Source organism: Sporosarcina sp. P17b (genome assembly GCF_002743115.1).
GTDB classification, from domain to species: domain Bacteria; phylum Bacillota; class Bacilli; order Bacillales_A; family Planococcaceae; genus Sporosarcina; species Sporosarcina ureae_C.
Genome location: NZ_PDYP01000002.1, coordinates 115,344 through 230,686, shown reverse-complemented (window position 1 = coordinate 230,686; position 115,343 = coordinate 115,344). Strand labels below are relative to the sequence as shown.

Annotated in this window: 105 protein-coding genes and 2 other annotated features (1 of these 107 only partly in view); of the genes, 83 read left to right on the top strand and 22 right to left on the bottom strand. The window is 41.0% G+C overall.

What is annotated here, in order from left to right:
• The first annotated feature begins 210 nt into the window (after positions 1-210).
• The 6 genes from CSV76_RS03075 (at position 211) to CSV76_RS03055 (ending at position 5,934) form a co-directional block, all read left to right on the top strand.
• Positions 211-537 carry a DUF485 domain-containing protein gene (locus CSV76_RS03075; protein WP_085426611.1) on the top strand — a complete coding sequence of 109 codons (327 nt, stop codon included), beginning with the start codon at positions 211-213 and terminating at the stop codon, positions 535-537.
• Between the two features lie 13 nt (positions 538-550).
• Complete coding sequence (locus CSV76_RS03070; protein ID WP_085426610.1) at positions 551-2,098, top strand: solute symporter family protein; 1,548 nt, start codon at positions 551-553, stop codon at positions 2,096-2,098.
• 186 nt (positions 2,099-2,284) lie between these two features.
• Positions 2,285-4,213: a DUF294 nucleotidyltransferase-like domain-containing protein gene (locus tag CSV76_RS03065; RefSeq protein ID WP_099624709.1), complete on the top strand. Its 1,929-nt coding sequence runs from the start codon at positions 2,285-2,287 to the stop codon at positions 4,211-4,213.
• Positions 4,214-4,281: 68 nt separating this feature from the next.
• Positions 4,282-4,947 carry a 3'-5' exonuclease gene (locus CSV76_RS03060; protein ID WP_085426608.1) on the top strand — a complete coding sequence of 222 codons (666 nt, stop codon included), beginning with the start codon at positions 4,282-4,284 and terminating at the stop codon, positions 4,945-4,947.
• A gap of 101 nt (positions 4,948-5,048) precedes the next feature.
• On the top strand, positions 5,049-5,183 hold the full coding sequence (locus CSV76_RS17815; RefSeq protein WP_255406926.1) for a hypothetical protein: 135 nt from the start codon (positions 5,049-5,051) through the stop codon (positions 5,181-5,183).
• A 25-nt stretch (positions 5,184-5,208) separates the two neighbouring features.
• On the top strand, positions 5,209-5,934 hold the full coding sequence (locus CSV76_RS03055) for an SDR family NAD(P)-dependent oxidoreductase (protein WP_099624708.1): 726 nt from the start codon (positions 5,209-5,211) through the stop codon (positions 5,932-5,934).
• A 37-nt stretch (positions 5,935-5,971) separates the two neighbouring features.
• Here the strand turns inward: CSV76_RS03055 and mnmM are convergent, their stop codons facing one another.
• Positions 5,972-6,580 (bottom strand): tRNA 5-(aminomethyl)-2-thiouridylate-methyltransferase MnmM, encoded by a 609-nt coding sequence (mnmM, locus tag CSV76_RS03050; protein ID WP_099624707.1) that lies wholly within the window; start codon positions 6,578-6,580, stop codon positions 5,972-5,974.
• 1 nt (position 6,581) lies between these two features.
• Positions 6,582-7,535 carry a tRNA modification radical SAM protein MnmL/YtqA gene (gene mnmL, locus CSV76_RS03045; protein ID WP_029052824.1) on the bottom strand — a complete coding sequence of 318 codons (954 nt, stop codon included), beginning with the start codon at positions 7,533-7,535 and terminating at the stop codon, positions 6,582-6,584.
• Positions 7,536-7,681: 146 nt separating this feature from the next.
• Positions 7,682-7,899: a binding site (T-box leader), on the top strand.
• 80 nt (positions 7,900-7,979) lie between these two features.
• Between mnmL and leuS the strand changes: the two genes are divergently transcribed.
• Positions 7,980-10,394, top strand: coding sequence for a leucine--tRNA ligase (gene leuS / locus CSV76_RS03040; protein WP_099624706.1), 2,415 nt, complete (start codon positions 7,980-7,982; stop codon positions 10,392-10,394).
• Between the two features lie 215 nt (positions 10,395-10,609).
• Here leuS and CSV76_RS03035 read toward each other — a convergent pair whose 3' ends face one another.
• On the bottom strand, positions 10,610-11,866 hold the full coding sequence (locus CSV76_RS03035; protein WP_085426604.1) for a BaiN/RdsA family NAD(P)/FAD-dependent oxidoreductase: 1,257 nt from the start codon (positions 11,864-11,866) through the stop codon (positions 10,610-10,612).
• A 151-nt stretch (positions 11,867-12,017) separates the two neighbouring features.
• Between CSV76_RS03035 and CSV76_RS03030 the strand changes: the two genes are divergently transcribed.
• Positions 12,018-13,634: a putative polysaccharide biosynthesis protein gene (locus tag CSV76_RS03030; RefSeq protein WP_085426603.1), complete on the top strand. Its 1,617-nt coding sequence runs from the start codon at positions 12,018-12,020 to the stop codon at positions 13,632-13,634.
• Positions 13,635-13,637: 3 nt separating this feature from the next.
• Positions 13,638-14,369 (top strand): pseudouridine synthase, encoded by a 732-nt coding sequence (locus CSV76_RS03025; protein ID WP_085426602.1) that lies wholly within the window; start codon positions 13,638-13,640, stop codon positions 14,367-14,369.
• Between the two features lie 51 nt (positions 14,370-14,420).
• On the opposite strand, the gene CSV76_RS03020 is transcribed toward CSV76_RS03025, so the two are convergent.
• Positions 14,421-14,642, bottom strand: coding sequence for a DeoR family transcriptional regulator (locus CSV76_RS03020; protein WP_085426601.1), 222 nt, complete (start codon positions 14,640-14,642; stop codon positions 14,421-14,423).
• 377 nt (positions 14,643-15,019) lie between these two features.
• On the opposite strand from CSV76_RS03020, the gene dat reads away from it, so the two are divergent.
• From dat to CSV76_RS03000, 4 genes are all read left to right on the top strand, one after another.
• Positions 15,020-15,904 (top strand): D-amino-acid transaminase, encoded by an 885-nt coding sequence (dat, locus tag CSV76_RS03015; protein WP_099624705.1) that lies wholly within the window; start codon positions 15,020-15,022, stop codon positions 15,902-15,904.
• Positions 15,888-16,856: a nuclease-related domain-containing protein gene (locus CSV76_RS03010; RefSeq protein ID WP_099624704.1), complete on the top strand. Its 969-nt coding sequence runs from the start codon at positions 15,888-15,890 to the stop codon at positions 16,854-16,856. The genes dat and CSV76_RS03010 overlap by 17 nt, the downstream gene beginning before the upstream one ends.
• Positions 16,857-16,895: 39 nt before the next feature.
• A complete protein-coding gene (gene trmB / locus CSV76_RS03005) occupies positions 16,896-17,540 on the top strand; it encodes a tRNA (guanosine(46)-N7)-methyltransferase TrmB (RefSeq protein WP_085426598.1) in 645 nt (214 codons plus the stop codon).
• Positions 17,541-17,656: 116 nt separating this feature from the next.
• Positions 17,657-18,502 (top strand): YtnP family quorum-quenching lactonase, encoded by an 846-nt coding sequence (locus CSV76_RS03000; protein ID WP_099624703.1) that lies wholly within the window; start codon positions 17,657-17,659, stop codon positions 18,500-18,502.
• A 345-nt stretch (positions 18,503-18,847) separates the two neighbouring features.
• Here the strand turns inward: CSV76_RS03000 and CSV76_RS02995 are convergent, their stop codons facing one another.
• Positions 18,848-19,162 carry a hypothetical protein gene (locus tag CSV76_RS02995; protein WP_099624702.1) on the bottom strand — a complete coding sequence of 105 codons (315 nt, stop codon included), beginning with the start codon at positions 19,160-19,162 and terminating at the stop codon, positions 18,848-18,850.
• Positions 19,163-19,362: 200 nt separating this feature from the next.
• Between CSV76_RS02995 and CSV76_RS02990 the strand changes: the two genes are divergently transcribed.
• The 9 genes from CSV76_RS02990 (at position 19,363) to CSV76_RS02950 (ending at position 29,060) form a co-directional block, all read left to right on the top strand.
• On the top strand, positions 19,363-20,436 hold the full coding sequence (locus tag CSV76_RS02990) for a M42 family metallopeptidase (RefSeq protein ID WP_099624701.1): 1,074 nt from the start codon (positions 19,363-19,365) through the stop codon (positions 20,434-20,436).
• 23 nt (positions 20,437-20,459) lie between these two features.
• On the top strand, positions 20,460-20,975 hold the full coding sequence (locus CSV76_RS02985) for a DUF84 family protein (protein ID WP_099624700.1): 516 nt from the start codon (positions 20,460-20,462) through the stop codon (positions 20,973-20,975).
• Positions 20,976-21,053: 78 nt separating this feature from the next.
• Positions 21,054-21,572 carry a hypothetical protein gene (locus CSV76_RS02980; protein ID WP_085426593.1) on the top strand — a complete coding sequence of 173 codons (519 nt, stop codon included), beginning with the start codon at positions 21,054-21,056 and terminating at the stop codon, positions 21,570-21,572.
• Positions 21,573-21,604: 32 nt separating this feature from the next.
• Positions 21,605-22,420 (top strand): DUF1444 domain-containing protein, encoded by an 816-nt coding sequence (locus CSV76_RS02975; protein WP_099624699.1) that lies wholly within the window; start codon positions 21,605-21,607, stop codon positions 22,418-22,420.
• Positions 22,417-23,022, top strand: coding sequence for a YtpR family tRNA-binding protein (ytpR, locus tag CSV76_RS02970; protein WP_099624698.1), 606 nt, complete (start codon positions 22,417-22,419; stop codon positions 23,020-23,022). Before CSV76_RS02975 ends, ytpR begins: the two co-directional genes overlap by 4 nt.
• 205 nt (positions 23,023-23,227) lie before the next feature.
• On the top strand, positions 23,228-26,173 hold the full coding sequence (locus CSV76_RS02965) for a DNA translocase FtsK (RefSeq protein ID WP_233204387.1): 2,946 nt from the start codon (positions 23,228-23,230) through the stop codon (positions 26,171-26,173).
• 130 nt (positions 26,174-26,303) lie between these two features.
• Positions 26,304-27,617: a UDP-N-acetylmuramate--L-alanine ligase gene (gene murC / locus CSV76_RS02960; RefSeq protein ID WP_085426590.1), complete on the top strand. Its 1,314-nt coding sequence runs from the start codon at positions 26,304-26,306 to the stop codon at positions 27,615-27,617.
• Positions 27,618-27,779: 162 nt separating this feature from the next.
• On the top strand, positions 27,780-28,232 hold the full coding sequence (locus CSV76_RS02955) for a DUF948 domain-containing protein (protein ID WP_099624697.1): 453 nt from the start codon (positions 27,780-27,782) through the stop codon (positions 28,230-28,232).
• Between the two features lie 60 nt (positions 28,233-28,292).
• On the top strand, positions 28,293-29,060 hold the full coding sequence (locus CSV76_RS02950) for a YtxH domain-containing protein (protein ID WP_099624696.1): 768 nt from the start codon (positions 28,293-28,295) through the stop codon (positions 29,058-29,060).
• Between the two features lie 102 nt (positions 29,061-29,162).
• On the opposite strand, the gene CSV76_RS02945 is transcribed toward CSV76_RS02950, so the two are convergent.
• Complete coding sequence (locus CSV76_RS02945) at positions 29,163-31,298, bottom strand: cell division protein FtsA (protein ID WP_335696119.1); 2,136 nt, start codon at positions 31,296-31,298, stop codon at positions 29,163-29,165.
• Between the two features lie 164 nt (positions 31,299-31,462).
• On the opposite strand from CSV76_RS02945, the gene CSV76_RS02940 reads away from it, so the two are divergent.
• Entirely contained in the window at positions 31,463-32,545 is a 1,083-nt protein-coding gene (locus CSV76_RS02940) for a bifunctional 3-deoxy-7-phosphoheptulonate synthase/chorismate mutase (RefSeq protein WP_085426587.1), read from the top strand.
• A 134-nt stretch (positions 32,546-32,679) separates the two neighbouring features.
• Positions 32,680-33,681: a catabolite control protein A gene (gene ccpA / locus CSV76_RS02935; protein WP_099624695.1), complete on the top strand. Its 1,002-nt coding sequence runs from the start codon at positions 32,680-32,682 to the stop codon at positions 33,679-33,681.
• Between the two features lie 117 nt (positions 33,682-33,798).
• Here the strand turns inward: ccpA and CSV76_RS02930 are convergent, their stop codons facing one another.
• The 4 genes from CSV76_RS02930 to CSV76_RS02915 form a co-directional block, all read right to left on the bottom strand.
• Positions 33,799-34,953, bottom strand: a complete 1,155-nt coding sequence (locus CSV76_RS02930; protein WP_085426585.1) for an acetoin utilization protein AcuC — start codon at positions 34,951-34,953, stop codon at positions 33,799-33,801.
• Entirely contained in the window at positions 34,950-35,594 is a 645-nt protein-coding gene (locus CSV76_RS02925) for an acetoin utilization AcuB family protein (RefSeq protein ID WP_085426584.1), read from the bottom strand. Before CSV76_RS02925 ends, CSV76_RS02930 begins: the two co-directional genes overlap by 4 nt.
• A gap of 15 nt (positions 35,595-35,609) precedes the next feature.
• The gene (locus CSV76_RS02920; protein WP_085426583.1) at positions 35,610-36,242 is read right to left on the bottom strand and encodes an N-acetyltransferase; all 633 of its coding nucleotides are present in this window, start codon (positions 36,240-36,242) and stop codon (positions 35,610-35,612) included.
• Positions 36,243-36,508: 266 nt separating this feature from the next.
• Positions 36,509-39,463 (bottom strand): transglycosylase domain-containing protein, encoded by a 2,955-nt coding sequence (locus CSV76_RS02915; RefSeq protein WP_085426582.1) that lies wholly within the window; start codon positions 39,461-39,463, stop codon positions 36,509-36,511.
• Positions 39,464-39,833: 370 nt separating this feature from the next.
• Between CSV76_RS02915 and tyrS the strand changes: the two genes are divergently transcribed.
• Together tyrS and CSV76_RS02905 are read left to right on the top strand one after the other, a co-directional pair.
• Positions 39,834-41,099 (top strand): tyrosine--tRNA ligase, encoded by a 1,266-nt coding sequence (tyrS, locus tag CSV76_RS02910; RefSeq protein ID WP_099624694.1) that lies wholly within the window; start codon positions 39,834-39,836, stop codon positions 41,097-41,099.
• 15 nt (positions 41,100-41,114) lie between these two features.
• Complete coding sequence (locus CSV76_RS02905; RefSeq protein WP_099624693.1) at positions 41,115-41,459, top strand: hypothetical protein; 345 nt, start codon at positions 41,115-41,117, stop codon at positions 41,457-41,459.
• A gap of 155 nt (positions 41,460-41,614) precedes the next feature.
• On the opposite strand, the gene CSV76_RS02900 is transcribed toward CSV76_RS02905, so the two are convergent.
• The gene (locus CSV76_RS02900; protein ID WP_099624692.1) at positions 41,615-41,989 is read right to left on the bottom strand and encodes a hypothetical protein; all 375 of its coding nucleotides are present in this window, start codon (positions 41,987-41,989) and stop codon (positions 41,615-41,617) included.
• Positions 41,990-42,207: 218 nt separating this feature from the next.
• Here CSV76_RS02900 and CSV76_RS17110 point away from each other — a divergent pair, with 218 nt between their 5' ends.
• Both CSV76_RS17110 and CSV76_RS02895 read left to right on the top strand, forming a co-directional pair.
• On the top strand, positions 42,208-42,411 hold the full coding sequence (locus CSV76_RS17110; RefSeq protein ID WP_143560342.1) for a hypothetical protein: 204 nt from the start codon (positions 42,208-42,210) through the stop codon (positions 42,409-42,411).
• Between the two features lie 514 nt (positions 42,412-42,925).
• Complete coding sequence (locus CSV76_RS02895; RefSeq protein WP_099624691.1) at positions 42,926-43,567, top strand: HD domain-containing protein; 642 nt, start codon at positions 42,926-42,928, stop codon at positions 43,565-43,567.
• A gap of 111 nt (positions 43,568-43,678) precedes the next feature.
• On the opposite strand, the gene rpsD is transcribed toward CSV76_RS02895, so the two are convergent.
• On the bottom strand, positions 43,679-44,281 hold the full coding sequence (gene rpsD, locus CSV76_RS02890; RefSeq protein WP_085426577.1) for a 30S ribosomal protein S4: 603 nt from the start codon (positions 44,279-44,281) through the stop codon (positions 43,679-43,681).
• A gap of 344 nt (positions 44,282-44,625) precedes the next feature.
• Between rpsD and megL the strand changes: the two genes are divergently transcribed.
• Complete coding sequence (gene megL / locus CSV76_RS02885) at positions 44,626-45,816, top strand: methionine gamma-lyase (RefSeq protein ID WP_085426576.1); 1,191 nt, start codon at positions 44,626-44,628, stop codon at positions 45,814-45,816.
• Between the two features lie 435 nt (positions 45,817-46,251).
• Positions 46,252-47,397, top strand: coding sequence for a baeRF3 domain-containing protein (locus CSV76_RS02880; RefSeq protein WP_085426575.1), 1,146 nt, complete (start codon positions 46,252-46,254; stop codon positions 47,395-47,397).
• 44 nt (positions 47,398-47,441) lie between these two features.
• On the opposite strand, the gene CSV76_RS02875 is transcribed toward CSV76_RS02880, so the two are convergent.
• A complete protein-coding gene (locus tag CSV76_RS02875; protein WP_198166214.1) occupies positions 47,442-47,822 on the bottom strand; it encodes a carboxymuconolactone decarboxylase family protein in 381 nt (126 codons plus the stop codon).
• Between the two features lie 216 nt (positions 47,823-48,038).
• Here CSV76_RS02875 and CSV76_RS02870 point away from each other — a divergent pair, with 216 nt between their 5' ends.
• Positions 48,039-48,356 (top strand): YflT domain-containing protein, encoded by a 318-nt coding sequence (locus CSV76_RS02870; RefSeq protein WP_085426574.1) that lies wholly within the window; start codon positions 48,039-48,041, stop codon positions 48,354-48,356.
• A 115-nt stretch (positions 48,357-48,471) separates the two neighbouring features.
• Here CSV76_RS02870 and CSV76_RS02865 read toward each other — a convergent pair whose 3' ends face one another.
• On the bottom strand, positions 48,472-49,275 hold the full coding sequence (locus tag CSV76_RS02865; protein WP_085426573.1) for a S1C family serine protease: 804 nt from the start codon (positions 49,273-49,275) through the stop codon (positions 48,472-48,474).
• A gap of 180 nt (positions 49,276-49,455) precedes the next feature.
• Here CSV76_RS02865 and CSV76_RS02860 point away from each other — a divergent pair, with 180 nt between their 5' ends.
• The 6 genes from CSV76_RS02860 to mbcS all read left to right on the top strand — a co-directional run bounded on the left by CSV76_RS02860 (position 49,456) and on the right by mbcS (position 58,249).
• Positions 49,456-51,402: a FapA family protein gene (locus tag CSV76_RS02860; RefSeq protein ID WP_158232732.1), complete on the top strand. Its 1,947-nt coding sequence runs from the start codon at positions 49,456-49,458 to the stop codon at positions 51,400-51,402.
• A gap of 205 nt (positions 51,403-51,607) precedes the next feature.
• The gene (gene ezrA / locus CSV76_RS02855) at positions 51,608-53,299 is read left to right on the top strand and encodes a septation ring formation regulator EzrA (protein WP_099624689.1); all 1,692 of its coding nucleotides are present in this window, start codon (positions 51,608-51,610) and stop codon (positions 53,297-53,299) included.
• A gap of 75 nt (positions 53,300-53,374) precedes the next feature.
• Complete coding sequence (locus CSV76_RS02850; RefSeq protein WP_099624688.1) at positions 53,375-54,508, top strand: cysteine desulfurase family protein; 1,134 nt, start codon at positions 53,375-53,377, stop codon at positions 54,506-54,508.
• On the top strand, positions 54,505-55,707 hold the full coding sequence (gene thiI / locus CSV76_RS02845; protein WP_099624687.1) for a tRNA uracil 4-sulfurtransferase ThiI: 1,203 nt from the start codon (positions 54,505-54,507) through the stop codon (positions 55,705-55,707). The genes CSV76_RS02850 and thiI overlap by 4 nt, the downstream gene beginning before the upstream one ends.
• A 77-nt stretch (positions 55,708-55,784) precedes the next feature.
• On the top strand, positions 55,785-55,988 hold the full coding sequence (locus CSV76_RS02840) for an alpha/beta-type small acid-soluble spore protein (RefSeq protein ID WP_085426568.1): 204 nt from the start codon (positions 55,785-55,787) through the stop codon (positions 55,986-55,988).
• Between the two features lie 686 nt (positions 55,989-56,674).
• Complete coding sequence (mbcS, locus tag CSV76_RS02835) at positions 56,675-58,249, top strand: acyl-CoA synthetase MbcS (protein WP_099624686.1); 1,575 nt, start codon at positions 56,675-56,677, stop codon at positions 58,247-58,249.
• An 81-nt stretch (positions 58,250-58,330) separates the two neighbouring features.
• On the opposite strand, the gene CSV76_RS02830 is transcribed toward mbcS, so the two are convergent.
• A complete protein-coding gene (locus tag CSV76_RS02830) occupies positions 58,331-59,131 on the bottom strand; it encodes an NAD kinase (RefSeq protein WP_099624685.1) in 801 nt (266 codons plus the stop codon).
• 105 nt (positions 59,132-59,236) lie between these two features.
• Between CSV76_RS02830 and sppA the strand changes: the two genes are divergently transcribed.
• From sppA to CSV76_RS02805, 5 genes are all read left to right on the top strand, one after another.
• Positions 59,237-60,241, top strand: a complete 1,005-nt coding sequence (sppA, locus tag CSV76_RS02825; protein WP_085426564.1) for a signal peptide peptidase SppA — start codon at positions 59,237-59,239, stop codon at positions 60,239-60,241.
• Between the two features lie 17 nt (positions 60,242-60,258).
• Positions 60,259-60,804, top strand: coding sequence for an RDD family protein (locus CSV76_RS02820; protein ID WP_232319574.1), 546 nt, complete (start codon positions 60,259-60,261; stop codon positions 60,802-60,804).
• Positions 60,805-60,832: 28 nt separating this feature from the next.
• Entirely contained in the window at positions 60,833-61,336 is a 504-nt protein-coding gene (tpx, locus tag CSV76_RS02815) for a thiol peroxidase (RefSeq protein ID WP_085426562.1), read from the top strand.
• A gap of 51 nt (positions 61,337-61,387) precedes the next feature.
• Positions 61,388-62,302, top strand: a complete 915-nt coding sequence (locus CSV76_RS02810) for a class I SAM-dependent methyltransferase (RefSeq protein WP_085426561.1) — start codon at positions 61,388-61,390, stop codon at positions 62,300-62,302.
• A 153-nt stretch (positions 62,303-62,455) separates the two neighbouring features.
• The gene (locus tag CSV76_RS02805; RefSeq protein WP_099624684.1) at positions 62,456-63,682 is read left to right on the top strand and encodes an acetate kinase; all 1,227 of its coding nucleotides are present in this window, start codon (positions 62,456-62,458) and stop codon (positions 63,680-63,682) included.
• A 140-nt stretch (positions 63,683-63,822) separates the two neighbouring features.
• Here CSV76_RS02805 and CSV76_RS02800 read toward each other — a convergent pair whose 3' ends face one another.
• Positions 63,823-64,278: a universal stress protein gene (locus tag CSV76_RS02800; RefSeq protein ID WP_085426559.1), complete on the bottom strand. Its 456-nt coding sequence runs from the start codon at positions 64,276-64,278 to the stop codon at positions 63,823-63,825.
• 242 nt (positions 64,279-64,520) lie between these two features.
• On the opposite strand from CSV76_RS02800, the gene ald reads away from it, so the two are divergent.
• Positions 64,521-65,642: an alanine dehydrogenase gene (ald, locus tag CSV76_RS02795; RefSeq protein WP_085426558.1), complete on the top strand. Its 1,122-nt coding sequence runs from the start codon at positions 64,521-64,523 to the stop codon at positions 65,640-65,642.
• Between the two features lie 126 nt (positions 65,643-65,768).
• Here the strand turns inward: ald and CSV76_RS02790 are convergent, their stop codons facing one another.
• A complete protein-coding gene (locus CSV76_RS02790) occupies positions 65,769-66,863 on the bottom strand; it encodes a M24 family metallopeptidase (RefSeq protein WP_099624683.1) in 1,095 nt (364 codons plus the stop codon).
• 106 nt (positions 66,864-66,969) lie between these two features.
• On the opposite strand from CSV76_RS02790, the gene CSV76_RS02785 reads away from it, so the two are divergent.
• Entirely contained in the window at positions 66,970-67,647 is a 678-nt protein-coding gene (locus CSV76_RS02785) for a metal-dependent hydrolase (RefSeq protein WP_085426556.1), read from the top strand.
• Between the two features lie 126 nt (positions 67,648-67,773).
• Positions 67,774-69,081 carry a DRTGG domain-containing protein gene (locus CSV76_RS02780; protein WP_085428967.1) on the top strand — a complete coding sequence of 436 codons (1,308 nt, stop codon included), beginning with the start codon at positions 67,774-67,776 and terminating at the stop codon, positions 69,079-69,081.
• 10 nt (positions 69,082-69,091) lie between these two features.
• On the opposite strand, the gene CSV76_RS02775 is transcribed toward CSV76_RS02780, so the two are convergent.
• On the bottom strand, positions 69,092-69,421 hold the full coding sequence (locus CSV76_RS02775; protein ID WP_085426555.1) for a YtpI family protein: 330 nt from the start codon (positions 69,419-69,421) through the stop codon (positions 69,092-69,094).
• Positions 69,422-69,540: 119 nt separating this feature from the next.
• Between CSV76_RS02775 and CSV76_RS02770 the strand changes: the two genes are divergently transcribed.
• From CSV76_RS02770 to CSV76_RS02735, 8 genes are all read left to right on the top strand, one after another.
• Positions 69,541-70,482: a DHH family phosphoesterase gene (locus CSV76_RS02770; protein WP_085426554.1), complete on the top strand. Its 942-nt coding sequence runs from the start codon at positions 69,541-69,543 to the stop codon at positions 70,480-70,482.
• Positions 70,483-70,501: 19 nt separating this feature from the next.
• Entirely contained in the window at positions 70,502-73,570 is a 3,069-nt protein-coding gene (locus tag CSV76_RS02765) for a DNA polymerase III subunit alpha (RefSeq protein WP_099624682.1), read from the top strand.
• Between the two features lie 226 nt (positions 73,571-73,796).
• Positions 73,797-74,459: a FadR/GntR family transcriptional regulator gene (locus tag CSV76_RS02760; RefSeq protein ID WP_085426552.1), complete on the top strand. Its 663-nt coding sequence runs from the start codon at positions 73,797-73,799 to the stop codon at positions 74,457-74,459.
• A 47-nt stretch (positions 74,460-74,506) separates the two neighbouring features.
• Positions 74,507-75,328: an acetyl-CoA carboxylase, carboxyltransferase subunit beta gene (gene accD, locus CSV76_RS02755; protein ID WP_099692627.1), complete on the top strand. Its 822-nt coding sequence runs from the start codon at positions 74,507-74,509 to the stop codon at positions 75,326-75,328.
• On the top strand, positions 75,325-76,278 hold the full coding sequence (locus tag CSV76_RS02750; protein ID WP_085426550.1) for an acetyl-CoA carboxylase carboxyltransferase subunit alpha: 954 nt from the start codon (positions 75,325-75,327) through the stop codon (positions 76,276-76,278). The genes accD and CSV76_RS02750 overlap by 4 nt, the downstream gene beginning before the upstream one ends.
• A 63-nt stretch (positions 76,279-76,341) precedes the next feature.
• On the top strand, positions 76,342-77,301 hold the full coding sequence (pfkA, locus tag CSV76_RS02745) for a 6-phosphofructokinase (RefSeq protein WP_099624680.1): 960 nt from the start codon (positions 76,342-76,344) through the stop codon (positions 77,299-77,301).
• A 38-nt stretch (positions 77,302-77,339) separates the two neighbouring features.
• The gene (pyk, locus tag CSV76_RS02740; protein ID WP_099624679.1) at positions 77,340-79,100 is read left to right on the top strand and encodes a pyruvate kinase; all 1,761 of its coding nucleotides are present in this window, start codon (positions 77,340-77,342) and stop codon (positions 79,098-79,100) included.
• A gap of 58 nt (positions 79,101-79,158) precedes the next feature.
• On the top strand, positions 79,159-79,542 hold the full coding sequence (locus tag CSV76_RS02735; RefSeq protein ID WP_099624678.1) for an FxsA family protein: 384 nt from the start codon (positions 79,159-79,161) through the stop codon (positions 79,540-79,542).
• Here CSV76_RS02735 and CSV76_RS02730 read toward each other — a convergent pair.
• On the bottom strand, positions 79,535-80,587 hold the full coding sequence (locus CSV76_RS02730; protein ID WP_099624677.1) for an AI-2E family transporter: 1,053 nt from the start codon (positions 80,585-80,587) through the stop codon (positions 79,535-79,537). The two genes, CSV76_RS02735 and CSV76_RS02730, sit on opposite strands and share 8 nt — an antisense overlap.
• Positions 80,588-80,683: 96 nt before the next feature.
• On the opposite strand from CSV76_RS02730, the gene citZ reads away from it, so the two are divergent.
• From citZ to CSV76_RS02630, 20 genes are all read left to right on the top strand, one after another.
• Positions 80,684-81,799 (top strand): citrate synthase, encoded by a 1,116-nt coding sequence (citZ, locus tag CSV76_RS02725; protein WP_085426545.1) that lies wholly within the window; start codon positions 80,684-80,686, stop codon positions 81,797-81,799.
• A gap of 71 nt (positions 81,800-81,870) precedes the next feature.
• A complete protein-coding gene (gene icd / locus CSV76_RS02720) occupies positions 81,871-83,139 on the top strand; it encodes an NADP-dependent isocitrate dehydrogenase (RefSeq protein WP_085426544.1) in 1,269 nt (422 codons plus the stop codon).
• Between the two features lie 69 nt (positions 83,140-83,208).
• Positions 83,209-84,147 (top strand): malate dehydrogenase, encoded by a 939-nt coding sequence (gene mdh / locus CSV76_RS02715; RefSeq protein WP_099624676.1) that lies wholly within the window; start codon positions 83,209-83,211, stop codon positions 84,145-84,147.
• A gap of 149 nt (positions 84,148-84,296) precedes the next feature.
• The gene (locus CSV76_RS02710) at positions 84,297-84,782 is read left to right on the top strand and encodes a MaoC/PaaZ C-terminal domain-containing protein (RefSeq protein ID WP_099624675.1); all 486 of its coding nucleotides are present in this window, start codon (positions 84,297-84,299) and stop codon (positions 84,780-84,782) included.
• Entirely contained in the window at positions 84,772-85,473 is a 702-nt protein-coding gene (locus CSV76_RS02705) for a response regulator transcription factor (protein ID WP_085426541.1), read from the top strand. The genes CSV76_RS02710 and CSV76_RS02705 overlap by 11 nt, the downstream gene beginning before the upstream one ends.
• On the top strand, positions 85,474-86,889 hold the full coding sequence (pnpS, locus tag CSV76_RS02700) for a two-component system histidine kinase PnpS (RefSeq protein WP_099624674.1): 1,416 nt from the start codon (positions 85,474-85,476) through the stop codon (positions 86,887-86,889).
• Between the two features lie 69 nt (positions 86,890-86,958).
• Positions 86,959-87,936, top strand: a complete 978-nt coding sequence (gene hflK, locus CSV76_RS02695; protein WP_085426539.1) for an FtsH protease activity modulator HflK — start codon at positions 86,959-86,961, stop codon at positions 87,934-87,936.
• Positions 87,933-88,958: a protease modulator HflC gene (gene hflC / locus CSV76_RS02690; RefSeq protein ID WP_099624673.1), complete on the top strand. Its 1,026-nt coding sequence runs from the start codon at positions 87,933-87,935 to the stop codon at positions 88,956-88,958. The genes hflK and hflC overlap by 4 nt, the downstream gene beginning before the upstream one ends.
• A 98-nt stretch (positions 88,959-89,056) precedes the next feature.
• A complete protein-coding gene (gene polA / locus CSV76_RS02685; RefSeq protein ID WP_099624672.1) occupies positions 89,057-91,681 on the top strand; it encodes a DNA polymerase I in 2,625 nt (874 codons plus the stop codon).
• 10 nt (positions 91,682-91,691) lie between these two features.
• Positions 91,692-92,564, top strand: a complete 873-nt coding sequence (mutM, locus tag CSV76_RS02680) for a bifunctional DNA-formamidopyrimidine glycosylase/DNA-(apurinic or apyrimidinic site) lyase (protein WP_085426536.1) — start codon at positions 91,692-91,694, stop codon at positions 92,562-92,564.
• Positions 92,565-92,576: 12 nt separating this feature from the next.
• Entirely contained in the window at positions 92,577-93,176 is a 600-nt protein-coding gene (gene coaE, locus CSV76_RS02675) for a dephospho-CoA kinase (protein ID WP_085426535.1), read from the top strand.
• Between the two features lie 129 nt (positions 93,177-93,305).
• Positions 93,306-94,328, top strand: a complete 1,023-nt coding sequence (locus CSV76_RS02670) for a glyceraldehyde-3-phosphate dehydrogenase (protein ID WP_085426534.1) — start codon at positions 93,306-93,308, stop codon at positions 94,326-94,328.
• A 120-nt stretch (positions 94,329-94,448) separates the two neighbouring features.
• Positions 94,449-94,916 (top strand): transcriptional regulator NrdR, encoded by a 468-nt coding sequence (nrdR, locus tag CSV76_RS02665; protein WP_085426533.1) that lies wholly within the window; start codon positions 94,449-94,451, stop codon positions 94,914-94,916.
• 33 nt (positions 94,917-94,949) lie between these two features.
• Positions 94,950-96,311 carry a replication initiation and membrane attachment family protein gene (locus CSV76_RS02660; protein WP_099624671.1) on the top strand — a complete coding sequence of 454 codons (1,362 nt, stop codon included), beginning with the start codon at positions 94,950-94,952 and terminating at the stop codon, positions 96,309-96,311.
• A gap of 1 nt (position 96,312) precedes the next feature.
• Entirely contained in the window at positions 96,313-97,254 is a 942-nt protein-coding gene (gene dnaI, locus CSV76_RS02655) for a primosomal protein DnaI (protein WP_099624670.1), read from the top strand.
• Positions 97,255-97,357: 103 nt separating this feature from the next.
• Positions 97,358-97,588: a binding site (T-box leader), on the top strand.
• Between the two features lie 46 nt (positions 97,589-97,634).
• Positions 97,635-99,569 (top strand): threonine--tRNA ligase, encoded by a 1,935-nt coding sequence (gene thrS, locus CSV76_RS02650; RefSeq protein WP_085426530.1) that lies wholly within the window; start codon positions 97,635-97,637, stop codon positions 99,567-99,569.
• A 491-nt stretch (positions 99,570-100,060) separates the two neighbouring features.
• Positions 100,061-100,567: a translation initiation factor IF-3 gene (gene infC / locus CSV76_RS02645; protein WP_143560340.1), complete on the top strand. Its 507-nt coding sequence runs from the start codon at positions 100,061-100,063 to the stop codon at positions 100,565-100,567.
• Between the two features lie 26 nt (positions 100,568-100,593).
• The gene (gene rpmI / locus CSV76_RS02640) at positions 100,594-100,794 is read left to right on the top strand and encodes a 50S ribosomal protein L35 (RefSeq protein WP_029052909.1); all 201 of its coding nucleotides are present in this window, start codon (positions 100,594-100,596) and stop codon (positions 100,792-100,794) included.
• Between the two features lie 43 nt (positions 100,795-100,837).
• Positions 100,838-101,197 carry a 50S ribosomal protein L20 gene (gene rplT / locus CSV76_RS02635; RefSeq protein ID WP_029052910.1) on the top strand — a complete coding sequence of 120 codons (360 nt, stop codon included), beginning with the start codon at positions 100,838-100,840 and terminating at the stop codon, positions 101,195-101,197.
• Between the two features lie 69 nt (positions 101,198-101,266).
• Positions 101,267-101,566, top strand: a complete 300-nt coding sequence (locus CSV76_RS02630) for a DUF1294 domain-containing protein (RefSeq protein ID WP_233204386.1) — start codon at positions 101,267-101,269, stop codon at positions 101,564-101,566.
• A 42-nt stretch (positions 101,567-101,608) separates the two neighbouring features.
• Here CSV76_RS02630 and CSV76_RS02625 read toward each other — a convergent pair whose 3' ends face one another.
• Entirely contained in the window at positions 101,609-101,989 is a 381-nt protein-coding gene (locus tag CSV76_RS02625) for a sigma-w pathway protein ysdB (protein WP_085426527.1), read from the bottom strand.
• 94 nt (positions 101,990-102,083) lie between these two features.
• Here CSV76_RS02625 and CSV76_RS02620 point away from each other — a divergent pair, with 94 nt between their 5' ends.
• From CSV76_RS02620 to CSV76_RS02600, 5 genes are all read left to right on the top strand, one after another.
• Positions 102,084-102,569: a dUTP diphosphatase gene (locus CSV76_RS02620; RefSeq protein ID WP_099624669.1), complete on the top strand. Its 486-nt coding sequence runs from the start codon at positions 102,084-102,086 to the stop codon at positions 102,567-102,569.
• A gap of 122 nt (positions 102,570-102,691) precedes the next feature.
• Positions 102,692-103,180: a helix-turn-helix domain-containing protein gene (locus CSV76_RS02615; RefSeq protein WP_158232581.1), complete on the top strand. Its 489-nt coding sequence runs from the start codon at positions 102,692-102,694 to the stop codon at positions 103,178-103,180.
• A 364-nt stretch (positions 103,181-103,544) separates the two neighbouring features.
• On the top strand, positions 103,545-104,528 hold the full coding sequence (locus CSV76_RS02610) for a zinc-binding dehydrogenase (protein WP_099624668.1): 984 nt from the start codon (positions 103,545-103,547) through the stop codon (positions 104,526-104,528).
• A 34-nt stretch (positions 104,529-104,562) separates the two neighbouring features.
• The gene (locus tag CSV76_RS02605) at positions 104,563-106,242 is read left to right on the top strand and encodes a formate--tetrahydrofolate ligase (protein WP_099624667.1); all 1,680 of its coding nucleotides are present in this window, start codon (positions 104,563-104,565) and stop codon (positions 106,240-106,242) included.
• A 177-nt stretch (positions 106,243-106,419) separates the two neighbouring features.
• Positions 106,420-107,901 (top strand): GGDEF domain-containing protein, encoded by a 1,482-nt coding sequence (locus tag CSV76_RS02600; protein ID WP_158232731.1) that lies wholly within the window; start codon positions 106,420-106,422, stop codon positions 107,899-107,901.
• Positions 107,902-107,964: 63 nt separating this feature from the next.
• On the opposite strand, the gene CSV76_RS02595 is transcribed toward CSV76_RS02600, so the two are convergent.
• A complete protein-coding gene (locus CSV76_RS02595; protein ID WP_099624665.1) occupies positions 107,965-109,656 on the bottom strand; it encodes a M3 family oligoendopeptidase in 1,692 nt (563 codons plus the stop codon).
• Positions 109,657-109,827: 171 nt separating this feature from the next.
• On the opposite strand from CSV76_RS02595, the gene CSV76_RS02590 reads away from it, so the two are divergent.
• Together CSV76_RS02590 and CSV76_RS02585 are read left to right on the top strand one after the other, a co-directional pair.
• Entirely contained in the window at positions 109,828-110,115 is a 288-nt protein-coding gene (locus CSV76_RS02590; protein ID WP_085426520.1) for a DUF6509 family protein, read from the top strand.
• A 109-nt stretch (positions 110,116-110,224) separates the two neighbouring features.
• The gene (locus tag CSV76_RS02585; RefSeq protein WP_085426519.1) at positions 110,225-111,208 is read left to right on the top strand and encodes an NAD(P)/FAD-dependent oxidoreductase; all 984 of its coding nucleotides are present in this window, start codon (positions 110,225-110,227) and stop codon (positions 111,206-111,208) included.
• A gap of 150 nt (positions 111,209-111,358) precedes the next feature.
• Here the strand turns inward: CSV76_RS02585 and CSV76_RS02580 are convergent, their stop codons facing one another.
• The gene (locus tag CSV76_RS02580) at positions 111,359-112,384 is read right to left on the bottom strand and encodes an NADP-dependent oxidoreductase (RefSeq protein WP_099624664.1); all 1,026 of its coding nucleotides are present in this window, start codon (positions 112,382-112,384) and stop codon (positions 111,359-111,361) included.
• A gap of 282 nt (positions 112,385-112,666) precedes the next feature.
• Here CSV76_RS02580 and CSV76_RS02575 point away from each other — a divergent pair, with 282 nt between their 5' ends.
• The 3 genes from CSV76_RS02575 to pstC all read left to right on the top strand — a co-directional run.
• Positions 112,667-113,371, top strand: coding sequence for a response regulator transcription factor (locus CSV76_RS02575; RefSeq protein WP_099624663.1), 705 nt, complete (start codon positions 112,667-112,669; stop codon positions 113,369-113,371).
• A 239-nt stretch (positions 113,372-113,610) separates the two neighbouring features.
• Complete coding sequence (locus CSV76_RS02570) at positions 113,611-114,519, top strand: phosphate ABC transporter substrate-binding protein PstS family protein (RefSeq protein ID WP_099624662.1); 909 nt, start codon at positions 113,611-113,613, stop codon at positions 114,517-114,519.
• 42 nt (positions 114,520-114,561) lie between these two features.
• Positions 114,562-115,343: the 5' portion of a phosphate ABC transporter permease subunit PstC gene (pstC, locus tag CSV76_RS02565; protein ID WP_199170380.1), read on the top strand. 148 nt of this gene lie beyond the right edge of the window; the window shows 782 of its 930 coding nt (coding positions 1-782); it begins with the start codon at positions 114,562-114,564; the stop codon falls past the right edge of the window.

The following is a 115,343-nucleotide window of genomic DNA, read 5'->3' as shown; positions in this document are numbered from 1 at the left end:
TAGTAGATTAAATTTTACAAATCTTCAAAAAAGGGTGTTGCAAAACTAGCAGAATTTTGTTATTGTTTACATGTGTACTATAACAAATGAACAATTACATCCACTGTAACATATTATCTATTTGGCTCAGGGATGAAAGCGTTTTCAATAAAAGGGAGGGGAATAAGAACTAATTTGCTAATTTATATAAAATAGAAAGGGGATTAACTAATGACTAATCAAGTTTCGCGTGGTAAATCCACATTAGACTATGAAAAACTCGTTCAAACTGAAGACTTTAAAGGTCTTGTTAAAAGAAAGAAGAGCTTCTCCACACCTTTTGTTATTTTCTTCTTCGCAGCGTACTTTATTCTTCCACTCTTAACAGGTTATACAAAAATTCTTGAAACACCAGCAATTGGCGCAATGACATGGACTTGGATCTATGCATTCTCGATGTTCATTATGGTATGGGTATTCACATCCATATACATGAATAAAGCAAAACACTTTGATATTGAAGTAGACAAAATTATAGAGAAAAACGTTCTAAAATAAGGGGGTTGTGTTCATGAGTTGGATTTCCTATGCTATATTCTTCGCGGTAATCGCGTTGACGCTCTACATTACATATTGGGCGGCAAAGCAAACAACTACGGCAAGTGATTTCTACACTGCCGGAGGATCATTAACAGGTTGGCAAAATGGTATGGCCATCGCTGGTGACTACTTATCAGCAGCATCATTCCTAGGTATCGCGGGTGCGATTTCACTTAACGGATTTGATGGTTTCTACTACAGTATTGGTTGGTTAACAGCTTATTTAGTTGTTCTATTCTTAATTGCTGAGCCACTACGTAACTTGGGTAAGTTTACGATGGCAGATATGATCGGTGCTCGTTTCGGCGCTAAGAAAGTGCGTGGAGCAGCAGCATTGAACACAATTACAATTGTAATGTTCTACATGCTTGCACAATTAGTTGGTGCGGGTGCTCTTATTAAATTATTATTCGGTATCGAGTATTGGATTGCGGTTCTAATCGTTGGAACAATGATGTTGATCTACGTTCTATTTGGTGGAATGACTGCAACGAGCTGGGTACAAATCGTTAAGGCTATTCTTTTGATGTTGGGTACAATCATTATCTCCTTCTTAGTACTTATGAAGTTTAACTTCAACTTCATCGGTATGTTCGAGACAATGAAAACTGCTACTCCGCATGGCGAAGCATTCCTTCACTCAGGGGTTGTTTATAAAGACACAATCGGTCTTATCTCTGTATTGATCGCACTCGTTCTAGGTACTGCTGGTCTTCCACACATCTTAATGCGTTTCTTCACAGTTAAAGATGCGAAAACAGCACGTTCTTCTGTAATTTATTCTGTATGGATTATTGGTATCTTCTATGTATTGACGATCTTCCTTGGATTTGGTGCAGCTAAATTCGTTGGAGCAGACGCAATCATCGCAGAAAACGCCGCAGGAAACATGGCAGCTCCAATGCTGGCCGGAGTCCTTGGTGGAGATGCCCTTGAATCATTCGTAGCTGCTGTTGCATTTGCTACAATCCTGGCAGTTGTTGCAGGTCTTGTACTTTCAGGTGCTTCTGCAATCGCCCACGATATTTATGGACAAATCATCAAAAATGGTAATGTAACTGAGAAACAACAGGTTGCTGCAGCTCGTTGGGCTTCAATCGCTATCGGTGTTGCTTCAATCCTTCTTGCACTAGGTTCTGAAAAGTTGAACGTTGCGTTCTTAGTATCACTGGCATTCTGTGTTGCTGCATCGGCAAACGTACCAACAATTCTATTAACAATCTATTGGAAGAAATTTAACACAACAGGTGCTGTGGCATCGATGTTAACAGGTCTTATCGTAGCGCTAGTTCTTGTTGCGGTCAGTCCATCTGTAATGAACCCAGTTGAGGGAATGACACTTATCACTGGTACTCCACTATTCCCTTATGCTAACCCGGCTATTGTTTCCGTACCAGCAGGTTTCCTTGCTGCATGGATCGGTACAATTGTTAGCTCTAAGCGTCATGAAAAAGACGAAGTTTCTTATGCAGAAGTTCGTTTCAAAGCAGAAACTGGCTACAAAGAGCTTGATTTATAATAACTAGCTAGATTTACAACTAACGGTCTCCTCTTCTGTCAGCACGTCAGAAGAGGAGACCGTTTTTTATCAATTCTACCTGCTGGAATATTGTTTAACCTAAATATAACGGTACTGTTGACATATGTATTCGAATAATGTGAAGTGAACGCTTTGTTAAAGTGTACATGAACAGGAGGTTTTGAAATGTTGAAGACGGTAAAAGATCGTGAGTTATATGATAAAATCCATAGAAATCCTTTATTTATCGATACAACAGAAAATGAATTTGATCAATTATTGCTAGGTTGTAAATTAAAGATATATGAGGAAGCGGATAAATCCAACTATTTCAAAACACCACAAGAAGGATTGCTCATCGTGTTAAAAGGATCGGCAGAGGTTCAAATAGAAGGACAAGATGGCAGTTCGGTAACGTTAGAATTCATTCAGGAAGATGAAATTATCGGCTTTTCCAATTTTGCTTACTACTTGGGGGAAATGGCTAGGCCGCTTGATAAGCATCACATTGATATGGTGGTAGCAGAAGACTCGATTTGTCTACAGGTTCCGTATGAAGTGATAAAAAAACGTATGGATGATCAAAACGTACGCGATTATGTATTACGCAAGATGTCGATTCGCTTGGCGAATGTTTATACCTCTTTAGGGGAGCAAGTTCGTTTGGCTGACGAATATGGCGAGAGTGAGCCGTATGTTCGTCGTGTACAAGATTTCATGAGTAGTCCAGTTATAACAATTCATGCGGAAGCTGAAACAAAAGAAATTGCGGAATTGATGATTAAAAACTCGATTAGTTCAATTATTATTACAGATCAGGCAGGTAAACTTATTGGAATCGTAACCGAAAAAGATCTTGTTGAACGTGTAATAGCAGACGGTGCTTCGCCAAATGGACTGCGGGCAAAAGACATCATGACGAAAAAGCCGCATACGGTAAGAGTAACTGATTATTATTATGAGGCCTTGACTAAATTCTACAAACATGGAATTAAGCATTTACCAGTTGTGAAAGCAGGTAAACCTGTAGGCATTGTGACGTTCGCTACATTGATGACGAAACGTGATCGTAATTCCATGAATATATTAAAAACTATAGAAGAAGCTTCCTTCGAAAATTTGCCTGTTGTAAAAGCAGCGATTTACGATGTGCTATCCAATTTAATTCAAGATGAAATATCGACCATTCACACATTAGAAATCGTGACGAAGTTTTATGATCGACTGGCAAAACATTGTGTCATGCTTGCTGTGCAATCTCTTGAAGATCAAGGGAAAGGAACACCGACTGTTCCGTTTGCTTGGTACCAGATGGGAAGTGGGGCACGTGGTGAGCAGTTTATGCTGACCGATCAAGATCATTTTCTCGTCTACGAAGATGTATCGAGGGAAGAATCCCAGTATGTCGAGAACTATTTTGAACTTCTTGGTAATGAAATTGTCGTTCATCTTGAGCAGGCAGGCTATACTAGATGTATCGGATTTATGATGGCTAGCGAGACACAGTGGCGTGGAACGATGGCAATTTGGCATGAACGTATTCGTCAATGGGCGCTTCAATCTACACCTGAACAAATACTGCTCGGATACAACTTCCTATCATTCCGATTCCTGTACGGTGAATCTGCTGTTAATGAACGTTTCATCACGATGGTTCATGGTCTTTTGAAGAAGTCTGCCACTTTTATTTACTATATGGCGCAACAAGAAAAAGAGAAACCAATCCCACAATTGCAACAGAACTTCTTGAATATTTTCAGGGGGCGCAGTAAAGCAGATATTATTGATATTAAGAAACATGCGCTATTCCCACTTCATCACTGTCTGCAAATTTTAGGAGTTAGTAACGGGATCATCAATGCAACGCCACTTGAAATTATTTCAGCTTTGCAGAAAAAGAAGAAAATCACGAAAGACTTTGCCGAAGAGATTCGTCATGCATATGAAATATCTTTAAGTATTAGAATTTCTATGTCATGGGAAAAACATTTACGTGGAGAGAAGATTTCTACGGAAATCGAGTTGCGCGATCTAAGAAGATGGGAATTGAATGAATTGCGAACAACGCTAGATACGGTCAGAGCTCTTCAATCACATTTATTATCAAAACTGTAAGGTAATATAGATAAAGGTCCCTGTACACAGCTCGCACATAATGTACTATATAGATAGGGGGCGACATAATGTTTTGGAAAAAGAAAATGTTGACGTATGAATTACAACAATCACTACAGTTGAATACGCCGCTGCAAGATATGAATTTCACAGTATTTGATACAGAAACTACCGGATTTGCAATTGGAGCAGATGATCGAATGATTGAGATAGGTGCCGTGCAAGTAGAGGGATTCGAGGTTACCGATCATGTATTTCAAACATTTGTGAATCCATCAAGGGATATTCCTCCTGTCATCAGCAAACTGACTTCTATACAGCAATCACAAGTTGATCATGCGCCTATGCCATTACCTGCTATTGAAGAATATTTTGCGTTTATTGAAAAACATAAAAGTGGGGGCTGGGTAGGGCATCATGTCAGCTTTGATGAAATGGTCATAAAGAAAGAATTAAGTCGTCAGAAATGCACATTTCAAACGCCGACTTCATTCGATACGATGCATTTGATTAACTATTTGGATCCTACAGGTGAGCAACAAGACTTGGAAGATTATGCGCGTCTATTTGGTACAGAGATCTTTGAACGACACCGTGCGCTGGGGGATGCTTTGACAACAGCACATGTATTCACAGCGTTACTGAGAAAACTCGATCGTCATGGCGTGAAGACGCTGGCAGATTTACTGCGTATAAAAAATGGTGGTGCACATAAGTTTGCTTCACAAACTTAATTTAGATCGCTGGGTCCGTCATTCAAAGAGTGGCGGGCCTGTTTTTTGTTGTGATATAGTAGGAATGAAAGAGTTGAACCATGTGTGAAGGACGTGAATTAATGAATAAGCGTCAATTGATTTTATTGATCGTCATTATTTTAGCTATCGCAGTGTATTGTTGGATATTATTTTTTGAGTTACCGAATAAAACCGTGGAAGATGCAGCAGCATACGTGCAATCACTAACTAGTTGATTCATATAAAAAGGAGCGGATACATATGGATATCATTATTATTACAGGAGCATCAAAAGGAATAGGGAAAGAACTACTGTATCAATACAAAGAAGCAGGGGCTACGGTGTATGGCTTGGCTAGGACAAACCCTGAACAAGAACAATCAATGTTTGAAGTAGATCTGGCTGATGTCGAGAAAGCGACTGCTATTTTACAAGGTGTAATTAGTCAGCATGTTGGAGAAGCTAGCTCATTCACGCTAATCAATAATGCGGGTATGGTTGACCCGATTAGTTTAGTAGGTTCGTTGGATCCTCAAAAAGTAGAGCAAGCGATTAAAGTAAATTTAACGGCACCTATTCTATTAACGAATACATTTATCGATACATTGAAAGATTTCACGGGAACGAAGAAAATCATGAACATCTCTTCTGGAGCCGGACGTAGCGCATCTGAAGGATGGGGTGTGTATTGCACGACTAAGGCAGGACTTGATCAATTTTCGCGTGTTATTGCATTGGAGCAAAAAGCAGCCACCTATCCAACGGGTGTTGTTTCTATCGCGCCGGGAATTATCGATACAGGGATGCAGGAGACGATTCGCTCATCATCTGAACAACAATTTCCACACTTGAAACGTTTTGAGGCGTACAAGCAAGAAGGGCAGTTAAGTTCTGCACACGAAACAGCAGAAAAACTAAAGCGATTTGCAATGGAAGTCGACTTCCTTGAAACAGATACAATCGCAGACATTCGTAAATTCTACTAAAAAAAGCTCGTTGCCACAAGTATCGTGGCAACGAGCTTTATGATTCCCCGGCTTCTAACTTCCGTACTTCAGTAAAGTCTTTCATCTTCTCGAGCGCAAGCAAAAACGGAGGATTTCTTCTCTGGTTAAGCAATTCATATCGAATGGCATGAACATCACCTTGATGTAATGTCGAGACGTAATCGAGCAACGCATCACGTTCCTCTTTGCCACCTTCATGTCCATCATAAACAGTGATCGTTATAATGCCTGACTTTTTCAGCAAACTAAGCAACGACTCGAGTGCCGCTATGGTTGATGAAGGTGTCGTGACGATACTTAGATCTTCACTATATGGCAAATAACCTAAATTGAACATGGCGCCGCTAATTTCACTTTGCACATATTTGCAGACATTTGCATGACTGTCATGAACTAATGTAGTACGACTAGCCAATTCACCAAGTTTTTGCTCCGTTACATTAAGTGCTTGTTGTTGAATATCAAATGCTAGTACTTGTCCTTCGTCACCGACTAATCCAGCTAAGAAGACTGTGTCATTACCATTGCCAGCAGTCGCATCGACCACTGTATCTCCAGGTTGCACGCGTTCCGAAATTAGACGTTTCGCTATCGGCAATACGCGATGCAACAAGATGTCTGTCACATTATTTCACCTCTTGCAAATACTTTTTCCCTTGCCAGCTATTGCGTCTTTCAAGTTCCTGATCAATCCCATTCAGCACTTCCCATTTCGTAACGCTCCACATCGGTCCAATTAATAAATCGATAGGACCGTCACCCGTGATGCGATGCACGATCATTTCAGGAGGCATGATTTCCAGTTGATCGACGACTAGGTTGATATACGCTTCCTTCGTTAGGAATTCTAGTTTGCCTTTTTCGTACTGTTTGACCATAGGTGTTCCTTTTAATAAATGCAGTAAATGAATTTTAATACCTTGTACATCAAGTTCGGCAACGGCTTGAGCGGTTTCCATCATCATTTCCTCTGTTTCACCGGGTAGGCCGTTGATGATATGACTGCAGATATTGATATTGTGCTTACGTAACTTGTCGACGCCTTCTTTATAGCATTCGAAATCATGAGCGCGGTTCACGAGTTTGGCTGTAGATTCATGTACCGTTTGTAAACCGAGCTCCACCCATAAATACGTGCGTTCATTAAGTTCAGCTAAATACTCGACTACGTCATCCGGTAGACAGTCAGGACGCGTCGCAATGGATAATGCCACAACGCCTTCTTGGGCTAACGCTGCTTCGAACTTTTCCTTTAAAACTGGAAGAGGGGCATGAGTATTCGTATACGCTTGGAAATAAGCCATATATTTTGCGTCTTTCCATTTGCGTTGGGATCGCTCTTTGATTTCGGCGAATTGGACTTCGATTGCATCTACGCGATCACCTGCAAAATCACCTGAACCCGCTACGCTACAAAACGTACAGCCGCCATGTGCAACCGTACCGTCACGATTTGGGCAGTCAAACCCCGCATCTAGCGCGACTTTTGCAATTTTACATCCGAATGTATCCTTCAAATGTCTTGACCATGTATGGTATCGTTTCCCTTCACTTGGAAACGGAAGATTGATTTCATTCATTATGTACAGCTCCTTTACATCAGATATTGTACCACGGAATATACAGAGAGATCACATAACAAATTGCATGAACGGTTTAATATACGACAAAAAGCAACAGGGAAGGCTTGTATTCATCTTCTGTTTCGGGTAAACTGAAGAAAATAATGAAGGCAATGATGAGGAATAGTACTTCATACGCTACTTTTTAGAGAGCAGACGGCCAGTGCAAGTCTGTATTAGTGTGGAACGAACTCGCCTTTGAGCCTGTATTGGTGAATACTTGTAACTAATACCGTACTCCGCGTTAAGGAATCAAGTTGGACGGCGTAATCCGTCAATTTGGGTGGTACCGCGGGAAACTATATAGACTCTCGTCCCTTTATAGAGGGACGGGAGTCTTTTTTTATCTGTACTCACCAATACAAGAAACAGAAATTAAATTACATTGGAGGAATTTTTGACATGAGTTATAAACATACGCAAATTGAAGAAAAGTGGCAAAAGTATTGGGAAGATCACGATACATACAAAATGATTGATGATCCATCCAAGCCTAAGTTTTATGCATTGGATATGTTCCCTTATCCGTCAGGTGCAGGACTTCACGTGGGACATCCACTTGGCTATATCGCGACAGATATTTTGAGTGCATTCAAACGTAAGCAAGGATATAACGTTTTGCACCCAATGGGATGGGATGCTTTCGGATTGCCTGCTGAGCAGTATGCAATTGATACGGGGAATGATCCAGCTGAATTTACAGCGAAGAACATTGCTACGTTTAAACGCCAAATGCAGGATCTTGGATTTTCGTATGATTGGTCTCGTGAAATCAATACAACGGATCCAAGCTATTACAAATGGACGCAGTGGATTTTCATTCAACTCTATAAGCGCGGTCTTGCGTATATCGATGAAGTAGCTGTTAACTGGTGTCCAGCATTAGGGACAGTACTTGCGAATGAAGAAGTGATCGACGGATTGTCTGAGCGTGGAAATCACCCGGTTGAACGTCGTCCGATGCGCCAATGGGTTTTACGTATTACGGAATATGCGGATCGTCTGTTAGAAGACTTGGATGATTTGGATTGGCCTGAGAGCTTAAAAGACATGCAGCGTAACTGGATTGGTCGTTCTGAAGGCGCACAGCTGAAATTCGAAATTGCGGATACTGAGCATTCATTCGAAGCCTTTACTACACGTCCTGATACGATTTTCGGTGCGACATATGCAGTTCTCGCTCCTGAGCTTAAATTGGTTAGCACGATCACTACAGATGATCAGCGCGAAGCAGTAGAAGCGTATATTGATGCAGTGAAATCTAAGAGTGATCTTGAGCGTACAGATTTAGCGAAAGATAAGACAGGCGTATTCACTGGAGCGTATGCCATCAACCCAGCAAGTGGCGAGAAGATGCCGATTTGGATCGCAGATTACGTCTTGGCTACTTATGGTACAGGTGCGATCATGGCAGTTCCTGCACATGATGAGCGTGACTATGAGTTTGCAAAGAAATTCGATTTACCGATTGTAGAAGTAGTGGCAGGCGGTAACGTTGAAGAAGAAGCCTATGCAGGAGAAGGCGAGCACGTGAACTCGGACTTCTTAAATGGTTTAGGAAAAGAAGAAGCCATTACGAAATCCATTGAGTGGTTCGAAGAGAATGGTAACGGTGAACGCAAAATTACGTATCGTCTGCGCGACTGGTTATTCTCCCGCCAGCGTTATTGGGGCGAGCCGATTCCTGTCATTCATTGGGAAGATGGCACGATGACTACTGTTGATGAATCGGAATTGCCGTTGATGTTGCCGGTAACAGACAATATTAAACCGAGCGGAACAGGTGAATCACCACTTGCAAACATTACGGAGTGGGTCAATGTAGTGGATCCAGAAACAGGTATGAAAGGTCGTCGTGAAACGAACACGATGCCACAGTGGGCGGGAAGCTGCTGGTATTACTTGCGTTATATCGATCCGAATAACGATGACATGATCATTGATCCGAAGTTGGCTGAGCGCTGGTTGCCGGTTGATATCTATGTAGGTGGGGCGGAGCACGCGGTTCTGCATTTATTGTATGCTCGTTTCTGGCATAAAGTATTGTACGATATCGGTGTTGTACAAACGAAAGAGCCGTTCCAAAAGCTCTTTAACCAAGGAATGATCTTAGGCGAAGGACATGTGAAAATGTCTAAATCACTAGGCAACGTCATCAACCCGGATGATATCGTTCATTCACACGGTGCAGACACATTGCGTATTTATGAAATGTTCATGGGACCACTTGACGCATCGAAAGAATGGTCGACAAATGGTTTAGACGGATCACGTCGTTTCCTTGACCGCATTTGGCGTTTACTTGTCAATGAAGATGATACGTTGACGGACAAATTGACGGATGAAACTGGCGGACCACTAGAAAAAGTCTATAATCAAACGGTCAAAAAAGTTACAGAGGATTACGAAGCTATGCGTAATAACACAGCGATCTCACAATTGATGGTCTTCATCAATGAAAGCTATAAAGCGGAGAAGTTGCCAAAAGCATACATCGAAGGATTCCTTTTATTAATTTCACCTATCACGCCTCACTTGGCTGAAGAACTGTGGTCGAAACTAGGGCACACGGACACGATTGCTTACGCACAGTGGCCAACATTTGATGAGACGAAATTGTCGGATGACACAGTGGAAGTGGCGGTACAAATCAACGGGAAAATCCGTGCGAAGATTACCGTAGCGAGAGATTGCACGAAAGAAGAATTAGAACAAGCGGCTTTGGAAAACGAAGACGTGAAGCAGTGGATGGAAGGCAAGGAATTGAAGAAAATCATCGCGATTCCTGGTCGTCTAGTTAATATCGTAGCAGGGTAATGAAATGCGAAAAGCCGGCAGGAGATTTATTTCTCCTACCGGCTTTTTATAATGTCTCGGATATTTGGTTGTGCTCATACATTCGCGGCAAGCGCTCTATTGGACGGGTTGAGTGCTCTATGGCATGCGTTAAGCGCTCTATGAATCAGGTTGAGTGCTCTATCACACACGCAAACCGATCATAGCCGACTCATATCCGCTCATAGAAAAAACAGTCAGCCAACCAAACCAGCATTCATCCCAGCTAATCGACCTGTCACAAGCGCTGCGGTAATGTTATAACCGCCTGTATAGCCGTGGATGTCTAAAATTTCGCCACAGAAGAAGAGTCCGACTTTTTTTCGTGAAGCCATCGTCTTCGGCTCGATTTCTTTAACGGAAACTCCGCCGCCTGTTACGAATGCCTTCTCGATTGGTTGCGTACCTGTTATATGCACAGGGAACGTTTTCAAAAGTTGGGCCAGTGTGCGAACATCTTCCCGTTTAATATCTAGACCGATTTCTGTTTCGCTAATTCCCGCCTTTTTCAATAAAAACAGCAGCCATCGTTCAGGAACAAGTCCTTTTAATGAAGTTTTGATTTGTTTTTTAGGTTCGTCTTTTAAAATCTTCGCGATAGTTTGTGTTAGTTGCTCTTCGTGCTGATCAGGTATCGAATCAATTTGAAGCAAAACTGGCTGCTTGCCATTCTTCATCTGCTCTTTCACCACATACTGACTGCAACGTAAAATGGCAGGACCGCTTAATCCGAAGTGAGTGAATAACATATCCATGTGATGGGTTACGAGAGTTTTGCCTTTTTTATTTAAAACAGATACTTTTGCGTCACGTAGTGCGAGACCTTGTAAATCTTTTGAAACGATAAATGGTTCTCGTGATAGCAAGGGCACTTCTGTTGGATACAGTGTCGTGACAGTATGTCCTGCGCGTTCAGCCCAAGGATAGCCATCTCCCGTACTACCTGTTTGCGGAACCGCTTTACCACCGACTGCAACTACTACCGCATGCGCGCGAATCTCTTCGCCGTCTTCTAAACGGACGCCGAGAATTTTTTCGTCGTCCATTAGCAACTTCTGTACACGACTTTCTAGGCGTATTTCTACGCCGAGTTCATCCATTTGATTCAATAGCGCATTAACGACGTCTTTGGATTTATTTGAAACAGGGAACATGCGACCATGATCTTCTTCTTTTAATGGTACACCGAGCCCTTCAAAGTACTGAATGATATCTTGATTATTGAAAACAGAGAACGGTCCGTATAAGAACTTTCCGTTACCTGGAATATGTTTAATAATTTCTTCTTGTGACAATCTATTTGTGACGTTGCAGCGACCGCCGCCAGAAATGGCTAATTTATTGCCAAGCTTTCGTCCTTTTTCAATTAGCAGCACACGTTTTTTTTGTTCGGCTGCCGCAATGGAGGCCATTAAGCCTGAAGGTCCGCCACCGATTACGATTACATCATACATTGTAGAACCACTCTTTCATTTCGTTTTGTCTTTCATTATACACCATATAGGTGCGATTGCTTTTTGATTTAGTCTTCAGTTAAAGATTGTACAAATGAGTGTCGAGGGGTAAACTATACAAGTATCTCTTAAGGAATGGAAGGAATCAATTATGGCATCGAATTTATTGAAGGGCACGGCCATTTTAACGATTGGCCTATTTTTATCGAAAGCACTTGGTTTACTTTATGTAATTCCGTTTTATGCAATCGTTGGAGAGAATAGTGTTGGACTCTATCAATACGCATACATACCTTATAACTTAGCGCTAGCAGTAGCCGTATCTGGAGCACCTCTTGCGATATCCAAATTCGTCTCCAAGTATAATGCATTAGGCGATTATGCGACCGGCAGGAAATTAATGAAATCGGGTATGGTCGTTATGTCTGTAACTGGTTTTCTATCATTTCTTGCATTGTTTTTCCTTGCGAATCCCATTGCCGAACTCGTTATCAAAAGCGATGAACAGATTTTTACCGTACACGATATTGCGACAGTCATTCGCTGGGTGAGCTTTGCGTTACTTGCGGTTCCGTTACTGAGCATTGCGCGGGGATACCTTCAAGGTTATCAAAAATTTGAACCGACTTCTGTTTCTCAATTAATCGAACAGATTGTACGAATTATTGTTGTCCTAGTCGGTGCATTCGTAGTCGTCAATGTACTCGGTCTGTCACCAAGAATCGCAGTTCAATTTGCGGTGTTTGCAGCATTCATTGGTGCGCTTGCAGGTCTGTGGAGTCTCTACTATTATTGGAAGAAGTATAGAGATGAATTTGATTATTTATTATCGAACAGTCCACCGGCAAGTTCTATCCCGCTAAAACAAATTTATAAAGAAGTATTTGCCTATGTTTTACCGTTTGTGCTAGTTGGAACAATCAATCCGATCTATCAATTTGTTGATATGATTACATTTAACAGTGCGATGAGTTCTATCGGTCTCGCTAGTGTATCGGATTTGTATTTAACGAAACTAAACTTTTTGACACATAAAATTGTCATGATTCCTGTAATGGTTGCGACTGGTTTTTCCATGGCGCTTATTTCAATTATTACGAAAGACTATACGATGAATAATCAAAAAGGCGTTACACGTTCACTTGATCAGACGTATCAAATTATGTTGTTCTTGACGATTCCTATGGTAATAGGCTTGATTGTCTTAAACAGTGAAGTATATCAATTCTTGTATCAATATGATGTGGCGGGTGCAAGCGTATTGGCTTCTTACGCACCAGTGGCGATTCTTTTCGCGATGTTCACGGTAACGGCTGCGATCTTGCAAGGAATTGACCATCATAAATGGATTGTCTTCACTTCGTTACTGGGTCTACTTATTAAGATGCTAATCAACATCCCATTGATCAAGATGTTCGAAACAAACGGTGCGATTTTAGCTACCGCCATTGGCTATTCAGTAGCAGTGGGTATTAACTTGTTCGTCATTAAAAAAGCATTGAATTATAAATCTGAAATGGTCATTAGACGTTTATTCTTGATTTTAGCGTTCAACGCGGTAATGTTTGCTGGTGTTTGGCTGGCAAACAAAGGTCTGAACATGGCGCATATTCCTGTAGGTCGTTGGCAAGCTTTGCTGTATGTCATGATTGGAACGGGCGTCGGTATGGTAATATACGGATTCCTCGCTTTAAAATCAGGACTTGCACAACAACTATTCGGTGATCGTCTGACACGTATTATGAGACGCATCGGACTTGGAGGGTAATGAATGAGACTCGATAAATTATTATCAAATACAGGATACGGTTCACGTAAAGAAGTTCGACAACTGTTGAAAAAAGGCATGATCCGCGTAAATGGGGAAGTGATGAAAGATCCTGCCCAGCACGTGGATCCAGTTTCGGACAATATTTCGCTTCTGGGTGAAGAAGTGGTTTACAAAGAATTTATCTACCTGATGATGCACAAACCACCTGGTGTCTTGTCTGCGACGGAAGATAACCGTGATCAAACGGTTGTTGATTTACTTGCAGGTGAAGATCGACATTTCGAACCTTTTCCGGTAGGTCGTTTGGATAAAGACACAGAAGGATTATTATTGCTGACAAATGACGGAAAGCTTGCGCATAATTTATTGTCACCTAAAAAAGAAGTACCTAAAACGTATTACGCGAAAGTGGCAGGGATTGTAACGGAAGAAGACACCGAAGCTTTTGCGCGCGGCGTGATCTTGGATGATGCTTATGAAACGAAGCCGGGTATTTTACATATCTTGCATTCTGCTGAAGAGTCAGAAATTGAATTGACGATTACAGAAGGAAAGTTTCATCAAGTAAAGCGAATGTTTGAAGCGGTAGGGAAAAAAGTGGTATACCTGAAGCGTTTGACAATGGGACCTCTAGAATTAGATCCGGATTTGGAGTTAGGGGAATACCGAGAGTTGACGGATGGGGAATTACAGCAGTTGAAAGAAATAGATCGTTCCAAGCAAAAAGGCTGATGCAAAAGCGTCAGCCTTTTTGCGTTGAAAATTTGTATATAGGAGACAGGATCAGGAAGATAATTTCACTTTCTTGGACGTCGTCGTCCATTCGCCGCGGACTGAGCTCTTAATCAATTCATTGTACTCCAGAACGTTTAAGTCGCGTTGAGCAGTGCGGGTTGAAATGTTGAATTCATCCGCTACATCCTCCGTCGTTACTTTTCCGTTATCCCGAATGAACAGATAGACATCTTTGATACGAATTAACATGCGATCGGTAGCTGGGTTCATCTAAGAAACCACTCCTTCATCTTCATATTTTCACGCCAACATTGCAAAAGAAGACTGTTGGGGTATTCTCTGATAATATCTTTCCTGATCCGCTCCTCGATACTATGTTATGCCAGAATAGTTAGTGAATGATTCTGACACTAGTAGTATAACGTATTATAGACAAAAGCGCACATGTTTTCGCTTATCTATTTGCATAAATTCGAATTAATAGTTTTTAAGTTAGACAGTTAGCTAGTTTTCCCTGTTAACAAGAAAATTCATTGACGCTCTATCAAGGTCTAATTGATTTTATTCGGTAAACATGTGAAAATAGGAACAGAAGAAACTGGCGGTAGGACAGCTTGAAGTTTCATAACAGAAGAGGTGACGGTGGTATGATCTATTTTAAAGACGGAAAATTTCTAGAAGAAGATGAAGTGCATGTATCCGTAAATGATCGTGGTTATGCTTTTGGCGATGGCGTCTACGAAGTAATTAAAATATACGATGGCGCATTGTACACTGCACAAGAACATTTGGAGCGTTTAATAGAAAGTGCAGAAAAAATTCGTATGGTCATGCCATATACTATTGAAGAATTAGGCGAGATCATACAAAAACTTCAAACTGAAAATGAGATTACTATGGGACATATCTATTTACAAGTAACCCGTGGTGTTGCGCCACGCGTTCACCAATTCCCCGAAAGTATTCAGCCTGTCGTAGTTGGGTATGCGGTAGAAAATGAACGTCCTATGCACTATCTTCAGCAAGGTGCTGCCATGAAGTCTGTGGAAGATGTGCGTTGGCTTCGTTGTGATATAAAGAGTTTGAACCTACTCGGTAATGTGATGGCGAAACAAGAGGCATTTGATCATGGATGTCAAGAAGCGCTATTCGTACGTGACGGGTTGGTACGTGAAGGTTCATCTTCCAATGTATTCGGCATTAAGGATGGCGTGCTATACACGCACCCTGCGAATAATTTTATCCTAAACGGGATTACTCGTCGTGTCGTTTTGCAGTTAGCTAAGAATTTGAATATTCCGGTTGAAGAAAAAGAATTCACGCTGCCGCAAGCATTAGAGATGGATGAGTTTTTCTATACATCGACGAATGCAGAGATTACGCCTGCCGTGACGATTGATCAGCAACCTATAGGACAAGGAGTCCCAGGTCCGTTGACGAGAAAGTTGCAAGTTGCGTTTGAAGCACAGATTCCGATGTTAGTAGCGTCTGGTAATGTTGAGGAAAGAGAATCAAATGGCCCAGCTAGTTAAACTCGTCGATTATGTATCTCGGTACGAGAATGACTTAACGCGCTATCCTACCCAATTTATCCGTCTGAAACGTTATCAATGGAAGCGTATTAAAAATCAATGGGAACACGGTGCTGATTTGCATGTAGAGCAAGCGGCTACTTTTCCAGAAGATGTGCAAGAGCGTTCAAGATGGTATACGGTATTATTCGGAAAATGGCGCAAACGAAGAGATGTGGAATTCGCGCAAGAGTCCACAGTTTCAGAGGGCGGTGCGGAAGATCAAGACGATGATTTAGACTTTCAAGCTTCCATCTCGGGGCAACCTTCAAATGTTGAGCAATTAAAGAAGGCGTATCGCGATCAACTGTTTCAATTCCAATTAAAGTGGGCGAGTTCTACATTGTATGACCGATCTCGTGTAGACCCGAAGTATTTCTCTGACCCATTATTGAAACAACTGACATTACGTTTACCTGATAGCTTTTTGTTGTTTTATTATCCAATCGTCAAAGTGAATAAAGCGCCTGTCGAGTTAGACATTATCTTATTGGCACCTACTACATGCTACTGCATAACGGTGCTCGAAGATGAAAGATTGGCTGCGTACATAGGTACTGGCGAAAGGTTTTGGCTCAAAAAGTTTGGGGATCTAGAAGAGAAAGTACTTAATCCAACTATAGCGCTCAGTAGGATGGAGAAAATTGTTTCATCATTTTTCAAGGCAGCGAAAGTGGAGATTCCGATCAAGAAATTGATTGTTTCAAGAACGGGCTATATTGATTATCCAGGAACCCCATTTGAAGTTACTACGATTGACCGCAAAACATATGAACAATGGCTGACAAAGTTATGTAGCAATCCGAGTCCTATGAAGCATACCCAATTTAAAGCGGCACAGGCTATTTTGGATCATGCACAAACTACAGCAATGAGCCGATTGTTTGATGGGGAAGAAATCGTGGAAGACTAATAGATTAGAAATTACAGACAAAGAGAGAGTGTAACCAGTATGCGTTTACGAAATAAGCCATGGGCAAAAGATTTCATGGCAGAGCATCCGGATGTGTTGATTTTAGATCCGGAAGGCAAGAAAAGTCATTGGGCGGAAGAGTTCGGAAACGATTCTCCTATCCATATTGAAGTAGGTACAGGAAAAGGACAATTTGTTATTGGAATGGCATTGGCTAATCCAGAAATTAATTATATCGGTATTGAACATTTTGATAATGTTATCGTTTCAGCGTTGGAGAAAACGATCGAAGCAGAAAAACCTGCCAATCTACGTTTGATGCGTGTGAATGGCGAAGAATTGGAAGCTATTTTTACAAAATCAGAGATTGATCGAGTCTATTTGAACTTTTCTGATCCGTGGCCAAAAGATCGCCATGAGAAACGTCGTTTGACACATCCAAACTTTTTAGCGAAATATGAAGGAGTTTTGAAGGAGAATGGAGAAATTCACTTTAAGACAGACAATCGTCCGTTGTTTGAATATTCTCTTGTCTCCTTGACGAACTATGGCATGAAACTGCTATCCGTTTCACTAGATTTACATGCAAACATGCCAGAAGACAATGTGTTAACAGAGTACGAAGAAAAGTTCTCAAGTAAAGGTCAACCGATTTATCGTTTGGAAGCGCAGTACCAAAGCTGATTAATAGGCTAGATCACTAGTTGTCTGACGTGATACTTTTCGACTCACGCTATAGGTTGGTGGAGAAGTATCACGTCATTACAACAGATAATTTAGGAATGTAGGGAGGAAATATGATGGATCAATTAACTTTTCATGACATGAAACTAACGTGGCTAGACGGTGGCGTAAACTATTTGGATGGCGGTACGATGTTCGGTGTCGTTCCGAAAGCATTATGGTCAAGACGCTATGAAGCAGATGAAAATAATTTGATTGAACTACGAACAGACCCAATCCTAATTCAATACGAAGGCAAAAATTATTTAATCGATTCAGGTATAGGTAAAGGTAAGTTGGACGAGAAGAAAAAGCGCAATTTGGGTGTGCGTGCTGAAACACGTGTAGAAGAAAGCTTGGAAGAACTAGGGATGACGCCCGATGATATCGATGTTGTGTTGATGTCCCATCTTCACAATGACCATGCGGCAGGTTTGACACAATGGGAAGGTGATCAGCTCGTTTCAGTGTTTAAAAATGCGAAGATCTACACTTCACAAGTCGAGTGGGATGAAATGAGAGAACCAAATATTCGCTCTCGAAATACGTACTGGAAAGAAAACTGGGAGCCGATTCAAGGACAAGTGACAACGTTTGAAGATGAAATCGAAGTAGTGCCGGGCATAAAGATGATACATACTGGCGGTCATAGTGATGGTCATAGTGTGATTAAGTTAGAACAGGACGGCGAGACACTGATTCATATGGCGGATATTATGCCGACGCATGCGCATACGAACCCGTTGTGGGTATTAGCTTATGATGATTATCCGATGGACTCGATTTTTGCGAAAGAGCGCATTATGAAGGAAGCGCTTCCAAATGAATATGGTTTTATTTTCTATCATGATGCTGTGTATCGCATGGCAAAGTTTAGTGAGGATGGAAAGAAGATTGTGGATAGCTTGCCTCGTTCTCGATAAGGGTTGAGTTCAAGTTCAAGTGATTAGACGGGGAGGCGCAGTTGATCGACGTTCCAGGCGGACGCTTTCCTGTGGGCGGGGCTTGAGCCACCTCGTCACTTCGTTCCTGCGGGGTCTCAAGGCTCACGCTGATCCACTAGGAGTCGCCGCCTTACACTACGATCAACTGATGTCATCTTCTGAAATTTGAACGTTTATGCATTGTTAAAAAATTTAGTCCTAGAGACAGATCCCATATACGCGGGGTTTGTCTTTTTCTGTATGTAAAACACCTTTTAAAAAAAGAGACTATCGCGAGAAGTAGATACTTCTCGGATAGCCTCTTTTCTTATAGTTAAATACTGATTACTGGCGAACTAGCTCTACGACAGTGCCTGTTTTCGCATCTGCTGCGAATTCATATTGCTCTAGTTTGCCGTCTTTCATACGTGAAACGCCACCACGGTAAACGTCCATAGAGATGACATAGTTTGTGTAAGGTTCTGGCTTCATTACGATCCAAGAACCGTCGATTGGTCCTTCTTCTTTAAATGCGTCTTTTACTTTTTTAAGTACGTTATCAGCTGGTACTTCTTCGTTATAACGGTTAAAAGCCTCATTCACTACTACGCCTGCAGCAACTCCGGTTAAAATTCCAGCAACAAATTCTTTTACTCTCATGGCTAAGTGCAGCCTCCTTCGCAAATCTTTTCTTATAGTGTAACATAGTTTAAAAGGGCATGGCGATTCAAAAGCTTTTCTTGCTTGAGTAATCGGTAAAATATGGCACCTTTGTGTAAAGCAGATTGTTAACCTAATTAGTTTTCATCTGTTTGGTTACTGGATATAATACGAATAGACTGAAAAAGTGAGGGATTTAGATGAAAAAAGAGACATTAGAGTTATTTCGTACACTGACTGAACTTCCGGGCGCACCAGGTAATGAATACCGTGTCCGGGCTTTTATGCGTGAGCAGTTGGCACAAAATTCGGATGAGATGATTCAAGATGGTTTGGGTGGAATCTTTGGCGTTCGCCACGGAAAAGAAGATCAACCGAAGATCATGGTTGCCGGACATATGGATGAAGTCGGCTTTATGGTAACGGGTATTACAGATAATGGTATGCTTCGTTTTCAGCCGTTAGGTGGCTGGTGGAACCAAGTCCTACTTGCGCAACGAGTCCAGATCATCACGGAAGATACAGAAATTCCGGGAGTCATTGGATCGATTCCGCCACACTTATTAAGTGATGCAGAGCGCAGTAAACCGATGGATATCAAAAATATGCTGATCGATGTAGGCGCAGATGATAAAGCGGATGCAGAGAGTTTCGGAATTCGTCCGGGCCAGCAGATCTTGCCGATTTGTCCGTTCACACCGATGGCAAATCCAAAGAAGATTATGGCCAAAGCGTGGGATAATCGATATGGCTGTGGTCTAGCTGTTGAACTGTTGCAAGAAGTGAAAAATGAAACGTTGCCAAACACGTTGTATTCAGGTGCAACGGTGATGGAAGAAGTCGGCTTGCGTGGAGCACAAACAGCGGCTCGCATGATTGATCCGGATTTATTCTTCGCACTCGATGCAAGTCCTGCAAATGATGCAAGCGGCAATAAAAAAGAATTTGGGCAGTTGGGCCAAGGCGCATTATTGCGTATCATGGACCGTTCGATGATCACGCATCGCGGCATGCGAGAGTTCGTTTTAGATACCGCTGAAACTCACAATATACCGTATCAATATTTTGTTTCTCAAGGTGGCACGGATGCAGGGCAAGTACATGTGGCGAATAACGGCGTCCCAAGTGCAGTCATCGGTATTTGTTCTCGCTACATCCATACTGCGGCTTCGATCATCCACACAGATGATTATGCAGCAGCTAAGGAATTAATTACAAAGTTAGTAAAAGCATGTGATAAAACTACAGTAGAAACGTTAAAGCAAAATAGCTAGGCTCTTAGAAAAGAGGGGACTGAATGGAATTTGTTCTAGGCTCTGAAAATCAGGCGAAGAAGCGTGCGGCCGTTCGAATCATCGAGCAGTGTTTGGAAAATAGTTCTGTTTCTTCCGTGTCCGTTTCGTCAGGCGTTAGCGCTCAGCCGATGAGCGAAGAGGAAACGCGCCAAGGTGCGATTAATCGATCGGTTGCTGTCGCAAACGATACGTATGGTATTGGCTTGGAAGGCGGTGTCCACATGATTGCGGACACCATGTACCTTTGCAATTGGGGTGCCCTCACTACACCGGAAGGCAAAACGTATACTGCCGCGGGCGCACAAATTCCATTGCCGGAAGAGCTAGCCGAGGAAATTCGTAGTGGTAAAGAACTGGGTGACGCGGTGGATGACTATTTTAAAAAGAGAAATGTCCGTATGTCAGAAGGCGCAATGGGAATGTTGACAGCGCAACTTGTACCAAGAGATGCACTTTTTGAACATATTATGCAATTATTAATCGGGCAGCTCTTGTATAGCATGTCACGTCAGAGTTGACGATTGCAATAGCGACAGCGTGCGATTAGAATAGGATTGATAGAAAAGTGAACGAAAGTAGAGAAGGGGGGAACCTGAATGTTGCGAAGTGGAAAGGTTTTCTTGCTGTTGCTACTAGCTGTCGTATTAGTAGGATGTAATCAGAAAGTGGAAGTCCGTACTGACGATGCATTTGTCTCAGCGAAAAAAGTTTTTGAATTGAATAGCAAAAAAACGAATCATGCGGTAGGCGATATTGACTTCTATAAACCGCCAACTATACGTGTAGATGAAGAATCAACTTCACAAACGATTGTCTTAACTAAACGACATGATTCATTTTACTTAACCGTTAATCCGAATGAAAAGAAAAATAGTCATGTCTATTATGATGTGCTATTGACGGATGAACCGGAAAATTTAGTAGGTGCACAAACATTTTCTAAAGATGAAGCATTTGGCTTTGTTGCGGTTATTGAAAAAGGTGAAAAGCAAGTTGAGTTAATTGCGAACGTAGGTGGAGCGAAGGTGGAAACTGTAACAGACGAAGCAAACACTAGCGCCTACTTGGAAAAAATGATGGAAATTGCTCGTTCAGTTCAACATGACGATCAATAAAAAAATTGAGTACGGAAGGAGAGGGACGACGAATGGAAGCTAAAGATTTGGTAGAAGAGCTGAAGAACCGCTTACCTAAAGAGAACTTTGATTGGCAATTTGATCGCAAGGCAGACAAATTGCGAATTGTCCACCATACTCTTCATAAAGGTATTGATATCTCGTTACCTGAAATTTTATCAAAGTATGAGCAAAAAAAAGAGCGTGCAATCGATGAAGTAGCATATACCATCCTGGAGACGTTCAGCGCAATGGAGCAAGAACAAGCAAAAGGTTTTGCAGGGGAAAATAATATTTTCCCAGTTATCCGTTCAACTTCATTCCCGACTGAAAGTTCTGCTGGAGAAACTTTCTTGACGAAAGATCATACGGCAGAAACACGGATTTTCTACGCGTTGGATTTAGGAAATACTTACCGCTTGATTGACCACGGTATGCTTTCCGATATGCAGATGACAGAACAGGAAATTCAAGAAGTTGCGATGTTTAAAGTCAAGACGTTACCAACAGCTTATAAGCAGGACATCGTATCTGACAATATCTTCTACTTCATCAATAATAATGATGGTTATGATGCAAGCAGAATATTAAATCAACCCTTTTTGAAGGAAATGGAAGAGAAAATCGAGGGACATATGGTTGTTTCCGTTCCTCACCAAGATGTGTTGATAATTGGTGATATTCGAAACGACACAGGTTATGACGTCATTGCGCAAATCGCTATGCAGTTTTTCACAACAGGTGCCGTTCCTGTTACGTCACTATCTTTCATTTATGAAGATGGTAAACTCGAACCAATTTTCATTATGGCAAAAAACAGATTGGCTAGAAGGGAAAAGAAAAAATGAATATCTTTTATAATCCAGAAGGTGTTGGCGACGTATTGTTCGTACAACTTACAACAGAAAGACCGGTAGCTATTGTAGCTGAAAGAACAAATAATGTAACAGTTATCAAAGACGAAAAGACAGGAAACGTTGTGGCTTTCAATTTATTTAATGCTACAAGTTATTTTCCAATTTCAGCAGTAGGTCAAGTAGAGTTGACAGAAGAGCTTGGCGAACAACTGCAAAAAGCCTTGAAAGAAAATGACATAGACTTAGAGCTTGAATTGGATTTCACTCCTAAATTTGTAGTAGGTTATGTTGCAGAAAAAGAGAAGCATCCAAACGCAGATAAATTAAATGTTTGCCAAGTGGAAGTAGGGGAGGGGACTCTACAGATCGTCTGTGGCGCACCTAACGTAGAAGCGGGACAGAAGGTAGTGGTAGCGAAAGTGGGTGCTGTCATGCCTTCAGGTATGATCATTCGCGATGCTGAACTTCGTGGAGTCGCTTCGTCAGGCATGATCTGTTCTGCTAAAGAATTGGGCTTGAAAGATGCACCTGAAGAAAAAGGTATTCTTGTATTGGAAGATGACCGAATCGTCGGAGAAGCTTTCGAAGCGTAAGATGTAAATATATCTATAATGAATAGCTTTTGCACAAGGCTCGTTAAGCTTGTAGCAAAAGCTTTTTTGTATTATTGTTACATAGGGTTACAAATCACTATTTTATACGGAAAGTACATAGAACTGTTTGATTTCCTCATAGAGAACCTGTTAAAATGAAATGATTGACATGAAAAGAGTGATATATTTGAGCTGGTTACGGAATATGAAAAGACGCCTTCAGCAAATGGAAGAAGGCAATGAAAAAGATGAACCTTTATATGAACAAAAAACTCCTGCAAATAACAATGAAATATACAATGAAAAACTTAATGAAAAAAACGATGAAAAACTTGATGAAAATAAAAAAACGAACTTTAGATTTCCGATAGTTTCTGACTATGAAATTTACGGATGGGAACCACAGACCCATCATGATGAATATACAAAAGATTATTTGCAAGATGAAATAGTTGAAGAACCATATGAAATTATTCCTTTGCAACAGAATGAACGTTGGCCGGGCCGTTTTGAGACCAATGGTAAAGTGTATCGTGCGGAAACTAGACGTGAATTTGCACGCATTATTCCGCCTACATCTAATCCGTTACCTCTTCCGTTTTCTGGTGGGAAGCCTGAACGGAATTTACATGCAGAGCCGCAGCGAATCGAACCATATGAATCTAAGCATCCTGCAGAACCACAGGAACCTTCATATCAGCAACAGGAACCTGTGAAAATTGAAAAGCCAAAGAAAATGAGAAGACCATTCACGCCTACACATGTGCCGTCTCCTATCTATGGACTGAAAAGTAGTTCACCAATTAGTGAAGCTATGGAGTCGGTTATAGAAAAGAAAGATATGAAAGATCAAGAATTACACGGACAGCTAGAAGATCTTGATGAGGAATTGCCACTATCTTTGATTACCAATCAACAACCAAGCGAAGCACCGCTATTCGCTAGTTCATCAGAAAAAAGACAGCCAAAAGTGACTTCTACAGAAGAACATACTGAAGAAATCGAAGAAACGGTTTCTTTTGCATCTGAAACAGAGCCCGAAGAAGATATGGTTCACGTTGAGCAGACAGAAGAAGAGTCAGTGGCAGAAGAAGTAGTGGAAGAAGCTGAACATGACAACGATTATTCTGAAACAGAAGAAATCATTATAGAGCCAGAAGAGTCACTTGTAGTCTCTGCCGTAACAGAAGAACTAGAGCAAACAGAAGAAGCAACGGAAGTGAAAGTAGAAGTAAAAGAGCCTGAGCATGTGGCAACTGAAACAAAGGAATTTGTTGAGACACCTGAAGAACCAATAATTGTTCCAGTGGACGAAGACGTTGAAGAGCAAGAAGTAGAAGAAATGGCATCCGAAATGGATGATATAGAAAAGCAAGAAGAACCGATCAAGAAAGAAAAAATTGTACCATTTAATGTGTTGATGCTTAAATCTGATAAAGAAAGATTAGCTGCTAGAGTAGAAGAGCTAATTGCAGAAAATGCCGCAAAGAAACAATCAGTAGAAGAGTCGTTTGAAGTAGAAACGGATCAAGTTCAGCAGTCTGCAGTGGAACAAGCAGAAGCGCTAGAACAATTAGAACAAGTAGTTGAAGAACAACAGACTGTGATAGTAGAACCACGCGCGGAGGAGTCGGAAGCCATTGCGAAAGAGTCTCAAGTCGTAGTGACAGAAACTGTTGCGTCAACTTCCGAAACGATTATAGAAGAACCAGAGGCGGAAATAGTTGAAGAAGAACCGCCACATTATGGATTCCCAACTATGCAGTACCTTGCACCTCCAGAAGAAGAAATAATAGATGAAGAGTGGCTTGCATCGCAATCTGAAACATTAGAAGATACTCTTTCTCACTTCGCTGTACAAGCGACTGTCGTACAAGCGGTTCAAGGACCTGCTGTGACGATGTTTGAATTAACTGTAATGCAGGGAACAAAAGTCAGTAAGATTCGAAACTTAACTGATGACTTAAAATTGGCTTTGGCGGCTAGGGATATTCGTATCCAAGCACCCATTCCAGGAACAAGTATGATTGGTATTGAAATCCCGAATCGTAAAACACGTGCTGTTCGAATTTCAGAGGTTATTGATAGTGACGCATTCATGAATTCCGACTCACCTTTAGAGGCAGTGCTCGGACTAAGCTTGACAGGGGAGCCGCAAACGATTGATTTGCGGAAGATGCCACACGGGATGATTGCTGGTGCAACAGGTTCCGGTAAATCCGTATGTATCAACTCTATACTGATCAGTTTGCTGTATAAAGCTTCACATCATGACTTGAAATTATTACTTATTGATCCTAAAATGGTTGAGCTAGCACCGTATAATGGTATTCCTCACTTGTTGAGTCCTGTTATTACGGATGTTAAAGCAGCCACTGCCGCGTTGAAATGGGCAGTCAATGAGATGGAAAGACGCTATGAATTATTTGCGCATTCCGCAGTACGTAATATAGAACGTTATAACGAAATGGTCATGGAATCACGCCGTTTCTCTTTAAAGATGCCTTATATCTTAGTAGTGATCGACGAATTAGCTGATCTAATGATGATGGCTCCTGCAGATGTAGAAGTGTCGATTAGCCGAATTACGCAAAAAGCAAGAGCTTGCGGTATTCATTTGATCATTGCGACACAGCGGCCTTCTGTTGACGTCATTACCGGAACGATCAAAGCTAACATCCCAACACGCATTGCATTCGCTGTTTCCTCACAGGTGGATTCAAGGACCATCTTGGATTCGGTAGGGGCAGATCGTCTACTTGGTAAAGGGGATATGTTGTACTTAGGGAATGGTCAATCAGCGCCTGTCCGTCTTCAGGGGACGTTTGTCACGGATGATGAAATCGAGCGTATAATAGAACATGTTCGTAATGAAGCAGAACCGAATTACTTATTCGGCCAAGATGATTTGCTGGCGGCCGCTGTCCAAGAAGAGGAATCGGATCCGTTATTTGAGCAAGCCTGCAGCTTTGTCATAGAGCAGGGGAGTGCATCGACCTCGTCATTACAGCGCCATTTCAGCATCGGGTACAATCGGGCGGCGAAGTTAATTGACCGAATGGAAGCCAATCAATTTATATCTGAACAAAGAGGAAGCAGAGCGCGCGATGTCTTTTTGACTGAACAAGCATTTGAAAGCTTCATGAAGTAAATAATCCACACGTTCGTATCTAAACTTTTAACGAACACATGATATACTATGACAAGAAATAATCTCCGAGTCTATTTTAGGACAGTTGGAGATAAAAAGAGGGATGAAAGAACTCCCGGGAGGTTTCAATATGACATTGTTTCATTTTACAGGCATTAAAGGATCAGGAATGAGTTCCCTTGCCCAGTTACTACATGACTCATCTTACACAGTTCAAGGTTCTGACGTGGAAAAATACTTTTTTACAGAAGATCCTTTACATGAAAGAAATATAAAAGTACTACCTTTTGACGAAAATAATATCCAGCCGGGTATGAAGGTGATTGCGGGGAATGCATTCAAAGATGACCATCCTGAATTAGTCCGTGCTGAAGAACTTGGTTTAGAGGTTATTCGTTATCATGACTTCCTAGGCTCTTACATGGAACAGTTCACATCCATTGGGGTAACGGGAACGCATGGTAAAACGTCTACCACAGGCTTGCTTGCGCATGTTTTAGGCGGCTTTGCGCCAACTTCTTTCTTAATTGGGGACGGTACGGGAAAAGGTGTCAAGGAGACAGAGTACTTTGTATTTGAAGCATGTGAATACAAACGTCACTTTTTGGCATACCATCCAGACTATGCTATCATGACGAATATTGATTTCGATCATCCAGACTATTTTACAAGTTTAGATGATATTCTAGACGCATTTGGAGAAATGGCAAGCCAAGTCAAAAAGGCATTAATTGCTTGCGGAGACGACGATAATCTTCAAAAGCTACAATGTCAGGTTCCGATTGTCTATTATGGTTTAGATTCATCTAATGATTTCTACGCGGCGAATATTGAAAAAGATCAAAATGGTTGCTCGTTTGATGTATTCATCCGAAATGAATTCTATCATCGTTTCACTATTACGCAGACAGGTGATCATGCTATAAAAAATGCATTGGGCGTTATTACGCTATGTCACTATGAGAATATTCCAGCTGAAATTGTAAATGAACGCTTCGCGACGTTTACGGGTGTGAAAAGACGTTTTTCTGTCATGGAATTAGAAAATCGTGTCATCGTGGACGATTATGCCCATCACCCAACGGAAATTCGTGCGACATTGGACTCGGCACGTCAAAAATATCCAAATCGTGAAGTGATTGCTGTATTCCAACCGCATACTTTCAGCAGGACAGCTGCGATGCTAGATCAATTTGCAGAAAGTCTTTCTGAAGCAGATCATGTGTATCTATGTGATATTTTCGGCTCTGCGAGAGAACAAGAAGGAAGTTTAACGATTCAAGATTTGGTCGATAAAATTCCACATTCTCAACATTTAAAAATAAATGATATGTCAGGTCTAGCGTCACATCAAAATCCTGTAATCCTGTTCATGGGTGCTGGAGATATCCAGCAATATTTAAAACAATTCAAATCTGACATAACTACAGAAGAGACAGCCTAATCTTTTATGAGAGGGCTGTCTCTCTTTTTTTAAGAAGTTTTAGGAATTTGTTAAAGGGAATAGCTAAGTTATGTCGAACAGGATGTAGTAGGACGAAAAGTTTAGAAACTCTGAAAGAGGGGTAAAGTTTTCGTAAGAATATGCTTTAGGAGGATTACGAAGGTGATCAATTTACTTTACGTTGCTGCAGTGATTGCGGCAATCGCATTTCTTATTCTTTGTGTAAGTCTGGCGATGACATTTGGGTCTTTAAAAACATCTTTACAAAGTGTCTCGCATACAGTGGATGACTTATCAAAGCAATTGGAAGGAGTGACTACAGAAAGTACACAGCTCCTACAAAAAACGAATCAGCTGGCCGAAGATCTGCAAGGGAAAGCGGACAAGCTGAACACTGTGGTGGATGCGGTAAAGGGAGTAGGCGACTCAGTGAACACGCTCAATCAATCCATTCATCGGATCTCGAGCTCAGTCACTACCCAAGCTGAACAAAACAGTGATAAAATCGCGCAAGTAGTACAATGGGGAACTGTTGCGGTTGGTCTATACGATCAAATAAAGGAACGGCAACCTGAAAAGTCCGCTGGTTGGACAGTGTACAAAGCGCGCTCCTAGTACAAGCATTTTCCTTTGAAACATACAAAAAAACAGCTAATTCACAGGAGGAAGAAAAAAATGACAGAAAACAAACCAAACTACAACAACAACCAAGGTAACTACTCAAACACTTACGGACAGCCACAATATCCAGCAAACTACACATACCGTTCAACAAATGATCTGTATGATGAAGATAGTAGCGGCACAGGGAGTTTCATTGCCGGCGCGATCATTGGTGGAGTTATTGGGGCGGCAACTGCGCTATTCCTAGCACCGAAGACTGGCCGTGAAATGCGTGAAGATTTAACTACACAAGCTTCACAACTGAAAGACAAGAGTATTGAATTGAGTTCAACTGCGAAAGAGAAAGCAGTAGAACTATCAAGCACAGCAAAAGATAAAGCTGCTGAGCTATCTAGTACAGCTAAAGACAAAGCGGCAGAATACTCAAGTGCGGCAAAAGATTATACAGCTGACTTCACGGATACTGCAAAAGAAAAAACAGCAGCATTCACTTCAGCGGCAAAAGACAAAACTTCCGAGTTTTCCCACAACATCCAAGAGCAATCTGAGCAGCTAGTGGGCAAGGTGAAATCTGCAACGTCAAAAGCTAATATTCCTATGGATGACGGAACTGTATCATCTGAAGGTGAAGAAGCCATGGATTATAAAGGTACAAAAGAAAATAACGAAGAATCAGGAAATCTTTCAAAAGCAAAAGATTCTTCAAATAAAAAAGAAGATAACAAATCTCCTAAAGCAGATACAACTGCTAAAAAGAATGAGCAGTCTAAAGGAAATAATACTTCTTCAAACAGTAACAACAAAAGCCACTCTAAGTAATAGTTAAAAACCTTCCTTTATTGGAAGGTTTTTTTGTGCACTACTAGATGAAGAACACACAATAAAAAGCTACGCTATGCAGTTGTCTGCACAGCGTAGCTTTTATTCGAATATGATCTCTAGTTGGTCACCGCCGAATATCAAATCATTGAAGCGAATAGATTCGCCGTTACGCAGTAATCGATAAGATGCCGTGGACTGTGTGGGTAACGTGAAATCAGTGAATGAAAATATATCACTAAAAATAATAGGGGAATGGGATAATACTTTGAACTCAACTTTGTCATTTGGCTGTACACGGTAGTCAAGATTTGCTGGTTCTTCGTTTACATAGACGGCAGTTCGTTGCTTCTTGATGACGATAGGCTTTTCGTTAAACAGTATATCGGCACGCTCTTCAAGAACAATCTCCAAATCTTTCGCTATTTCTTTTAATGAAAGAGCACCAGGATGACGCGTTTCGATGTGATCGTCTGCCTGAATCTGGTAGGCATCCGACACTACTTGGCCGTTTGCGATATAGACAGTCTCACGTTGCTTTAAACGATGGGGAGTACCGTTCCATATAATCGTATAAGCATCTGTTTCAGAATTTGAATGGGACGTTATGATGTCTTTTACTCTTGTTGTTTGATGTAAGGTTAATTCATCACGGTCTGCAATCTTGGTATCCATCGTAACGGGCCTTCCGTTTAGCAGGATTTCACCTATAACAGTCTTACTTACACCGTTCAGTTGATAAGTGATTGATTGGGGTGCATCCATCAAGTCCCTGACTGTCGCTGTAGCGTCTGTGCCGTCTTTGCCGAACATTAACTCAATGTTGTCCTGGTTTGCTATGCTGTCCTTTGTGCCGGCTTCAGTGCCGTTTAACAGGATGGTCGTAGAGGAACCATGCTCGCCAGGAAGCGTTCGCCATTGCCCATTTACCTTAACAGTCAACGCAAGCCCTGGTTTACCGTATAATTGTCGGGCGGAAATCCGAGCTGCAAGCAAAGCGTCGCCTACTGTAAGTTCTTTTAATTCGAATAGTCGAATGGATTGTTCATTGACACTCAGGGAAATATAGTGAATGGGTGCTCTTTGTGCTGCAATTGCGATACCAATTGGCGTGACGAGTGCAGGGGAAGCTTCGATCTGATCCGAAAGTGTGACACCTGAAAGGGCATCTAGACTTCGAATGGCCACACGGTTTTCAGGAAGGTCCAGTTGCGTACTCACTTCTTTCGTGAGAGTAGGCGTTAATCCACCTCCGCCGACAATCATAACTGCCTGTGGAGAAGTGTTATGATTCAATCGCTTGATTTCATTAGCGATCGACAAAGCTAAATGTTTCACGGAAGGTTTTATTACATCAATCACTTCTTCAGCAGGTATTTCTTGTTCAAACCCTAAAATATCTTGAACTTTCAAGATATCTTGATCATTGATTTGTCGTTTCATTTGTTCAGCCATAGGGAAGTCGAGCAAATAGTGGCTGCTTAGTGCTTCGGTCATTTCGTCGCCTGCCACAGGCACCATTCCATAAGCGGTCACAGTATTTTCACTAACAATAGCAATATCCGATGTACCCGCTCCAATATCGACCAATGCGATATTTAATCTTCGCATGGAAGGGGGAACAAGCACATGAATCGCAGCAATCGGCTCAAGTGTTAAGGCTTCCATCTCAAGGTCTGCACGCTTTAATGCAGCGAGCAAAGATTCTACAACTACTCGAGGCAAGAATGTAGCGATGACTTCGACGGTTGCAGTGTTGCCTGTTTGGTCAATCAAGCTTCCAATCTTTTCATCATGTAATTTATAATACAAGACAGAATAACCAACACAATAATAGTGGTCATCCTCTTGTGATTGATGTGCGGAAAGTAACTTTTCTTGCGCATTTTGTACCGCTAATAACTCCAGCCGGTTAATATCTTCTTTGGAAATCAACGTTCGTTCTGAAATATCGACGGTTACGGTTCCTTCTGCTGTTTTCAATGAACGACCGGCTGCCGCTACACTTACGCGCTTTAAAGGACCGTGAATTTGTTCCAACTCTTCTTTGATTTCTTGAATTATGGATGCGACGCTTAAAATATTATGTATTTGTCCATCAATCATCGAGCGTTCTTTATGTTCTTTTGAAATCAAGTCTACAATATGGAATGAATCGTTTTGTTCTTCCAGTACAATGCCCACTACGGAGCGTGTCCCGATATCAAGAGCGAATAACTTAGTAATCAGGATTTCCAACCTCTTTTCAATTTTTTTCTATGTGAAAATAGTGAATAAGGATTAATTCGGTGAAATTGCGTGACTTTTCAAAGAGTATTCATTATACTAGGTCTATTATATAAAAATGTAACATAGATTCCGGCGTTAGAAAAGGAAGATATGTACGGGGAGGAGACAGAATTATGAGCAAGCAAGATTTAGGTGAGTTGAGAGGTACGATTGATCAGTTAAACTTAGATATTCTTAAATTGATCAATGAACGTACAGGCGTTATCCAAGAAATTGGCAAGTTAAAAGAAAAGCAAGGTGTTAATAGATATGATCCGGTTCGCGAACGCGAGATGCTCAACGTCTTGAAGAAGGCCAACAATGGTCCTTTGCCAGACGGTATCCTGGAACAGGTATTCAAGTCTATTTTCATGTCAGCACTAGAAGTACAGCAAGATGAGCAGAAGAATGCATTGCTCGTATCCCGTACTAGAAAACCTGAAGACACGATTGTGGATGTAAACGGCCATAAAATTGGAGACGGAAATCCGTCTTTCGTATTTGGACCTTGTGCAGTAGAATCTTACGAGCAGGTTTTGGCAGTAGCAAAATCAATCAAAGCAAAAGGATTAACGATGATCCGTGGAGGAGCTTACAAGCCACGTACATCTCCATATGATTTCCAAGGTTTAGGCCTGGAAGGTTTAAAAATTCTAAAGCGAGTTGCAGATGAAACTGGACTATCTATCGTCACAGAAATCATTACACCGTCACACTTGGAGGAAGCACTTGAGTATATCGATGTGATCCAAATCGGTGCACGGAACATGCAGAACTTTGAATTGCTGAAAGAAGCTGGGATGGTCAACAAACCAGTACTTCTAAAGCGCGGAATGTCTGCAACGATTTCTGAATTCGTCAACGCAGCTGAATATATTATTTCTAAAGGTAATACGGAGATCATGCTTTGTGAACGAGGAATTCGTACATATGAGACGGCTACTCGAAACACGCTCGATATCTCTGCTGTTCCAATCTTGAAGCAAGAAACGCACTTACCGGTATTCGTGGACGTTACACATTCCACTGGCCGTAAAGATTTATTGCTTCCAACAGCGAAAGCAGCAATCGCAGTAGGAGCAGACGGCGTTATGGCGGAGGTTCATCCAGATCCAGCCGTAGCATTATCGGATTCAGCGCAGCAAATGGATATTGCACAGTTTGACGAGTTCTACGAAGAGATCACTCGCTTCATGAACACACACCAAACGATTTAAAACATCCAACACCGAACCTTTATTACTAAGGTTCGGTGTTTTTCTGTATAGAATGACATATTTCTGCATAGAAAAACTTTATAATCCGTAAGAACACGGTATACTAGTAGAGAATAAGGATAGGAGGAGCAAAAATGGCTATCACAATTTACGATGTAGCAAGAGAAGCAAACGTATCGATGGCAACGGTTTCACGTGTAGTGAACGGCAATCAAAACGTGAAGCCGGCGACTCGCAAAAAAGTATTGGACTGTATTGAACGATTAGGGTACCGGCCAAACGCTGTCGCTCGTGGACTGGCCAGCAAACGCACTACGACGATCGGAGTAATAGTCCCCGATATGTCTAAGAGTTACTATGCAGAGTTATCTAGAGGGATTGCAGACGTTGCCACGATGTATGAATACAATATCATTCTTTCCAACTCGGACAAGAGTACCTCTCGAGAGGTTGAATTGTTTGAAGATCATTTAGGTAAGCAAGTAGATGGATTGATCTTCATGAGTGATTCTATTTCACCTGAAGTACGTAAAGAAATGAAAACGGCGAATGTTCCAATTGTCTTAGCAGGGACGTTGGATTTTGAAACCAGTTTACCCTCTGTCAATATTAATCATGAACAAGCGGCATATGAAGCAACGAAGAAGTTGATCGACAACGGCCACAAACGCATTGCTTTTGTTTCGGGACCGTTTACGCGTGACATTAATCGTGTCTGCAAGCGTGTGGGATATATTCGTGCGTTGGAAGAAGCGGGAATGACAATCGATGAGTCCTTGATCGTGGAAACTGACAATACGTATGATGACGCGTACGAATGCTGGAATGTGCTAGGTAAAGTGTCTGATCCTCCGACCGCTGTCATGGCGAGCAGCGATGAAATTGCTGTTGGTATCATGAACGGAGTGCGTGATAAAAATCTGAGAATTCCTGAGGACATGGAGATTATTTGTTTCCAACACTCAATTTTAGCGCGTATTGTGCGTCCACAGTTAACGTCGATTGTAGTGCCACTGTATGATTTAGGTGCTGTGTCCATGCGTTTGTTGACGAAGTTAATGAGCGAGGAAGAAGTGGAAGAGACTGAAGTTATTTTGCCTTATTATTTGGAAGAGCGGCAGTCAGTTAGGAAGTAAAAAAGAATAACGCTGTTGAAAAACGGATATGTTGTTCTGATCTTATACACTTACTATATTTTCTGTGAGAATATGAAATGTAAAAAGCAACTTATCTTTGCGATAAGTTGCTTTTTATTATGATTTTCTTATAACGTGCAGTGCTCTTGTTAGCATTTGCTCGTTTTTTTCGTTGATGTCATTTTTGCGAGGGACTGCTTCGTATAAGTCATCAGGGTCTTCCCAAGTCTCTATAAGAGGAACGGGGGATTCGGGTTGCCATTTGTTTAGCCAGGCTTCAGGTAGTCGCCCAGTAGGCGTTGGGATATCTTTCATCGTTAGCCATAGGTGTGACCATGCGCGAGGTACTACGCGCCAGATATCATATCCACCGCCACCAATTGCGATCCATTTGCCGTCGCAGTATTCTTCAGCAATTTCTTTTGCTAGTTTCGGAATCTCTTCATAGATTTTCATTGTGCTATATAAATGTGTCAATGGATCAAAGTAGTGTGCATCGGCTCCATTTTGTGTAAGAATAACGTCTGGTTTAAAGTGCGCTGCGACTTCACGTAGAGCCGTTTTGTAAATGTGCAGGAATGATTCGTCTTCTGTGAATGCGTCAATAGGGAAATTGAATGAAGCGCCATAGCCTGCACCATTTCCTCGCTCTGTCACATTGCCTGTCCCAGGGAACAAATAGCGACCTGTTTCATGGATGGAGAATGTGCAGACGTTCGGATCATCGTAAAACGTCCATTGCACTCCGTCACCATGGTGGGCATCTGTATCTACATACAGTACGCGCGCCCCGTACTTTTGTTGTAAGTATTTAATAGCTACTGAACTATCATTGTAAATGCAAAATCCAGATGCTTTACCTTGGAATCCGTGATGCAAGCCACCGCCGAGATTCAGCGCATATCTTGAACGACCTTCCATTACTTCTTCAATCGCAGTAAGCGTACCGCCTACTAGCAATGCACTGGCTTCATGCATGCCATGGAAGAAGGGGGTATCTTCTGTACCGATTCCATAGATACTGCCAATATTTTCACTCACTTCACCTTTACTCGCTTTTTTTACGATTTCAATATACTTTGCATCGTGAGCTAGAAGCAGTTCCTCATCTGTTGCTGTACGTGGAATGACGATTTCATCTGGTTCAATTGTATTCATTTCGTCTAGTAAACTCTTGGTCAATACGATTCTTTTTTGATTGAAAGGGTGCGTATCGGAAAATTCATAGTTTAGTTGGTCGGTTGAAAAGATAAAGCTCGCTTGTCTTGTCATACGCCCATCTCCGGTTCACTTGGCCAAAGGACTTCAAACCCTTGTTTTTTTAACCCTTCGATGATTGGGAGCGGATTCATTCGTTTGATCCGGATGGCTAGAATTTTATACTGTTCGTCATCTTGAAAAGGATAGACGAGTACACTGAGCACGTTCGTATTGTGGTCATGGAATACTTTTGACACTTCATACAGAATGCCGGGTGTATTCGGTACGCGAATTTGAATATGAGAACTTGGCTGATTGGCACCCGTCAGTTCGATATAGTTATACAATAAGTCTGTCTTAGTTAAAATTCCGACGAGTTGATAATTGGAAACGATAGGTAGACACCCAATTTCGTACGTATAGAACATCAATGCAGCTTCTTCTACGAAGTCCCGTGGATGTCCGATCAATAAGTCGGTTTTCATAATTTTATCGAGTGTTGTTTCATAAAGAGAAGGCTCCAGTCTCTCAGAAATACTTGAAGGAGACGCTTCTTTCACGTCGCGGTCTGTCACCAAACCTTGTACGCGCCCATCTTCCACAATGGGAATATGGCGAATTCGCTTTTCTTTCATTAGTTGTACCGCATCTGCAATCGTATGCGTGGAATTAAGTGTAATCACGTCTGTTTTCATAATATCTTGTACGAGCATGACCATTCCTCACTTTCAGTAATTAACGCGATTTTTGAAACGTACACGATCAAATTGTTGGATAGATTCTTGATCGACTCGTTTTCCGATCCTTGCCATTAATGCATTGGCAGGGTGGGAGCATACTTCGGGATCATCCGTAGAGAAAAATTCCATTCCACCTGCACGCATCATTTTCTCCATCATTTTACGATAATCCCATACTGTTAACCCTGTGCCTTTTAAATCCCAGTGCCAATAATATTCTGTCGTAATGATAATATAATCTTCCATTGCGTCATCAAGCATCGATAATTCCAGTAAAGACTTACCGATGCGTGCACCGCGATACGCGGCAACTACTTCGATGGCGCCTAGCTCTATTAAGTTATCTAAGTCTGCTTCATACCAACGTTCAAGTGGATCGGGATACAAGTACGTCACATATCCGACAATCATATTTTCAATTCTCGCTATATTAATACGTCCTTCAGGGAATGCGGCAATCTTTACTAATGCCTCTTGTTGTTGTTTTGGTGGACGAAAAGCTTTTAGTCCTTCATGAAATTCAAACGATGCTAATTGCTCGGATGAAACAGGACCTTCAATAACAAGCTCACCTTCTTCATGCGGAAACGTTCTGGAAAAGTAGGTTTTTATATGTTCCAAACAGTTCACCCCTTCCTAATCATTCTACCCTTTATACATATAAATAATCGCTGTAGGTACGGTTAGTGTAGCTCTCTATTCAGTATACAATTTATAGATAGTAAAAGTATATTATTATCATGAAATAACTGAATTGTCGGTAATAAACTTTAGTCGTAGATGAAAGGGCGGTGCCAAAGATTTTGGAATAGGTGGAAGAATGCATGTACAGAAGCACTTCATGAAAAAACCGGAATACAATATACGATTGTATTCCGGTTGATCCGTTATTCTTTTTCTGCAGGAGTTGCATCCGGTTTAGGTTCCGGTGTAGCTTCCGGCTTTGTTTCTGGTTTTGGTTCTGGTGTAGCTTCAGGTTTAGTTTCGGGTTTTGCTTCAGAACCGGTATCCGGTTTTGCATCCGGCTTCGTTTCTGGAGTCGATGTTCCTGGCTTTGTATCACTATTCGTCTCAGGTTTTGGCTGAGCTTTCGGTGCAGGTGCCGCATTTGTGATTGTATTGGAAGGACCTGATAACAGGCCAGTAATGTCTACTGCGCGCACATAGTACGAACCATACCCGACTTTATACGATCTGGATGCTCCGTCATGAACCGTACCGATTCTGACACCATTCTGATAGATGTAATAACCAATGACATCATTTGATGAAGAACCAGTCCATGTTAGAACGGAACCATTCTGTCCTGCTGATACTGGTGCTGGTGGTACATTGTCTGCAGGGAAGGCAGATCCTGCCACACTGCTTGAATAGGCACCACGACCAGCAAGTAGTTTAGAGGCATCTCCACCCAAACGTCCAAGCATCCGCTTGCCGTATTCAGTAGTTACACCAATTCCACCAGATGTGACAAATTCACGCGGTGTTGAAGCTAACGCCTGATATACTTTACCGTTTACTCGAACTGCTGCAGAAGAAACAATACTATCATCTGCTTTTGTTGGAACCATCTTTTTCGAATTAAATAGATCCGAACGAACCAGTCCTGCTGCTGAACAAGCTGCTGAAGGTGCTAGACCTGAAATGCCACAGAATGAACGTGTAACAACCCCGGCAGGACGTTTAAATGTATCTCTTGCTTTAATGGTTTCAGGAATTACAGTGTTTGCTGTGTTCATCAATTGACCGTACAATCTTGCTGTCCGTTCTGATGGATGCATTTGACCACTGTTGTAGCCGTTATACAATGGTGTATTTTGGTTTTTATAACCCAACCAAACACCTAGCGATACATTCGGATTATAACCGACTAACCAAGCATCACCATAATGCTGGGATGTACCCGTTTTAGCAGCTAAATCGGGACGGAAATTCATCAATCCAGGTAATCTCGCAGCTGTACCGTTTCCTTTTAATACATCACGCATCATATCGGTGATGATATAAGAAGTTTCTGGACTGAACACTTCTACGGGTTCCGCTTTATGTTCAAATACGATATTGCCTTTCATATCTTCAATCCGTTCAATCATATACGATTCAATAAATTGTCCACCATTCGCAAATGTAGCGAAGGCGTTCGTATTCTCTTCTACTGTTACTCCGTGCTTCAATCCGCCAAGTGAAGCGGCAGGGATTTGAGCATCATCATCCGTAACCTTTGAGAAATTCATTTTCTTGAGGAAATCAATTGGCTTACGGTCAAAGATTTGGTTATATAATCGACCTGTTGATAAGTTTTGTGAACGTGCCAAAGACTCTCTAGCAGATAGTACACCAAGCTCACGGTCAAAATAGTTTCCAGGTTTCCAACCAGACCAATTATATTTCACATCGACTAGGGGACTTCCTGCACCGATTACACCATATTCAATAGCTGGGGCGTAAACAAGTAATGGCTTAATAGAAGAACCATTTTGTCGGAAAGCTTGTGTAGAGTGATTCAATGCTTCAAGTTCATAATCGCGCCCACCAACGAAAGAAAGTACTTTCCCTGTATGGTTCTCGATCATCGTCGCACCGACTTGAACAGGGTTTTCTGTAGTAATCGTTTTACCTGATTCTTCATCTACTGATTCTGATGTATACGTAAATCCGTAGTACTGGAAGTTATCAGCCACTTCATTCATTTTGTCATACAAATCTTTATTGATCGTCGAGAAGATTCGATAGCCGTCTGTTCGCATAGAACGGTCTGCCATGATTTCGTATTTTTCTTTAATCTTGGAATCTTCATCGAAACGTTCTTTATCGATACCATCTTTTTCGGCTAGTACTTCCGCTAAAATTTCGATTGTGCGATTTTGAATTTCTTGTGTGACATACGGATATCGTTCAGTCGCACGTCGTGACGGCTGTCTGAAATCTTTTGTCACGTCGTAAGCCTTTGCTTCTTTCCATTCTGCGTCCGTAATATAACCTGCATCACGCATTCGGAATAGCACGGTCTTCATACGGTTTACCCCGTACATCAGCTTTTCGCGTTCCTTAATTCCTTGATTCTTACTATAAAACGGTGTGTACGTATAAGGTGCCTGCGGAATTCCTGCGATATATGCAGCTTGCGGTAAACTTAGATCAGCTGCTTTAATTCCGAAGATTCCTCGTGCTGCCGTTTCAATTCCCGCGATATTCTGTCCTGTCACATCACGGCCATAAGGAATGATGTTCAAGTAGGCTTCGAGTATCTCATCTTTCGTCATGAAGTGTTCCAAGCGCATAGCCAGCAAGATTTCTTTAGCTTTACGTTCATAGGAAACTTCATTCGTCAGAATCTGGTTTTTCACTAACTGTTGAGTTAGCGTCGATCCACCTGTTTGACTGTCCGAGTTCGTAACGTCTTGGAAGACTCCGCGGAATATTGCTTTTGGTACAATGCCTTTGTGCTCTTCGAAGTATTCATCCTCAGTGGCAAGAACTGCGTCCAATGCATATTGATTCACTTTATCCAGTGTAATTTGACGGCGCTCAATGTCCGAGTTGATCTTGCCTAGATAAATGTTGTTCGCAAAGAACATTTCAGATGTTTCTTCATAATTAAACACTTGGTCGCGAAGTTCTTCTTTTGAACGTAAAGGCTCTTTTGCGACTAGGGAAGCAAAATATCCAGCTCCAACAGAACCTGCAAATACAGCACCGATCACGGCGAAGATAATGAGTAAAATAAACAAGTTCCAAAGTACACCGGTACCGATGCGAAGTTTTTTGGCCCAGGGCTCTTTTTTCGCTTGTTCAAACTTATCTTCAAGTTGCTTAATTCTATTATTCTTTTCGTTATTCAAAGTTTTCTCCCCCCAAAATCTTACTCATTATATCATAGATTAAACAGAAGTTATGCAATAAATGTTGACTTTCAATGGAAGATGGGTAAAATTGAACACATACGAAATTACATGTCGAAAAAACCGAAGTAGTGATAGTGAGTTCCGTCATAGAGAGACAGCGGTTAGTGGAAGCTGTTCGGTGCACTATGCATGAATTACAGTTTTGGAGTGTACGTTTTGCGCAACGTTACCTGCGCCTTAAAGCCGGAGAGTTTTCAGCTCTCAAGCCGGGTGGTACCGCGTTATGAATTAATCAACTAACGTCCCTGCATGATCATTTATTGATCGTGTGGGGACTTTTTACGTTGAAATTAGGAGGAAATGGAAAATGTCAAATGAATTAATGGACGATTTACGTTGGAGAGGTTTGCTATACCAGCAGACAAATGAAGAAGGATTAGAAAAGCTTCTTACGGACGAAAAAATTTCTTTATACTGTGGAGTAGATCCAACAGCAGATAGTATGCATATCGGTCATATCGTTCCAATGCTTACACTACGCCGTTTTCAGTTACACGGACACCAGCCAATTCTATTGATCGGTGGCGCGACTGGAATGATCGGGGATCCTTCTGGACGCTCAGAAGAACGCCAATTGCAAACGACAGATCAAATCGCGGATAATGTTCGTGGAATCAAAAAGCAGCTTGAAATGATTTTTGATTTCCAAACAGAGAATGGCGCGAAACTTGTGAATAACAATGATTGGATCGGTTCGATGTCATTGATCGAATTTTTGCGTGACTACGGTAAATTATTGAGCGTCAACTACATGTTGGCAAAAGATAACGTAGCATCACGTTTGGAACAAGGAATTTCCTTCACAGAGTTCTCGTACATGCTTATGCAAGGTGCGGATTTCAATCATCTATTCGATCACTACAACTGTCGTGTGCAAATTGGTGGATCGGATCAGTGGGGGAATATTACAACGGGTCTAGAAGTTATCCGTAAGATGCATGATGAAGAAGTAAAAGCATACGGATTCACAATTCCATTAGTTACTAAAGCAGACGGCACGAAGTTCGGTAAGTCTGCTGGTGGTGCAGTATGGTTGGATGCGAAGAAAACATCACCATACGAGTTCTACCAATTCTGGATCAATACTGCTGACGCGGATGTTGTAAAGTACTTGAAAATCTTTACATTCCTAAGCCGCGAAGAAATTGAAGCGCTAGAAGTATCTGTGCAAGAAGAGCCGCATCTACGTAAAGCTCAAAAGACACTAGCTGAAGAAATGACACGATTGATTCATGGTCAAGAATCACTTGACCAAGCGATCCGTATCTCAGCAGCATTGTTCAGCGGGGATTTAAAAGCATTGACTGCGTCTGAAATGAAAGATGCTTTTAAAGACGTACCGACTGTTGAGATGGAAAAAGCAGATCAAAACATTGTCGACTTCATCGTCCAAGCGGGTGTATCTCCATCGAAGCGTCAAGCACGTGAAGATGTAACGAATGGTGCAATTTCCTTTAACGGAGAACGCATTACAGATACAGCGTTCACAGTAGGAGCAGAGCAACGTTTGGAAGATGCATTCACAATTGTGAGACGCGGTAAAAAGAACTATAGCATGGTGAAGTTTGTTTAATTAGGAGATAACGAATTGAAAAAAGAATATATGATGTACGCTATGACATTAGGTTCAATTGGCGACGCGATTAATGAAATGATGGATGCCATTGAGGAACAAAGTCCAGAAGGTGTCAAAGGAGCGACTAAGCTATTCGCTAATGTGGCGGCAGCCGTTAAAGAAGAAACCCCACCTGACATTTTTGCCGGTGAGCATCAAGAATTAATCGAAGCGTTCAAACTATGGAACGTAGCGAACAAACAAGCAACGGCTATGCGATCTGAAAATATCGTGGAAGCTGCATCAGCCGCGTTAAACAAGCATGAAGTTTTCATGGTAAGTATTATGGATCGGATTTATGATAAATTACGCAAATAAGTAGATTATGGGGCATCTCTTCGGGGGTGTCTTTTTTTGCGGGAAATGAAGATTACAACTGATGGGGCCAATAAAAAGTACCTATATAATAAACAGCTAGGTTAGCATAAGCGAACAAAGAAATTTAATACATAGGTACTCTAGAACACTGTATTTTATTGTGTTAACATTTTTTTGATCATACGAATGTCGGTGTCGTGATCGCTTACGAGGCGCTGAGTAGTGCGCAGGTCATCTAGTTTTGTTGTATTAGAGGAGACTTGTTCAGTTAAAGCATCAATTTTATGACTAGTAACGATGGAGCGCGCATCCAGTTCAAATATAGCCTGTTTCATAAATATTTGCTCTTCTTTAATAGATGAAACATCCTTTTTTAGTGTAGAGACATCAGTCTTCAGTGAAGAGACGTCAGACTTCAGTGAAGAGACATCAGTCTTTAGCGAAGAAACATCAGTCTTAACACCGAAAAAATCCTGTTCAATATTTGTTACTTTATCAACCAAAAGTTCAAGAAGTTCTCGATCTGTCATAGAAATCCTCCTTTTAATTTTTTATATGTGTTTTTTTATAATAAACGTCTACTGGAGATTTAAATACTCTATATGTGTTTTTTATCTTATCATGTTTCGAATAGCTTGTAAAGAACGTACATTCGTAATTAATATAGTGTAATTGGAATTTAATCGAATGAATAAAAGGGTTTTCAATCTTTATGTCGAATAATAAGATTTAGAGGGACGTGAAAATTTTGAAAAAGTACAGAGTACATTATCACTTTGCTAACGCTGGAAATATTTTAAGAATAGTAGAAGCGATAGATAAAGAAGATGCTTTAAGCATAGCTACAAATTCTAGAAGTAACGATATCGTTTTTACAGATAGTAAAGGAACGTTATATTGTTTCTATTACAGAGACGTATTATATGTTTCAGTTACAGAAGACGAAGGATAAACGGTGCAATACCATTTTTATACAAATTAAGAACGCCATTTTCCACGGGCGTTCTTTTTCATTTGATATTTTTATAAAATAATCAGTCAGCCATTGCATGTCGAATGTAAGCAAGCCATCTGTCGGTTTTGAACAACTTCATGTGTCGGTATTGCACAAATGCATCTGTCAGTTTGGGGCATACCAATAACCAAAGAACTTTAAATAACTTTAATAATAAGAATAAAGATCTAGTCGTGTGGAAAAAAACATTTCCACACCTTCTATCCTTTTCGCATTTGGACTCTATATAGGGGGCAGAGAGTATCCTCGTTTCGAAATATGTATGCAGAACAAATGATAAGAGTCCTGTAACTCCATTGTGCAAATACGTGATAGTAAGCATACTTCATTGGGGATAGGGAATAATATTAAAGACCAGAGTTAAAGAGTGTTCAGAAACAATATAAATTTACCGAGAAGACTATGATGTAGTATTTAATTACTAACAGAAACTCGTTAGGAGATGAGGACAATGGGGATACATCAATACTTTAAAAGTTTATCAGATTTAGAACAGATTATTAGATGTCCGGGGAAATTTAAATATCAAAAACATTCAGTTGCCAGCCATTCATTTAAAGTAACAAAAATTGCTCAATTTCTTGGGACGGTAGAAGAGAAAGTTGGCAACAAAATAGATTGGAAGCTTTTATATGAGAAGGCTTTGAATCATGATTATGCGGAACTTTTCACTGGTGACATTAAAACACCTGTAAAATATGCATCGAAAGAGTTGAAGAAATTATTTAGTGAAGTAGAAGAAGAGATGACGAAAAACTTTGTGGAAAAAGAAATTCCTGCAGAGTTTCAGAGTATTTATCTAGAACGTTTTAAAGAGGGGAAAGATGATTCGTTAGAAGGTCGAATTTTATCGGTTGCGGATAAAGTGGATTTGCTATATGAATCGTTTGGAGAGATCCAAAAGAATAATCCTGAACCTTTATTTTTAGAAATCTACGAAGAAGCACTCACAACCATTTTGCAGTTTCAAGATATGCACTGTGTTGAATACTTCCTCGAAAATATACTTACAGATATGTTGAGCGAACAATTTACAGAACATGATGAATTGAAGGGTATTACATTGCGGATCATGGAAGAATATTGCGGGTAGAGTAGTTTGTCTACAATAATGTATCTATGATATGTACGTAATTCATAGAAGAAAAACAACAAAAAATCCCGCGAGCCGAGAAGAATCTCAGCCAACGGGATTTTATTGTTATTAACGAGAGTAGAATTCAACGATCAATGCTTCGTTGATTTCAGCAGCTAATTCGCTACGCTCTGGAAGGCGTACGAATGTACCTTTTTTCGTTTCTTTATCGAAAGTAACGAAATCTGGTACGAAGTTGTTGATTTCTAGAGCTTCGTCAATTGCGTTCAAGTTTTGAGACTTCTCACGAAGAGAGATTTCAGAACCTGGCTTAACTGCGAATGAAGGGATGTCAACGCGCTTGCCATCAACCAATACGTGACCGTGGTTAACTAGCTGACGAGCTGCACGACGAGTGCGTGCAAGACCCATGCGGTAAACAACGTTATCCAAGCGAGCTTCAAGAAGGATCATGAAGTTTTCACCGTGAATACCTTGCATTTTACCAGCTTTGTTGAAAAGAGTGCGGAATTGACGTTCGTTAACTCCGTACATAAAGCGTAGTTTTTGTTTTTCCTGTAATTGCATTCCGTATTCGGAAAGTTTTTTGCGTTGGTTTGGACCGTGTTGTCCTGGTGCGTATGGACGCTTTTCAATTTCTTTACCAGTGCCTGTTAGTGAAATACCTAAACGGCGTGACAATTTCCAAGATGGACCTGTATATCGAGCCATGAGAGACTCCTCCTCTGTTGGTTTTATTTTGTTGTAAAATAAGACCAGATATGTTCAATCCATCTGCCATTCTATAATCTTGCAACTTCGCCCCTGCAGCCTCGAGGTTACGTGGTGCACCTTTAAAAAGGAATAGACTGGACAAAATAGAACACATAACTGCTGCGAATATTTTACACAAAGATTAGCATACCAATTCATTGCCTTTAGGTCAAGCGTTATATATAGAAGGTAGAGAAAAGATATTGTTCTTTCGTTTTTTTACTAATCGATGTACACTAGATTAGAGAAGGATTGAGCGCATTCATTCGTTTATGAATAAGGTAGAACTAGGAGGAATCGATATGCAGAAGAATACTAACTGGCATAAAGAAACAGCAATGATTCATGAAGGATACGACAGCAAAGATCATCAGGGAAGTTTGGCTGTGCCACTGTATCAAACCTCAACCTACGTATTTGATTCAGCTGAACAAGGAGAGCGGCGTTTTGCTGGTGAAGAAGCAGGAAATATTTACTCGCGTCTAGGGAATCCGACAGTAGCGGTACTTGAAGAACGTATCGCCAAGATGGAAGAGGGAGCAGCAGGTCTTGCATTTGCTTCTGGTATGGCAGCGGTTAGTGCAGTGCTGGTTCATTTGACAAAAGCAAATGAACATGTGATTTGTTCACGTGGAATTTACGGCTGTACATTCGGATTGCTGAAAATCTTGGAAGAGAAGTATAATATCACACATGATTTGATTTCGATGAAAACGGAAGAAGAGATAGAAAAAGCTGTGAAGCCTGAGACGACATGTATATATGTAGAAACACCAATTAACCCCACGATGGAATTAGTTGATCTAGAAGCAGTAGTGAATGTAGCGAAGCGCCACAACTTGAAAGTGGTAGTGGATAATACATTCTGTTCACCTTATATTCAAACACCACTATCATTCGGCGTAGATTTCGTACTGCATAGCGCGACGAAATACATTAATGGACATGGCGACGTGATCGCAGGTTTGTTGGTAGGTAAAGATGCTGATGAGATAGCGAAAATGCATGGTACAGTCTTAAAAGATTATGGTGGCATCATTTCGCCGTTTGATGCATGGCTATTATTGCGAGGTATTAAGACCTTGCCTATTCGTATGGAACGACATTCATCCAATGCAAAGATCCTATTCGAGTATTTAAAAAAACATCCGAAAGTAGAAGATGTATTCTATCCGTTTGATGATCAGCATCCGCAGTTTGAGATTGCACAAAAGCAGATGAAGTTAGGTGGTGGATTGATTTCCTTTACGATTAAAGGTGGAAAAGAAGAGGCTCAAAAGTTGCTGAATCATTTAACGCTAATCAGATTGGCTGTTAGTCTAGGCGACGCGGAGACACTTATGCAACATCCCGCTACTATGACACACTCAGGTGTGCCGAAAGAAGAGCGTGAGAAGATGGGCGTGTCTGATACGTTACTACGCTTATCTGTAGGTCTTGAACATATGGATGATATCATGGCAGACTTAGATCAAGCGTTTGAAGCCATTTGAATTGAAAAAAGCGAGCGTCCCATATCGGGGAGCTCGCTTTTTGTAATAGGATCTCTAATGTTACGTTTGACAACGATTATGTGTGTTGATTTATATAGCATGTAGATTCTGATTGGACCTCTTTTGCCGCGGTCGTGTTCTACTGGTTGTTTCCCTTAAGCAACGCAAACCCTACCTACTTTTGCGTCCTTGCGACCCTATAGTCGCGCCAGTGATGAATAAGTGTTCCGAATAAACATCTGCAGAACGCCTTTTGTTACGTCAGATCTGTTATCAATCCCAAACAATAACTATACACGAATTGTGATTTCTTGTCAAGGCCTTGCTCTCCTCCTATAAATAAACAAATAGTTTACAAACAAGTGAATAGGGAACAAGTTAAGTTAAATAGAGCCTGTTGTTGTCTACAGGAAAATATTTATTGGAGGGATTAAGATGAACGTAGAGATTGTAAACGAATTTCCCCATAAGTTTTTGATGGAGCAAGCGGAGACATGTATCTCCATTTATCAACCGACCCACCGGTATAGACCTGAAAATCAACAAGATCCGATACGTTTTAAAAATTTATTACAGAATGTACATGAAAAGTTATCAAAAAACCATTCTGCCGATGAAGTGAAAAGTTTATTGGCTCCACTTGAGAAGCTTCAAGGTGAGCGTCCATTCTGGGCACATGCAGGAGATGGACTAGCGTTATTCGCAACGAAAGATCGTATTATTGCCTATCGGCTGCAACGTCCCGTGCCTGAACTGGCGATTGTATCTGATAGTTTCCATATTAAACCGCTTATTCGTGTATTCCAATCTGCAGATCGCTATCATCTACTCGGCGTGAATAGACAAGAGTTTAAACTGTTTGAAGGGAATCGCTATGGCGTAGAGGAAGTAGAGATCCCTGAAGAATTAGCGAAGACGAAAGCAGAAGCGATTGGTGATCAAGTGACCGAGTCATACTTAGGCACTGGCAACTCAGGTGGTGCTGGAACGGCGATGATGCACGGTCACGGAGGTAAGAAAGATGAAATAGATATCGATATTGAACGTTACTTCCGATATGTAGATCGAACGGTTGCAGAAAACTACTCTAAACCAATGGATCTCCCGCTTTATTTAGTAACACTTGGCGAATATCAGACTCAATTTAAGGAATTGAGTCATAACCCGCATTTGCAAGCCGATGGTATTAAATCCGACTTTGATGCGCTAAGCCTAGAGCAGTTACGTAAAATGGCTTGGGAAATAGTCGAACCAACGTATTTGCAGAAGACAAAAGATTTAGTGGAGAACTTTGAAAATGCTAAAGCAAGTGATCAAGGTTCAGCAAACATTGAAGAAATTGCCAAGGCAGCGAGTGAAGATCGTATTAGACGACTTGTATTGGAAGACGGTTATCTATATCCGGGTAAAATTAATTTAGAAACAGGAGAAATCCAGACGAAAGGTTTGGAAGAAACTGCAGTGGATGACGTGCTAGATGATTTAGCGGAAATCGTTTTTAAAACTGGAGGAGAAGTAGTCGTTCTTCCGAAAGAACGTATGCCTGTCGAAACAGGCGCAGCTGCTATCTTTAGATGGTAAGAACAAAATGCGGGCAAGAGATATCTCTTGACCGCATTTTTCTATCATTTTTCTTGTTCAAGTATGTCTTTAGCAGCAGTTAACGCAGTTTGTACTCGTGGGAATCCAACGTATGGAATGAGTTGCATCATACTTTCCACAATTTCCGTTTTAGTCAAACCTACTGTCAATGCTCGTTTAACATGCGTTTGGATTTGTGTAGTCGCTCCCTGTGTGACAAGTGATGAGAGTGTCACCAATTGTCGTTGCTTGCTGTCAAGTCCAGATCGTGAATAAATCTCACCATACGCAAACTCCACTATGTATTTCCGTAAATCTGGCGCCAGTTCTTTTAATGCGTCCGCCGTCATCATACGTTCGGCTTCTTCTTCACTCACATACTCCCTGATCTTCTCTAAACCCGCTTCAATACGTCCTGTCGACAATGAAATAGCCCCCTTGTTTTGTAAATGAACAATAAAGAAAGTATAGCATATTCTGACTATTATTTTGTTTTTCTGTCTGTAAAATACGCACTTCTTATCAGTTTAAATTCAAGCAATGGTTCGAAGGATGTGAAAATCAACGTTATTGTTTAAAAATCGCTTAGAGTAGGTATAGATGAGTAGAACGAATACAAATATATGTGGAGGTAATGACAAATGAATAAGTTTTTCCTAGAGAATGCGGTACAAGCAAAAAAGAAGATTGAAGAATTGGTAGCACAAGGCTACACACATGAAGAAATCTTCATTTTCGCACACAGCGAAGATCGTGAAGACAAAATTTCGGATGCACTTGATTCAGAACAAGTAGGTATGGCGGAAATGGGCTTCCTCAATGCGATGAAGAACATGTTCACATCACGTGGCGATACATTGCGCGCGCAGATGCAAGCAATTGGCCTATCAGAAGCAGAAGCTGAAGAAGGCGAAAGCGAACTGGATAAAGGCAGATTATTACTAGTCGCTAAAAAGTAAGATTCTAAAAACCGGTAAAAGGATAATATTCCTTTCACCGGTTTTACTTTTGTGTACACATCTCAAACTACTACGAATTTATCTGCAATGTAAATCCCATACCACTCTCTAAAACTTATCTTCCTTCATTAGCCATTGCATCATAATAAGCATCTACAGGAATGAACAATCCAACCTTACCATGTGTTTCCTCATCTAGCGTAGCAAATACAATACCAATTACTTTACCTTCTTCATTAATAACAGGACTTCCGCTATTACCTCTATAAACAGGCGCTTTTATCATCACGACAGGAATATCCCAATCGGACAATTGTATGTAATCAATTGTGTGGCCTTTATTCGCTATTCCGGAAAAACTTAACGGATTACCTATAAATGTGATCGGCTCCTGATCGTAAAACATCGTTTCTTTTGCCAATGTTAAATGAGGGAGGTCCGTTCCATTTACTTCCAATATCGCTAGATCGATATTTGGAAACACGTTTGTAACATTTGCGGTAAATCGTTGACCGTCAGGAAAAGAGACAATCATCGATTCATTTCCTTCGACTACATGATAATTCGTGATAATCGTCCCTTCTTCATTGATAGAGAAGCCTGTACCTTTTGTATTCTCAGTAGCAACTACGACGACTGCTTCTTTATATTCTGCTATTTGTGGATCAGAAGATAACTCTGATGATGCTTTTAAAAATTCTAACGCAGGGATTGAATAAATTTGAAAGACAATGGCGAATGTGCTGAGTGCCAAAGTAGTTGCCATGATCCAGAACATCCACTTTGGGAAGGGGCGGTAGGTGCGTCGGACATTTTTTTCAGCAGCTGCTTTTTCTAACGCTTCACGCTGTGCGTCGAGTACTAAATCTTGCAGCTCATCATCATCCAACTCTTCTTGATACGGATCTTTATTATCCACTATTCCCACCTCTTTCTCGTACATAGTTTACCAGATAATGAACTCAAAGGAAGCGTGCAGAACTTTAAACGTAAAATCATAGTTGCTAGGATTGAAAAGTTTGAAAATATAGTTATTTAGAATCTGTTATATGCTATACTATATATGAAGATAAATGCCTATATGAATGGAGGTGGAAACATGGCCAGATCCATTACAACGCAAGCCGAAACGGTAGCAGAGGCGATCAAAGAAGCACTGGAGATTTTGCAACTGACGATGGATGACGTGCATGTCCATGTAAAACGGCCCGCAGGTACATCGATGTTCGGTTTGAGAAAAGTGCTAGCAGAAGTCACAGTCAATGAAAAAGAAAAAAAGGAAAGTGTTCATGAGCAAGCAGAAGAAATCTTGGCAGGTGTTCGAGTTCATAATGAAAGATTAGAAGTTCGGTTCGGAAAACTAACCTATCCAATCATTGTTCCTTCTATAGGTGTCGAACTACGGATCAACGGAACGGAGTGCACAGAGCGAACGATTGTATTGTCGACAGATAGTGTAGAATGCAGTGCGCGTTCAGAAGATGTAGCTGCACATTTTGTGATACGTCTAGATGAAGATCTTATGGTTGCAACCGCTGTCGTGACACCAGGGAAGAGAATCACTCGTACGTTGCAGGATTCACCATGGAAACAAATCCTGAATATACAAGTATCTGAAAAAGTAGATGTATACAATGAACTGACCACAGAACAGCTAGTGGAAGAATTGAATAGTATGGGAATTGATACGGGTATTTCCTTGAATGGTATTCGGCAAGCCGTGAACACGTTGGAGTATACAGAGATTATCGTGGCGAGAGGAATTCCTCCTATTGAAAGTCAGGATGCCCGACTCGATATTCACCTGAACTTCAAAAAGATAGAGGAAGACGAAGAGGAATTGGTTGATTTTCGAGAACATAATTTCATTCCAACGGTCAAGGCAGGTCAGCTTATTGCGACATATATCCCAGCGGTACAAGGGAGTAACGGCAAGAATTTGAAAGGTGAAACGTATAAAGTAAAACCGCCTAAAGATATTATCGTGCGTCCCCTTGATACTGTAGATAGTGTCGTGCATAAGCTATATGCGAAAATTGACGGAAGACCCGTTATTGAATGGCGGAGTAAGCTTGCAAAAATTTATGTGAATCGAGAATATCGTCATGCATCCGATGTGAATTTGGAAAGTGGCAATATTCATTTTGAAGGGGACGTATGGATTGGGGGTAGTGTCCATCCGTCTATGTTTATCGCGGCTTCTGGCATCATAACAATTATGAAAAATTGTACGAAGGCTTCCATTCGTGGGACTAAATCGGTATTCATACAAGGCAGTATATTTTCTTCTACCGTTACGGTAGGCATTCAGGAAAAGGTTATTACCATGATGGTCAATGATTTAACGGAGGTTTTGCTCTACTTACGCAATATTGAATCGGCACTCGTTCAGATCTTTACATTACGTAATGAAGATCCAGAGGAAGTTGCACCTTTTATATTGAAACAAGTCATTCAGTTATTATTGGAACAAAAGTATAGTGATTTCACAGAAATGAATAAACATTTTATTCAATTAGTGAAAAACCATACGAGACGATTAGATAAAGAGTGGATAGCTTTTGCCGATCGATTGTATCAGCTATTTATAGACCCGCTACGAGAGGAACAAACGAACATCCTGTATTTACGTAAATTGATTAAGGAAGCAAATAATTTACTAGAAGTATACAGCGAAGAAATTCGTCCAGAGTCCGTATTGCAAGCTACATTCGCATTGAATAGTATTTTATATAGTAATGGAGATATTCATATTCGTTCGAAAGGTGTCTATAATTGTTCCGTTACGGCACTACATGATATTACGATTAAAGGTGTCTGTCGGGGCGGGGAAGTCATTGCAGGAAGACATATTGAATTAGATGAAACAGGATCAAATGCTGGTGTGAAAACATTTATCCAAACAAATGAAGAAGGAAGCATCCATATCGCAAAAGCCTATCCTGGGACATTGATTCAAATTGGATCGCAACGCCATGAATTTTTGCAAATTCGTCAACAAGTAACAGCAAAATTGAATGAACAAGGCTTTCTATCCATTACGTAAATAAAATAGACGCAAAATTTGTAGAGAAAGAACATAAAAATGTGTGGATCCTTCCTGAATTCTCCCAAGATGTGATAAAAAGTTCGTTGTTTTTTAAAAAAGATGTGAATAGAAGACGAAAATGCTTTAAACATGTTACGATATACTATAATATCTAAAGTAGTCACTTTATGCGCGAAGTGTGGGATAGGGGGATCATAGCGAGATGATATACATCATCATTCCATTAGTTATCATCATTGTTTTAACGGTGATGGCATTTCTGTCTAGGCGAAAGCATATACAAGAAATCAGTGAAATGGAACAAGAAAAATTACAAATTCAAAGCGAGCCAATATTCGAAGAAATGACGAAGGTAAAGCAGTTGAATATGACGGGCGAAACAGAAGAAATGTTCGAGAGATGGCGCAACACTTGGACTGAAGTAGTCGATGATCGTCTTCATAACGTAGATTTGCTTTTACTGGATGCTGAAGGGCAAGTAGATCGTTTCCGTTTTAAGAAAGCTACGGAAACAGAAAAACAAATCCGCGAAATCTTGAATGAATGTGAAAAAGAGATGCGAACGATCTTGCAGGAACTAAACGAACTGATTGGTAGTGAAGAAAGAAATCGGTTCGAAATAGAAACGGTAAAAGAACATCACCGTGCAGCGCGCAAAAAGATCTTAGCTCATCAGTACGCATTCGGACCGGCAGTGGAGCCTTTAGAAAAAGAGTGGGAATCCTTTAATCCAAGATTTGAGGAGTATGACGCACTTATCGAAAATGGTAATTACCTACAAGCTCGTGAAATAGTTATTGTGTTAGGAGCAAAAGAAGAACGCTTTTCGTTTTTACTTGATGAGATTCCTACATTACTTAATGAGTTGCAGACGAAAATACCTGCAGCATTGCGAGAAATGCGAAAAGGGATCATCGAAATGGAAGGTCAGGAGTACTATCTAGGACATCTGAAAATGCCTTCACGTTTCGACAAAATCGAACAACAAATTGCGGATCTTCGACAGTTATTAGCGCGTTTGGATGTTGAAGAAGTAGCAGTGGAAGTGAATGAAATTCATGATGAAATCGAATCATTCTATGATGTGTTGGAAGAGGAAGTTAGCTCCCGTCATTACGTAGATGAGCATTTGGATCAAATGTTGGATCTGTTTGAAGAGCTTCAATATGCAATTCCAGATACGATTGAAGAAGTGAAATTCGTTCAGCAAAGTTATCGTTTGAATGAAAACGAGGTTATTATTCCACAAATGGCATTGCAAAAGTTGAACGCATTGGCGAAACGAATAGAAATATTCATCGAACGTCAGGACGCGAAAAACTTAGCTTACTCAGCTCAACAAATCGAGTTGCAAGAGCTAGTGGAAGAATTGGATGCAATCTCTGAAGCACATTCTAAGTTCAGTAACCGCATCAAAAACCTTCGCATTGACGAAAATCTTGTACGCTCTCGCATTGTGACACTTGCACAACAACTTCAAATTGCAGATCGTAATTTACACCGTGCCAATATCCCAGGAATTCCTGATGATATGAATGTACAACTTGAAGAAGCTGATGAACAAATTTTTATTGTGAAACAAAGTTTAGAAGAAGTGCCGCTTAATATGGCATTGGTTGAATCCTATGTTCAAAAAGCAGATGCCGTCGTCACAGATGTCTGTGCGAAAGCTGAAGACATGATTGAAAATGCATTGCTTGTAGAACGAATCATCCAATACGGTAACCGTTACCGTGCGTCACATCCTGAAGTTCACAATAAATTGTTAAAAGCAGAAGAGTCCTTCATGCAATGCCGCTACTTAAGAGCATTGGAAGAAGCGGGTACCGCGGTTGAAGAAGTTGAACCAGGAGCCTTGAAAAAAATTCAAGGTATGATTCAGGTCAAAGCCTAACTATATTCCGACAAAGCCACCGGTTTTCCGGTGGCTTTGTTTCGCTAAATCCCAAGGAAAAGAGAGGGTTTACATATGTATTTCGATCACAGCGCAACAACAAAACCAGATGAGAGAGTTCTTCGCACCTTTATGGATGCTTCTGTATCCTATTTCGCGAATCCAGCGTCGCTTCATGCCGAAGGAAAACGTACAGAGAAATTGCTGGAACGTGCGCGAACTCAAGTACTCTCGGCGATAGGGCTTGAACTGACTGAAGGGATATTCACTTCGGGCGGAACAGAATCCAATAATCTTGCCATACTAGGTTATGTATATGCGAATCAGCACAAAGGACGTCATCTGATCACAACGAGTATCGAACATCCTTCCGTGTTACGTGTTTTTCAAGACTTGGAAAAGCAAGGCTTCACTGTCGATTATTTAACGGTAGATCAAGAAGGACGAATTTCATTGGACGAACTCAAAGAAACGTTGCAGGATGATACAATTTTAGTTAGTATCATGCATGTCAACAATGAAATAGGCACAATCCAGCCGATTGAGCAATGTGCGAAAATCATTCATACATTTCCACGCGCGAAATTCCATTCAGATTGTGTGCAAAGTTTCGGAAAGTTATCATTTGTTGATTTTACAGATGGCCCAGATCTGATTTCATTATCAGCTCACAAGATGTACGGAATAAAAAATAGTGGATTCCTTGCGTATCGTAATAACATTCAACTACAACCGATTGTGTTTGGCGGTGGTCAAGAACATAAGTTGCGCAGTGGAACGGTGTCGGTGCCGCATGCAGCAGCACTTGCGAAAGCGGTCCGTTTACTAGTGGAAGAAGTGGATTTGCAACAGTTTCAACAATGGCGAAACGAGCTGGTGGAGTTTTTCTCGGAATTTGACGAATGCAGGGTATTGGCACCGAATGCAAGTGCACCCTATATATTATCTGTAGCATTTGCTCAGATTACCGGAGAGATCGCGATTAATTTCTTGCAACAGCAAGGCATGATCGTTTCAACTTCCAGTGCATGTTCATCCAAAAATTCCGATGTAAGTCACGTGATTGAAGCTGTCGGCATGCCACAGAAATTTGAAAAAGGTGTTATCAGAATTAGCTTAGGTAAAGATCAAACAATAGAAGAAATCGAACAATTAAAAGTAGCGGTTCGTCAATTAATCGAACTGATCAGAAAAGGAGTGGGGAAATGAACTGGAATACCATTTTGATTAGATATGGTGAAATGTCACTTAAAGGAAAAAACAAGAGTAAATTTATACGTAAACTGAAAACGAATATTAAAGCGGCTTTGTCGGATTTAAGCACAGTCACAATGCGCGCAGAGCGTGATCGGATGTTCATTTACACAGAAAAACCTGAAGAGTTGGATCGTGCAGTTGAAATTTTGCCTTCTATTTTCGGTATTCAATCATTCAGCCCAATTGTAATTTGCGAACCTACATTAGAAGTCATTAAAGAAACTTCGTTAAAGGTACTCGGTAAGAACGAAACTACGGGAAAGACTTTTAAAGTAGACGTCAAACGTGTAGACAAACGATTCCCGCTTGATACAGGGGAATTGCAACAAGTATTGGGTGGACATGTATTGAAAACGTTCCCTGATTTAATCGTACAAATGAAAAAGCCGGAAATATTATTGTACGTAGAGATCCAACACGAAGCAGCATATATCTCTTCACACACCTACAAAGGTGCAGGAGGTATGCCTGTCGGTTCGAATGGTCACTCTATATTGTTATTGTCAGGAGGTATCGACAGCCCGGTAGCAGGCTATATGATGATGAAGCGTGGCGTCTCCTTCGACGCAGTTCACTTTGCGTCTCCTCCATTCACAAGTGATTTGGCAATAGAAAAAGTAGAAGACATCGTCCGACAACTAGCGAAATTCGGTGCAGTCATTCGATTGCACGTCATTCCTTTCACTGACCTGCAGCAGGCGATTGTGAAACAAGTACCGAGCAACTTGTCGATGACCACTACGAGAAGAATGATGATGAAAGTCGCGGATCAAGTACGTCAAGACACGAATTCGCTTGGATTGATCACAGGCGACAGTCTTGGACAAGTAGCAAGTCAGACACTCGAGAGTTTGACCGCTATCAATGAAGTAACGAATACACCTGTCCTACGACCACTTATCGCAATGGATAAATTGGACATTATTGAGATCGCTCAAAAAATCGGAACATACGATATTTCTATCCGTCCATACGACGATTGCTGTACTGTATTCACGCCACCAAGCAATAAAACGAAACCGCGCGTTGAAAAAGTCGCGTACTACGAAAGCTTCCAGGAGTTCGACGACATGGTGGCGGAAGTCGCAAGCCAGCGTGTAACAACGATCCCAAGCCAGCAGACGGAAGACGACTTCGAAGACTTGTTGTAAAGAAAATATTACCTATCACCTTCCTTGCATGATATTTTCAAAAGTGACCATTCTAATGTCACAAGGAGGTGAGCGACATGCCAAACAACAACAACTCGAACCAACTGCTAGTACCAGGAGTACAACAGGCTTTGAACCAGATGAAGGAAGAGATTGCTTCTGAATTTGGAGTACAACTTGGACCAGACTCAACATCGCGTGCCAACGGATCCGTCGGCGGAGAAATTACAAAGCGATTAGTGCGTCAGGCTCAGTCACAAATGAACGGTTATACTAAGTAAATCGTAAGACATGGGATGTCCTAGAAGCCACAACGCTTCTGGGGCATTCTTTTTTTGGATTGGTTTAGATTTAAGCATAAGCTCAAGTTCAATGCTTTAAGAGTAGTAAGTGAGTTTGTGTGTATATGGGGATGGAAGCTCCAGTTGGCGGACGCTTTCCTATGGGCTCGCGGTGAGCCAACCAGTTCGCTTTGCTCTCTTTGGTTGTCTCACCTGATCGAGCTGATCCATCGGGAAGAGCCTTAACGAAGGACGGCTTTTGCGAGTAAAAGCGCAACGTTAGGAGCACATCTTTGCACTTCGCCGCCAATTTCCGCTTCCATCCTACTTTGATAGTGGATGGATGTTGATAACTTATTGGCGTTAGTATGTGATGGGTTGTTGTGTTTTAAACTTTTTTATTTCCAGTTCTAGTTCAAATAATTACAATCCTAACTTCAGTGTGCAACAAAAGATATCACCCGCTTACATTGCAGGGATTGGAGCGGCAGGCGCCCACTCTCCCGAACGCGTCCGCCTAGAGCGCAAATCCCCTAACGTACCCAACTTAGCCTTACTCACTTCCAAGCCAAAAACACGTCATACTATACATATCGGAACAATATAATAGTGAATAGTAAATAAAATTTTGAAATATTACGATTCTATTTGTATACTTGTACTATTAAGTAAAAGGGGGAATGAAAATGAACCGTGAAGAACTACTTGCGCCAGACCGTTATAATATCGTTTCGGAATTCGAAAAATATGCAACGGGTGACGGTAGAAAAGCATTAATTTATGTAGACGCGCAAAATCAACAACAAGAAGTGACATACGATGAACTCATCAAAGCAGCCAACCGAACAGCGAATGCACTGATATCGACTGGGCTACAAAAAGGTGATGTAGTATTGGTGATGGTGCCTCGCATGATTGAAGCATACGTTACATATATCGGTGCACTTAAAGCAGGACTTGTTGTGATCCCTAGTTCAGAAATGTTGCGTTCCTCCGATATTGAATATCGAATCGAACATAGTGATGCAAAAGCGATCATTGCATTCGACGCATTCACCGATCAATTAGAACATGTAAATAACTTAGACAAAGTGACAGTCTATATTATCGGTGAAGCAAAAGAAGGAGAAGTATCTTTAGCAGAAAAAGAGAAAAATGCTTCATCTGAATTTACTGCATGCGATACCGCTAGTGACGATATGGCGTTTTTATCGTATACGTCTGGGACAACAGGCAAGCCAAAAGGCGTAGTACATACTCATGGATGGGGATATGCACACTTAAGAACGACTGCACCGAACTGGTTGGGCATTGAAGAACGTGACATAGTTTGGGCTACTGCAGCACCAGGTTGGCAGAAATGGATATGGACACCGTTCTTATCAGTTCTGGGAAGTGGAGCGACGGGGTTTGTCTACAATGGCAAGTTCGACGTAGATAAATATTTGCATTTCTTAGATGAGTACAAAGTAAATGTTTTATGCTGTACACCAACTGAATATCGATTTATCGCAAAAGCGAAGAATCTGGATGAGTTTTCATTGGCTTCCTTAAAAAGCGCTGTTTCAGCTGGGGAACCATTAAATCGTGAAGTCATCGATATTTTTGAAAGACAATTTTCCCTAAATGTGCGTGACGGATACGGCCAAACAGAAAATACGCTTCTGGTCGGTACAATGATCGGAATGGAACCGCGTCCTGGATCGATGGGCAAACCGACGCCGGGCAATATCGTCGATGTCATCAACGATGAAGGCAAACCAGCGGGCGCGAATGAAGTTGGAGATATTGCAGTTCATAAGAGCACTCCAGCGTTATTCCAAGAGTATTTGAATGATCCTGAACGTACGAAGATGCAATTTAGAGGAGATTATTATATTACAGGTGACCGCGCGAAAAAGGATGAAGACGGTTATTTCTGGTTCGAAGGACGCGGCGATGATATTATCGTAAGTTCGGGTTATACAATTGGACCATTTGAAGTGGAAGATGCGTTAATTAAACATCGGGCTGTTCGTGAATGTGCAGTTGTTGCAAGTCCTGATCCAGAACGTGGAAATGTTGTAAAAGCATTTGTTGTTCTACGTGACGATTCTATAGATTCAACTGAAGAGCTTGTAAAAGAATTGCAAAATCACGTGAAAGAGTTGACGGCACCTTACAAGTATCCACGTAAAATCGAGTTTATGGAAGAGTTACCAAAAACCTCTTCAGGAAAAATCATGCGTATTGAATTGCGTAAAAAAGAACAAAATCAATGATACTGATCCACTACTAGTACGGAAAAAGGACTGCCGAAAGTCGTTTTAATTCGACGATTGACCAGTCCTTTTGGTTTTGATTCAGAAAAATGTACGTTGCACTTTTTCGAAGAAGGAGTTATTTGGTAGTTTTGCGGTGCGAACCACTTTATGACTTAACCGCGCCTCCACTTTTTCTACTTGTTTAATACCGAGTGCTTCGTTATCTGCCGCAATGGAGGGGAATTCATTACCTTCTTGTTGGACATTGAGTGTTAACGTTCTCTCGTTACTGAGGATGAACGAAGTGCCAAGTGTGCGATAGCGATTGTTGTTGACCGACGCAAGTTCAGTCACTTGGAATGAAGGGAGTCGTGGGTCAATCACAGCACCTTTAACGGATTTGTTATAAGCAGTACTGCCCGTTGGTGTAGAGATGATCATACCGTCGCCGAGAAAAGTTTCAAATAATAGATCATCAATGAAAATGTCCATGACGAATGTGCGGATAATAGTAGAACGGATGCTGAATTCATTTAGACATAAAAATGGTTTATGTTGATTAATGGTTACTTCAAGTAATGGATAATGTCGTTCTTCAATAGTCTCTTGCCGTAATGTTTCGACAAGTGAGCGGATATCATCATATTTATAATCGCAATATACACCATGTGCACCTTTCACAGACGCTCCTAGATACAGACAATCCTGTCGAAAGTCAGTTTTGCGGACAGCTTGGAGGAAAGTTCCATCGCTTCCGATGCTAATAATGACCGTTGCTTCTCTGTGGTCTTCGGTTAGATTGAAGCCTTCACTTTTAAGTCGTTGTCCAACGAAATGTTTTTTATGGATAGTGTCTTCATCAAGACGGCTGAAAAGAAAAATTACGTGTTGGGTAGTCATTTGAATCGTCTCCTTTTTCAGTTAATAGAATAAGTGTAGCATGAATGAAACATTTGGACGATGAGGAACGTATAAGTAGATGTGGACAAAGGAGGAACTTTACTTATGAATGCAAAAAGATGGATAGCCGTAGCGGTTGCTGCGATTTTGATCGTAGTATCGGTAGGTATTAATGCCATGTCATGGGTTTTCACTAGAGACTGGAATAGTTTTGTTAGTGAGATCAACTTGATGGAAACGCAAGTGCAGGAAACGGTAGTAGAAGAAGGAAGTGCTAACGAAAGAATTGCTGTGTTAACAGTGGATGGAGTCATCCAAGATACGGGTGAAGCGTCTATTTTCAGTGGCGCTGAGTACAACCATCAACAATTTATGACGCAATTGAATGAGTTGGCAAACGATGAAACCGTGAAAGGAATTGTACTTTCGGTGAATTCTCCAGGTGGAGGCGTATTGGAGTCATCTGATATTTACGATGCACTGACAGAAATTCAAGCTTCGAAAAAGATTCCGATTTATGTAGCGATGGGCGGTATGGCGGCTTCAGGTGGATACTACATCTCAGCACCAGCCGATAAAATTTATGTTCACCCTGAAACGTTGACAGGATCTATCGGTGTCATCATGCAATCTGTCAATTACGGTAAATTAGCTGAGAAATACGGTGTGGAATTCCCAACAATCAAGTCAGGTCCTTATAAAGATATGATGAGTCCGACTAGAGAAATGAAACCCGAAGAACGTGCGATGTTACAAGAAATGATTGATGATTCGTATAAACGTTTCGTTGATATTATTGTAGATGGCCGTGGTATGTCAGAAAAGGCTGTTCGCAAAGTTGCGGACGGACGTGTGATGAATGGTCGTCAAGCAATCGAAGCGGGTCTTGCAGATGATTATGGCAAGTTGCCAATCGTTGTTTCCGCGATGAAAGAAGATTATCACTTAGAAAAAGCGGAAGTATTCGAATATGGAATGCCGACTAATTTGAAAGCTATTCTTTCCATGAAAGCACATGACGTGTTTAATGGAGATGTTGAATCACAAATTTTGAAAAAATTACTGACTGAAAATACGGCGCCACGCATGATGTATTTATACGGTGAATAACAAGGAGGGAAATAATCATGACGAATGAACTGCTGGATACGCAACCAACCATGCGACTTGAACAGATGCTCGTGCCGAAATATGCAGGATTCTGGATCAGACTGTGGGCATTTTTAATCGACATGCTGATCATTTCGGCTATTAGCGGCATCTTTGTCAAGCCAGTATTCCGCGTACTCGATATCGCGATTACTAAGCCTTCTGCCTTTTTATTTAGCCCGTATAAAGTAACGGCACTTGTCTTGTTATTGTTATATTTTATCATCATGACGAAAATTGCAGGACAGACGGTAGGGAAAATGATCATGGGAATTCGTGTAATGAAATCAAACGGGGAAAAGGCAACGTGGGGTTCTGTTATCTTCCGAGAAGGTTTCGGTCGTTTTATTTCACAAATGTTATGGATTCCCTATCTACTTGTTTTGTTTTTACCTCAAAAGAAAGCACTTCACGACGTCTTTGCTGACACAGTTGTCGTGCATGAACGAACATTTGAGAGAAAAGAAATACAGAAAATCATTGAACCTGAACATCATCAGTTGCATGAAGACCCTACGGTTTAGTACACTAGTTTAAAAGGAGTGGTTAGTTATGGTACAAGTTACATTCAAAGATAATCCGGTTCATCTGTTAGGTTCAGAAGTGAAAGTTGGAGATCAGGCACCAAGCTTCACAGTGCTTGCGAATGATTTGAATCCTGTTACACTTGACGATTCAAAAGGTAAAGTACGTTTGATCAGTGTAGTGCCTTCTGTTGATACAGGTGTATGTTCTATCCAGACTAAGCGTTTCAACGATGAAGCAACGTCACTTGGTGATGATGTGGAAGTCATGACGATTTCTTGCGATCTTCCGTTTGCACAAGGGCGTTGGAAAGAAGATGAGAAGGTAGAAAATTTACATTTGTACTCTGATCATCGTGATCTTTCATTCGGTAAAGCATTCGGTACAGCGATTGAGGAATTGCGTCTATTGACTCGTTCTATTTTTGTAGTCGATCGCGACGACAAAGTAGCGTACGTAGAGTATGTGAGCGAAGCAACTGACCACCCCGATTATGATGCAGCGATTAAAGCAGTAAAAGAATTGAATTAATTAAAAAACCCACCTGAACAAGAGGTGGGTTTCTTCTTGGAGGAATTTTGAATGAGCAATATGGAAAAAGTGTTTACGTATTACGACAACCATGCAGCAGCGACTGATGGGTTATATTTGGACGCTGTGTTAGAAGCTAGTGAAAAATGGTTGGATCAACCGTCGGCAGTAGACTTGCAAGATCCTGATAAGGAAGAAATTCGTAAAGGTATCCAGCTCGCCTTATTAAAAGGATTAAAGCAGTCTACACAAGCTCATCACCAAATGACGCCTGATACAATCGGCTTCTTGATAGGTTATCTAATCAATAAATTAGTGGATACAAAGCAACCTGTAACCTTCTTGGATCCTGCTGCAGGAACGGGGAATTTATTATTCACTGTAATGAATCAATATAAAGGTTCCGCTTCTGCCAGCGCAGTTGAAATCGATGATGTATTGATTCAAATTGCTGTTGCAACTGCGAATTTATTGGAGTTACCAGTATCATTTTATTTACAAGATGCACTTCGTCCATTGCCTATCGATGTAGTCGATGCAGTGGTAAGTGATATACCTGTAGGCTATTATCCAGATGATGAAGTCGCTATGGAGTATGAACTCATGGCATCTGAAGGTCATGCTTTTTCACATTACTTATATATTGAACAATCAATGCGCTATGTGAAGCCAGGTGGTTACGGATTATTCATCGTCCCTTCCAAACTATTGACGGCTGAAGGGGCCGAACCTATCCTGAACTTTGTCAAAGAGCATAAATTATTGAGAGGTTTGCTTGAATTACCGGATTCAATATTTGCGGATCAACGTTTTGCAAAAAGTATTTTATTGTTACAACAACCGCCAAACGAAAACTATGTCATGCCGGATGTTTTGTTAGCGAAAATACCTGAGCTGGGAAATGCAAAGGCCATGCAAAAGTTCTTTGATAAATTAAGTGTTTGGATGGAAGAAGAAGGGGAGTGACGTTACGTCACACTTCCTTCTTTTTTTATATTTCAAGAATACTTGAACAAAAAGAAAGCGCTAATTACTCGAATTCAATTGCTTTTAAAATTGTTAGCTACTATAATAAATTTTAACGTTCTACGACGTAATTATTTTAAGGGGTGGGTATTTGTGCCGAAAATATTATCGATAAATGCGGGAAGTTCTTCTTTAAAGTTCCAATTGATCGAAATGACGAACGAAGAAGAAATTACTAAGGGATTATTCGAGCGCATTGGATTAGAGAATTCTATTTTCACAATGGCAACGGATGAAAAGAAAATCGAAAAAGTATTAGATATTACTGATCACTCTATGGCTGTTGAAATGTTATTGGAACATTTACTAAGCGAGGGAGTCGTTTCTTCTTATGATGAAATTGACGGACTCGGTCATCGAGTAGTTCACGGGGGAGAACTATATAGTGACTCAGTGTTAATTACAGACGAAGTAATCGAGAAACTTGAAGAAATATCAAGCTTTGCACCTTTGCATAATCCAGCTAATATTGTCGGAATAAAGGCTTTTAAGAAAGCGTTACCAAATATACCAGCAGTCGCAATATTCGATACTGCTTTCCATCAGACAATGCCTGAGAAATCATTTTTGTACGCGTTACCATATGAGTACTATGAGAAATACGGAATCCGTAAATACGGCTTCCATGGTACAAGCCATAAATACGTAACGGAGCGGGCTGCCAAGATTTTAAATAGACCGCTTGAAGATACACGTCTTATTTCTTGCCACCTCGGTAACGGTGCTAGTATTGCAGCGGTTAAAGGCGGTAAGTCAGTGGACACGTCTATGGGCTTCACTCCGTTAGCAGGTGTGATCATGGGCACGCGTTCAGGTAACATTGACCCTGCGCTCATTCCATACATGATGGAATGTACGAACCAAACAGCCGAAGAAGTAGTCAATGTACTGAATAAAAAATCCGGACTACTTGGTATCTGTGGATTCTCTAGTGACTTACGCGATATTACAGAAGCAGCAGAACAAGGCAACGACCGGGCGCAATTGGCTCTCGACGTATTCACAGATCGTATTCACCAACATATTGGACAATATGCTGCAGGGATGGGTGGAGTAGATGCCATTATCTTCACAGCAGGAATTGGCGAGAACAGTACGATTGTTCGTGAAAAAGTCATGCGTGGATTAGAATTCATGGGCGTATACTTCGACCCAAGTCTAAACAACATCCGTGGTGAAGAAGCATACATCAGCTTCCCACACTCACCAGTTAAAGTACTTATCATCCCAACAAACGAAGAAATCATGCTAGCTCGCGACACAGTGCGAATCGCTAACATTCCACTACCGGAAGAAGCATTACAAGTAGCAGCTGAATAAATACAAAATGTCCCGCCTGTTAACCGACAGGCGGGACATTTTTAACGAACTTGGTATTATGACGTCATCTAACTAAAGAAGAAAAAAGACTGTCACAGGAAATCGAATGAACGACTTTCCGGACAGCCTTTACATACATATTAGCCTTGTAGATGTTCAGGCGTACGTACAACAAGTACATCGCACTTCGCAGAACGCACGATATTCTCGGAAACACTTCCGATTAAGAAACGTTCTACACGGTTAAGTCCAGTAGCACCACAGATAATCAAATCTGCATTGAGTTTCTTCGCGATATCGCGTGGAATCAATGTCTTAGGAGAACCATACTCCACGTGAATCTCAACATTTGCAACGCCTGCTTCAACTGCTTCTTTACGGTAGTCAGTCAACAATTCTTCAGCATATTTCTGCGCACGCTCAGCAATTGAACGATCGTATGCTTCAACTGCCGCATATGAACGCGTATCAATAATATTGATCAAGTGAAGAGTTGCGTCGTTACGATCTGCAATCGCGATCGCTTTCTTGAAAGCCCATTTAGCCTCATCTGAACCATCCACGGCTACGATGATGTCTTTGTACGTAAGTGCCATAATTACCACTCCATCCTTAAAGTTAAATTCTTTCTACACTATTCTTATTCTACGTGGATTATGATAGTCCTTCTTTTTTGTCGAAATGTTTTATAAAAATTTAGAAAATGAAGTTTGTATGGAAAAACGTTGAAAAAATGAGGTAAATCTAGCTATTTTCTGATAAGATTAAATAGTCATGAATCGACAGTGAGATAATAAAAAACGAATGAAAAGAAATTACAATTCTAGGAGGATTTTGCATGCGTATTGGTGTTCCAAAAGAAATTAAAAACAATGAAAACCGAGTGGCAATAGCCCCTTCAAGTGTATTAACGTTACTAACGGCTGGCCACGAAGTAGTAATTGAAAAGGGTGCTGGAATCGGTTCAAGTTTCCAAGATGAAGAGTATAAAGAAGCAGGCGCGACAATCGTCGATACAGCGGCTGAGGCATGGGCAGCAGATATGGTACTGAAGGTTAAAGAACCTGCAGAATCAGAATATCAGTATTTCCGTGAAGGATTAATCCTATTTACGTATCTTCACTTAGCACCGGAAGTAAAATTGACGAAAGCACTACTTGAAAACAAAGTAACAGCAATTGCTTATGAAACAGTACAATTACCAGGTGGCGGATTGCCTCTATTGGCACCGATGAGTGAAGTTGCGGGACGCATGGCGACGCAGATTGGTGCACAATACTTAGAAAAAACTAGAGGCGGAAAAGGGATTTTGCTTGCTGGAGTACCTGGCGTATCACGCGGCAAAATAACAATCATTGGTGGGGGACAAGCAGGTACGAATGCTGCGCGTGTTGCAATCGGAATCGGTGCACACGTAACGATCTTAGATCTATCCGTAGAGCGTGTTCGTCAGCTTGACGAGATCTTCGGCAAGAACATTCAAACGTTGGTATCTAACCCATACAATATCGCTAACGCAGTAAAAGACGCAGACTTGGTAATCGGTTGTGTTTTAATCCCAGGAGCAAAAGCGCCAACTCTTGTAACAGAAGAAATGGTTAAATCCATGAGCCCCGGCTCTGTAGTGATTGACATTGCAATCGACCAAGGCGGAATCTTTGAAACTTCCGACCGCGTCACAACACATGACGACCCGACTTATACAAAACACGGTGTCATTCACTATGCTGTAGCTAATATGCCAGGCGCTGTTCCACAAACGTCTACAATGGCACTAACAAACGTTACAATTCCTTACGCTCTTCAAATTGCCAATAAAGGCGTTAAAAAAGCATGTACAGACAATGAAGTCCTGCGTAAAGGAATCAACACACTAGCTGGAAACGTAACATACAAAGCAGTAGCAGAAGCACAAGGCCTAGAACACGTTTCTGTTGAAGACGTACTAGAGACTGTTTAATCAACAAAAAAGACCATTACGTAAAGTAACGGCCTAAAACTGAAGGCATCCCCGCAATAGGGAGTGCCTTCAGTTTTTTTATATAAAATGAAATTAACGGTTCAATTTCATTTGCCAGTCTTTAACTCACTTAACTACTTTCAAATCCTTAGGGAATTTCGTCAATACCTCAACGCCATCCTTCGTCACATACAAATCATCTTCAATCCGTACACCTGTAATTGTCGGATCATAAATGCCTGGCTCAACTGTAAACACCATACCCTCTTGAAGTGGCATATCATTCGTAGCTGTTAAAGAAGGGAACTCATGAACAGAAATACCAAGACCATGCCCGATACGATGTGGGAATAACTCGCCGTAACCAGCTTCCTCGATAATTGAACGAGCTGCTAGATCAACTTCCATTGCTAACGTACCCGGACGCACGATGTCAATTGCTGCTTGTTGTGCTTTCTGAACGGTCTCATAAATTTTACGCTTTTCCTCTGTTGGCTCACCGAACGCTATCGTCCGTGTGATGTCTGAACAATAACCTTTATAGACCACACCGAGATCAAATAAGATGAAATCACCTTTTTCAATTTTTTTCTCTCCTGGAATACCATGTGGTGATGCCGTTTTTGTGCCCGACACAATAATCGTTTCAAACGACATCTTCTCCGCACCTTTTTGTTTAACAGCTTGCTCCACGGCTTGAACTATTTCCAGTTCGGTTTTCCCTTCGGCGATTTCATTGCAACCTACTTCGATCGCATAATCCGCTAATTCCGCTGCTTTGCGCAAGTGCTGAAGTTCTCTATCATCTTTAATCAGACGATTTTTAGCTAATTCGTCATCCAACTTAGCGAATTGCAAAGCAGGGAAGCGCTCTTGGAGAATTTCAAATCGATCCACAGTCAAATGTTCTTTTTCGATTGCGAGTAATGACAATGCAGGAATACGTTCATTGATGGCTTGTTCTAGGAACTTAAACGCATTATCTGTGTCTTTATATCCTACTGCTTCGTGCTGCCAGCCGATTGCTTTTACATCTGGGACTTCCATCGCTGGGCAAATAACGAAAGGATCAGCATCTTGGAAAACCACTACACCAAGTAATCGTTCGTGTGGATCACTACGAAAGTCTGTTAAATAAAATATGTTATCTGGATTCGTTATAAGTGCTGCATCAATATTATGTTTTACTAAGAAATCTTGTACTTTTTGAATGTTCATCAACATGTTACCTCCTCTGTTTTGCTTAGTATAACAAAAAAGAGGGTTTTACGCTGTGTTGTAGAAGGTATAGAGTGTATAAGTGATTAAAAATAGGAGTGTGATCGTTGTGAAAATCTCATATCATGGCCATTCGATCGTTAAAATCGAAACAAAAGGAAAGACTATTTTAATCGATCCTTTTATTACAGGGAATAAATTAACGGATCTAAAGGCAGAAAACGAAAAGCCAGACGTGATTTTACTGACGCACGGCCATAATGACCACGTAGGGGATACGATGGAGATCGCGAAAAGAGAAGACATCCTAGTCGTTGCTCCAAATGAATTAGCCGTATATCTTGGATTCCAAGGATTGAAAACACATGGCATGAATATCGGAGGAGCAAAGGAATTTGATTTCGGTACCGTAAAATATACACAAGCTTTCCATAGTTCTTCTTATACAACAGAAGACAATGAAATTATTTACACGGGTATGCCTGCAGGTTTACTGCTGACGATTGAAGATAAAATTATTTATCATGCAGGGGACACTTCCTTATTCAGCGATATGAAACTGTACGGAGAAGATGGAATTGATGTTGCGTTCCTACCTATCGGAGATAATTTCACGATGGGTCCTAAAGATGCTGCGAAGGCAGTCGAGTTACTGAACCCGAAGCTAACAGTTCCTGTTCATTTTAATACGTTCCCACCGATTGAATTGGAGCCTGAAGACTTCAAATCACTCGTGACGAATCATGAAGTGAAAATAATGCAACCAGGGGATTCCATCGAGCTATAAAATAAGAAATAAATAAATACGGTCTAAGACGCATTGTTAGCGTCCTAGACCGTATTTTTGATGGACTTATGGTATGATATTCTAAAAGCCGAAACCTTAAATCAGGTCGAAGAAAAAGGTGAAATCATGTCAACTAAACACGAACAGATTTTGCGTTATATAGAAAGCTTGACAGTGGGCGAAAAGATCTCTGTACGACAAGTTGCGAAAGCATTGGAAGTCAGTGATGGAACCGCTTACCGGGCGATAAAAGAAGCGGAAAATCAAAAATTGGTAAACACGATTGAACGTGTAGGTACGATTCGAATCGAGAAAAAGAAAAAAGAAAATATTGAACGTCTGACATTTGCAGAAGTCATCAACATTGTAGACGGTGTTGTACTGGGTGGACGTGATGGATTACATAAAACATTAACGAAATTTGTAGTCGGAGCTATGCAACTCGAGGATATGATTCGTTATATTGATGCGGGTAGTTTGTTGATTGTTGGAAATCGTTTGAAAGCGCATGAAATAGCGATTAAAGCAGGAGCCGCTGTACTCGTGACAGGTGGCTTCGATGCGACTGATGAAGTCAAGCAACTAGCAGACGAGATGAATTTGCCTGTTATATCAACAAGTTATGATACTTTCACAGTCGCCACTATGCTAAACCGTGCAATTTATGATCAGCTGATTGAAAAGGAAATTTTATTGGTGGAGGATATTTTGACACCTCTAGCCAGTACAGTCACTTTATCGCCTGAGGATTCAGTTGACCAATTCTATGAAGTAAATCACCAAACATCACACTCCGCTTATCCTGTCGTAAAAGCCGATGGCACATTAGTAGGAATTATTACGTCTCGTGATGTCGTCAGTAAACCGCATGTGGATATCATAGGGAAAGTCATGACGCCTGGTCCGATTACTGTTAACGGTAAAATGAGTGTCGCATCGGCAGGGCACAGTATGATTTGGGAAGGTATCGACTTAATGCCAGTCGTTAATGATGCCGGAGTCTTAGAGGGAATCATCAGTCGACAAGATGTCTTAAAAGCATTGCAAATGACACAACGTCAACCACAGCAAGGCGAAACAATTGATGATATTGTCAAGAATCAAATGAAAGCCATCTCCAATTCACCTGAAAAAATAGAGTTTGCCGTTGTGCCGCAGATGACCAATCAATTTGGTTCACTATCCTATGGAGCAATGTTAACAATTTTGACAGAAGCGGGTAGTCGTGCGATCAAGCTTCAAAAACGAGGCGAAAGTGTACCAGAAAACGTGACGATCTATTTCATCAAACAAGTACAACTTGGTGCGTCGGTCACAGTCGAACCGAAGATTATTCACTTGAGCCGTCGATTCATCAAGCTAGAAATCGAACTGATATCAAATGATGGTATTGTAGCGAAAGCAATGGGGACGTTCCAGCTTTTTGAAAAATAAAAAGCTGACGTCAATTGACATCAGCTTTGTTTAGTTCACGTTCTTCAGCTACGAATTGCTTATAATGTTTTTGAGCATTAAAGTTAAATATCGCAACATAGCCACCGAATAAAATGAAGATAGCGGACACGATATATGTTAAAGCACCGTCAAAGATAAGTAATTGATTGATTCCGAAAAAAATCAATAGCGCACCAAGTGCTGTGCCTGCCATGCTTGCATACATCTTTTTACGGATGGGAAACATAGGGCTTGTGCGGAATTGGCGCGTTTTGAAAACGAAATAGAATACGCCGGAAGCGATTATACCAAATACAAAAATAAAATTAACCATTTCCATCAAAAAAGCCTCCATTACATGAAAAATAACCTGTGGCCTACGCGTCGAGGTTCACTATACATTGTAGCGGCTTTTAAAAGGAATTGCGAATACTTGTACAGAAACCTGGGGGAATATACATGAAACGACAAATCATTGACACAATTGAACAATACGAAAAAATCATCATCCACCGTCACGTCCGACCGGACCCGGATGCATACGGATCGCAAATGGGGTTGAAAGAACTTATCAAAAAGAATTACCCTAAAAAGCAAGTACTCGCAGCAGGAGAACATGATGAGCTATTAAGTTATTTAGGAAAACCGGATGCAGTAACTGAAGCAGATTACGAAGGTGCACTTGTTATTGTCACCGATACTGCAAACACGGACCGTATTGACGGACCGCTTTACGATAAAGGTGCGTATGTATTGAAAATCGATCATCACCCGAATGAAGATCCATACGGTAATGAGCGCTGGGTGAATACAGACGCGAGTTCTTGTTCTGAAATGATCTATACGATTTATGAGGAAGGTCACGCGTCCTTCGGATGGGAAATGTCTCCGGAAGCAGCACGTTTCCTGTTCGCCGGGATCGTGGGTGACACAGGCCGTTTTATGTTCCAAAGCACGACTGAAAAAACGTTCGAAGTAGCTAGTTCATTGATCAAGCAACCATTCGATCGCACCGAGTTGTTTGCTGGGATGTACGAAGTCGATCGTAAAATCTTGCATCTACAAGGTTATGTGTATCAAAACTTCACAATCGATGAAAATGGAGCAGCGTATATTAAACTAACACAGGAAATTCTGGATCAATTCGATGTCACAGTGTCAGAGACTTCGCAATTAGTAGGGTCACTTGGCGATGTAAAAGGAATTTGTGCTTGGATCATCTTTATTGAAGAAAATGATCAAATTCGTGTCCGTCTCCGTTCGAAAGGACCTGTCATTAATACGTTAGCGATGCAACATAATGGTGGTGGCCATCCGCTGGCCTCAGGCGCTTCCGCATATTCATGGACAGAAGTAGATGAAATCATCGTCAAACTGCAAGAACTTTGCAGAAACTATTAAGCAGAGCTGAGGGATTGAAATGAACCTGATGTATCCGCAAATCGTAACGGGCGCAGACTTACTGCGTGGAATTGTAAAGTTAGATGAACTGGCTCCTCTTTTGCAAAAAAGAGGGGCTTCTTCTGCTGCTATCGTCAATAGTAAGCTATATGGTGTCCGATCGTTCAGCAAAATGCTAGCTAAATACGGCATACGTCCTGTAATTGGTTTGTCCGTCACATTGGAAGTCGAAGATCATGAAGTACTTGTTTATATTTATGCACAAAACGAAACAGGCTTCTCTAATCTAATGAAAATGAGCAGCGCCATTTCTACGCGAGAAGAAGAAAACCTCCCACTCAACTGGCTTCAAGCTTACAGGGAAGGGTGCATCATCATATGTGCGATGACAGATTCTTCATGGGCGAACGCGCGTGATCTACGTGTCTTGCAGCTAGTGGCAGAAAAAGATTCTAACGCTTCAACATTCATTGGAATCGGTAGGCCTGGTGGAGGAGCGCATACTGACGAAGCAAGCATTATTCAATTAAGTGAAGAAAGTCAATTGCCGATCGCTGCTTGTCAAGAAACGCGCTTTCTTCATAAGGAAGATTTTCAAGCTTACGAAGTCGCGACAGCCATACGCAAAGGCTATAAATTGAATGATTCACAAAAGCCCCCTAATCGTTATCGACAAGCTTATTTACCAGAACGTGAAGAACTTGTTAATTGGTTTGGTGATCATCCAGAATGGTTACGGACAACAGAAGGCATTATGGATTCGTGCGTAGTGACTATCCAAAAAGAAGATTTCCTCATGCCAAAGTTTCCAGTCGCAGACGGCCAAGCGCCTATTTCACTTCTCGAGCAAAATTGCCGAAACGGACTTCAAGCACGTTTCCAGTCACTGTCAGAAGAATATGAACAACGTCTTCGCTACGAACTATCCATCATCGATCAGATGGGCTTCACCGATTACTTCCTAATAGTAGAAGACTATGTGCGTTACGCAAAAACGGAAGGCATCCTAGTCGGCCCTGGTCGTGGGTCTTCTGCAGGTTCTTTAGTGGCGTTCGCTCTCGGGATTACAGAAGTTGACCCAATCAAATATGGATTGCTTTTTGAACGTTTTTTAAATCCCGAACGTGTAACGATGCCCGATATTGATATCGATTTTGCGGATAATCGCAGAACAGAAGTGGTGAATTATGTGGCAAGTACATACGGTAAACAATATGCCGCACAGATTATCACTTTCGGTACGTTGTCAACGAAAGCGGTCGCACGAAACGTGGCCAGAGTGCTAGACTTCACGCCTGAAGAAGTTCGATTCATGTCCAATGAATTAAATAGTGGCCGGTCATTCAAAGAAACGATTATCCAGTCAAAGAAACTACGTGACTGGATTCAAGTGGAGCCACGTAGAGAGCTGTGGCGGCAAGCTGCGGAACGCTTGGAAGATTTACCGAGAAATGCATCGACGCATGCAGCTGGTGTCGTCCTTGCAGCGAATCCCCTCGTACATTACGTTCCGTTGCAGATAGGTTCAGATGAAGTATTCCTGACACAGTGGGCAATGAAAGACGTGGAAGAAGTCGGTTTATTGAAAATGGACTTTCTAGGTTTGCGTAATTTAACGCTACTCGACAGAATCCGTGCAATGATTCAATACAATAAAAAGCAGATTATTGATTTCGAATGCATTCCACTCGATGATCAGGCAACGTACAGAGTATTTAAAAATGGTGACACAACAGGAATCTTCCAATTTGAATCGCCCGGCATGCGGCGTGCGTTAAAGACTATACAACCGGATAATTTCAAAGATGTATACTCAGTGAACGCGTTATATCGACCGGGTCCTATGGAGTTCATCCCGCTGTATAGTCGTCGGAAAAATGGACAAGAGCCAACTGTCTACGACATACCAGAGCTAGAACCTATTCTCTCGGAGACATACGGTATCATCATTTATCAAGAACAGATCATGAAACTTGCGGTGGAAATTGCCGGTTTTACGATGGCAGAAGCGGATCTTCTAAGACGGGCAATCAGTAAGAAAAATCAGCAAGTATTAGAAGAGGAACGGCAACACTTTATTGCGGGGGCAAGTAAAAAAGGGTTTGATCAAATCAAAGCGAATAATGTATACAACTTAATTGTTAAATTCGCGGATTATGGATTTCCGAAAAGCCATGCGGTAGCCTATTCAATGATTTCCTATCGATTGGCATTTTTTAAAGCAAATGAACCTACTTACTTTTATGCAGCATTCCTTTCCTCATTAACTGGTAGCAAAGACAAGATGATGGAAGTAATTCGTGAAATGAAAGCAAAAGGTATCCCGATACTACCGCCATCTGTCAAGACTAGCCGTTATTCACATACAGTGGAAGGACATGCGATTCGTCTCGGTTTAGGCGCAATTAAAGGAGTTACTTTCGCATTTTATCAGCAATTGGCGGCTGCTCGGGAAAAGGGGAGTTGGTCATCGATGTTTGACATGGCCATCTCACTAGGAGCCGATCATTTTTCTGAAAAAGCCATCATCCCGTTAATTAAAGCAGGTGCACTTGACGACTTTAATCAAAAACGCTCAGTTCTTCTTGCTTCAATAGATGCCGCTCATTCCCATGCACTCTTCATAGGAGATGATGCATTAAGTGATCAATTTCAATTTAATTCCCAACCCAAATATACACCAGGCGGCACAATGGATCAGATGACGAAGCTTGGTTTTGAACATGATACGTTAGGGTTTTATTTATCCGAACATCCCGTGGAACAATTAAAAAGAACTGCATCGAGTCACATCCCATCGATCGCGTCACTGTTTTCTCTGAACCGAGGAACGAAAGCAACGTGTATAGGAATCATCTTATCGATCAAACGTATTCGTACTAAAAAGGGGGAAGCCATGGCTTTTCTAACGATACAAGACGAGACGGAAGAAATATCGTGTACAGTATTTCCGAAACAATATGCACAGATCAGCGTCCAGTTAAAAGAAGAAGCGTTTGTTCAAGTGTCGGGTAGCATCGATTTTCGTAATCAATCTGTTCAACTCATTGTCGAGCAATTAGCGTCGCTGAGTCTTTCGGGAGACTGAAAAGTGTAGGAGCAAAATCTTGTATAGTCCATCATGACGCAATCTGCGCCATGATGGACTATACTTCGACTTTTTACTAAGCGAGCGTTCAGTCGGTACGAAAAATGACGAAATAAAAACACTTGTAATTTCAAGATATTGCTTTACGTAGTGCCGACTTTTTTGTATGCTAGTATGCAGGGTGGTCAGACCACTCTGTTTATGGAACGAAAAAGGAGTTCTCCTCATGCAAAATCCACAATCATCATCCAAGCGTTTTTTGGATATTATCGGAGAACTACAATTACTGATTAGCGAACAAAAAATCGAGTATGGCGATAAGTTACCATCTGAACGTCATCTGGCGGAAAAGCTGCAAGTAAGCAGAACGGCAGTACGCGAGGCGTTACGAAGTATGGAATTGCTTGGCCTCATTGAAACAAGACGAGGCGAAGGAACATTTCTATCCGATTTCAAAAAACATCAGTTAGTGGAAGTTCTCTCGACGTTTATTATGCAGCAAGCGCGATCTATCCAAGATGTAGTTGATACAAGGATGATTCATGAACGCGCAGCTATTACAACGGTTACAGAAAATGAAGAACTGCGTATGCTGCCTGTATGGAAAGGCATGCAAAGTAAATTGCGAGAAGAAGAGTCTGTGTTTTTGCGTGAAGATATAGTGCGCGAAACTATTGTCGCTACTGAAAATCGACTCTCCTTGAAAATTTGGTTTTTATTGAAACAGTATAGTGGAGTTTCTTTCGATGTAGCTATTGCAACAGATGAAGAAATAGTAACTGTGCATGAACTGCTGGACGAAATAATGGCAGGCAATACGGAAAAAGCCTTAACTTGGTATGAAAAATGGATGCATCAAGTTGAGGGAGAAAGAAGGGGAACGGAATGAGTATCAAGCAATTATTTAAAAAGAAACCAAAAGTTGACCAACATACAATGCCGTCTGCTCAAAGTAAAGCAGATGTACCAGAAGGAATCATGACAAAATGTCCCGAGTGTAAGCATGTAATTTTGACAAAGGACTTGTTGAAGAATGGTAAAGTTTGCCCTTCTTGTCAGCATCATTATAAAATGACGGCGCAAGAACGAATCGATCATTTATTTGACGAAGGCAGCTTTGAATCAATGGATAATCATTTAAAGACAGAGAATCCGCTAAATTTCCCTGCTTATACAGAAAAAGTTGAAAAAGACGCATTAGCAACTGGACTCAACGAAGCCGTGCTTACTGGTGTCGGAACCATTCAAGAGAACCGAGTAGCTGTTGCTGTAATGGATGCACATTTCCGTATGGGATCCATGGGTTCGGTAGTTGGCGAAAAGATCACAAGAGCTGTAGAGAAAGCTACTGAATTAGGAATTCCTATGTTGATCTTCTCGGCAAGTGGCGGTGCCCGTATGCAAGAAGGGGTCATTAGTCTAATGCAAATGGCTAAAGTAAGTGTAGCCCTTGAAAGACATGCCCACAAAGGCTTATTGTATATTTCTATTATGACATACCCGACGACAGGTGGCGTATCGGCTAGTTTCGCTTCAGTTGGTGATATCAACTTGGCAGAGCCAAAAGCTCTAATAGGGTTCGCGGGACGTCGCGTAATTGAACAAACAGTACGTGAAAAACTGCCGGAAGATTTCCAGACAGCAGAGTTTTTATTGAGTCACGGGCAATTGGATGCGGTAGTTCATCGCAATGAAATGCCTGAAGTGATGAATAAAATCCTGAGCCTTCACGCACGGAAGGAGATCGAAATTGTATGAGTAAAACACTCGCATTTGAAGAACCTATCGTAAAATTGCGTGAAAAAATCAATGAATTAGAAGAGTATACAGCAATGAATGACGTAGATCTTTCTTCTGAAATTGTCAATCTGAAAAATCGCTTGTCGAAGTTAGAAAAAGATATCTATGAAGGCATGGAGCCGTGGGATCGTGTACAAGTAGCTCGGCATCCGGAAAGACCTACAACGAAAGATTATATTACTCGTTTGTTTGAAGACTTCCTTGAGTTTCATGGCGACCGCAACTTTGGAGATGACGAAGCCATAATAGGCGGAATTGCTTCATTTGAAGAAACGCCTATTACAATTATCGGACATCAGCGCGGTAAAGATACGAAAGAAAATGTTAAACGCAACTTCGGTATGCCACATCCTGAAGGGTACCGTAAAGCACTTCGTCTGATGAAACAAGCGGAAAAGTTCAATCGTCCTATTATCTGTTTCATTGATACGAAAGGTGCGTATCCTGGTAAGGCGGCAGAAGAACGTGGACAAAGTGAAGCGATTGCTCGCAATCTCGTTGAAATGGCAGGCTTGAAAGTTCCTGTGATCTCAATCGTTATTGGAGAAGGAGGCAGTGGGGGTGCGTTGGCTCTAGGAGTTGCAAATCATATCCATATGCTTGAAAACTCCACGTACTCTGTAATTTCACCTGAAGGCGCAGCTTCTATCTTGTGGAAAGATCCATCACTTGCTAAACAGGCGGCGGAAGCGATGAAAATCACTGCACCCGATTTGAAAGATATGAACATCATTGATGAAATCATTCCTGAAGTACTTGGTGGTGCACATCGTGATGCGAACAAACAGGCTATTGAGATCCGTTGTACTATACGTAGATCATTGAAGGAATTATGCGATTTATCATCAGAAGAATTGATTGATAACCGATACAATAAATTCCGGAGCATTGGCGTGTTTTCGGAATAAAAGATGCGGGCAACCGCGTCTTTTGCTCGTACATACAAGTCATGATTAAAGGATGGGATCGACATGAAAAAAATTGCGGTCTTAACAAGTGGTGGTGATGCACCGGGAATGAATGCGGCAATTCGTTCCGTAGTCAGAAAAGCGATTTATGAAGGATTGGAAGTTTCTGGTGTATTCAATGGCTATCAAGGGTTGATTGATGGCAAAATTGAGCAATTCCAGCTTGGCTCTGTTGGAGATATTATCCAGCGCGGTGGAACTGTACTGCGATCCGCTAGATGCCCGGAGTTTATGACGGAAGAAGGTCGTGCGAAAGCTCTTGCGCAAATCAAGCTCCATGGTATCGATGGAGTGGTAGTCATTGGTGGGGACGGCTCATTTAGAGGAGCGTACGAATTAGTTAAAATGGGTGTTCCGTGTGCTTGTGTACCTGCTACGATTGATAATGATATAACCGGTACGGAATTTACGATTGGGTTCGATACCGCACTAAACACTGTCGTCGAAGCCATCGATAAAATCCGGGATACGGCAACATCCCACGAGCGTTCATTTATTATTGAAGTAATGGGTCGTGACGCAGGAGATTTAGCATTATGGGCAGGGCTAGGCGGCGGTGCCGAATCCATCATATTACCCGAGAAGCCGTTTGACGTGAACTCTATTGTCAATCGGATTAAGCGAAGTACAAGTCGTGGAAAAAAACACAGTATTATTGTACTGGCTGAAGGTATAATGTCTGCTACACAGTTGGCAGATATTTTGAAAGAAGAAGCGGGAGTCGAAACTCGAGTTTCTATTTTAGGACATATACAACGTGGTGGTTCACCATCCGCACGTGACCGGGTAATTGCCAGCCAATACGGAGCAAGAGCGGTTGAAACATTATTGTCTGGAAAAACAAGTTCTGCTGTTGGAATGAGAAATCATAAAGTGGTAGACTATAATTTAGAAGAAGTCTTTATTAAACGAGAAAAGTTGGACTTGTCATTATTAGAATTGGCAGAAACACTATCCATCTAATTAGTCAGAGTCGACATGACGCAGAGGAGCGATAAGTAGTGAGAAAGACAAAAATCGTGTGTACAATCGGTCCAGCAAGTGAATCTTACGAAGGACTGCTAGAACTGATTGACGCAGGGATGAACGTTGCACGCCTGAACTTCTCCCATGGCACCCAAGAAGAGCATAGAATACGTATTGAAAGAATCCGCAAAGCGGCAGCTGAAAAAGAAAAAGTAGTTGGGATCCTGCTCGATACAAAAGGCCCTGAAATTCGGACTCATAAAATGACAGAAGGTCAAATCGAGTTGGTAAGAGGACAAGCAGTAGATATCTCGATGCAAGAAGTACTCGGTACTGCAGAAACATTTTCTGTTACGTACGAACAGTTAATCCATGACGTCGATCGCGGTTCATTCGTACTTTTAGACGACGGCTTGATTGAACTTGAAGTAACAGGCAAAGATATCGAAAAAGGATTAATTCATACAAAAGTAATTAACGCAGGCCCTTTAAAAGATAATAAAGGTGTCAACGTTCCGAATGTATCTGTGCAATTGCCAGGAATTACGGATAAAGATAAAGAGGATATCCTGTTCGGTATTGAACAGGGCGTTGATTTTATCGCAGCTTCATTCGTGCGTCGTGCAACTGATGTTATTCAAATCCGTGAATTACTTGAAAATAACAATGGTGGACATATCCATATTGTACCAAAGATTGAAAATCAGGAAGGCGTAGACAATCTAGACGAAATTCTTCAATTGTCTGATGGCCTAATGGTTGCGCGTGGAGATCTAGGAGTAGAAATTCCCGCTGAAGAAGTTCCTTTGGTACAAAAAATGATGATCCGTAAATGTAACCAGTATGGTAAACCTGTTATTACAGCGACACAAATGCTGGATTCTATGCAAAGAAACCCACGTCCTACACGTGCTGAAGCAAGTGATGTGGCCAACGCGATTTTAGACGGTTCAGATGCTGTCATGCTTTCTGGTGAAACAGCTGCTGGGATGTACCCCGTCGAATCTGTAAAAGTAATGTGCAAAATTGCTTTGTCTACTGAAGAATCCATGGACTTCCATTCTGTCGTTTCCACAAGAACGAGAGAAAAAGAAGGGAATCTTACAGAAGCAATTGGACAAGCTGCTTCTTATACAGCTCTTAACTTGAATGTTAAAGCAATTTTGGCACCAACGGAAAGTGGTCAAACTGCAACAATGATCGCGAAGTACCGTCCGGGTGTTCCTATTATTGCGGTAACACGTTCAGAAGTGATTTCCAATAAACTGACACTTGTTTGGGGTGTTTATCCAATCGTTGGAAAGAAAGCACTCGACATCGACGGTATTCTTCAGGAATCAGTCGAAGAAAGTGTTAAACACCAATATGTCACTCATGGCGATGTAGTGATCATCACTGCAGGTGTACCGGTCGGTAAAGCGGGTACAACTAACTTGATGAAATTACACGTTATTGGGGATTTAATTGGTCGCGGCCAAGGTATCGGCAAAAACGTCGCCTTCGGTAAAGCGAAGATTATCAAGAACTCACAAGAAGCATTAACACAAATCAAAGATGGTGACATCATTGTCACGCATTCTACAGACCGTGATATGTTTGCTGCTCTTGAGCGATGCGCAGGCATCATCACCGAAACAGGGGGACTAACTAGCCACGCAGCAGTTGTTGGTTTGAGTCTAGGTATACCTGTAATCGTAGGTGCTGAAAACATTACATCGGTTATTAAGAATGGCAGTGACATTACAATGGATGCAGCGAGCGGTGTAATCTACAACGGTCACGCAAAAGTATTGTAATAAAAATATATAGACCGCTTCTCGTAAAGAGAGAGCGGTCTTTTTTGGAGGTTCCTATATGAAATGGTTACTAGCATTATTCATCATTGTGCCAACTTCTGAACTGGCATTATTAATGTTTTCGGGTAAAACACTTGGGATCATGCCGACAATTTTAATTATTATCGCGACCGGTATCGGCGGTGCTTACCTAGCCAAGAAACAAGGTTTGCACGCATGGCGCGATTTACAGTTTCGTATGGCCAATAGAGAAACGCCTGGTAAAGCGCTAGTCGACAGTGTGTGTATTTTACTGGGTGGTTTATTATTATTAATGCCAGGTTTCATAACAGATATTGCAGGACTATTATTATTGTTCAGTGGTCCACGTAAAATTTTGTATCCGTTTATCGTCAAATGGATTTACAATAAAATCCGTAATGGCCAAATCCGAGTTATGTAAATGTCGGATGTTCTTTAACTTTCAATGCGATAAATAAGAAAAAAGGTAAAAACATGATACCGTATAACCCGAATAAATACACTGCACAAGCGGTAATAATGAAGGAGTGTACGGTTCGCAATTTAAATGCGTGTGCCCAAAGAAGTGATTCAACCATCTGACGACTGACGAGTATTACGATGTATAGGACCAATAAGCCGATCGCGATGTGTATATCATCAATATAGAAAGAAAAAGCAATCATCGGAAGAAATACTAGTCCTATTCCAAGGAATGGAATACTGTCAACTAACGATATTAAGAATGCTTTTGTTAAGAATGATTCAAAATCAAGTAGCCAAAAACCGATCACCATCAATATAAAGGTCATGAAGAATAAGCGGATTTGAACCGAGAAGAAATGCCCCATTAAACGGCTTGACCTATCAAAAATCTTGCGTGCTACCTGTCTGAAGTTTTTAGGGAAGTAAACTAAAAACCAAAAACGATTGGTGGCACTTTCTCGTAAAGCGAAAAAGTACGCGATAATGAATAAAAATGTACTGAAAATCTGCTGGAACGTTTTTTGCAGTAAACTAATGATCCCTTCCATTGCCTCATGACTTAATTGAATAAATTGTTCTGCGGCGGCATGTAAATTCCAGCCTTTGCTATCCATCATTTCGATAATTACACCTAATTGATCTTCCATTGTCCATATGACAGAAATCAATCCGTTGATTGATAGAAATAGAAAGGTGTATACTAAAGAGGCAAGTACCACCATTATGAGTAAAGCAGCTAGAAAAGCCGGCAGTTTTGTAAGCGCAATTAAAGAATTCATAAGCGGAGCAGTGAAGAAAGCGAAAACTATCGCAAATCCTATAGGTGGGATTACGATAAGGAAAATCACGATTAATATAGCCGGCAACCATTGACGGGCATAGGTTTGGAAGCGCTTGGAGTCGATGGATATCATACGGATTTGTCCATTCCTTTCGGGTAATAATAAATAAAAAACATCTTTACCATTCACAAAACCGTTAAAGTTGCTTATAATGGTCATTGTAAGCGTTTTAGATAAAAATATAATTAGCAGATGGTCATCGTTCTGCACTCCGCTTCAGGGAGATGACCAAACTGGGAAGAAGGAGCGAATATCATGACAGCAACAAAAGGTTTGGAAGGTATCGTGGCAGCACAAACTCAAATCAGTTCCATTATCGATGACACTCTTACATACGTAGGATACGGCATCGATGATCTGGCAGAAAATGCTAGTTTTGAAGAAGTAGTTTACTTACTTTGGCACAAACGTTTGCCAAACGAAAAGGAACTTGCTGAATTGAAACAGCAGTTAGAAGATAACGCAGAAATTCCACAAGGGGTTCTTGATCACTTCAAAACGTACCCAATCGACAAAGTGCATCCAATGGCAGCACTTCGTACAGCAATCTCGCTTCTAGGATTATACGATGAAAAAGCGGAAGATATGTCACCAGAAGAAAACTACAAGAAAGCAGTTAAGCTTCAGGCTAAAGTTGCAACAGTAGTTACTGCATTCGCACGTATCAGAAAAGGACAAGAGCCAGTAGCACCTAAAAAAGGTTTAAGCTATGCGGCAAACTTCCTTTACATGCTTTCTGGGGAAGAGCCTGCTGATATCGCTGAAGAAGCATTCAATAAAGCACTTGTACTACACGCAGACCATGAGTTGAACGCATCTACGTTCACTGCGCGTGTTTGTGTAGCGACTCTATCTGATATGTATTCTGGCGTAACTGCTGCAATTGGCGCTCTTAAAGGTCCATTACACGGCGGTGCAAACGAAGCGGTTATGAATATGCTAATGGAAATCGGCGATGAAGATAAGGTCGATTCATATATTCGTGAAAAGCTTGCTAACAAAGAAAAAATCATGGGCTTCGGACACCGTGTATACCGTCAAGGTGATCCACGTGCGAAGCACTTACGTGAAATGTCTAAGCGATTGACTACTCTTCGCGGTGAAGAAAAGTGGTACAATATGTCTGAACAAATCGAAGCAATTGTCACTGGAGAAAAGAAATTGCCTCCAAATGTTGATTTCTACTCCGCTTCGGTATATCATTCATTAGACATCGATCATGATATTTTCACACCTATTTTTGCAGTTTCTCGTTTTTCAGGATGGATTGCACATATCCTAGAACAATACGAAAACAACCGCTTGATCCGCCCACGTGCAGAGTACGTTGGACCAGGCATGCAGAAGTATGTTCCAATCAATGAACGATAAAAAAAAGTAAATTCGTGGGGCGGTATCTCGTATACCGGCCCACTGATTTTGAACTCAGGAGGATATCAATAATGGCTAATGATGGAAAGATTACAGTAACTAACGGTGTTTTAAACGTCCCAGATCACGCAACGATTCCTTTCATTATAGGCGATGGCACAGGTCCGGATATTTGGCATGCAGCTTCACGCGTAATCGAAGCAGCTGTTGAAAAAGCTTATGACGGAAAAAAGAAGATTAATTGGTTAGAAGTTCTTGCAGGAGAAAAGGCATTCAACGAAACTGGTGACTGGCTTCCAAAAGAAACTCTTGACACAATTGAAGAATATCTAATTGCGATTAAAGGGCCACTTACTACGCCGATCGGTGGAGGATTCCGTTCATTGAACGTAGCACTACGTCAAGAACTAGATCTTTACACTTGCTTGCGTCCGGTTCGTTATTTCGAAGGAGTACCTTCACCCGTGAAACGTCCTGAGGATTGTGACATGGTTATTTTCCGTGAAAATACTGAAGATATCTATGCTGGGATCGAGTACCAAAAAGGTTCTGACGAAGCGAAAAAATTAGTTAACTTCCTTCAAACTGAATTAGGTGTTAAAAATATTCGTTTCCCTGAAACTTCTGGTCTTGGTATCAAACCAATTTCTGAAGAAGGTACGAAGCGTTTAGTACGTGCTGCAATGAACTATACAATTGAAGAAGGACGCAAGTCTCTAACAATTGTACACAAAGGTAACATTATGAAGTTCACAGAAGGCGCATTCGCAAGCTGGGCTTACGAGTTAGCTGAAGAAGAGTTCGGCGACAAAGTATTCACTTGGAAGCAATATGACCGCATTAAAGACGCAGAAGGAACAGATGCTGCGAACAAAGCACAATCTGATGCAGAAGCTGCTGGCAAAATCATCGTTAAAGATGCAATTGCTGATATCTTCTTGCAACAAATCCTTACTCGTCCTAAAGAGTTCGACGTAGTAGCTACAATGAACTTGAACGGAGACTATATTTCTGATGCTCTTGCTGCACAAGTAGGCGGAATCGGAATTGCTCCGGGAGCGAACATTAACTACGAAACAGGTCATGCAATCTTTGAAGCGACTCATGGTACAGCACCTAAATATGCAGGACTGGATAAAGTTAACCCTTCATCCCTATTGCTATCAGGCACTATGATGCTTCAACACCTTGGCTGGACTGAAGCAGCTGATCTAATCACTGCTTCTATCGAAAAGTCTATCGCATCTAAAGTAGTGACATACGACTTCGCACGTCTAATGGACAATGCAGAAGAAGTAAGCACTTCTGGATTCGCTGACGAATTAATCAAAAACCTATAAGAAGTAAACGAGAGGGGGATGAAAATCCTCCTCTTTCTACTATATTGTTCTGACAAAGGAGAGTTTTGCATGTCATTGAAGCGTAAAAAAGTATCGGTTATCGGATCTGGTTTTACTGGAGCAACAACTGCATTCCTTTTAGCTCAAAAAGAATTATGTGATGTCGTCATCGTAGATATTCCAGCTATGGAAAATCCTACGAAAGGCAAAGCATTGGACATGTTGGAAGCTGGTCCGGTTCAAGGGTTTGATGCCAACATCATTGGTACATCCAATTACGAAGATACGAAAGACTCTGATGTAGTGGTAATTACTGCAGGTATTGCGCGTAAACCTGGAATGAGCCGTGACGACTTAGTACAGACAAATCAAAAAGTAATGAAATCCGTAACAGCTGAAATTGTGAAGTATTCTCCTGACACGAAAATCATCGTCTTGACGAATCCGGTTGATGCTATGACGTATACAGTCTACAAAGAATCAGGATTCCCTAAAGAACGTGTAATCGGTCAATCGGGTGTACTTGATACGGCTCGTTTCCGTACGTTTGTCGCGCAGGAATTAAACCTGTCGGTAAAAGACGTGACGGGCTTCGTATTGGGTGGGCACGGAGACGATATGGTACCTCTAGTACGTTATTCTACTGCTGGTGGTGTACCATTAGAAAACTTGATCTCAGCTGGTCGCTTAGAAGAAATTGTGAAACGTACACGTAAAGGTGGAGCTGAAATCGTCAACTTGTTAGGCAATGGGTCTGCGTATTATGCGCCAGCCGCTGCGTTAGTTGAAATGACAGAAGCTATTTTGAAAGATCAAAAACGTGTATTGCCATCTATCGCATTCTTAGAAGGCGAATATGGCATGAATGGCATTTATCTAGGCGTACCGACTGTTCTAGGTGCAGGCGGTATTGAAAGAATCATAGAACTTGAATTAACTGACGATGAGAAGATTGGACTTCAAAAGTCTGCTGATTCTGTACGTACTGTAATGAGTGTTCTAGTGTAAGCGTATAGGTTGAAGATCGAACGGCTATTTGGCTGTTCGATCTTTTTTCGTGTTAACTCGATTTTTGAAGAACGGATTGTTATAATTTACTTATTGAAGTAATTTTCAGCTTTTTCATTGAAGATTGAAGAAATAGAGGAGGAGATTATTTGTTGAAAAGCAAACGTAAGGCTATAGGAAAAGATATAACGGAGTTAGAACTAGGTGAGAGGCTACATTTGACCGAAAAGATCGAGGATAAAGATTTAATGCTGTATCTAGGATTGACTAACGATGCGAATCCGCTCTATTTACAGCATGATTATGCAGCGGAGACGATATATGGACAGCCGATTGTACCGCCTATCATGTTGACCGGGATTGTTACGGCGGCTATTTCCAAACACATGCCGGGACCAGGTGCACATATTATTAACCAACAATTGCATTTCCCTAAACCGGTCTACCACTATGCTATTGTAGAATTCGTCCTAGAAGTTACGAAGCTTGACGTTGCAATGAACCAAGTAACGATTCAAGTGGATGCAACGGATCAAGAAGGTGAGCGAGTAATGAGTGGAGAAATAGTGGTCATCGCCCCACAAAAGCTTCCTTCTAAACAAAGCCAGACACAGGAACTTGCGGATGGAAACTAAACAACAAAAGATTTTGATTGTAGAAGATGAGCAATCCATTCAAAAGCTGATTGAATTTACATTGCAACAAGCAAACTTCGTAACGGTACTTGCGAATGATGGAGAAGAAGCGATAGAAAAAGTGTTGGATGAACACCCCGATTTGATTATTTTGGATTTAATGTTGCCCAAAATAGACGGTTTAGAAGTCTGCCGTATGTTGAGAAAACAAGACATTGAAACACCCATCATTATGTTAACCGCCAAAGGAGAAGAAATGGATAAAATCATTGGACTTGAAATGGGCGCCGATGATTATATGACTAAACCTTTCAGTCCCCGTGAAGTGGCAGCTAGAGTACGTGCAGTTTTGAGGCGAACAGGAGAACGTAAGAATACAGTGGAAAAGAAATTGATAGCGGGTCAATTGACAGTCTATCCTGAACGCATGGAAGTCTATTTAGATAACCAACTACTCGAGTTCACGCCGAAAGAATTTGAGTTGCTCGTTTATTTTATGAAGAATCCACATCGCGTATTCACTCGAGATCAGCTACTTCAAGCTGTCTGGAATTATGACTTTGCGGGAGATACACGAATTGTCGACGTACATGTTAGTCATCTGCGCGATAAAATCGAAGAAAATACGAGAAAGCCGCGCTATATCAAAACAATGAGAGGCGTTGGCTACAAGTTCGGGGAGCAAAACTAGATGAAGAACTATTATACAAAACTCTTAACGGCTTCCGCGGTCATTTTATCCATTCTGTTAATTGTGCTAGGAATTATCTTAGGACAATTTTTTCATTTATTCGGAGAAAATGTGGATGCGGGCATACAACAAACGTATTGGGTCTACTTACTGTTCACGCTCGTCCTAGTGTTTATAGTCATGATGTTCGTGTTGGCGAAGATTATTCAACAGTATGTTCAACCGATTGACCACTTCATGGGTGTTGCGCATCAGTTGGCGCAGGGGAATTACTTGGCAAGAGCAAATAATGAAGACAGTGAGATGAACTACCAACTGACGAATTCAATCAATACAGTCGCACAGAAACTACAAGGCAACTTTGCGCTTCGTGCAATGGAGCAGGAGCGCTTAAAAACATTGGTTAGTAGCATTGGCAGTAGTCTCCTGATGTTCGGCAGACATGGCGCAGTGAACTTAGTCAATCGCGTGTTTGAAGAAACTTTTCATCGTGACGGTGAAGAACTGATGGGGAAAACATTTAAAGATATTGGATTATCTTCAGACATTGAAATTGAAATCGAAAAGATTTTCTTGACGGAAGAAGTGCGTACATTCCAATCGAAAGTATTGCTTGAGGAAGGTATTTGTCATTTAGAAGTATATGGAGCTCCTGTAATTGGTGAGAATGGTAACTGGCTCGGAATTGTGATTATTATGCATGATATTACAGAGCTAGTTCGACTTGAGCAAGTGCGCAAAGATTTTGTGGCTAATGTCTCTCATGAACTCAAAACACCTGTTACGTCTATTAAAGGCTTTTCAGAAATGTTGCTAGACGGAGCGGTAGAAGATCCTGTTATCAAACGTGAATTCCTGGAGATCATGTATAAAGAAAGTAATCGTTTGCAATTATTGATCGAGGATTTATTGCGCTTGTCCAGCATGGAACGAGGCAGTTTTGAAATTACACGAAAACCTGTCGATTTGGTTGACGTTGTTCAGCAATCCATCAAAATTGTACAAGCAAAAGTTCAGGAAAAAGATATGCGTATCGATTTGCATATTCCGCAACAAGTAATGATTCCTGCCGATCATGATCGTTTAGTACAAGTGATGGTGAATTTATTAAATAATGCGATTGCCTATTCACAAGAAGAAACGATAGTGACAGTTTTGGTGGAAGAAGTGGAGGAGTACGTGGAAATTACGGTTCGCGATCAAGGAATAGGTATCATGCCATCAGAATTACCACGTTTATTTGAACGTTTTTATCGTGTAGATCGCGCTAGAAGTAGAGAGTCAGGCGGGACAGGGCTAGGTCTGGCGATTGTTAAACACATAGTGGAAGCACATCATGGAATCGTCACAGTAGAAAGTGAAGTCGGTGTCGGCACGGTTTTCCGCATACACTTGCCTATCCATGAACAACTGTAGTAAAGAAAGTTGAAACTTATTTGACTACTGTTCCGTACAGTAGTTATACATAGAAAAGGGGGAACAGATATGAGCACAAAAAGGATCCTAGTGACAATCGGTTTGTTTATCACTGGATTATTACTTTTGTTGATCGTCTTTACTACATGGTACACAGTTGACGAGTCTGAACAAGCTGTCGTCATTTCATTTGGACAAGCGGGTGCACCTGTAACGGACTCAGGTCTACATTTCAAATTGCCGTGGCCGATTCAAAAAACAGAGATTTTATCCAAGGAAACGTATAGTATCCATTTCGGTTACAAGCAAGATAAATCGGGTGAAATCGTAGATAAGGAAACGAAGATGATTACAGGTGATGAATATATCGTTCTGACCGATCTAACAGTACAATGGCGTATTGTGGATCCGAAGAAGTATTTATTCAATGCAGAAGATCCTATTGAAATCTTAAGAGATGCAGCATCTGCTTCTATTCGTTCTGTTATCGGTAGTTCCACAATCGATGCCGCGTTAACGGACGGAAAAGCTGAAATTGAAGCGAAGACACGTGATTTATTGACTAGTTTAGTAGAGAAATATGATATCGGTGTCGCAGTACAAGGCGTGAAATTGCAAGACGTTGAATTACCGAACGCAGAAGTACGTGCGGCATTTACCGCTGTAACGGATGCGCGTGAAACGAAGAATACAAAAATTAACGAAGCGAAGAAATATGAAAACCAGAGAACGAAAGAAGCAATTGGTGAACGTGATGCGATCAAATCACAAGCACAAGGGAAAAAGACTGCGCGTATTGAACAAGCACGTGGTGATGTAGCGGTATTCACCGATTTGTATAATGAATATGCAAAAAGTAAAGACATCACACGTGAGCGTCTGATTCTAGAGACATTGGAGCAAGTTCTTCCTAAAGCGAATCTTTATATTATGAATGATAGCGGAGAAACGATGAAGTATTTACCACTCCAGCAATTGCAAAAAGATCAGCCGCCGGTTACTGAAGAAAAGGATACGTCAGCTGAAAAAGGAGGGAAAGCTTCATGAGTAACGAACAAAACCCTTTCAAAAAGATAGAAGATGCCCTCAAGAAGATGGGGGAAACTGATCAAAAAAGAAGTGCACAGAAGCCAGGACCGGAATCAGATCCTAAAGTTACACAGATGCGACCGAAAAAAGCATTTGATATGAAAAAGTATACGAAACTCATTATCTCGCTAACAGTAGCTTTTGCGATTCTTGTTATTCTGTTATCCAACTTATTTATCGTAAAAGAGAATGAGTACCGTGTCGTCCGTCAGTTTGGTGAGATTACACGAATTATCGAAAAACCTGGTATGAATATGAAAATACCGTTCATTCAAAGTGTTAGTACATTGCCGAAAAACCGTATGACTTCTAACGTGTCAGAAGCTGAAATCAATACAAAAGATAAGAAGCGGATCATCATTGATAATTATGCAATATGGCATATTACAGATCCAGCAAAAATGATTTCGAACGCACGTAATATCGTCAATGCGGAAGCGAGAATGGAAGAGTTTATTTACTCTGTTGTACGAAATGAAATGGGACGTCTAGATTACGTCAATGTTGTCAATGACGAAGATTCTTCTCGCGGAAGTTTAAATGATGATGTCACAGCAAAAGTAAATAAATTCTTGGATGATGGCAACTACGGAATCAAAGTAGTGGATGTCCGTATGAAGCGCATCGACTTACCGGAAGAAAACGAACAATCGATCTATACACGGATGATTTCAGAACGTGATTCGACTGCTCAATCATACCTCTCAGAAGGGGATGCAGAGAAGCAGAAGATTGAAGCAGAAACAGATCGTGAAGTGCAAGAAATGCTAGCAAAAGCAAAAAAAGAAGCAGCAATTGTAACGGCGCAAGGTGAAGCAGAAGCTGCAAAAATCTATAACAACGCGTATGCAAAAGATCCTGAGTTTTATAAACTGTATAGAACACTTCAGTCTTATACAAAAGTCGTGAATGATGAAACGATGATCATTCTTCCGGCAGATTCACCGTATGCCAAGCTATTAACAGGCAATATGGAGTAATCATAAGTGCGTCATTTTCATTAGAGTTGCCAAACGTGGTAAACTAAATGAAAATGACGTTTTTTTATAGTGACGAACATGAAGGAGTGGGATGAATTTTGACAAAACAGAAAGTCGTCTTATTGGATGGAAACAGCTTAGCATACCGTGCATTTTTTGCTTTACCTTTATTAACGAATGAAAAAGGTGTTCATACAAATGCGGTATACGGTTTTACGATGATGTTGGAGACTATCTTAGCCAATGAAGAACCGACGCATGTGATTGTGGCGTGGGATGCAGGGAAAACGACATTCCGCCACAGTACGTATACGGAATATAAAGGTGGACGTCAAAAAACCCCACCAGAGTTATCGGAACAATTCCCGTACATTCGTAAACTCATTGAAGCATTCGGAATTACACAGTATGAACTTGACTTGTATGAAGCGGACGACATTATCGGTACATTGAGCAGGGAGTGCAGTGATGCTGAAGCAGAAGTTGTCATCATCTCAGGTGATAAAGACTTAACACAACTTGCGAATGATCAGACGACAGTATGTATTACAAGAAAAGGTATTACCGATCTCGAAAAATACACACCAGCGCATATCGAAGAAAAATACGGAATTGCACCGTTACAAATCATCGATATGAAAGGTTTGATGGGCGATGCATCTGATAATATCCCCGGCGTGCCTGGAATTGGTGAAAAGACGGCATTGAAATTATTGAAGGAATACGGTTCCGTCGAAAATGTCTATGAATCGATTGATCAAATCACCGCAAAGAAAATGAAAGAAAATCTTGTGAATAATAAAGATCAAGCATTCATGAGTAAAGAACTTGCGACGATTGAAGTACATGCGCCGATTACGGTGTCATTGAACGATTTGGACTATGCGGGTCGTAATGAAGAAGAAGTTATCCAGCTTTATAAAGAGTTACAATTTAAATCATTACTTGAAAAGATGGATGCACCTATCGAAGTTCAACCACTAGAAGAAATTGCCGTTCACACTGTAGAAGAAATTACTTCAGCGATGCTGACGGATACGATGTCTCTACATGTCGAAATAGATGGGGATAATTATTTATCCGAAGATATTTTAGGTATTGGACTATCGAATGAAACAGATACGTACTTTCTTTCTATAGAATTAGCTACATCCTCTGATCTCTTTAAGAACTGGATCTCTGATCATGCTACTCGTAAATACGTTTCGGATTCTAAATCAGCCTATGCAGCGATTGCACGACTTGGCATGGAACTAAACGGTGCAGAATTCGATCTCATGCTGGCGGCGTACATCGTCAATCCTTCATTTTCAACGAATGAAGTCTCTGAAATCGCACGTTCATTTGGCTACCATGGTGTAGAAAGCGATGAAGCAGTCTATGGCAAAGGTGCTAAACGGACTGTACCGGCATCTGAACAACTTGCCATCCATACCGCGCGAAAAGCACATGCAGTGTGGGAACTGTTCCCAATCGTCACAAAACAGTTAGAAGACAATGAACAGCAAGACTTGTTCCATGACTTGGAACTACCTTTGGCAAAGATCCTAGGTAAAATGGAAGTAACCGGTGTGAAAACGGATGTGGATGTGCTAGCAACGATCGGAGAACAGCTATCGGAACGTCTCGCAGTCATTGAGAAGACGATTTACGAAATGGCTGGTGAGAAATTCAATATCAACTCGCCTAAACAGCTGGGCGTTATTCTGTTTGAGAAAATCGGTTTAACTCCGATCAAGAAAACAAAGACAGGTTACTCAACAGCTGCGGATGTGCTAGAGAAGCTTGAAAGTGAACATGAAATCATTCAACATATTTTATTATATCGACAGCTTGGTAAATTAAATTCAACATATATTGAAGGACTAACGAAAGAGATCCATGAAGACGGAAAGATCCACACACGTTTCCAACAGGCTTTAACACAGACGGGGAGATTGAGCTCGATCAATCCGAACTTGCAGAACATCCCGATCCGTTTAGAAGAAGGACGTAAAATACGTGCGGCATTCATTCCATCAGAAACAGAATGGATTATGTTTGCGGCCGACTATTCACAAATTGAATTGCGTGTACTTGCACATATTTCGCAAGATGAAAAATTGATTGAAGCATTCCGGCAAGGTGCGGATATTCATACGAAAACCGCAATGGATGTTTTTGGTGTCAAGCAAGAAGAAGTCGATAGCAATATGCGTCGCGCAGCAAAAGCCGTCAACTTTGGTATTGTCTATGGAATCAGTGATTATGGATTATCACAAAGTTTAAATATTACTCGTAAAGAAGCAGGGGAATTTATCGATACGTATTTGGCGAGCTTCCCAGGCGTCAAGCAATACATGGATGACAGTATTACGGATGCCAAGCTAAAAGGCTATGTAACGACACTTTTGAAACGCAGACGGTATTTGCCGGATATTACAAGTTCCAATTTCAACTTGCGTGGCTTTGCTGAACGTACAGCGATGAACACGCCGATTCAAGGGACTGCAGCAGACATCATTAAGCAAGCAATGATCGATATGGATGCCAGACTCGAAAAAGAAAATATGCAAGCACGAATGCTCCTTCAAGTGCATGATGAATTAATCTTTGAAGCACCTTTGGACGAACTGGAAAAATTAAAAGAAATCGTACCGGAAGTCATGGAACAAACAATCCAACTTGACGTTCCATTGAAAGTCGATTGGAATTATGGCAAGTCTTGGTACGAAACAAAGTGAGTGGATATACATGCCAGAACTACCGGAAGTAGAAGGAGTGGTGCGAGATCTTGCGCCACTCGTGGAAGGACGGACGGTGAAGCAACTATCTGTATCGGATACCGTCGTCACTTCTAAAACAGCTGGAAAAGAAACGATTATTAAAGGGAAATCTGTAGACGACTTTCTTCACGGTATGGAAAATATGCAGATCGAGAAAATTGTGCGTCGCAGTAAATATATTTATTTTCATTTAATGAAAGAAAATCAACCATACTTGCTCGTCAGCCATCTTGGCATGACGGGCGCTTGGTTTGTCGTAAATTCTCCTGATGAAATTACAGAAGAGAAATTTCGCAAACATGCGCATGTCTTTTTAGAAATGGAAGATGGCGGTTTACTAGTCTACTCAGATATACGAAGATTCGGTGAAATGCGCCTTTTGCAGACGGAAGAAGATTTTCCTCCTTTGTTAGAGATGGCACCAGAACCTTTTTCTGATGAAGCACTGGAACATTTTTTATCGATGGCAGAAACTCCGAAGTATAAAAGAAAACCGATCAAAGAAGTAATTATGGATGGGAAAGTGATCTCAGGATGCGGTAATATTTACGCTACAGAAGCATTATTCCATATGAAAATTCATCCTGCTCGTTCTGCCGAAAGGATTAGCAGAAAGCGCAAAATATTATTATTCGAAGAAATCGTACGAGTTTTGCAAGAAAGTATTGATGCAGGCGGCAGTACGATATCCGATTACCGTTCAGTTAATGGCAACGCAGGTACGATGCAAAATCGGCTGCATATGTATGGGAAAAAAACGTGCTTGGAATGTGACACACCGACAAAAAGTAAACAGATTGCGGGCAGAACGTCTGTCTATTGCCCATCTTGCCAGAAATAAGGAGCGATGAATATGATAATTGGATTAACAGGAAGTATAGCGAGCGGAAAAAGTACCGTGGCCAATATGTTGCGTGAAAAAGGATACCCGATTGTGGATGCGGATGTCATTGCGAGAGAAGTTGTAGAACCAGGCAGCCCATTGCTAGATAAGATCCAGCAAACATTCGGTGCAGATGTGTTGCGAGAAGATGGAACGCTAAATCGTGAACAGCTCGGAGCAATTGTTTTCGGTGATGAAACAAAAAGGCAACAGTTAAATGAATTGATGCATCCTGCAATTAGAAGCCAAATGGTCAAACAAAAGGAAGACTATGTAAACCAAGGCTATCAAACTGTCATCATGGACATTCCATTACTTTTTGAAAGCAAACTCCATGACTATGTAGAAAGAATTATCGTTGTTTCTGTCACGAAGGAAATTCAAAAGCAGAGACTGATCGCGCGCAATGAACTAACGGAAGCGGAGGCAGATGCTAGAATTGCCTCCCAATTGGATATGAGCATCAAAGAACAAGGTGCGGATGCGGTTATTCATAACAACGATACGGTGGAAGAAACTCAAAAACAGTTGGAAAACATCCTAGAAAAATGGCAAGCTGTAGCCAAATAATTACGTTGGGAAATTAAATTGTAGATTTATGATGCAATAGTGTTGGCATAACGATAATATGTGTTATACTAATGAACGATTAAAGATATAAAGTATAACATATAACATATATGCAGGAGGATCCCTTTCATGACTACAAAAATTGCTATTAATGGACTCGGCCGTATTGGACGAATGGTATTCCGTCAAATTATTAAGGAAGATGATGTGAATCTAGTTGCGGTAAATGCTACATATCCAGCAGAAACTATTGCACATCTTTTAAAATATGACTCAACACATGGCGTGTTCGATGGTGAGATTATAGCGGAAGAAAACGCAATCGTTGTTGACGGTAAACGTGTACAACTGATTACTGAGCGCGACCCTTCGAAATTGCCTTGGAAAGAACTTGGTGTAGATATCGTGATCGAATCAACAGGTGTATTCAACTCACGCGAAAAAGCTGCACTTCATTTGGAATCAGGAGCGAAGAAAGTAATTTTAACGGCTCCAGGTAAAAATGAAGATGTAACAATCGTTCTCGGAGTGAATGACGACAAATTAGATGTTGAAAAACATAGTGTAATTTCAAACGCAAGTTGTACAACAAACTGTTTGGCGCCGGTCGCAAAAGTATTGAATGATGAATTTGGTATCGTAAACGGCCTCATGACAACTGTACATGCGTATACAAATGATCAGAAGAACCTAGACAATCCTCATAAAGATTTACGTCGTGCTCGTTCTTGTGGTGAGTCTATCATTCCAACATCAACAGGCGCTGCAAAAGCTTTGTCGCTCGTACTACCTGAGCTTCAAGGGAAGATCCACGGCTTGGCACTACGTATCCCAACACCGAACGTTTCGTTAGTGGATTTAGTAGTAGACGTTGAGAAAGATGTGACGGTTGAAGAAGTAAACAATGCGTTCCGTAAAGCAGCAGAAGGCTCGATGAAAGGCATTCTTCGCTTTACTACTGAACCACTTGTCTCGATCGACTTCAATACGACAACAGAATCTGCAACACTTGATGGACTTTCTACCATGGTTATGGGCGATCGTAAAATCAAAGTACTTGCTTGGTATGACAATGAGTGGGGTTATTCAGCTCGTGTTGTGCAATTGGCGAAAAAAGTCGCTGCTGCATTAACGGACAAAGTAACTTCTTAATTAATGAATGAATTGGCACTTCATCTTACGAGATGAAGTGCTTTTCTATGTCCGTTTGTTGTTGTACGGATAGTTTCTGTTATAATGAAAAGTACTAATGAATATGCGGAGGAACTAACTATGTTATGTCCAGCTTGTCACTACAACGGAACACGCGTGATTGATTCACGGCCTGCGGAAGAAAACCATTCAATTCGAAGAAGACGTGAATGCGAAAAATGCAGTTTTCGTTTCACTACATTTGAAAAAGTGGAGCATTCTCCCTTAGTTGTCGTAAAGAAAGATAAGACACGCGAAGAATTCAGCGGTGAAAAGTTGCTGAGAGGGTTAATTCGCGCTTGCGAAAAGCGTGCGGTCCCGATTGAACAATTAAAAGAAATCGTAGTTTCTATCGAAAAAGAACTGAGAAGCTCAGGAAATGTCGAAATAGATTCTGAACAAGTAGGCGAAATGGTGATGGAACGCTTAGTGGATGTAGATGAGGTAGCGTATGTTCGATTCGCATCTGTCTATCGCCATTACAAAGACATCACAGTCTTTATTGACGAATTACAACAATTACAAAACAGGAAAGATGAACAAAAGTAAGGCGTTTAACTAGAAGGGGAGGCGATTGTCGAAATGCTTTACACAGAGTTGCAGCCTGTCGATTCCTTCGAAGTGAAATTAGCACATCCTTTTTCTGCGTATGACCGACAGATGCTTACATTATTCTATCAGCCACTTATCGGTCCTGAAGCGATCAGTTTGTTTATGACGCTCTGGACGGATGCGGAGAGTAAGGAACCGCAAGAACATACCCACTATTACTTAATGAATATGTCTTCTTTTCCACTTCAGTCTATTTTTGAAGCACGGATTTCATTGGAAGCTATAGGATTATTACGAACGTATAAGAAAAAACATGAAGTGGATAAGCGGTCTTTCCTTTATGAACTATTACCGCCGCTTGACGCACCTTCTTTTTTTAATGACCCGCTTTTATCTACATTTTTATTCAGTAAGATCGGGGAGCAGCCGTATCGTCAATTACGTGGCCGGTTTTTAGAAGAGCCGATTGCGAAAGAAGAGTATCACGACATCTCAAGGACGTTTTTAGATGTCTATAAACCAGCAAGAGGCGATCAAGCGATGGAATTGACTGCAGGAATGCAGTTTCAAGGGAAAAGTGAACCACCCGGCATACCCTTTTATGTAGCTAACTTTAATTTCGATTTATTTTATAACGGTCTATCGGAACAAATGATCCCCAAAGCTTCGTTACGAACTATTTCTCAGGAAATGATTGCGATGCTGGCTTTCTTGTATTCACTCAGCCCGCTCGATATGCAAAAAGTCGTCATGATTGCGATGGATGAAAATCATCAGCTGACAGAAGAGAAAGTTCGAAAGGCAGCAGCGGAGTTTTATAAGATGAATACGTCAATGCAACCGCCTAAATTGCAGTCAGTATTTACACAGCCCGTTGTTGATGAAGTACCAAAAGAGAACATGAGTCGTGACGAAGAATTACTATTCTATTTGGAACATACACCGCCGAAAGAAATGTTGCGCAAAGTGAGTAAGAAAGAACCTTTCCTAGTGGATATCCAGCTCGCTGAACGATTGATCAATTTACACAAGTTTCCAGTTGGCGTCGTCAATGTCTTGTTACAATATGTGATGTTGCGTAATGACGGTAAAATTACAAGTAGTTTTGTGGAACGTATTGCTTCGCATTGGGCGAATAAACAAGTAAATGATGCTAAAACGGCTTTGAAGCTATCTAGGGAAGAACATGATCAATACATGAAATGGCTTAAAGAAGGCAAGCAATCGACACCAAGAAATCGAAAAACAACTAGGGAAGAAAAAGTTCCCGAATGGTTTAATAAGCGTGATAAAAAGAACGAGAAATCCGAAAAACCTAATGATTTCAATGTTGAAGAAGAGCGCCAAAAGTTATTGAAAGAATTGGGGATTCAAGAATCAGAGGTGAAATAATATGGAACGAATTGGAGATGCGATGAAACGAGTAGTTAATGCTCCTTCATTAGCCCAAAAATACGACGAACTTCGAACAGAAGTGATGGAAGATCCAGGTGTCCAACATTTCATTCACAAACATTCAGATGAAATAAACACAGAAGTAGTCAACCGCAGTTTGGGTAAGTTATATGAATACACTACCGCTTCCCATGCCTGTGAGCGCTGTCCGAATCTGGATGGATGCATAAATGTCATGAAAGGCTTTGAGCCGAAATTAGTCATAGCACAGCGCCTTATTGATATTGACTACATCATCTGTCCTACGAAGCAATTGGAAGATGAACGTAGAAATATCTCTAAAATGGTTAATAGTATGTACATGCCTAGAGAAGTCATGGAAGCGCGCTTATCTGACGTTGACTTCCTTTCAGAAGATAGTCGCGTGATCGTTATGCGGGCTGCTAAAGACTTCTTGAATCAAATCGAGTCTACCGGTAAGGTTCCGGAACGTGGATTCTACCTATTCGGAAACTTTGGAATTGGAAAGTCCTTCATTTTAGGTGCGTTAGCGAATGAATTGGCGACTAGACGTATACAGACCGTCGTTGTCTATGTACCAGAATTCCTTCGTGAAATGAAGCAATCTATCCAAAACCAAACGCTGGACGAAAAAGTGGAATTCGTAAAACGAGCTCCAGTATTGATGCTCGATGATATCGGTGCGGAAACGATGTCAACGTGGACAAGGGATGAAGTGCTAGGTACCATCCTGCAGTACCGTATGGCTGAAAAGTTGCCAGTATTCTTCACCTCCAATTTTAATTACAATGAATTGGAACACCATCTTACAACGAGTCAGCGTGGGGAAAAAGAGCCTATTAAAGCGGCACGAATTATGGAGAGGATCCGCATGGTCAGCCAACCATTCAAACTCGGTGGCGAGAACTGGCGGGATTAATTATTCAACATACACGGCTTTGTTGAAATAATTAATAAAATATACTTGCAATTACGCTCAGACTTTTCTATACTATTTACACAGTTCAACATAAATAAAATGTCTAAATGCATCGAAGAGGACAATAATTTATTTTTCACCTATCCAGAGAACAGGGGCATGGCTGAGACCCTTGTAGGCAGAAAGTAAATTTACCACCTCCGAGCAGCATCAGTGAAAGTAAGTAGCTGATGACGGTAACGGCCTGTTAGCCGATCGAAAGCTTCGGTCTTTTCGCTTTTTTGCGAATGGAAGGAAGAAGGGTGGAACCACGAGCTCAAGCCTCGTCCCTTTAGGGATGAGGCTTTTTTGCGTTCAATAAAAGAAAGGGAGTCATACAAATGTCAGAAAACATTCAATTAAAATTTCCAGACGGTGCAGTAAAAGAATTTGAGAACGGTGTAACAACGGAAGAAATCGCAGGCTCCATCAGTCCTGGATTACGCAAAAGCGCATTGGCAGGGAAGATTGGAGACCAATTAATCGATTTAAAAACTCCAATCCATACAGATGGAGATATTAGCATCATTACTCCAACATCAGATGAAGCATTGGACATTTTACGCCACAGTACGGCTCACCTTTTGGCGCAAGCCGTCAAACGTAAATTCCCAGATGCGAAACTAGGAATAGGTCCTACTATCGATAATGGATTCTATTATGATATCGATTCACCTACACCGATTACAGCTGAAGACTTACCTGAATTAGAAAAAGAAATGAAACGCATTATCGGTGAAAACTTGCCGATCATTCGTCACGATGTATCTCGTGCGGAAGCGGAAAAGCGTTTTAAAGAAATCGATGATGAATACAAATTGGAACTTCTTGAAGCGATTCCTGAAGATCAACAAGTCTCTATTTATGAACAAGGTGAATTCTTTGACCTATGCCGTGGTATTCACGTCCCGTCTACAGGTAAACTAAAAGAATTTAAATTGTTAAGCATCGCAGGGGCGTATTGGAGAGGGAACTCGGATAATAAAATGCTTCAGCGTATCTACGGAACAGCTTTCTTTAAAAAAGATGAGCTGAAAGAACATTTACGCATGCTTGAAGAAGCGAAAGAGCGCGATCACCGTAAAATCGGTAAAGAATTGAACCTCTTCACGAATTCACAAAAAGTCGGTCAAGGTCTTCCGTTATGGTTGCCAAAAGGTTCTACCATCCGACGCGTAATAGAGCGCTATATTGTAGATAAAGAAGAAAGATTAGGTTACCAGCACGTATATACTCCAGTACTAGGAAGTGTAGAACTTTACAAAACTTCAGGACACTGGGATCACTACCAGGACAGTATGTTCCCTGCAATGAGCATGGACAATGAAGATCTAGTACTGCGTCCGATGAACTGTCCGCATCACATGATGATTTATAAAAATGGTATTCATTCATACCGTAACTTGCCACTTCGTTTGGCAGAACTCGGCACAATGCACCGTTATGAAATGTCTGGAGCACTTTCAGGTCTTCAACGTGTACGCGGAATGACATTGAACGATGCACATATCTTCGTGCGCCCAGATCAGATTAAAGAAGAGTTTAAACGTGTTGTCATGTTGATCATTGAAGTATATAAAGACTTCAATATCAAAGATTATTCATTCCGTCTATCGTATCGCGATCCTGAAGATACAACGAAATATTTTGATGACGATGAAATGTGGGAACGCGCACAAGCTATGTTAAAAGAAGCAATGGATGAGATGGAACTTCCATATACAGAAGAAGAAGGCGAAGCGGCATTCTACGGTCCAAAGCTGGATGTACAAGTTAAAACAGCAATTGGTATGGAAGAAACTCTTTCTACTGCTCAGCTTGATTTCTTATTGCCAGAGCGCTTTGATCTCACATATATCGGTGAAGACGGCAAGCAACATCGTCCAGTCGTAATCCACCGTGGTGTAGTATCTACAATGGAACGTTTTGTGGCATTCTTAATTGAAGAATATAAAGGAGCTTTCCCTACATGGTTAGCACCGATCCAAGTTGAACTGATTCCCGTGTCGTCTGATGTTCACCTCGACTATGCAGAAGATGTGAAAGAAAAGCTAACGATGGCTGGTTTCCGAGTAGATGTTGACAGTCGTGACGAAAAGCTTGGCTATAAAATTCGTGAAGCACAAGTACAAAAAGTTCCATACATGCTTGTACTAGGTGATCGTGAAATGGAAGCTGGCGAAGTGAACGTTCGTAAATACGGCGAACAAAATTCCGAAAGCATGTCGTTCGAAGCATTTCTTGAGGCGATTAAAGAAGATGTCAAGAAGGACTAATAGATAGAAGAAGGCGCTTGCGGCAGTCGCCCGCAAGCCCTTTAGTAAGTTTAAAAGCGTAACTAGCGCTTGCTATGAAAGTACAAATGAAAATAATAGTTGCAATAGTAAACACTATGCGCTATACTTACAAAGTTGAATTAATTCAAACATAACCTATGTATCCGACAACATGATCTACAGGGTTGTTGACAAAAGATACGAAACATGGTAATATAAATAAGGTTAACTGAATACAGTTTGTGGTATAAGAAGAGGCTACCCGCTTCTCACCTGATCGACGCAATGTAGTTGTTGCCAGGTTAGCACATTTAGTGATTTCTATGCATACGTGCATAGGTTACTTGCGCGGGTAGACAAATCATAATTTGTCTACTTTTTTTATTTCGTAAAATGGATGGACCTGTGGGACCTTTAAGTCGGACAATCCGACATACCAAAACGTGTATTCACGAGACAATATTCGGAGGTGGATTACTATTAGCAAAGACATGTACGTAAATGATGGTATCCGAGCACGTGAGCTGCGATTAATTGATCACAACGGCGAGCAACTCGGTATCAAAACGCGTAATGAAGCTTTAGAAATTGCTGCTCAAGCAAACCTGGACTTAGTTCTTGTTGCTCCACAAGCGAAGCCCCCAGTAGCTCGTGTTATGGACCATGGAAAGTTCAAGTTCGAACAGCAAAAGAAAGAGCGTGAAGTACGTAAGAACCAAAAGATCATCAACATGAAAGAAGTTCGACTTAGTCCAACAATTGATGAGCATGATTTCCAAACGAAACTTCGTAACGGAATCAAGTTCCTTGAAAATGGGGATAAGGTAAAAGCTTCAATTCGTTTCCGCGGCCGTGCGATTACACACAAAGAAATTGGCCAAAGAGTTCTTGATCGCTTTGCAGAAGCTTGCAAGGAAGTAGCAACTATTGAAGTTAAGCCCAAGATGGAAGGCCGGAGCATGTTCTTAATACTTGCACCGCTTGCCGAAAAACAGTAAGACGAACAATTTAGGAGGAACAGAACATGCCAAAAATGAAAACTCACCGCGGTTCCGCGAAACGTTTCAAAAGAACTGGAACTGGTAAATTAAAGCGTGGCCGTGCTTACACAAGTCACCTTTTTGCTAACAAATCTACGAAGGCTAAGCGTCACTTACGTAAGTCTTCACTAGTTTCTTCAGGCGATTACAAGCGTATTCGCGAAATGCTAACAAACATGAAGTAAGATCGAAACACACACTTATAGGATAAGCAGGAGGTAATGCACTATGCCACGCGTAAAAGGTGGAACAGTAACGCGCAAGCGTCATAAAAAAGTATTAAAATTAGCAAAAGGTTATTTCGGTTCAAAACATAGACTATATAAGGTAGCAAACCAACAGGTTATGAAATCTTATAACTATGCTTACCGTGACCGTCGTAACAAAAAACGTGATTTCCGTAGACTATGGATCACACGTATCAACGCGGCTGCTCGTGTGAATGGTATTTCATACAGCACATTAATGCACGGCTTGAAAGTAGCTGGCATCGATGTAAACCGTAAGATGCTTGCAGAACTTGCAGTGACAGATGCACCAGCATTTGCACAACTTGCAGAGACAGCAAAAAAATCTGTAGCAAAATAAGATGAACCAAAATCCACTTTCGTTTTCATTCTTATATGGAAATGAAGGTGGATTTTTTCGTATGGAGGAATGGCTGAAATGGCGCAAACTCTATTGATTTATATGGTAATCCTGTCTATCTGGGCATTCGCAGCAATGGGATATGATAAAAAACAATCTAAGAAGAAAAAGCAGCGCATACCAGAAAGAAATCTATGGTTGCTGGCTTTGCTTGGTGGGGGAGTAGGAGCGTACTTTGGTATGCAGTTCTTTCACCACAAAACGAGAAAAACCAATTTTCGTATTGGATTTCTACTTCTGATGCTACTTGATATTGTAATTTTACTTGCAGCATACGGTGTGAAATTACCGGCTACTGTTATGTTTTGACATAAAAAAAGGAAATAGTCGCGAGCAACTATTTCCTTAAAATTAGGATTTCATTAACTGTTCAATTGGATTCTTCCAATTGATTTCGGCATATGGATAATACGTCTGGACTTCCGATTCCAGGAAGTGAAAATCTTCTTTTGTCATACCTTGTAATTTGGATTCGTTCTTCACCCAAATAAAGATGGAAACTACATCAAATGAATTGGGTGTAGTGCCTAAATACTTCTCACCTTCAAACATTGCACCTTTGTACGTAATGAAGAAGTTTTTACGGATATTTTTGGCGTCATCATAAAAATAATATTGTTCTTTTTCATACGCTTCGTCCAGCTTTCGCTTGGCATCAGTCAAATAGCGAATGCCGGCATAAAATAAATAAATGACAAGTGCTATAATGAAGACACGAATCAATAAAATCAATGAAATCAGCTCCTGCAAATTATATAGTACTGTACTATACGGATGAGCAGCATAGAAGGTTTCATTTTAAAGCAAAACGTTGGAGGGAATTCAAATGAAATTACATCAACTATTTGAAATGCAAAAAGCGCTCGATACATACATACAAAAAAATCATCAAACGAATGAAACATTCACGGAAAGAGGTTTGGCACTACTAGTCGAACTTTCTGAGTTGGCTAATGAAACCCGTTGTTTTAAATTCTGGAGCACTAAAGGCCCTTCCGCTAATGACGTCATCTTAGAAGAGTATGTAGATTCTATTCATTTCTTATTATCTCTAGGAATCGAAAAAAACTTTGACGGATTGGAAGAATGGCCTGCAGGGGAAAGTACTGATCAAAACTTGACTCAATTATTCATTCAAACAGGTCGATCCATTTATACATTCTTGGATTCATTAACATTTGAAGATTATAAAAATATATGGGTGAATTACGGTGCACTTGCGAATACGCTTGGATTTACCGAAGATCAAATTATTCAAGCTTATATTGATAAAAATGAAGAGAACTACGCTCGTCAAAGAAGCGGATACTAAGCGGTAACAGTAGGCTTGTCACAAATTAAGCTATAAAAGACATTTCATATAAAAATAAATTGACAAAGAGACTGTTTTGATAATAAAATTAATACAACATAGGTCATACAGGGGGTATTTCGTTGAACGAATGGAGTAAAGATGATTTTGGATTGCGTTTAAAGGCACTGAGAGAACGTCGTGGACTGTCAATGATGGCATTTGGCGCGGCTATTGGTACATCAGCCAGCCGAATTAAAGATTGGGAGCGCGGTAAAAATGCTCCATCTGCTGCATGGATTGCTAAAATTTCAGAGCGTTTCTCTGTTTCCACGGATGAATTGATCATGGGCGAGGTGACTTTTACACCGTATATCAAAACGACAGGTAATACAGTAGAATCACTCTATGATCGCCTTCGTGAAACGATGAATGTCGAAACCTCAGGTACGTGGCCAACAGAGACTGATGAGCTATATGCAGAAATTGACTCTGTGAACAAAGAGAAGTATCGCAGCGGTAAAGGACGTCGCTCAGCTGAAAAAGAGCTAATGGAGCTGGCTATCCGTCTACCAAAAAAAGATGTACTAGAACTACTCGAGCTTGCTAAATATAAAAGACGTACGCTATAAAAATAACCCTAGAAGTTAGTATGCTTCTAGGGTTATTTTTTGTATAATCTGAGGCTTACAATCTAAATCAGGTAAGTACAATGAATTAGTTTGACAGTACGAAGGGATAGAAGCTCCAGTTGGCGGAAGCTTTCCCAGAGGATCAGCTCGACAGGCGAGACAACCAAGGGGCAACGCGACTGGTTGGCTCACCGCGAGCCCTCTAGGAAAGCGTCCCCTCCGTAGCGCTGATCCCTACCCCAACACCCCGTCAGCCACACCCTTTATTCCCAAATAATTATTAATCAAATAGCGTGAAATGTAGGAATATAGAATGAAATGCGTTATGATAGAGTCGTAGATAAACCCAAGGAGGATGAGTTGATTGAAAGCATTCGTTCATGAAAATGGTGAGTTGCACTATACAGATATCGCCGATCCCTCAGCTGGAAACGGTGAAGTAATTGTCGCATTGAAAACAGCAGGACTCAACCGACGTGATACAGCTATACCCAAACGACGTGGAGACGTCAAAGAACCATTGGCACTAGGCTCAGACGGCGCAGGCACGATCGAATCAATCGGTGAAGGTGTAACTGGTTGGAATGTTGGAGATGAAGTCATTATCAATCCATCACTTCGATGGTTCAAAGAAAGCGATGCACCACCAGCTGAATTTGATATTCTAGGTATGCCAGATCATGGTACGTTTGCTGAAAAAATTTGCATATCCTCAGAACAGCTAGAGAAAAAGCCATCACATCTTACGTGGAATGAAGCCGCAGTCATCGCTCTATCGGGGCTTACCGGTTATCGTGCATTGGTGACTAGAGGTCGTATAGAAGAAGGACAAACGGTCTTTATTCCCGGAGCTGGGAGTGGCGTCGCAACGTTTATGATTCAATTCGCAAAGAAAATGGGAGCGCGTGTTATCGTATCCTCAAGAAGCGAAGAAAAAAGAAATCATGCTATGAAAATCGGTGCAGATAGGGCAATTGATACGAACAGCGATTGGCCAGCAGAACTAAAAGAAGAAACAGTGGATTTGGTGATTGAAAGTGTAGGTAGAGCAACATTTAATCGTTCGCTTGAAATTCTTAAAAAAGGCGGTCATATCGTAGTATTCGGTGCAACGACAGAAGACACCGTCGAACTGAACTTACGCGAATTCTTTTATGGTCAGTATTCGCTACTAGGCACTACGATGGGAAGTCGTGAAGAATTACGCGAGATGTTGACTTTGGTGGAAGAACATCAAATCCATCCTGTAATTGATTCCGTAATTCCTCTTGAAAAAACTAGTGAGGCATTTACCAAGTTGGACGACAGCGTTCAATTCGGTAAAATCGTTATAGAAATTACGAAATAAACTATATGACCAGCATAGAAAGGCAGTGGAACTAGTGACAAAAGAAGTAAAGACACTGACAGATTTGGAAATCGCTTCAAAAGCAACGATGCAACCAATTGAATACATAGCGGATCGAGCAGGAATTCCATTGGATGCACTTGAGCTGTATGGTAAATACAAAGCGAAAATTAACGTAGATCTTATACCTAAACAAACTTCACAAGCTAAGGTAGTTCTCGTAACTGCTACGAGTCCAACTCCAGCCGGAGAAGGAAAATCGACAGTGACAGTTGGCCTTGGAGATGCACTTTCACGTTTAGGTAAGAAAACCATGATCGCATTACGCGAACCTTCATTGGGCCCTGTAATGGGTGTCAAAGGTGGAGCGACAGGAGGCGGCTTCTCCCAAGTATTGCCGATGGAAGATATCAATTTACACTTTACTGGTGACCTTCATGCCATTACGACGGTAAACAATGCGTTAAGTGCTATGATCGATAACCACTTGCATCAAGGAAATGTGTTAAATATCGATCCTCGCCGTATTACTTGGAAACGAGTAATGGATATGAATGACCGTGCACTGCGTCATGTAACGATTGGTTTAGGTGGACCTTCACAAGGTGTCCCACGTGAAGATGGCTTCGACATTACAGTAGCATCAGAAATCATGGCAGTCTTCTGTCTAGCGAGTAGTTTAAAGGACTTGAGAGAGCGCTTGTCCGATATTGTCATCGGCTATACGTATACTAAAGAAGCAGTAACTGTGCGCGATTTAGGAGTTGAGGGAGCGTTAACACTACTTCTTAAAGATGCGTTCAAACCCAATCTCGTACAAACAATCGAAGGCACACCAGCTTTAATTCATGGTGGACCATTTGCGAATATTGCACATGGTTGCAACTCATTGATTGCGACGAATACAGCGCGTAATCTGGCGGACTATGTTGTGACCGAAGCAGGATTCGGATCGGATCTGGGTGCAGAGAAATTTATGGACATTAAAGCGCGCATTGGTAAGTTTCAGCCGGATGCAGTAGTTCTCGTGACGACAATCCGTGCGCTCAAAATGCACGGCGGGGTAGCGAAACAGGAATTAAAAGCAGAGAATAGTGAAGCGGTAGAAAAAGGGTTAGTTAATTTAGAAAAACATATAGAGACGATTCTGGCATTCGGAGTGCAACCTGTAGTAGCGCTCAATCGTTTTGTTGGAGACTCTGACAGCGAATTACAAAAGGTTCAGAAGTGGTGTCAAGACAATGAAGTGAGAATGGCATTAACTGACGTATGGCTAGACGGTGGAGCAGGCGGAGAACTATTGGCGAAAGAAGTCTTGAAAGTGATGGATGAGCCAAATAACTTCGCGCCGATTTATGAAGTCGAGCAATCAGTTGAGGAAAAGCTGACAGCAATTGTGCAAAAAGTATACGGTGGTATAGGGGTATTATTTACGGATCAAGCAAAGAAAGATTTAGCTGTGATTAAACAAAATGGCTGGGATCTGTTGCCTGTCTGTATGGCGAAAACTCAGTACTCATTTTCTGATGATCCGAAAAAGTTGGGACGACCAACAAACTTTTCGATTACAATACGCAGTATCTTACCGAAACTAGGTGCGGGTTTCTTAGTTTGTCTAACAGGCGATATTATGACAATGCCTGGCTTACCAAAAAAACCAGCCGCACTGAATATGGATGTAGATGCGGACGGTAATGCTAAAGGGTTAATGTGATGTATTAATAAAATGATGTCATAAAAAGCAAAGAGTTTTCAGCTCTTTGTTTTTTTGTTGAAAAAAGTCATATGAAAAAGTAAAAAATACCTTTAAAAAAGGTTCCATTGAACTACTGTTATGCTATACTATTCTTTGACGTTTTGTACAAATGCTGAAGAGAAGGGGTGCCATGTAGTGGATAAAAGCTTTCGTCTAAAGTTAACTGGCATCCTCATTTCATTTACTTTGCTTTTGTCATTGGTTATTATCGTGACAGACTATATTCGATTGAAAAAGAATGTGGAAACCAGTTTGGAAATGCAAATTCAGGTGGCAGAAGATGAGATCATTACGAGTCTTGCAACTATTGATAAAGTATATAATGTTTTAGACGTTGAACGAGAGAGGGATATGATAGAGTATTCCCAAGATCTACTTGAATTGTATGAAAAACAACCTGATTTTTCAACATGGGATTATAAAGCATTGAAAAAAAAGATGGGTATGGATATCTTTATCATTGATAAAAACAATGTAGTGATTGAAAGTAGTTATAAACCGGATATAGGACTGGATTTTAATTTATGTTGTTCAAAATTCAGTTCACTATTAACTGAGCGTAGGAAACTAGGGGTATTCGCGCATGATGCACTCGATGTTCAACAGAACACAGGTGGATTTAAAAAGTTTAGCTATATGCCCACCCCTGATCGGAATTATATAATTGAACTGGGATATCTATTGGAAGATAAACTTGTGTTTAAAGAATTCAACTTTCTAGATACGATGCACAAATTAGAAAATGAAAATGATCAAATAAAATCCATTAAACTATACAACTACTTAGGTCTACTACTTGGAGATCGAGGAACCGGTAAGGAAAAAGAAATCAATCCTTCCAGAAAACCAATTTTTACAGCTGCTTATAAAAATTTAAAAAAAGAAGAGATAACAGTAAAAGAGAACGGTCAAACTATAACCTATCGGTACATACCCTATAAAGCGGATACAGTGCCTGGACTTTCTACGAATCGTGTAGTAGAAATTGCGTACTATGATGTTCCATTCTCTAGCGTGCTGACATCCTATCGTAATCAGTTTCTATTTCAAACGGCCTTCATTGCATTTACTACTATAGTCATGTCGATTATTCTTGCGAGAATGATTGCAAGACCTGTCCATTTGGCATTCCATGATGCGCTTACGGGATTAAAAAACCGTGCTGCTTTTGACGATACGGCAGTAGAGTGGCTTCGCCAGAAAAAAGGTCCACTACAGTTTATGATTATTGATTTAGATAACTTTAAATCTGTAAATGACATATTAGGACATGGAGAAGGCGATAAATTATTAGTGCGAGCCGCGAATATTATTGATAAGGAAAGTGGGAAAGATCATTTAGCTGCTCGAATTGGCGGCGATGAATTTGTCGTGTTGTTTTCACGTATGTCCGATGACCACGTCATAGAGCGTGCAAATAGTATGCTAGAAACGATGAGAGAGTCGTTTAGCTATTTGGAAACGGAAGGCATTGAATTATCTATCAGTATTGGGATTGCTGTGGCGAAGAAGAAAGATACCATTCATACACTTTATCGTAAAGCCGATTTGGCGTTGTATCAATCGAAGAAAAAGGGTAAAGATCAATATTCCTTATATGACTCGAATGAATTATAAAAAAGAGGATGTACAGACGTCAGTATTATGACATTCTGTTACATCCTCTTTTATGTTCTTGGATTAATAAATCTTATGATCGACCATCCATTTACTGATGAAATCCATAATGGATTCAATAGTTCCTTCTTCAAAAGGGGATTTCAGATGGGCGGTCTCTACAAGTTCCAGAAATGATTTACTTCCTCCTAATTGACATAACGCCAAGTAGTCTGACCACGCGTCATCAAAGTCTTCCAATGAACGTTGCCAAAATTGAAAAGCACAGATTTGTGCAAAAGCATAATCAATATAATAAAACGGTACTTCGTATATATGACCTTGTCTCTGCCAAAAACCACCTTGTTCTAGATAGGGATGTCCATCATAATCCCGTTTAGGTAAATAGGTGGCCTCCAAATCTTTCCATACTGCTTTACGTTCAGCAGGTGTCAGTTCAGGGTGATCGTAGATGCGCTGTTGAAACTCATCTACTGCCACACCATATGGTAAAAATAGTACACCTTCAAGTAAGTGTGCATAGCGATAACGGTCTGCATCAGTACCGAAGAAACGATCCATCCAGAACCACGTAAAGAACTCCATACTCATGGAATGAATTTCCGCTGCTTCAGTTGTCGGCCAAATATATTCAGGTATTCCGATCGAACGGCTTGAGTAAACTTGAAATGCGTGACCTGCTTCATGGGTCAAGACGTCAATATCACCCGACGTTCCATTAAAGTTTGAAAATATGAATGGGGAGTCGTAGTTATCGATAAAAGTACAATAACCACCAGCTTCTTTCCCTTTTTTCGCGACCAAATCCAAAAGGTTTTTACGCTTCATATAGTCAAAGAAGCGCCCGGTCTCACGGGACAACTCGGAATACATTTTCTGTCCGTTTTCTATAATCCATTCAGGCGTACCTTTTGGTTTTGGATTTCCTTCAGGATACTGCAAAGGTTCATCATAAAACTTCATTTGAGAAATACCAATTCGTCTGCTTTGCATACCACGTATTTTCTCGGTCAATGGTACAACATGCATCCGAATTTGTTTACGGAAATCTTCTACCATATCCGTATCATAGCCAATCCTGTCCATGCGAATGTAACCTAATTCAGTAAAGTTTGTAAATCCAAGTGCAGTAGCGATTTTATGACGTACTGCTACAAGACGATCAAAAATTTCGTCGAATTTTTCTTCATGTGATGCAAAGAAATCGGCAGTAGCATTCATCGCATCTTTTCTTACGGCACGATCAAGTGATTCCTTAAATGGACCGAGTTGAGCTAATGTCAGCGTTTCACCTTGAAACGGAATTTGAGCTGAAGCCACGAGTTTGGAATACTCGGAGATCAACTTATTCTCATCTTGCAAGAGGGGTAAGACTTCATCTGAATAGGATCGAATAGCATTTTCGGCAAGATGGAATAACTGGGCTCCCCATTTATCCTCGAGCTGAGAACGGAAAGGAGAGGCGATCAAGGATTTATAATAATCGCTTTGCAAAGCTTGGAATTGAGGGCCGACCTCATCAAAATAATCCCGCTCATCTTGATAAAATATGTCATTCGTATCAATGGAAGATCGGATATACATAATGTTTTCTTGTGTACTGTAATCACTTGTCAACTGGTTAATGTGCTCAATAATTTTGGATTGATCTTCAAATGAGCTGGATTGCTCAAATTGGGTAAGTGCTGTTTTGAATTCAGTTTGTAGTTTTTCGATACTCGGGCGAGTGTACTCATAATCTTCAAAAGTAAGCATTGTAGTCCTCCTAGTTTGCATATAGTGTGACTATCTCTTCATTTTCCGGTAACAGTAATAGAAAAGCAAACTATTTACCGGAAAAAGACGTACATAAATTGCCACGAACTTATGAAATGATGTAGGATAGAGAGAGTAAACTCTTAGTGAGCGGGAAGAAGGAGAAATTTAATGCAAATAGTAAATGGTAAAGTGGAAGAATTGGTCGATCCAACAGGTATAATCGATGGTCAGCGCTACGAATTTCTTTTGACAGTTAAGTTCGATGAAGAAGATGAACTGTTCAATGAAGAAGGTACCGGCTTACGTATGCTATATTCTGTGAAAGATGGCCAGCGAAAGATGTTAACGTACCATTTTTATGAATTGGCAACGGAAAGTCCATTTGATGTAGAATGGGACGAAGAAGAACAAGCCGCAGCAGAGCAATATTGTGCAGAAATTTTCCCAGCAGTCTAATACAAAATAGATGTTATTCTTTTTAAAATAGAGGATAATGTACTAGAGAAATATAAATGGTGCACCCCAATAGCTTCTCATTAAAGAATTAAATATAGGAGTGTTTTAGATGAATCAAGAAATAGTGGATATTACGATTATCGGTGGCGGACCCACTGGATTATTTTCATCATTCTACGCAGGTATGCGTGAGATGTCTGTTAAAATCATTGATAGTTTGCCACAACTTGGCGGCCAATTGATCGAACTATATCCTGATAAGTACATTTATGACGTTGGTGGGTTCCCTAAAATTTTGGCGAAAGACTTAGTGTCTAACCTCGTTACACAAGCACACTATGCAAAACCTGAAATTTGTTTAGGTGAGGCTGCATTGTCTATCGAGAAGAAAGACGATCATTTTGTTCTGACGACAGACAAAGGACAACATTTAACACGTACTATTTTATTGACGGCAGGTATAGGTGCTTTTCAACCGCGTAAAATTGGATTGAAAGAAGAACCTATTTTTGAAGGTAAAACATTGCACTACGGTATCAAAGACTTGTCTTTGTTTAAAGACCAGAATATCTGTGTTTGTGGTGGAGGAGACTCTGCGCTTGACTGGGCATTAATGCTTGAAGATATCGCAAGCCAAGTAACACTTGTTCACCGAAGAGAACGTTTCACTGCACATGAAACAAGTGTCAATCAATTGCACAATTCTAGTGTCAACGTGTTAACTTCACATGCTGTAAGTGAGTTACAAGGTGACGGAGATAAAATGGACAAAGTAATTCTGAAAGAAAAAGACGGCAGTGTAAAAGAACTTGAATTCGATCATGTCGTAGTCAATTACGGTAATATTTCTTCTCTAGGACCATTAAAGGACTGGGGATTAGATATGGAGCGTAATTCCATTAAAGTAAACTCTCGCATGGAAACGAATATTGAAGGTATTTATGCTGCAGGTGATGTAACTACATACGACGGCAAAGTAAAATTAATTGCGGTAGGTATGGGTGAAGCGCCGGTTGCCATAAGCCACGCGAAAGCGTTCTTGGATCCTAAAGCGAAAGTACAACCATTGCACAGTACAAGTGTATTTGGTTAATAGACGAGCAAACACCTTGTACGGAAAGTTTTCTCCGTACAAGGTGTTTTTTATATGTAGTGAGCTACACCAAGAGATTATGAAATGCAAAAGGCTGTTCCAAGAAGTAATGACTCCTTGGAACAGCCTATTTTTATTGTTAATCAAATATTACTTTGCAGTTTTGGGATCTGCTACTTTAACTAGTTGCTTCCCTAAATTGGTCCCTTCGAATAAACCAAGAAATGCATCTGGAATATTTTCAAAACCTTCCACAATGGTTTCTTCGTATTTCAACTTACCTTCCGATAACCATTTCCCTAAGTCAGCTGATGCAGTAGGGAAGTCTTTTGCGTAATCTCCTACTGTGAAACCTTTCATCAACGCACTTGTTTTAATCATCGTCGACTGTGGTCGTGGTCCCACATCTTGACCTTCTTTGTTATATGAAGAAATAGCGCCACATAGAGCAATACGTGCATGTTTGTTCAATAAAGTGAACACCGCGTCGGTAACTTCACCGCCGACGTTATCGAAATAAACATCCACTCCGTCTGACGCGGCTTGAGTTAAGTCATCTTTGAAGCTATCTAGTTTGTAATTGACGGCTTCATCAAAACCAAGTTCATTTTTCAGGTAATCGATCTTTTCCTGAGAGCCAGCAATCCCGATCACTTTGGCGCCTTTCATTTTCGCAATTTGACCCACTACTGAACCAACCGCTCCGGCAGCACCTGATACCACAACAGTTTCACCTTCTTGTGGTTTACCGATATCGAGTAAACCAAAGTATGCAGTTAGACCCGTCATTCCAAGAATACCTAAATGAGTAGTGATCGGCGCAACACTCGGATCGATTTTACGTAGATCTTTCGCGGCTGCAGCTGAGTACTCTGCCCAGTTAAGGTTTCCTACAACAAAATCTCCCGGTGCAAATGCTTCTGAATTAGATTCAGTCACTTCTCCGACGACTCCGCCTGCAATCACTTCGTCTAGTTTAAATGGGGGAATGTAAGATTTTGCATCTATCATTCTTCCTCGCATGTATGGATCGACAGAAACGTATAGCGTACGTACAAGTACTTCGTTTTCTTTCAGTTCAGGAATTGATTTTTCTACGAAATTGAATGTTTCCATAGTAGGTAATCCTTTAGGACGGTTAGCTAAATGAATTTCTTTTTGTGTGTCTTGAGTCATAGTAATTCCTCCAGTTTTATGTGTAATTAATTTCAACAACTAACTAAAAGTAAGCTTAATGATAAGATTACTAGGACGAAGTAGGGAAGTCAATTAATTGCACTGAAATGAAAATGTCATTCATAGTTGTTAGAACAGCTTAAACTTAATAACTTTGAATGGATTGTTAGAATACAAACCTAACAAAATAGAATTTAGGTAGACATTTACTTGGCATCATCGTACAGTAAAGACGTAGACATTCAGAAATATTAATGATTTCGCCGTAAAGGAGCTAACCAAATGAAAAAGGTTTTGGTTGTAGAAGATGAACAGTCAATAGCTACTCTTTTGCAATATAATTTGGAACATGCAGGATACAAAGTGTACGTAGCCCGAGATGGAAATACCGCAATCTCTATGACACTTTCGGAAAAACCGGATGTACTACTTCTTGATATTATGCTACCCGGAATGGATGGTATGGATGTATGTAAAAAGCTCCGCCAAGAAAAGGTTCACACACCGATTTTAATGTTAACAGCAAAGAGTGATGAATTTGATAAAGTCCTTGGATTAGAATTGGGAGCAGATGACTACTTAACAAAACCTTTTAGTCCACGTGAAGTACTCGCTCGTGTGAAAGCTATTTTGCGCAGAATAGAACTACAGGATTCTATTCACATAAAAGAGCCAACAACAGAATTAAGTAATGGTAGTTTACTAGTCCATCCAGATCGAATTGAAGCTTTTTTGGATGGAATTCCTCTAGAGCTGACACCAAAAGAATTTGAACTACTACTATACTTAATGCGGCATTCAGGTAAAGTATTACACCGTGAACAGCTGCTTAATGCGATATGGAATTACGACTACACAGGTGATTCCCGTATTGTAGATGTCCATATCAGTCATCTGCGTGAAAAGATTGAACCTGATACAAAACGTCCCGTCTACATCAAGACTGTTAGGGGCTTTGGTTATAAATTTGAGGAAATAATAAAATAAATTATGTATATACATATTGAAGCTGAAGGTGAATCCCAAATGGATTTGACCTTCAGTTTTTATTTGCATTGGCATTTACATACTTTTCATCCCTATTTTGACTTACTGTTTTTTTCTATACAGAGTCTTTACACAACCTTTACGTTTCATCCATCACTCCTCAATACTTCTTGATTATAGTAAAGAAGCAGTAGAAAGAGAGCTGCTACTAAAACAAAAAAGTCTAGGGGGACGCAGTGATGAAGAAGCGTAATCGATTTACCGTTTTGGCGTTTGTTTTACTTTGTACATGGGTGATCGCAGCTTGTAGCAGTATGAAAGCAGATGAAGGTGAAAAAGAAGAATCCAAACAAGAAACGAAGCAAACAACTGAGTCGATCACGGCAGTAGGTTCGAGTGCACTACAACCTTTAGTGGAAGCGACAGCACAGCAGTATACGATAAAAAATCCAGGCGCGGTCATTAACGTTCAAGGCGGCGGAAGTGGAACTGGCTTAAGTAAAATCAGCGAAGATGCAGTAGATATCGGAAACTCTGATATATTCGCTGAAGAAAAAGAAGGCGTGGACGCAAGTAACTTAGTTGACCATAAGGTAGCTGTTGTCGGAATGGCACCAGTGAGTCACCCAGAGACGGGTGTAACCGATATTTCATCTGAAGATTTGATTGCAGTCTTTACTGGAGACATCACAAACTGGAAAGAGCTTGGCGGAAATGATCAAGAAATTATTGTTATCAATCGTGCAAAAGGATCTGGTACGCGAGCTACTTTTGAAGCGTTTGCTCTAGATGGAAAACAGCCGATCGATGCACAAGAACAAGATTCTTCAGGCACAGTGCGTAAAATTGTCAGTGAAACACCAGGAGCAATCAGCTACTTAGCATTTTCATACTTCGATCAAACAACTACAGCTTTAAAAGTCAATGGAGTTACACCAAATCGTGAAAATGTCGAGTCGAATGAATGGAAAATCTGGGCTTACCAGCATATGTATACAAACGGTGAAGCAACGGGACTATCCAAGGAATTGATCGACTATATACTCTCAGATGAGATTCAAGAAACATTACTTCCCGAAATGGACTACTTACCAGTAACAGGTATGCAAGTCGAACGAGATGCAGAAGGAACTGTTACGAAAAAGTGATAGTATCTATAAACTTCACTAATTTCGGGAGGAGTGTATAGGATGGCAAAAATGATTAAAGAAATGGAACATCCACTGTATAGAAAAAGCAGTAAAATGCGTATGGAGCGTATTGGTAAGTGGATGACATTCCTTTCAGTTGCTTTGACAGCAGCGATTACCGCAGCCATTCTATTTTTAGTGTTTTCGAAAGGCCTATCTACTTTCATTATAAATGATGGCAGTATTAAAGATTTCTTTACAGGTACTACTTGGAACCCAGCGGAAGTAAATTCCCTGGGTAAGCCTTTTATTGGCGCCTTACCCTTTTTATTAGGTTCGATAGCCGTTACAGGAATATCTGCGTTGATTGCAGCACCACTTGCAATCGGTGCCGCAATTTTCATGAGCGAGATCGCACCAAAAACTGGAAAGAGAATCATGCAACCGGTTATTGAGTTGCTAGTAGGAATTCCTTCAGTTGTGTATGGATTTATTGGTTTAACTGCAGTTGTACCATTTCTGCGTAATCTGTTTCCCGGCAGTGGATTCGGTATTGCAGCAGGTACGATTGTATTATCTATTATGATTTTACCAACTGTCACAAGTTTAGCGCTAGATGCTATTCAAGCGGTTCCCCGTTCATTGCGTGAAGCCTCTTTGGCGCTAGGCTCCACCAGGTGGCAAATGATTTGTAAAGTCGTATTAAAAACAGCGAAACCTGGCTTGATGATGGCTATTATATTCGGAATGGCACGCGCATTTGGCGAAGCACTAGCTGTACAGATGGTCATCGGGAATGCTTCTGTCATTCCACATTCATTATTTGAGCCAGCTTCGACGAT

Excerpts from the sequence above, each read along its gene's own strand:
- ytpR (WP_099624698.1), top strand. The coding sequence starts at position 22,417 with ATGAATATCTTTTATAATCCAGAAGGTGTTGGCGACGTATTGTTCGTA.
- CSV76_RS02870 (WP_085426574.1), top strand. The coding sequence starts at position 48,039 with ATGAATAAGTTTTTCCTAGAGAATGCGGTACAAGCAAAAAAGAAGATT.
- CSV76_RS02580 (WP_099624664.1), bottom strand. The coding sequence starts at position 112,384 with ATGACTCAAGACACACAAAAAGAAATTCATTTAGCTAACCGTCCTAAA.
- CSV76_RS02775 (WP_085426555.1), bottom strand. The coding sequence starts at position 69,421 with ATGGAAATGGTTAATTTTATTTTTGTATTTGGTATAATCGCTTCCGGC.
- CSV76_RS02980 (WP_085426593.1), top strand. The coding sequence starts at position 21,054 with ATGTTGCGAAGTGGAAAGGTTTTCTTGCTGTTGCTACTAGCTGTCGTA.
- infC (WP_143560340.1), top strand. The coding sequence starts at position 100,061 with ATGTACGTAAATGATGGTATCCGAGCACGTGAGCTGCGATTAATTGAT.
- rpsD (WP_085426577.1), bottom strand. The coding sequence starts at position 44,281 with ATGGCTCGATATACAGGTCCATCTTGGAAATTGTCACGCCGTTTAGGT.
- CSV76_RS02950 (WP_099624696.1), top strand. The coding sequence starts at position 28,293 with ATGACAGAAAACAAACCAAACTACAACAACAACCAAGGTAACTACTCA.
- CSV76_RS02735 (WP_099624678.1), top strand. The coding sequence starts at position 79,159 with ATGAAATGGTTACTAGCATTATTCATCATTGTGCCAACTTCTGAACTG.
- murC (WP_085426590.1), top strand. The coding sequence starts at position 26,304 with ATGACATTGTTTCATTTTACAGGCATTAAAGGATCAGGAATGAGTTCC.
- CSV76_RS03075 (WP_085426611.1), top strand. The coding sequence starts at position 211 with ATGACTAATCAAGTTTCGCGTGGTAAATCCACATTAGACTATGAAAAA.
- CSV76_RS03000 (WP_099624703.1), top strand. The coding sequence starts at position 17,657 with ATGGATCAATTAACTTTTCATGACATGAAACTAACGTGGCTAGACGGT.
- tyrS (WP_099624694.1), top strand. The coding sequence starts at position 39,834 with ATGTCAAATGAATTAATGGACGATTTACGTTGGAGAGGTTTGCTATAC.
- CSV76_RS03025 (WP_085426602.1), top strand. The coding sequence starts at position 13,638 with ATGAGACTCGATAAATTATTATCAAATACAGGATACGGTTCACGTAAA.
- CSV76_RS02660 (WP_099624671.1), top strand. The coding sequence starts at position 94,950 with ATGCTTTACACAGAGTTGCAGCCTGTCGATTCCTTCGAAGTGAAATTA.
- CSV76_RS02995 (WP_099624702.1), bottom strand. The coding sequence starts at position 19,162 with ATGAGAGTAAAAGAATTTGTTGCTGGAATTTTAACCGGAGTTGCTGCA.
- CSV76_RS02895 (WP_099624691.1), top strand. The coding sequence starts at position 42,926 with ATGGGGATACATCAATACTTTAAAAGTTTATCAGATTTAGAACAGATT.
- ccpA (WP_099624695.1), top strand. The coding sequence starts at position 32,680 with ATGGCTATCACAATTTACGATGTAGCAAGAGAAGCAAACGTATCGATG.
- CSV76_RS02880 (WP_085426575.1), top strand. The coding sequence starts at position 46,252 with ATGAACGTAGAGATTGTAAACGAATTTCCCCATAAGTTTTTGATGGAG.
- CSV76_RS02840 (WP_085426568.1), top strand. The coding sequence starts at position 55,785 with ATGCCAAACAACAACAACTCGAACCAACTGCTAGTACCAGGAGTACAA.
- CSV76_RS02965 (WP_233204387.1), top strand. The coding sequence starts at position 23,228 with ATGAAAAGACGCCTTCAGCAAATGGAAGAAGGCAATGAAAAAGATGAA.
- CSV76_RS02780 (WP_085428967.1), top strand. The coding sequence starts at position 67,774 with ATGTCAACTAAACACGAACAGATTTTGCGTTATATAGAAAGCTTGACA.
- ald (WP_085426558.1), top strand. The coding sequence starts at position 64,521 with ATGCGTATTGGTGTTCCAAAAGAAATTAAAAACAATGAAAACCGAGTG.
- pfkA (WP_099624680.1), top strand. The coding sequence starts at position 76,342 with ATGAAAAAAATTGCGGTCTTAACAAGTGGTGGTGATGCACCGGGAATG.
- pnpS (WP_099624674.1), top strand. The coding sequence starts at position 85,474 with ATGAAGAACTATTATACAAAACTCTTAACGGCTTCCGCGGTCATTTTA.
- CSV76_RS03010 (WP_099624704.1), top strand. The coding sequence starts at position 15,888 with ATGGCCCAGCTAGTTAAACTCGTCGATTATGTATCTCGGTACGAGAAT.
- CSV76_RS03020 (WP_085426601.1), bottom strand. The coding sequence starts at position 14,642 with ATGAACCCAGCTACCGATCGCATGTTAATTCGTATCAAAGATGTCTAT.
- trmB (WP_085426598.1), top strand. The coding sequence starts at position 16,896 with ATGCGTTTACGAAATAAGCCATGGGCAAAAGATTTCATGGCAGAGCAT.
- CSV76_RS02585 (WP_085426519.1), top strand. The coding sequence starts at position 110,225 with ATGAATCAAGAAATAGTGGATATTACGATTATCGGTGGCGGACCCACT.
- CSV76_RS17815 (WP_255406926.1), top strand. The coding sequence starts at position 5,049 with ATGAATAAGCGTCAATTGATTTTATTGATCGTCATTATTTTAGCTATC.
- CSV76_RS03030 (WP_085426603.1), top strand. The coding sequence starts at position 12,018 with ATGGCATCGAATTTATTGAAGGGCACGGCCATTTTAACGATTGGCCTA.
- leuS (WP_099624706.1), top strand. The coding sequence starts at position 7,980 with ATGAGTTATAAACATACGCAAATTGAAGAAAAGTGGCAAAAGTATTGG.
- CSV76_RS02570 (WP_099624662.1), top strand. The coding sequence starts at position 113,611 with ATGAAGAAGCGTAATCGATTTACCGTTTTGGCGTTTGTTTTACTTTGT.
- dnaI (WP_099624670.1), top strand. The coding sequence starts at position 96,313 with ATGGAACGAATTGGAGATGCGATGAAACGAGTAGTTAATGCTCCTTCA.
- CSV76_RS03070 (WP_085426610.1), top strand. The coding sequence starts at position 551 with ATGAGTTGGATTTCCTATGCTATATTCTTCGCGGTAATCGCGTTGACG.
- CSV76_RS02590 (WP_085426520.1), top strand. The coding sequence starts at position 109,828 with ATGCAAATAGTAAATGGTAAAGTGGAAGAATTGGTCGATCCAACAGGT.
- dat (WP_099624705.1), top strand. The coding sequence starts at position 15,020 with ATGATCTATTTTAAAGACGGAAAATTTCTAGAAGAAGATGAAGTGCAT.
- CSV76_RS02900 (WP_099624692.1), bottom strand. The coding sequence starts at position 41,989 with ATGACAGATCGAGAACTTCTTGAACTTTTGGTTGATAAAGTAACAAAT.
- CSV76_RS02820 (WP_232319574.1), top strand. The coding sequence starts at position 60,259 with ATGACGAATGAACTGCTGGATACGCAACCAACCATGCGACTTGAACAG.
- CSV76_RS02765 (WP_099624682.1), top strand. The coding sequence starts at position 70,502 with ATGAACCTGATGTATCCGCAAATCGTAACGGGCGCAGACTTACTGCGT.
- rplT (WP_029052910.1), top strand. The coding sequence starts at position 100,838 with ATGCCACGCGTAAAAGGTGGAACAGTAACGCGCAAGCGTCATAAAAAA.
- CSV76_RS02985 (WP_099624700.1), top strand. The coding sequence starts at position 20,460 with ATGGAATTTGTTCTAGGCTCTGAAAATCAGGCGAAGAAGCGTGCGGCC.
- sppA (WP_085426564.1), top strand. The coding sequence starts at position 59,237 with ATGAATGCAAAAAGATGGATAGCCGTAGCGGTTGCTGCGATTTTGATC.
- CSV76_RS02930 (WP_085426585.1), bottom strand. The coding sequence starts at position 34,953 with ATGACAAGACAAGCGAGCTTTATCTTTTCAACCGACCAACTAAACTAT.
- mbcS (WP_099624686.1), top strand. The coding sequence starts at position 56,675 with ATGAACCGTGAAGAACTACTTGCGCCAGACCGTTATAATATCGTTTCG.
- CSV76_RS02670 (WP_085426534.1), top strand. The coding sequence starts at position 93,306 with ATGACTACAAAAATTGCTATTAATGGACTCGGCCGTATTGGACGAATG.
- CSV76_RS02860 (WP_158232732.1), top strand. The coding sequence starts at position 49,456 with ATGGCCAGATCCATTACAACGCAAGCCGAAACGGTAGCAGAGGCGATC.
- mutM (WP_085426536.1), top strand. The coding sequence starts at position 91,692 with ATGCCAGAACTACCGGAAGTAGAAGGAGTGGTGCGAGATCTTGCGCCA.
- CSV76_RS02620 (WP_099624669.1), top strand. The coding sequence starts at position 102,084 with ATGAAATTACATCAACTATTTGAAATGCAAAAAGCGCTCGATACATAC.
- tpx (WP_085426562.1), top strand. The coding sequence starts at position 60,833 with ATGGTACAAGTTACATTCAAAGATAATCCGGTTCATCTGTTAGGTTCA.
- CSV76_RS02770 (WP_085426554.1), top strand. The coding sequence starts at position 69,541 with ATGAAACGACAAATCATTGACACAATTGAACAATACGAAAAAATCATC.
- CSV76_RS02975 (WP_099624699.1), top strand. The coding sequence starts at position 21,605 with ATGGAAGCTAAAGATTTGGTAGAAGAGCTGAAGAACCGCTTACCTAAA.
- mnmL (WP_029052824.1), bottom strand. The coding sequence starts at position 7,535 with ATGAATGAAATCAATCTTCCGTTTCCAAGTGAAGGGAAACGATACCAT.
- megL (WP_085426576.1), top strand. The coding sequence starts at position 44,626 with ATGCAGAAGAATACTAACTGGCATAAAGAAACAGCAATGATTCATGAA.
- CSV76_RS03065 (WP_099624709.1), top strand. The coding sequence starts at position 2,285 with ATGTTGAAGACGGTAAAAGATCGTGAGTTATATGATAAAATCCATAGA.
- CSV76_RS03060 (WP_085426608.1), top strand. The coding sequence starts at position 4,282 with ATGTTTTGGAAAAAGAAAATGTTGACGTATGAATTACAACAATCACTA.
- CSV76_RS02595 (WP_099624665.1), bottom strand. The coding sequence starts at position 109,656 with ATGCTTACTTTTGAAGATTATGAGTACACTCGCCCGAGTATCGAAAAA.
- mdh (WP_099624676.1), top strand. The coding sequence starts at position 83,209 with ATGTCATTGAAGCGTAAAAAAGTATCGGTTATCGGATCTGGTTTTACT.
- nrdR (WP_085426533.1), top strand. The coding sequence starts at position 94,449 with ATGTTATGTCCAGCTTGTCACTACAACGGAACACGCGTGATTGATTCA.
- CSV76_RS02800 (WP_085426559.1), bottom strand. The coding sequence starts at position 64,278 with ATGGCACTTACGTACAAAGACATCATCGTAGCCGTGGATGGTTCAGAT.
- CSV76_RS02925 (WP_085426584.1), bottom strand. The coding sequence starts at position 35,594 with ATGCTCGTACAAGATATTATGAAAACAGACGTGATTACACTTAATTCC.
- thiI (WP_099624687.1), top strand. The coding sequence starts at position 54,505 with ATGAACTGGAATACCATTTTGATTAGATATGGTGAAATGTCACTTAAA.
- hflC (WP_099624673.1), top strand. The coding sequence starts at position 87,933 with ATGAGTAACGAACAAAACCCTTTCAAAAAGATAGAAGATGCCCTCAAG.
- CSV76_RS02940 (WP_085426587.1), top strand. The coding sequence starts at position 31,463 with ATGAGCAAGCAAGATTTAGGTGAGTTGAGAGGTACGATTGATCAGTTA.
- citZ (WP_085426545.1), top strand. The coding sequence starts at position 80,684 with ATGACAGCAACAAAAGGTTTGGAAGGTATCGTGGCAGCACAAACTCAA.
- CSV76_RS03055 (WP_099624708.1), top strand. The coding sequence starts at position 5,209 with ATGGATATCATTATTATTACAGGAGCATCAAAAGGAATAGGGAAAGAA.
- ezrA (WP_099624689.1), top strand. The coding sequence starts at position 51,608 with ATGATATACATCATCATTCCATTAGTTATCATCATTGTTTTAACGGTG.
- hflK (WP_085426539.1), top strand. The coding sequence starts at position 86,959 with ATGAGCACAAAAAGGATCCTAGTGACAATCGGTTTGTTTATCACTGGA.
- thrS (WP_085426530.1), top strand. The coding sequence starts at position 97,635 with ATGTCAGAAAACATTCAATTAAAATTTCCAGACGGTGCAGTAAAAGAA.
- CSV76_RS02705 (WP_085426541.1), top strand. The coding sequence starts at position 84,772 with ATGGAAACTAAACAACAAAAGATTTTGATTGTAGAAGATGAGCAATCC.
- CSV76_RS03035 (WP_085426604.1), bottom strand. The coding sequence starts at position 11,866 with ATGTATGATGTAATCGTAATCGGTGGCGGACCTTCAGGCTTAATGGCC.
- CSV76_RS02760 (WP_085426552.1), top strand. The coding sequence starts at position 73,797 with ATGCAAAATCCACAATCATCATCCAAGCGTTTTTTGGATATTATCGGA.
- CSV76_RS02810 (WP_085426561.1), top strand. The coding sequence starts at position 61,388 with ATGAGCAATATGGAAAAAGTGTTTACGTATTACGACAACCATGCAGCA.
- rpmI (WP_029052909.1), top strand. The coding sequence starts at position 100,594 with ATGCCAAAAATGAAAACTCACCGCGGTTCCGCGAAACGTTTCAAAAGA.
- icd (WP_085426544.1), top strand. The coding sequence starts at position 81,871 with ATGGCTAATGATGGAAAGATTACAGTAACTAACGGTGTTTTAAACGTC.
- coaE (WP_085426535.1), top strand. The coding sequence starts at position 92,577 with ATGATAATTGGATTAACAGGAAGTATAGCGAGCGGAAAAAGTACCGTG.
- CSV76_RS02630 (WP_233204386.1), top strand. The coding sequence starts at position 101,267 with ATGGCTGAAATGGCGCAAACTCTATTGATTTATATGGTAATCCTGTCT.
- CSV76_RS02990 (WP_099624701.1), top strand. The coding sequence starts at position 19,363 with ATGAAAAAAGAGACATTAGAGTTATTTCGTACACTGACTGAACTTCCG.
- CSV76_RS02850 (WP_099624688.1), top strand. The coding sequence starts at position 53,375 with ATGTATTTCGATCACAGCGCAACAACAAAACCAGATGAGAGAGTTCTT.
- CSV76_RS02575 (WP_099624663.1), top strand. The coding sequence starts at position 112,667 with ATGAAAAAGGTTTTGGTTGTAGAAGATGAACAGTCAATAGCTACTCTT.
- CSV76_RS02750 (WP_085426550.1), top strand. The coding sequence starts at position 75,325 with ATGAGTAAAACACTCGCATTTGAAGAACCTATCGTAAAATTGCGTGAA.
- CSV76_RS02830 (WP_099624685.1), bottom strand. The coding sequence starts at position 59,131 with ATGACTACCCAACACGTAATTTTTCTTTTCAGCCGTCTTGATGAAGAC.
- CSV76_RS02730 (WP_099624677.1), bottom strand. The coding sequence starts at position 80,587 with ATGACCATTATAAGCAACTTTAACGGTTTTGTGAATGGTAAAGATGTT.
- accD (WP_099692627.1), top strand. The coding sequence starts at position 74,507 with ATGCCGTCTGCTCAAAGTAAAGCAGATGTACCAGAAGGAATCATGACA.